At 50.8% G+C, this 115343-nt stretch carries 101 protein-coding genes and 4 pseudogenes (2 of these 105 cut by a window edge); 49 read left to right on the top strand and 56 right to left on the bottom strand.

What is annotated here, in order from left to right; all coding sequences use genetic code 11:
* Positions 1-945, bottom strand: the 5' portion of a protein-coding gene (locus EL645_RS29510; protein ID WP_126555396.1) for a Gfo/Idh/MocA family protein. It extends 219 nt beyond the left edge of the window; 945 of the gene's 1164 nt are visible here — the first part of the coding sequence; its start codon is at positions 943-945; its stop codon lies off the left edge, out of view.
* A 646-nt stretch (positions 946-1591) separates the two neighbouring features.
* On the opposite strand from EL645_RS29510, the gene EL645_RS29505 reads away from it, so the two are divergent.
* The 3 genes from EL645_RS29505 (at position 1592) to EL645_RS29495 (ending at position 4742) form a co-directional block, all read left to right on the top strand.
* Positions 1592-2596, top strand: coding sequence for a COX15/CtaA family protein (locus EL645_RS29505; RefSeq protein ID WP_126555394.1), 1005 nt, complete (start codon positions 1592-1594; stop codon positions 2594-2596).
* A gap of 404 nt (positions 2597-3000) precedes the next feature.
* Complete coding sequence (locus EL645_RS29500; RefSeq protein ID WP_126555392.1) at positions 3001-3840, top strand: phytanoyl-CoA dioxygenase family protein; 840 nt, start codon at positions 3001-3003, stop codon at positions 3838-3840.
* An 86-nt stretch (positions 3841-3926) separates the two neighbouring features.
* Entirely contained in the window at positions 3927-4742 is an 816-nt protein-coding gene (locus EL645_RS29495; RefSeq protein WP_126555389.1) for a sugar phosphate isomerase/epimerase family protein, read from the top strand.
* Positions 4743-4791: 49 nt separating this feature from the next.
* Here the strand turns inward: EL645_RS29495 and EL645_RS29490 are convergent, their stop codons facing one another.
* The gene (locus tag EL645_RS29490) at positions 4792-5319 is read right to left on the bottom strand and encodes a MarR family winged helix-turn-helix transcriptional regulator (RefSeq protein WP_126555386.1); all 528 of its coding nucleotides are present in this window, start codon (positions 5317-5319) and stop codon (positions 4792-4794) included.
* 195 nt (positions 5320-5514) lie between these two features.
* The gene (locus EL645_RS29485; protein WP_161977795.1) at positions 5515-6216 is read right to left on the bottom strand and encodes a Nif3-like dinuclear metal center hexameric protein; all 702 of its coding nucleotides are present in this window, start codon (positions 6214-6216) and stop codon (positions 5515-5517) included.
* Positions 6217-6501: 285 nt separating this feature from the next.
* Between EL645_RS29485 and rbp the strand changes: the two genes are divergently transcribed.
* A complete protein-coding gene (gene rbp / locus EL645_RS29480) occupies positions 6502-6825 on the top strand; it encodes an RNA-binding regulator (RefSeq protein WP_126555380.1) in 324 nt (107 codons plus the stop codon).
* Positions 6826-6905: 80 nt separating this feature from the next.
* Here the strand turns inward: rbp and EL645_RS29475 are convergent, their stop codons facing one another.
* Complete coding sequence (locus tag EL645_RS29475; protein WP_126555377.1) at positions 6906-7952, bottom strand: Stp1/IreP family PP2C-type Ser/Thr phosphatase; 1047 nt, start codon at positions 7950-7952, stop codon at positions 6906-6908.
* A 4-nt stretch (positions 7953-7956) separates the two neighbouring features.
* Positions 7957-8334: a PadR family transcriptional regulator gene (locus EL645_RS29470; protein WP_126555374.1), complete on the bottom strand. Its 378-nt coding sequence runs from the start codon at positions 8332-8334 to the stop codon at positions 7957-7959.
* 222 nt (positions 8335-8556) lie between these two features.
* On the opposite strand from EL645_RS29470, the gene EL645_RS29465 reads away from it, so the two are divergent.
* A complete protein-coding gene (locus EL645_RS29465) occupies positions 8557-11010 on the top strand; it encodes an amylo-alpha-1,6-glucosidase (RefSeq protein WP_126555371.1) in 2454 nt (817 codons plus the stop codon).
* A gap of 61 nt (positions 11011-11071) precedes the next feature.
* On the opposite strand, the gene EL645_RS29460 is transcribed toward EL645_RS29465, so the two are convergent.
* Positions 11072-11836 carry an SDR family NAD(P)-dependent oxidoreductase gene (locus EL645_RS29460; protein ID WP_126555368.1) on the bottom strand — a complete coding sequence of 255 codons (765 nt, stop codon included), beginning with the start codon at positions 11834-11836 and terminating at the stop codon, positions 11072-11074.
* 195 nt (positions 11837-12031) lie between these two features.
* Positions 12032-14086: a GMC family oxidoreductase N-terminal domain-containing protein gene (locus EL645_RS29455; protein ID WP_126555364.1), complete on the bottom strand. Its 2055-nt coding sequence runs from the start codon at positions 14084-14086 to the stop codon at positions 12032-12034.
* Between the two features lie 443 nt (positions 14087-14529).
* On the opposite strand from EL645_RS29455, the gene EL645_RS29450 reads away from it, so the two are divergent.
* The gene (locus EL645_RS29450) at positions 14530-14889 is read left to right on the top strand and encodes a cupin domain-containing protein (RefSeq protein WP_126555361.1); all 360 of its coding nucleotides are present in this window, start codon (positions 14530-14532) and stop codon (positions 14887-14889) included.
* 249 nt (positions 14890-15138) lie between these two features.
* Positions 15139-16899, top strand: coding sequence for a hypothetical protein (locus EL645_RS29445; protein ID WP_126555358.1), 1761 nt, complete (start codon positions 15139-15141; stop codon positions 16897-16899).
* 10 nt (positions 16900-16909) lie between these two features.
* On the opposite strand, the gene EL645_RS29440 is transcribed toward EL645_RS29445, so the two are convergent.
* Both EL645_RS29440 and EL645_RS29435 read right to left on the bottom strand, forming a co-directional pair.
* Positions 16910-17794, bottom strand: coding sequence for an NmrA family NAD(P)-binding protein (locus EL645_RS29440; protein WP_126555355.1), 885 nt, complete (start codon positions 17792-17794; stop codon positions 16910-16912).
* Between the two features lie 59 nt (positions 17795-17853).
* Complete coding sequence (locus EL645_RS29435) at positions 17854-18321, bottom strand: nitroreductase/quinone reductase family protein (protein WP_136625314.1); 468 nt, start codon at positions 18319-18321, stop codon at positions 17854-17856.
* Between the two features lie 277 nt (positions 18322-18598).
* Here EL645_RS29435 and EL645_RS29430 point away from each other — a divergent pair, with 277 nt between their 5' ends.
* Positions 18599-19201 carry a TetR/AcrR family transcriptional regulator gene (locus EL645_RS29430; RefSeq protein ID WP_161977794.1) on the top strand — a complete coding sequence of 201 codons (603 nt, stop codon included), beginning with the start codon at positions 18599-18601 and terminating at the stop codon, positions 19199-19201.
* 68 nt (positions 19202-19269) lie between these two features.
* Here the strand turns inward: EL645_RS29430 and EL645_RS29425 are convergent, their stop codons facing one another.
* The 4 genes and pseudogenes from EL645_RS29425 to EL645_RS29410 form a co-directional block, all read right to left on the bottom strand.
* Entirely contained in the window at positions 19270-20406 is a 1137-nt protein-coding gene (locus tag EL645_RS29425; protein WP_161977793.1) for a HEAT repeat domain-containing protein, read from the bottom strand.
* A 115-nt stretch (positions 20407-20521) separates the two neighbouring features.
* Positions 20522-21760 (bottom strand): HEAT repeat domain-containing protein, encoded by a 1239-nt coding sequence (locus EL645_RS29420; RefSeq protein WP_371865835.1) that lies wholly within the window; start codon positions 21758-21760, stop codon positions 20522-20524.
* A 106-nt stretch (positions 21761-21866) separates the two neighbouring features.
* On the bottom strand, positions 21867-24182 hold the full coding sequence (locus EL645_RS29415; RefSeq protein ID WP_126555340.1) for a HEAT repeat domain-containing protein: 2316 nt from the start codon (positions 24180-24182) through the stop codon (positions 21867-21869).
* Between the two features lie 430 nt (positions 24183-24612).
* Positions 24613-25976, bottom strand: a pseudogene (locus EL645_RS29410) (phenylacetate--CoA ligase family protein).
* Between the two features lie 250 nt (positions 25977-26226).
* Between EL645_RS29410 and EL645_RS29405 the strand changes: the two are divergent.
* From EL645_RS29405 to EL645_RS29385, 5 genes are all read left to right on the top strand, one after another.
* Positions 26227-27195 carry an aldo/keto reductase gene (locus EL645_RS29405; protein WP_126555337.1) on the top strand — a complete coding sequence of 323 codons (969 nt, stop codon included), beginning with the start codon at positions 26227-26229 and terminating at the stop codon, positions 27193-27195.
* A gap of 350 nt (positions 27196-27545) precedes the next feature.
* Positions 27546-28673, top strand: a complete 1128-nt coding sequence (locus tag EL645_RS29400; protein WP_126555334.1) for a ParM/StbA family protein — start codon at positions 27546-27548, stop codon at positions 28671-28673.
* A gap of 20 nt (positions 28674-28693) precedes the next feature.
* Complete coding sequence (locus EL645_RS29395; RefSeq protein WP_126555331.1) at positions 28694-29188, top strand: hypothetical protein; 495 nt, start codon at positions 28694-28696, stop codon at positions 29186-29188.
* Positions 29189-30134: 946 nt separating this feature from the next.
* Entirely contained in the window at positions 30135-31949 is a 1815-nt protein-coding gene (locus tag EL645_RS29390; RefSeq protein WP_126555328.1) for an ABC transporter permease, read from the top strand.
* 16 nt (positions 31950-31965) lie between these two features.
* Positions 31966-33342 (top strand): nitrate/sulfonate/bicarbonate ABC transporter ATP-binding protein, encoded by a 1377-nt coding sequence (locus EL645_RS29385; RefSeq protein ID WP_126555325.1) that lies wholly within the window; start codon positions 31966-31968, stop codon positions 33340-33342.
* Positions 33343-33491: 149 nt separating this feature from the next.
* On the opposite strand, the gene EL645_RS29380 is transcribed toward EL645_RS29385, so the two are convergent.
* Entirely contained in the window at positions 33492-34493 is a 1002-nt protein-coding gene (locus EL645_RS29380) for an aminotransferase-like domain-containing protein (protein ID WP_281276483.1), read from the bottom strand.
* A gap of 44 nt (positions 34494-34537) precedes the next feature.
* Here EL645_RS29380 and EL645_RS29375 point away from each other — a divergent pair, with 44 nt between their 5' ends.
* From EL645_RS29375 to EL645_RS29365, 3 genes are read left to right on the top strand one after another with little or no spacing between them, the layout of a single operon-like run.
* A complete protein-coding gene (locus EL645_RS29375) occupies positions 34538-34996 on the top strand; it encodes a GntR family transcriptional regulator (protein ID WP_161977791.1) in 459 nt (152 codons plus the stop codon).
* Between the two features lie 12 nt (positions 34997-35008).
* Positions 35009-35653, top strand: a complete 645-nt coding sequence (locus EL645_RS29370; RefSeq protein ID WP_161977790.1) for an aminotransferase-like domain-containing protein — start codon at positions 35009-35011, stop codon at positions 35651-35653.
* Positions 35654-35668: 15 nt separating this feature from the next.
* A complete protein-coding gene (locus EL645_RS29365; protein WP_126555315.1) occupies positions 35669-35974 on the top strand; it encodes a hypothetical protein in 306 nt (101 codons plus the stop codon).
* A 32-nt stretch (positions 35975-36006) separates the two neighbouring features.
* On the opposite strand, the gene EL645_RS29360 is transcribed toward EL645_RS29365, so the two are convergent.
* The 8 genes from EL645_RS29360 to EL645_RS29325 all read right to left on the bottom strand — a co-directional run bounded on the left by EL645_RS29360 (position 36007) and on the right by EL645_RS29325 (position 41997).
* Entirely contained in the window at positions 36007-36633 is a 627-nt protein-coding gene (locus tag EL645_RS29360; protein ID WP_126555312.1) for a GNAT family N-acetyltransferase, read from the bottom strand.
* 138 nt (positions 36634-36771) lie between these two features.
* Positions 36772-37620, bottom strand: coding sequence for a class I SAM-dependent methyltransferase (locus tag EL645_RS29355; RefSeq protein ID WP_126555309.1), 849 nt, complete (start codon positions 37618-37620; stop codon positions 36772-36774).
* Positions 37621-37760: 140 nt separating this feature from the next.
* Complete coding sequence (locus EL645_RS29350; RefSeq protein ID WP_246035620.1) at positions 37761-39083, bottom strand: RNA polymerase sigma factor; 1323 nt, start codon at positions 39081-39083, stop codon at positions 37761-37763.
* A 95-nt stretch (positions 39084-39178) separates the two neighbouring features.
* The gene (locus EL645_RS29345; RefSeq protein WP_126555306.1) at positions 39179-39529 is read right to left on the bottom strand and encodes a YciI family protein; all 351 of its coding nucleotides are present in this window, start codon (positions 39527-39529) and stop codon (positions 39179-39181) included.
* A gap of 169 nt (positions 39530-39698) precedes the next feature.
* Positions 39699-40364, bottom strand: a complete 666-nt coding sequence (locus tag EL645_RS29340) for a tetratricopeptide repeat protein (RefSeq protein WP_126555303.1) — start codon at positions 40362-40364, stop codon at positions 39699-39701.
* Positions 40365-40372: 8 nt separating this feature from the next.
* A complete protein-coding gene (locus EL645_RS29335) occupies positions 40373-40693 on the bottom strand; it encodes a hypothetical protein (RefSeq protein WP_126555300.1) in 321 nt (106 codons plus the stop codon).
* 95 nt (positions 40694-40788) lie between these two features.
* The gene (locus EL645_RS29330) at positions 40789-41313 is read right to left on the bottom strand and encodes a tetratricopeptide repeat protein (protein WP_126555297.1); all 525 of its coding nucleotides are present in this window, start codon (positions 41311-41313) and stop codon (positions 40789-40791) included.
* 87 nt (positions 41314-41400) lie between these two features.
* Positions 41401-41997, bottom strand: coding sequence for a hypothetical protein (locus EL645_RS29325; RefSeq protein ID WP_126555294.1), 597 nt, complete (start codon positions 41995-41997; stop codon positions 41401-41403).
* A 307-nt stretch (positions 41998-42304) separates the two neighbouring features.
* On the opposite strand from EL645_RS29325, the gene EL645_RS29320 reads away from it, so the two are divergent.
* The gene (locus EL645_RS29320) at positions 42305-43324 is read left to right on the top strand and encodes a threonine aldolase family protein (protein ID WP_126555291.1); all 1020 of its coding nucleotides are present in this window, start codon (positions 42305-42307) and stop codon (positions 43322-43324) included.
* A 172-nt stretch (positions 43325-43496) separates the two neighbouring features.
* Positions 43497-43724: a hypothetical protein gene (locus tag EL645_RS29315; RefSeq protein ID WP_126555288.1), complete on the top strand. Its 228-nt coding sequence runs from the start codon at positions 43497-43499 to the stop codon at positions 43722-43724.
* A 146-nt stretch (positions 43725-43870) separates the two neighbouring features.
* Here EL645_RS29315 and EL645_RS45920 read toward each other — a convergent pair whose 3' ends face one another.
* Positions 43871-44371 carry an IS66 family transposase gene (locus EL645_RS45920; protein WP_371865782.1) on the bottom strand — a complete coding sequence of 167 codons (501 nt, stop codon included), beginning with the start codon at positions 44369-44371 and terminating at the stop codon, positions 43871-43873.
* A complete protein-coding gene (gene tnpC, locus EL645_RS29310; protein WP_371865780.1) occupies positions 44335-45357 on the bottom strand; it encodes an IS66 family transposase in 1023 nt (340 codons plus the stop codon). Before tnpC ends, EL645_RS45920 begins: the two co-directional genes overlap by 37 nt.
* Positions 45358-45528: 171 nt before the next feature.
* Here tnpC and EL645_RS29305 point away from each other — a divergent pair, with 171 nt between their 5' ends.
* Complete coding sequence (locus EL645_RS29305; RefSeq protein WP_126555284.1) at positions 45529-48261, top strand: ATP-binding protein; 2733 nt, start codon at positions 45529-45531, stop codon at positions 48259-48261.
* Positions 48258-48989: a response regulator transcription factor gene (locus EL645_RS29300; RefSeq protein ID WP_246035619.1), complete on the top strand. Its 732-nt coding sequence runs from the start codon at positions 48258-48260 to the stop codon at positions 48987-48989. Before EL645_RS29305 ends, EL645_RS29300 begins: the two co-directional genes overlap by 4 nt.
* 197 nt (positions 48990-49186) lie before the next feature.
* Here EL645_RS29300 and EL645_RS29295 read toward each other — a convergent pair whose 3' ends face one another.
* From EL645_RS29295 to EL645_RS29285, 3 genes and pseudogenes are all read right to left on the bottom strand, one after another.
* Positions 49187-50248: an ABC transporter substrate-binding protein gene (locus EL645_RS29295; RefSeq protein WP_126555281.1), complete on the bottom strand. Its 1062-nt coding sequence runs from the start codon at positions 50246-50248 to the stop codon at positions 49187-49189.
* A 152-nt stretch (positions 50249-50400) separates the two neighbouring features.
* Positions 50401-51219: an ABC transporter permease gene (locus EL645_RS29290; protein WP_371865834.1), complete on the bottom strand. Its 819-nt coding sequence runs from the start codon at positions 51217-51219 to the stop codon at positions 50401-50403.
* Between the two features lie 19 nt (positions 51220-51238).
* A pseudogene (locus tag EL645_RS29285) lies at positions 51239-52082 on the bottom strand (ABC transporter ATP-binding protein).
* Positions 52083-52567: 485 nt separating this feature from the next.
* On the opposite strand from EL645_RS29285, the gene EL645_RS29280 reads away from it, so the two are divergent.
* The 3 genes from EL645_RS29280 to EL645_RS29270 all read left to right on the top strand — a co-directional run bounded on the left by EL645_RS29280 (position 52568) and on the right by EL645_RS29270 (position 56459).
* Positions 52568-53851 carry a GNAT family N-acetyltransferase gene (locus tag EL645_RS29280; protein ID WP_161977789.1) on the top strand — a complete coding sequence of 428 codons (1284 nt, stop codon included), beginning with the start codon at positions 52568-52570 and terminating at the stop codon, positions 53849-53851.
* A gap of 125 nt (positions 53852-53976) precedes the next feature.
* A complete protein-coding gene (locus EL645_RS29275; RefSeq protein WP_246035618.1) occupies positions 53977-54885 on the top strand; it encodes a GNAT family N-acetyltransferase in 909 nt (302 codons plus the stop codon).
* Between the two features lie 293 nt (positions 54886-55178).
* Positions 55179-56459, top strand: a complete 1281-nt coding sequence (locus EL645_RS29270; protein WP_126555273.1) for an ArnT family glycosyltransferase — start codon at positions 55179-55181, stop codon at positions 56457-56459.
* A gap of 107 nt (positions 56460-56566) precedes the next feature.
* Here EL645_RS29270 and EL645_RS29265 read toward each other — a convergent pair whose 3' ends face one another.
* Positions 56567-57193: a TetR/AcrR family transcriptional regulator gene (locus EL645_RS29265; RefSeq protein WP_126555270.1), complete on the bottom strand. Its 627-nt coding sequence runs from the start codon at positions 57191-57193 to the stop codon at positions 56567-56569.
* Positions 57194-57352: 159 nt separating this feature from the next.
* On the opposite strand from EL645_RS29265, the gene EL645_RS29260 reads away from it, so the two are divergent.
* The 3 genes from EL645_RS29260 (at position 57353) to EL645_RS29250 (ending at position 60407) form a co-directional block, all read left to right on the top strand.
* The gene (locus EL645_RS29260; protein WP_246035617.1) at positions 57353-58240 is read left to right on the top strand and encodes a TIGR03621 family F420-dependent LLM class oxidoreductase; all 888 of its coding nucleotides are present in this window, start codon (positions 57353-57355) and stop codon (positions 58238-58240) included.
* 273 nt (positions 58241-58513) lie between these two features.
* Positions 58514-59377, top strand: a complete 864-nt coding sequence (locus EL645_RS29255) for an SPFH domain-containing protein (RefSeq protein ID WP_126555268.1) — start codon at positions 58514-58516, stop codon at positions 59375-59377.
* 85 nt (positions 59378-59462) lie between these two features.
* Positions 59463-60407 carry a diacylglycerol kinase catalytic domain-containing protein gene (locus EL645_RS29250; protein ID WP_126555265.1) on the top strand — a complete coding sequence of 315 codons (945 nt, stop codon included), beginning with the start codon at positions 59463-59465 and terminating at the stop codon, positions 60405-60407.
* Positions 60408-60430: 23 nt separating this feature from the next.
* On the opposite strand, the gene EL645_RS29245 is transcribed toward EL645_RS29250, so the two are convergent.
* The 3 genes from EL645_RS29245 to EL645_RS44645 all read right to left on the bottom strand — a co-directional run bounded on the left by EL645_RS29245 (position 60431) and on the right by EL645_RS44645 (position 63205).
* Positions 60431-61261, bottom strand: coding sequence for a class I SAM-dependent methyltransferase (locus tag EL645_RS29245; RefSeq protein WP_126555262.1), 831 nt, complete (start codon positions 61259-61261; stop codon positions 60431-60433).
* Between the two features lie 132 nt (positions 61262-61393).
* Positions 61394-62107, bottom strand: coding sequence for a bacteriorhodopsin (locus EL645_RS29240; protein WP_126555259.1), 714 nt, complete (start codon positions 62105-62107; stop codon positions 61394-61396).
* 969 nt (positions 62108-63076) lie between these two features.
* Positions 63077-63205: a hypothetical protein gene (locus tag EL645_RS44645; RefSeq protein ID WP_281276430.1), complete on the bottom strand. Its 129-nt coding sequence runs from the start codon at positions 63203-63205 to the stop codon at positions 63077-63079.
* Positions 63206-65303: 2098 nt separating this feature from the next.
* Here EL645_RS44645 and EL645_RS45915 point away from each other — a divergent pair.
* The 3 genes and pseudogenes from EL645_RS45915 to EL645_RS29230 form a co-directional block, all read left to right on the top strand.
* A pseudogene (locus tag EL645_RS45915) lies at positions 65304-65642 on the top strand (WD40 repeat domain-containing protein); the annotation flags it as partial.
* Positions 65643-65663: 21 nt separating this feature from the next.
* On the top strand, positions 65664-65825 hold the full coding sequence (locus EL645_RS43280) for a hypothetical protein (protein WP_246035616.1): 162 nt from the start codon (positions 65664-65666) through the stop codon (positions 65823-65825).
* Between the two features lie 2 nt (positions 65826-65827).
* Positions 65828-66946, top strand: a complete 1119-nt coding sequence (locus tag EL645_RS29230; RefSeq protein WP_126555256.1) for a lipid II:glycine glycyltransferase FemX — start codon at positions 65828-65830, stop codon at positions 66944-66946.
* 103 nt (positions 66947-67049) lie between these two features.
* On the opposite strand, the gene EL645_RS29225 is transcribed toward EL645_RS29230, so the two are convergent.
* The 4 genes from EL645_RS29225 to EL645_RS29210 form a co-directional block, all read right to left on the bottom strand.
* Complete coding sequence (locus EL645_RS29225; protein ID WP_126555253.1) at positions 67050-68459, bottom strand: APC family permease; 1410 nt, start codon at positions 68457-68459, stop codon at positions 67050-67052.
* Between the two features lie 54 nt (positions 68460-68513).
* A complete protein-coding gene (locus tag EL645_RS29220) occupies positions 68514-69881 on the bottom strand; it encodes a D-arabinono-1,4-lactone oxidase (RefSeq protein WP_126555250.1) in 1368 nt (455 codons plus the stop codon).
* 161 nt (positions 69882-70042) lie between these two features.
* Positions 70043-71260, bottom strand: a complete 1218-nt coding sequence (locus EL645_RS29215; protein ID WP_126555247.1) for an alanine racemase — start codon at positions 71258-71260, stop codon at positions 70043-70045.
* Positions 71261-71299: 39 nt separating this feature from the next.
* Positions 71300-71896, bottom strand: coding sequence for a TetR/AcrR family transcriptional regulator (locus EL645_RS29210; protein WP_161977788.1), 597 nt, complete (start codon positions 71894-71896; stop codon positions 71300-71302).
* 83 nt (positions 71897-71979) lie between these two features.
* Between EL645_RS29210 and EL645_RS29205 the strand changes: the two genes are divergently transcribed.
* Positions 71980-72729, top strand: coding sequence for a winged helix DNA-binding domain-containing protein (locus tag EL645_RS29205; RefSeq protein ID WP_126555241.1), 750 nt, complete (start codon positions 71980-71982; stop codon positions 72727-72729).
* Positions 72729-73463, top strand: coding sequence for a DNA glycosylase AlkZ-like family protein (locus tag EL645_RS29200; RefSeq protein WP_246035615.1), 735 nt, complete (start codon positions 72729-72731; stop codon positions 73461-73463). Before EL645_RS29205 ends, EL645_RS29200 begins: the two co-directional genes overlap by 1 nt.
* A 618-nt stretch (positions 73464-74081) precedes the next feature.
* On the opposite strand, the gene EL645_RS29190 is transcribed toward EL645_RS29200, so the two are convergent.
* Positions 74082-74960 carry a DUF6398 domain-containing protein gene (locus tag EL645_RS29190; protein WP_126555234.1) on the bottom strand — a complete coding sequence of 293 codons (879 nt, stop codon included), beginning with the start codon at positions 74958-74960 and terminating at the stop codon, positions 74082-74084.
* A gap of 323 nt (positions 74961-75283) precedes the next feature.
* Between EL645_RS29190 and EL645_RS29185 the strand changes: the two genes are divergently transcribed.
* A complete protein-coding gene (locus tag EL645_RS29185; RefSeq protein WP_126555232.1) occupies positions 75284-76165 on the top strand; it encodes a hypothetical protein in 882 nt (293 codons plus the stop codon).
* Positions 76166-76272: 107 nt separating this feature from the next.
* Here EL645_RS29185 and EL645_RS29180 read toward each other — a convergent pair whose 3' ends face one another.
* Both EL645_RS29180 and EL645_RS29175 read right to left on the bottom strand, forming a co-directional pair.
* On the bottom strand, positions 76273-77730 hold the full coding sequence (locus EL645_RS29180; RefSeq protein ID WP_126555230.1) for an APC family permease: 1458 nt from the start codon (positions 77728-77730) through the stop codon (positions 76273-76275).
* Positions 77731-77838: 108 nt separating this feature from the next.
* Complete coding sequence (locus tag EL645_RS29175) at positions 77839-78744, bottom strand: carbon-nitrogen hydrolase family protein (RefSeq protein ID WP_126555228.1); 906 nt, start codon at positions 78742-78744, stop codon at positions 77839-77841.
* A gap of 194 nt (positions 78745-78938) precedes the next feature.
* On the opposite strand from EL645_RS29175, the gene speB reads away from it, so the two are divergent.
* Positions 78939-79883 (top strand): agmatinase, encoded by a 945-nt coding sequence (gene speB, locus EL645_RS29170; RefSeq protein ID WP_126555225.1) that lies wholly within the window; start codon positions 78939-78941, stop codon positions 79881-79883.
* 300 nt (positions 79884-80183) lie between these two features.
* A complete protein-coding gene (locus EL645_RS29165; RefSeq protein WP_126555222.1) occupies positions 80184-80804 on the top strand; it encodes a LysE family translocator in 621 nt (206 codons plus the stop codon).
* Positions 80805-80856: 52 nt separating this feature from the next.
* Here the strand turns inward: EL645_RS29165 and EL645_RS29160 are convergent, their stop codons facing one another.
* Positions 80857-81153, bottom strand: a complete 297-nt coding sequence (locus EL645_RS29160; protein WP_126555217.1) for a hypothetical protein — start codon at positions 81151-81153, stop codon at positions 80857-80859.
* A gap of 264 nt (positions 81154-81417) precedes the next feature.
* On the opposite strand from EL645_RS29160, the gene EL645_RS29155 reads away from it, so the two are divergent.
* Positions 81418-82431, top strand: coding sequence for a tetratricopeptide repeat protein (locus tag EL645_RS29155; RefSeq protein WP_126555214.1), 1014 nt, complete (start codon positions 81418-81420; stop codon positions 82429-82431).
* Entirely contained in the window at positions 82432-82740 is a 309-nt protein-coding gene (locus EL645_RS29150) for a nucleoside triphosphate pyrophosphohydrolase family protein (protein WP_126555212.1), read from the top strand.
* 123 nt (positions 82741-82863) lie between these two features.
* Here EL645_RS29150 and EL645_RS29145 read toward each other — a convergent pair whose 3' ends face one another.
* The 6 genes from EL645_RS29145 to EL645_RS44640 form a co-directional block, all read right to left on the bottom strand.
* Positions 82864-84318 (bottom strand): APC family permease, encoded by a 1455-nt coding sequence (locus tag EL645_RS29145; RefSeq protein ID WP_126555209.1) that lies wholly within the window; start codon positions 84316-84318, stop codon positions 82864-82866.
* A 227-nt stretch (positions 84319-84545) separates the two neighbouring features.
* On the bottom strand, positions 84546-85385 hold the full coding sequence (locus tag EL645_RS29140; protein WP_126555207.1) for a carbohydrate ABC transporter permease: 840 nt from the start codon (positions 85383-85385) through the stop codon (positions 84546-84548).
* Positions 85382-85942: a carbohydrate ABC transporter permease gene (locus EL645_RS41565; RefSeq protein WP_218032117.1), complete on the bottom strand. Its 561-nt coding sequence runs from the start codon at positions 85940-85942 to the stop codon at positions 85382-85384. Before EL645_RS41565 ends, EL645_RS29140 begins: the two co-directional genes overlap by 4 nt.
* Complete coding sequence (locus tag EL645_RS41560; protein ID WP_218032116.1) at positions 85896-86333, bottom strand: ABC transporter permease family protein; 438 nt, start codon at positions 86331-86333, stop codon at positions 85896-85898. Before EL645_RS41560 ends, EL645_RS41565 begins: the two co-directional genes overlap by 47 nt.
* 101 nt (positions 86334-86434) lie before the next feature.
* Positions 86435-87208, bottom strand: coding sequence for an ABC transporter substrate-binding protein (locus EL645_RS29130; RefSeq protein WP_281276482.1), 774 nt, complete (start codon positions 87206-87208; stop codon positions 86435-86437).
* Positions 87169-87732: an extracellular solute-binding protein gene (locus EL645_RS44640; RefSeq protein WP_126555200.1), complete on the bottom strand. Its 564-nt coding sequence runs from the start codon at positions 87730-87732 to the stop codon at positions 87169-87171. Before EL645_RS44640 ends, EL645_RS29130 begins: the two co-directional genes overlap by 40 nt.
* A 334-nt stretch (positions 87733-88066) precedes the next feature.
* Between EL645_RS44640 and EL645_RS29120 the strand changes: the two genes are divergently transcribed.
* Positions 88067-89074, top strand: a complete 1008-nt coding sequence (locus EL645_RS29120) for a LacI family DNA-binding transcriptional regulator (RefSeq protein ID WP_126555197.1) — start codon at positions 88067-88069, stop codon at positions 89072-89074.
* A gap of 169 nt (positions 89075-89243) precedes the next feature.
* On the opposite strand, the gene EL645_RS29115 is transcribed toward EL645_RS29120, so the two are convergent.
* On the bottom strand, positions 89244-90407 hold the full coding sequence (locus EL645_RS29115; protein ID WP_126555194.1) for a sensor histidine kinase: 1164 nt from the start codon (positions 90405-90407) through the stop codon (positions 89244-89246).
* A complete protein-coding gene (locus EL645_RS29110) occupies positions 90383-91099 on the bottom strand; it encodes a response regulator transcription factor (protein WP_126555191.1) in 717 nt (238 codons plus the stop codon). Before EL645_RS29110 ends, EL645_RS29115 begins: the two co-directional genes overlap by 25 nt.
* Positions 91100-91329: 230 nt before the next feature.
* Here EL645_RS29110 and EL645_RS29105 point away from each other — a divergent pair, with 230 nt between their 5' ends.
* The 5 genes from EL645_RS29105 (at position 91330) to mdlC (ending at position 96037) form a co-directional block, all read left to right on the top strand.
* A complete protein-coding gene (locus EL645_RS29105; RefSeq protein ID WP_126555188.1) occupies positions 91330-91749 on the top strand; it encodes a hypothetical protein in 420 nt (139 codons plus the stop codon).
* The gene (locus EL645_RS29100) at positions 91713-92075 is read left to right on the top strand and encodes a hypothetical protein (RefSeq protein ID WP_126555185.1); all 363 of its coding nucleotides are present in this window, start codon (positions 91713-91715) and stop codon (positions 92073-92075) included. The genes EL645_RS29105 and EL645_RS29100 overlap by 37 nt, the downstream gene beginning before the upstream one ends.
* On the top strand, positions 92072-92860 hold the full coding sequence (locus tag EL645_RS29095) for a hypothetical protein (protein WP_126555182.1): 789 nt from the start codon (positions 92072-92074) through the stop codon (positions 92858-92860). Before EL645_RS29100 ends, EL645_RS29095 begins: the two co-directional genes overlap by 4 nt.
* A 39-nt stretch (positions 92861-92899) precedes the next feature.
* Positions 92900-93808, top strand: coding sequence for an ABC transporter ATP-binding protein (locus tag EL645_RS29090; protein WP_126555179.1), 909 nt, complete (start codon positions 92900-92902; stop codon positions 93806-93808).
* Positions 93809-94453: 645 nt separating this feature from the next.
* The gene (gene mdlC / locus EL645_RS29085; protein WP_126555176.1) at positions 94454-96037 is read left to right on the top strand and encodes a benzoylformate decarboxylase; all 1584 of its coding nucleotides are present in this window, start codon (positions 94454-94456) and stop codon (positions 96035-96037) included.
* 155 nt (positions 96038-96192) lie between these two features.
* Here the strand turns inward: mdlC and EL645_RS43275 are convergent.
* A pseudogene (locus EL645_RS43275) lies at positions 96193-97316 on the bottom strand (S9 family peptidase).
* Between the two features lie 1098 nt (positions 97317-98414).
* Between EL645_RS43275 and EL645_RS29070 the strand changes: the two are divergent.
* The 6 genes from EL645_RS29070 to EL645_RS29045 all read left to right on the top strand — a co-directional run bounded on the left by EL645_RS29070 (position 98415) and on the right by EL645_RS29045 (position 107281).
* Entirely contained in the window at positions 98415-99065 is a 651-nt protein-coding gene (locus EL645_RS29070) for an ArsR/SmtB family transcription factor (protein ID WP_161977787.1), read from the top strand.
* A 55-nt stretch (positions 99066-99120) separates the two neighbouring features.
* Positions 99121-100380, top strand: coding sequence for an MFS transporter (locus EL645_RS29065; protein WP_126555165.1), 1260 nt, complete (start codon positions 99121-99123; stop codon positions 100378-100380).
* A 442-nt stretch (positions 100381-100822) separates the two neighbouring features.
* On the top strand, positions 100823-101761 hold the full coding sequence (locus EL645_RS29060; protein WP_170207752.1) for an LLM class F420-dependent oxidoreductase: 939 nt from the start codon (positions 100823-100825) through the stop codon (positions 101759-101761).
* Positions 101762-101950: 189 nt separating this feature from the next.
* The gene (locus EL645_RS29055) at positions 101951-103243 is read left to right on the top strand and encodes an ROK family protein (protein WP_126555159.1); all 1293 of its coding nucleotides are present in this window, start codon (positions 101951-101953) and stop codon (positions 103241-103243) included.
* Between the two features lie 159 nt (positions 103244-103402).
* Complete coding sequence (locus tag EL645_RS29050; protein WP_126555156.1) at positions 103403-105583, top strand: alpha-galactosidase D; 2181 nt, start codon at positions 103403-103405, stop codon at positions 105581-105583.
* A 252-nt stretch (positions 105584-105835) separates the two neighbouring features.
* Positions 105836-107281 (top strand): SagB family peptide dehydrogenase, encoded by a 1446-nt coding sequence (locus tag EL645_RS29045; protein WP_126555153.1) that lies wholly within the window; start codon positions 105836-105838, stop codon positions 107279-107281.
* A gap of 52 nt (positions 107282-107333) precedes the next feature.
* On the opposite strand, the gene EL645_RS29040 is transcribed toward EL645_RS29045, so the two are convergent.
* From EL645_RS29040 to EL645_RS29005, 8 genes are all read right to left on the bottom strand, one after another.
* Positions 107334-109373 carry a TOMM precursor leader peptide-binding protein gene (locus EL645_RS29040; protein ID WP_126555150.1) on the bottom strand — a complete coding sequence of 680 codons (2040 nt, stop codon included), beginning with the start codon at positions 109371-109373 and terminating at the stop codon, positions 107334-107336.
* 1 nt (position 109374) lies between these two features.
* Positions 109375-111501 carry a TOMM precursor leader peptide-binding protein gene (locus tag EL645_RS29035; protein ID WP_126555147.1) on the bottom strand — a complete coding sequence of 709 codons (2127 nt, stop codon included), beginning with the start codon at positions 111499-111501 and terminating at the stop codon, positions 109375-109377.
* Positions 111502-111549: 48 nt separating this feature from the next.
* Entirely contained in the window at positions 111550-111696 is a 147-nt protein-coding gene (locus tag EL645_RS39665; RefSeq protein ID WP_161977786.1) for a hypothetical protein, read from the bottom strand.
* A 30-nt stretch (positions 111697-111726) separates the two neighbouring features.
* Complete coding sequence (locus EL645_RS38935) at positions 111727-112041, bottom strand: hypothetical protein (protein ID WP_136625313.1); 315 nt, start codon at positions 112039-112041, stop codon at positions 111727-111729.
* A gap of 121 nt (positions 112042-112162) precedes the next feature.
* Positions 112163-112426 (bottom strand): hypothetical protein, encoded by a 264-nt coding sequence (locus tag EL645_RS29020; protein WP_126555140.1) that lies wholly within the window; start codon positions 112424-112426, stop codon positions 112163-112165.
* 406 nt (positions 112427-112832) lie between these two features.
* The gene (locus EL645_RS29015; protein WP_126555137.1) at positions 112833-113042 is read right to left on the bottom strand and encodes a hypothetical protein; all 210 of its coding nucleotides are present in this window, start codon (positions 113040-113042) and stop codon (positions 112833-112835) included.
* 346 nt (positions 113043-113388) lie between these two features.
* Entirely contained in the window at positions 113389-113649 is a 261-nt protein-coding gene (locus EL645_RS29010; RefSeq protein WP_126555134.1) for a hypothetical protein, read from the bottom strand.
* Between the two features lie 128 nt (positions 113650-113777).
* Positions 113778-114281, bottom strand: coding sequence for a class I SAM-dependent methyltransferase (locus EL645_RS29005; protein WP_161977785.1), 504 nt, complete (start codon positions 114279-114281; stop codon positions 113778-113780).
* Positions 114282-114663: 382 nt separating this feature from the next.
* On the opposite strand from EL645_RS29005, the gene EL645_RS29000 reads away from it, so the two are divergent.
* Positions 114664-115343: the start of a PAS domain-containing sensor histidine kinase gene (locus tag EL645_RS29000; protein WP_161977784.1), read on the top strand. Its footprint extends 1180 nt past the window's final position; 680 of the gene's 1860 nt are visible here — the first part of the coding sequence; it begins with the start codon at positions 114664-114666; the stop codon falls past the right edge of the window.

Genomic DNA, 115343 nt, shown 5'->3' with positions numbered 1-115343 from the left:
AAAACGAATTGGATTAGGCACATCAGGATTCCAGACGGCGCGCGGCGTGTTGACCCTGCTCTGCACTTTGCACTCACGCAGTCCCGCACTGGCACTGCCATGGGTGCCATCTACCTGTAGTGTTAGCAGCTCATCGCGATAGACACGTACCGCCCACGAGGAATTGAAGTGGGCAATGATGCCATTTTCCAGCTGGAAAGTAGCGTAGGCCGCATCATCGGCGGTACACGTATATTTCTGGCCCTGCTCATCTACGCGCTCAGGAATGTGTATAGCGCCCAGACACGAAACGGAGGTGACGCGACCAAATAAATTGTCCAGCACGTATTGCCAGTGGCAGAGCATATCCACGATGATGCCGCCACCATCTTCTTTTTTATAGTTCCAGGATGGTCTCTGGGCCGTCTGCCAATCGCCCTCGAAGACCCAGTAACCGAACTCACCACGCACCGAGAGAATACGGCCAAAGAAGCCGCTATCGATGACGCGCTTGAGCTTCAGTAAGCCGGGTAGAAAGAGCTTATCCTGTACCACGCCATGTTTGACACCCGCGTGATCGGCCAGCTCGGCCAGTTCCAGGGCCGTCGAGACATCTGTCGCGATGGGTTTCTCGCAATAAATATGCTTACCGGCGCGAATAGCTGCCCGGAGCGCATCGGCGCGACGTGTCGTGGTCTGGGCATCAAAATAGATCTCATCCTCAGGATTGGCCAGGCACTCAGCCAGATTGGTGCTCCAGCGCTCGATGTCATGGGTTTCAGCCAGGGCACGGAGCTTATGCTCATCGCGTCCCACCAGGATCGGATCTGGCAGCAGTGTATCGCCTCCTGGAAGTGGGATTCCTCCCTGTGAGCGTATGGCTACAATCGAACGCATCAGATGTTGATTGGTTCCCATGCGCCCGGTCACACCATTCATAATGATGCCAATTTTTCTGATCGCCATATCTTACGGTCCTTTCTATCTATATATAGTTCTAAGTTTCTCCATCCTGAAAAGAAAACGTTTACTATCAAGTGTAAAAGGTGTAGCCAGGTTTGTCAACCGGGAAGTAGAGGAAATTTTGTGACAGCCAGGAAGGCAGGTTTTCGGGTATACTATACAGTGGGTTCCATGCGGATAGCGTCAAATTGTGACATCCCGCGGCCATTTTATACGCAGACATGGCACGGATGCTAAATATTCCCTATAATATAAAAAAGCTACGATTAAGAAAGAGCATGACAGCAACGTTTTTGTAGGACGTAGATAATTGGTGTCTGGTGTGGCAGCGTGGCCTTTGATCCTCGAGAGGCATAGCCTCGTGATTGGGCTTTTCACTTCTCAGGCAGGAGGAGTAGGAGGACGGCCAGTCCTCCTGCCCATCGCCGCCGTATGATGCTTTACAAATAAAGTTGGTATCAAGCGGGGAGGTGCAGGCGCCCCGCGATCAAGCGGGTGGGACGGCGAGCCCCTCCTGCCGGGGTGTGGGGTGACCCCACTCAAAATTCCTTCCTACCCATCGCCGCCGTAGGCGGCAAAGAGAAGAACAGACAATTAAAGAGGAGTATGATATGCTGTTTCTTAATTTATCTCATGGAGGATCATACAATTGTTGAATCGTCGTTTGATGAGCATCTTTGCTATTATAACCTCGTTTGGGGCTTACATAATGTTGCTCTTAGGTGCGGCAGTCACAAGAACCGACTCGGGTCAGGGTTGTGGTAATTCATGGCCATTCTGTCATGGACAACTGATTCCTGAGTCATTGCCGATTGCCACCGTTTATGAATATAGCCATCGTATCATGTCGGGTGCGGATAGCTTCTTAATTTTTGCCCTGGCTCTCTGGGCCTGGCTGGCCTATCGTCGCGACTTTCGGATCAAATTATTTGGCGTGATGAGCCTCTTCTTTGTGGTCTTGCAGGCGATCCTGGGCGCGCTCACTGTGGTCTATGAAGGTACCTACGCCAAAGAGGGCCTGCTCTCCCTGCATTTTGGCTTCTCATTGATCTCTTTCGCCAGCGTTATTTTGTTGACTATGCGCATCATGCAATTGCAGAGGTTAGATCCAACGCAGCCTGAGCGTACCGCGCAGCAGGTTGCCCCGGTCTCTAAATGGATACAGATTGTGGTCTGGTGCCTGGCCGCTTATACGTATGTAGTTGTTTACACGGGAGCACTGGTGGGGCACGCATCGGCCACCCTGGCCTGTGGACAACAGTTTCCAACCTGCGGGTCGACTTATGTGCCCAGTTTTATGACCTCGCCTGGCATCCAGGTCCTGCACCGTTATTCCGCCGCCAGCATCTGGTTCTTATTGCTAGCCCTGATGGTAGTCATGATTCGCCTTGCACGTGATCGCCGCGACCTGATCTGGGGAAGCCTGTGGGCCTTTGTGCTGGTCTCATTGCAGGCTTTAAGTGGTATGGCCACCGTTTTAAGTGGCGCGCAACTGCTAGTCGCCTTGCTGCATACCACCATCATTTCCGTCCTCTTCTCCGTTATCTGCTATCTCTGTGTGCAGGTCGAATGGCCCTGGCGCAGGCAGCCAGTGGAGCGGAGCAGCGTTGTTAGTCTGAACAACGCCGAAAAATATCAGCACGAAACCGTCTAGGTTTTTCCTATAGCTCTCAAAAGAAATTTAAGAAGAGTGTGCCCACTGATCATTGTGGGCACACTCTTCTTGCTATAACTGCTCTACGCAGGCAAATGGGAGAATCTGAGACACATTCAAGCAATTCTAGCTATCCCTTTTTATCACATTTCACGCTATCCTATACCTATCGCCATGAAAATCAGGATTTAAAAATATAATATGCCTTGAGCCTGTTGTGGATCTTGACGGTTCGCACCTGCGGTGCTCAAAAAAAATTTTTGTTGTTGTAAGAATTGCGCATATGCGCAATTCTTACAACAACCCATAAAAAGGTTGGGGATTTCAGCGCTCAAGGCTGGCCAGTGATGGCCATGGTGATAAAAGCAGGTTTATTGCATACATAGCATGAAAGGAACACAGAGATGATCGCCAAAGAAGTCAAACAGTTCTTTGATGAAAATGGATATGTGGTAGTAAAGCAGTTGTTTAGCCCTGAAGAGGTCGCGGCCTATCGGGATCACTTTATGGATTTGCGCCTGCGTGGCAGTTATCCCGGCGACCTGGTCGGGAGCGATCCAACTACCAATGATCCTCTGAAACGCTATCCCCGCATGATACAGATGCATCATTGGGATGCGACCAGCTTGCAATACCTGATTGATCAGCGCCTCAACAACGTCCTCACTGGATTGCTTGGTCAGGAGCCATATGCGGTGCAGACCATGCTCTACTTCAAGCCTCCTATGGCGCGTGGCCAGGCATTGCACCAGGACAATTTTTTCCTGCGTGCCCGCCCTGGAACCTGTATGGCGGCCTGGATGGCGCTCGATCCCTGTGATGAAGAGAATGGCTGCATGCAAGTTGTCCCGGGTAGCCAGAAGTGGCCGATCCTCTGTACCACCAAAGCCGATACTAAAGAGAGCTTTTCCGATATCCAGGTTCCTATTCCTGAGCAGCAAGCTGTGCGCTCCGTGATTATGGAGCCGGGTGATGTCTTATTCTTCGGTGGCTCGCTGGTCCATGGTAGTTATCCCAATACCTCTCATGACCGTTTCCGCCGTGCTTTGATCGGACACTATATCTCCGGTGAAGCTGATACGGTGACGCAATATATGAAGCCAATCTATCGCATGGATGGTAGCACGCTCGACCTCAACTATAGCATCGAGGGTGGACCCTGTGGCGTCTGGGTAGATTCAGAGAACGGTACACCTGAGATCGCCATGACCGGTGTTCTCTCATCCTTTGGCGGCACCGAGTAATTGTATAATTAACTTCGATTTTATAATCGAATGCAAGCGTTTATCGTACATGTATGGTTGTTTGTTTTTTGAAGGAGTGATTGTAGATGCAGTTGCAGCTTGTTCGCCACTTATGGGGCATGGTTGGCACCCATGAAGAGCTTTTTCCACGTATTAAAGAGCAGGGCTATGCCGCTATAGAAACGGCGTTGCCCGCCCCTGAGGAGGCTTCGCGTTTTCAGGATCTTTTGCAGGAGCATGGACTGGGCTATATCCCGGCGATTTTTACCAATGGCAATAGTGTGGAAGAGCACCTGGCTACATTCCGCCAGCAGGTAGAGCAGGCAGCCCGGCTGCGGCCTGGTAAGGTCAATTGCCATAGTGGCAGGGATCTCTGGAGTATCGAGCAGAGCACGCATTTTTATCGCGAGGCTTTAAAGATCGAGGCGGATGCCGGGATCGCGGTGGCCCACGAGACCCATCGTGGACGCGTCTTTTTCTATCCCGGCATCACTGCCCAGTTGTTGGAGCGCTTTGAAGACTTGAAGCTCTGTTGTGATCTGAGCCACTGGGTCTGTGTTGGCGAGCGTCTAATCGATGATCAATTGGATGTTGTGCGCCTCTGTGCCACGCGCTGCATTCACCTGCATGCGCGCGTTGGTTATGAAGAAGGACCACAGGTACCAGATCCACGCGCGCCTGAATATCTGCCGTACGTCGAAGCCCACGAGCGCTGGTGGAGTATCATCTGGGATGAGCAGGAGCGGCGAGGGATGCAGATATCGACGCTGACACCAGAATTTGGCCCTCCGGGCTATCTGCATGCATTACCATATACACAGATGCCGGTGGCTGATCTAGAGGCCATCTGCAACTGGCAGGCCCAGCGCGAGGCAGAGCTCTTTGCGCGCCGGAAGCGCTAAGCGGCACTGGTTTTGCTGCTGTTAAGTTAATACAAAGCGAGGACAATAACTAAGTGGTCATGTTTGAAGGCACTGGTTGTTGCTCCTCGTTTTGTTCATCGAGGTGATGGCGCATCTTCCAGGTCTCAGCCTGCATTACGCGTGTACTGCGTTCCACAAAATCAAGGATAAGGGCCATATCTTGATCGCTGTAGGTCGCGTTGAACTCCGCCGCCATAGCCTGTTGGAATGATGTAAAGATCGGGGTCAGCTTAGAAAAAATTTGCTCTGGATGGGCGCGGAGACTGATTTTGCGCCGATCAGCGCCATCGCGTTCTCGTTGAGCGTAGCCAGCCTTTTCGAGTCGATCAATGATGCCCGTTACAGCCCCGGTAGTCAGTCCGGTCAATTTAGCCAGCTTACCAGGCGTCATATCATGTGATTCTCGGATTAGATCCAGGCATTTTAGATCGGTAATATTGAGGCCCAGTGTATCCGCGATAGCCTGGTGTAAAAGGACCGAGCTCTCGCTATACTTGCGCCCGGCACGCTCCAGCGCTACCAGCAATTCATCATGACCTGACCGATCTCTTGACATTCATTTTACTCTTTCACTTAATGTGTAAGTATATTGGCCGCTGAGATATTTACCCGTGTAGATACAAAGCGCCTGAGTCTTTCTTTTATAGAGAATATAGATAAATTATAGCATGTATTTTCTCTCTTTTGTTGTATTTAATTAAATCATGGTTGGTCTTGAGCAAGCTTACAACCGGATGTGGGTTTGTTGGAGTTACGGATAATAGACCTCCAACTGTGGCCAGTGTGCGGTGAGGAGATTGCCGAGGGCATGCAGACCCCATTGCTCGCCGGTGGAATGGCCGATGATTGCCACAGTCATTTTTGTCTCCTCAATTGCTAGTCGGGCGGGCTGGCGTAGTTGTCCGGTGATATATAATTGAACCCCCTCGGCGGCTGCGGCCCGGATAGAGGTATCGTTCATGGCACCCACCACCGCGATGCGCTGAATAATATCTGTATATTTTTTTGTGATAGGGGCTGGATGCCCAAAGATTGTTGCCAGCTCGGCAAGCAGAGTTTTAAGTGGCGTAGGCGTGATATCTCCCAGCATGCCATAAGCAATTCCCTCGCGAAATGTGCACGGAAGCAGATTGTGCATGTGGAGCGCGGCTGCCAGGGGTGGATTAAAGCCAAAGGTCAGACTAAGATCAAAGGCCAGGTGATAGGCGAGCACGCCCACGTCTGGTGGGAGCGTATGTAGATTGATATGCCAGGGACGATGGAGAAAAAGGGCATCCAACTCTTGCTCTCCCACCCACTGTCCAATGGCTGGCCATGGTTCAATGGCCAATCCGATGCGGCCCACTGTGCGTTTGCCTGCATGATAGATACCATGTTCATCATCAGGAAAACGTGCTGTATCCAGGTAGCTATCCAGGTAGAGAGCCATTGCCTCAAGTGATGGATCGCGCATCGCCATTTCATCCTTTGTGTTCATCGTAACTTTTTCTGTTTCTCTATCATAAAACTACTCTATGGAAGCTAGCAAGTGCCGTTTAAATACACGAGTTAACGTATCTCAGCAGTAGTTATCAGAATTTTGAATTGAATGAAAAATCAACGAAAATCTGGGAATAGATGGAATCTGGTACGTGTTATATGTAGTGTATGACATCAAAAAGAATTGTAGCGCTTCTGTGAGAAATGGTTTCTTCGAGCGTCAATCTATGAAGGGATGTCAGCACAGGAGCATACAAACATGAGACTTTACGTTGGTGGACTTCCATATCAGACCGATGAGCAAGAGCTGCGCGAAGTATTTGGACAGATTGGTGCTGTTACCTTCGCAACTGTGATCACAGATCGTGAGACCGGACGTAGCAAAGGTTTTGGCTTTGTCGAATTCGAAGATGACGAGCAGGCTCGTGCTGCTATCGATCAGCTGAATGGTTCTACATTGGGCAACCGCACCATTACCGTCAATGAGGCACGTGAGCGTCCTGCTGGTGGTGGTGGTAGCCGTGGTGGTTACCAGGACCGTGGTTCAAACCAGGGCGGATATCGTGGTGGTCGCCGTTACTAATCGCGACATATCACAAACAAAAAAAAGAGGGAGTCAGTCAAACGACTGGCCTCCCTTTTTTTGTCTGCTACTGGCAGTTATTACGAAATTTTGACGACGATGGCTGTGATGTTATCCGGGCCGCCGTTTTCATTAGCATGCTCAATCAGGCGTTTAGCGCTCTCTTCAGGAGGATAGCTGGTGACTATCTCTCGCATCTCTGCTTCCGAGATCTGACCATGCAGGCCATCGGTGCATAGCACCAGTGTATCGCCTGCTTGAGCATCGGTCGCGGTCATCAGGTAGACTTCAACTTCCGCATCTGTACCCAGGCTGCGTGTAATGATGTTGCGGTTATCGCTTGTGCGGGCCTCTTCTTCACTCATCAGCCCTTTGCGCACCTGTCCGGCTACCCACGAATGATCTTCTGCCAGTTGCTTAACTTCCTGGTCGTTGATGAGATAGGCCAGGCTATCCCCTACATTAGCAATATATAAGGTACGATCTTTGACCACCATCACAACACAGGTAGTGCCCATGCCGACTTTTAACGGATCTTCCTTGTCATCTGAGGAGATTTTGGCCTGGCTCTCTTGATAAATGGTGGCGTTGGCATGTTTGATCGCGTTGATAAGGGAGGTAGGAATGTCATTGGCGGTATCCTGATAATAGGCTTCGCGGATCAATGTGACCGCCATCTGGCTGGCGATTTCTCCATGGGCGTGTCCACCCATACCATCGGCGACTACAAAGAGCGCCCCCTTCTGATCTAGAATAGAACGATCTTCCGGTAATACTGAAATCAGATTATCTTCATTTAAGGCACGTTTACGACCAATATCGGTAAGTTGTGCGACCTGTAATTGTAAGGGGGCGTTTAGCATGCTATACTCCTTATCATGCAAGAATATATGTTTTAAAGTAAGAAAATGTTCAATTGATACACTTTTCATAAAATCATAAAAGACGGTACCCCATAACGGAAAAAGTCGAGCCGTGCCACCTGTGCGTACCTCCTCGCGGCAGCAGTCACGGAATGCTTGCGCCATCTCCTGACCAAATTCGCGCCTGAACTCAGATGGATAGGCCAGGAGAAGCCATTGGTAGAGCCGTTCGGAACAGGATTGCATCCAGTGGAATGACGCCATACTTTTAAGCCTCTCCTTGTATCAAGTGCTTCATCTGAGCGATCTGGACCAGTTTGGCCAGGCGTTTAGCCTCAGCCCTTACCACGCGTTGTCCCAGGTCGGTCAGGCGATAATAGCGACGGCGCTCATCATCAAGATCGGGATCTGGCCGTGAGCCGGATTCCTCTAATAACCCATCATTCATCATACGTTTGATCGAGCCATAAAGCGTACCTGGACCCATATGAACCTGGTTATTGGTACGCCAGGCTACCTCTTGCATAATACCGTAGCCGTGGCGCTCCCCATCGCTCAAGGCGAGCAGGATGTGGAAGACCGCAGGTGTCAATGGAAGCAGTGACTCTGGTTCCTGCTGATTCTTTTTGATGATTTCCTCCTCCATTAACCTGTATATCCGCTGTAGATATATCCGCTGTAGATATATTAACCTGGAAAAAGGCAATTGTCAAGAGGATTTCTCATTGTATTGTTCAGACCCATTGCCAATGTTACTTCTGTATGTGCTACGCAGTGCAATATTAAAACGTTTTGTTGGCCTCAGCCGTGCAACTTAAAAGCAATAAAATCTGCTTGCTTGAAAGCCAGCAATAAGGAGAAGTTAGAGATGGTTCAGACTATCCCGAAAGATACTGCAACCTTTTTTCAGGAGCTTGCGGCCGTTAGCTATAATCAATGGACCCATGGCATTAAAGGGACATGTTGCTTCGATATCGCTGGATTTGGTCGTCGCTACCTTACGATAGATGATGGTAAACTTGCACTCACCGAGCAGATGGATGACTCAGACACTATCATTAGCGGTGATCAAGCTGTTTTTGATCCTATTGTTCGTGGTGAGCGAAATTTATTAACCGCCTATCTGCGGGGAGAAATCAATTGCTCAGGAAGCCTGGCTTTGTTATATGTGGTGCAGCGTCTCTTTCCACCCCCTCCTCGGTTAAAGCAGGAGCTTCAGGCAGTGGAAGAAACCGCGCCGCGCTCAAAATCGATATTAGAGGTTAAAGAGGAAGAGAGCGAAGAATTACCTCCAACGCCCACGCGAACTGTCAGTATGATTAGTGGTTTTACTTTTGTGGTCAGCGATGAGCGTGGAGATATCGATGCTTCTCCTATCGATACCCAGGGCTTGTTTAGTGCTGACATGCGTTTCCTCTCACGCTGGAAACTTACAATCAATGGCTTTTATCCCCGGCGGCTGGCCACCGATGAGCAACACTATCACTCGGTACAATTTTTTCTAGCCCCGACGACAGGTACTATCTATGTCGATGCCTCGCTCTCGGTTATTCGCACCCGCACAATCGGCAAGGGCTTTCATGAGCAATTACGCATCCTCAACCATTCCAACGAGCCGGTTGATCTGAATGTGCGTATTGAGGTGGGTGCTGATTTTGCGGATATCTTTGAGATTAAGGATGCTTTACAGAAAAAGGGTCGTTACTCGCACCAGATTGAGGATCAGCGGCTGGTGCTCAAGTATCAGCGTGAGAGCTTTGTGCGTGAAACATGGATTGAATGTATAACCCCTGTAACCATTAAACCCGATAGCTTTAATTTCATCGCCCATATCGAACCACATGGGAGCTGGACGGCCGATCTGGATGTTATTGTCGCCAATACTGGTATTACAAGGAACACGGTCTCTATGGAGGGGGATGTCAGAACCGAGATGCGCAATAACGTCCACGAGTGGGTTGCGGCCACCCCCGATCTTCGTTGTTCATGGGATGAATTAGAGCATATCTATCAGCAGACCTTGATTGACCTGGCTGCGTTGCGCCTGTACCTCAAGTCATTGCCGGGCGAGTCTCTACCAGCGGCGGGTTTACCCTGGTTCATGGCGGTCTTTGGGCGCGATAGCCTGATCGCCAGCTATCAGGCGCTACCCTTTGTGCCCGAACTGGCTATGTCGACACTACGCAATCTGGCGTTTCGCCAGGGCTGCTATATTGATGATTTCCGCGATGAAGAGCCAGGGAAAATTATTCACGAGTCGCGTTTTGGTGAATCGACAGCTTTTGAGGAGCGTCCTCATTCTCCCTATTATGGGGCCGCTGATTCTACTCCTCTGTTCCTGATTGTGCTGGATGAGATGGAGCGCTGGACCGGCAATAAAGAATTAGTAAAACAGCTGGAATGGAATGCCCGCGCGGCCCTGGAATGGATTGATCACTATGGGGATCAAGATGGCGACGGCTATATAGAATATAATAGCCGCAACAAAGTATCGGGTCTGGTGAATCAATGCTGGAAAGATTCCTGGAACTCTATCCTGTTCGCAGATGGTTCAAACTCGCGCTTGCCACGCCGGTTGTGTGAAATTCAAGGGTATGTCTACGATGCCAAGAAACGTTGCGCGCGCCTTGCGCGCGAGATCTGGGATGATCCAGCCCTGGCCGAGCGGCTGGAGCGAGAAGCGGCCGAGCTGAAGCAGCGCTTTAATCGCGATTTCTGGCTTGAGGATCGCGGCTACTTTGCGCTGGCCATCGATGGCGATGGCCGCAAAGTTGATTCCCTGACCTCAAATATCGGGCACTTGCTCTGGAGCGGGATTGTAGATAAGGATAAGATCGAATTCTGTGTCCGTCATTTGATGGGCGCGCGCCTCTTCTCAGGCTGGGGCATCCGTACCATGGCCGAAGGAGATGGGGGCTATAATCCCATTGGCTATCACAATGGAACCGTGTGGCCGCATGATAACTCGATTATTGCCCACGGGTTAGCGCGCAACGGCTACTGGCGCGAGGCGGGTCAGATTACGACCGGCATCTTACAGGCGGCCAACTACTTCCATTATCGCCTGCCAGAAGCCTTTGCCGGTTATGAGCGTGAGTTGACCGAGTATCCAGTTGAATATCCAACGGCATGCAGCCCGCAAGCCTGGGCCACCGGTACGCCACTATTGCTCCTGCGCACAATACTCGGCCTCGAACCAATCTCTGATTACCTTATTGTCAATCCACATTTGCCCGAACAGATCGAGGAACTGACATTACTCAACATTCCTGGTCGCTGGGGCACCATCGATGCCTTTGGGCGCAGCAAAGGCAATGGCTGATACTTCGAACGTTACAGCAGCCAGCACTCGGTCTGGCTGGCCGAGTGCTGGCTGCTGTACTTTAAGCCATGCCGCCGGTTGCATGGATTACCTGTCCGGTAATCCAGCCACCTTCATCAGAGGCCAGAAAGGCAACCACATTAGCGATATCCTCAGGAGTGCCAACCCTGCCCAGTGGAGAAAACTTCTTCATCTGCTCATCCATTGATAATTTTGAGTCGGGATCTGCATAGAGGTCTGCATATTTTTCATACATATCGGTGCGGGTGGCACCAGGCGCGATAGCATTGACCGTAATACCGCGTGGGCCCAGGTCTACCGCCAGATTGCGCGCAAAGGATTCATTGGCCCCTTTGCTACCCCCATAGACGGCGTGGTTAGCAAAACCTTTGCTGGCGCTAATCGAAGATGTACAGATCATGCGGCCACCATTATTCATATGTTGGGCTGCCTTCTGCATGGCAAAAAATTGTCCACGGGTATTGACCGCAAATGTACGATCAAAGTCCTCCACTGTAACCTCTTCCAGGGTGCCGAAATGTTCAATACCAGCATTACAGACCAGAATATCTAATTTTCCTAGTTTCTGTACGACTTCTGCCATCAATTGTTCAATCTGCTCCACCTGGCTCATATCAGCTTGCACCGCGATAGCGGTCCCACCCTGTCGTTTTATCTCATCCACTACTTTCAGCGCATCATCTGGCTTACTACTATAGTTGATTGCCACCCGGGCGCCTTCTTGTGCCAACTTGAATGCGATGCCGCGACCAATACCACGGCTCGATCCGGTCACCACGGCAACTTTGCCTGCTAATCTATTCATGTTCAACCTTTCTTGCTATAGCAATTAAATGCAACCACAATCATTCTTCCAGCCACGTTTTTCCGTGGTTTTTTGTAACACCGCTATGTGATGTACTGGGAGATGCTTTGGTTGCAAGGAAAAAGATGACATGTTGAGGAGGAAACACAGAGAGAGATCAATGACGAGCAGCCCATCGTTGATCTCTCTCTGTGTTTAGAGGGTGGTTTTGATGTATTGGGCGGCCTGGTGGGCGAGCCCCATGATGCTGAGCATGGGATTGACCCCGCTGGCGGCTGGAAAAACGCTTCCGTCACAGACGAAGAGTCCCTGGACGCCATGCACCTGGCTATGGGCATCGGTGACCGATTGGGCTGGATCTTTACCCATGCGGCAGGTGCCCATCTGGTGCGCGCTATACATGATCAGGCGATTGACGCCCAGTCCATTGCGTTCCAACTGGCGATCGAAATGTTGCCAGGCTCGCTCGCCCTGATTGTCCACTTGCTGGCGCGTGAGCTGTGAACGCTTGCTCTGTAGTGAAACCACCTCGTTAGCTCCGGCGGCGAAATGGACGCGGGCCGCCTGGCGCAGACCATGTAATAGATGCTGGCGATCAAAGACAGATGTGACATAATTGATCACTGGCTCCCCATGGCGATCCAGGGTGACTGTCCCTTCGCCTTTGTCGCGCGTCAGGATAATAATAGTGGCCAGGTAGGCCGAATAGGACATACTCTCGCGATACTCGCGGGCCGAATGCCAGGGTGTGCCCATGCCCAGCAGGCCCGGGTGGGTTGGTGCTACCTCTAATTTATACCCATAGTTATCATGCAGGTGCCCGAATTGATTGCTATAGGCTGACTGCATCACCCCTTGCCATGGATAGACCTGCTCGGGATAGCGTCCACCGATAGTGCTGGTAGGATGCAGGTGCAGGTGGCGTCCAATATGCTGGTTGGTCAGACCTGAACGTAGCAGGATAGCTGGTGAATGGATGGTGCCGGCCGCCACGACGACGGTGCGGGCGCGTATCGTCAGCCGCCGGCTGGTATTCGACTCTGGATTATATACCGTAGCCTCGACGCCTGTGGCCCGCCCCTGTTCGATCAATACACGCTCGGCACTGCAATGCACGATGATGCGTGCGCCGTGCTCGTAGGCATCCTGTAAATATGTTTTCAGCGTGGATTGTTTGCAGCCAAAGCGACAACCAAAGCCACAGGTGCCACAGCGCTGCTCGCAGTCGACCGCGTTGCGGCGCAGGCTTTCCGCATGATAGCCAAGGGCCTGCGCGCCATCAAAGAGCAGTTGATTCTGGCGATTATGGGCGCTATTAGCCGTGTTGATCTGGATACGCTGCTCGACGGCGGCAAAGCTCTCCTGCAGCGCGGTGCCAGTGAACACATCGGGGAGGCCCGATAGCTGTTCCCATTCAGCCAGAATGTCTGGTGGCGTGCGGAACGAGGTATCCCAGTTCACAATCGTGCCGCCTCCCAGTGTGCTGCCGGCCAGGATGGCGATGCCCATATCTTTTGAGCTCAGCAAGCCACGTTTGAGGTAGAGATCAGCCATCGCCTGGGCCTCTTGCAAGGTAAAGTCGGCCTCACTCTGATAGCCACCTTTTTCCAGTACAATGACATTTTTGCCTGCCAGGGCGAGCTCTCCCGCGACCACACCACCACCCGCGCCAGAGCCAATCACTACCGCATCGCACTCCAGGATACTATCCTGTTCAATCGTTAGCGGCTTCAGGGGTCGTGGCGCTGCTGGAGGCGGGCCAGCCGGTTGATAATCGAGTGCCTCCCAGCTTGGATTATGTCCATGGGGATCAGGGGTCGCATAGAAAAGGAAACCGGTGAGCCGTTTAAAGACCTGGTAGCCCTGGCGCAGTTGTGCCAGGGGACTATGTGCCATGGCCAGCAAATACTTTTCACGTTGCTTAAAAGATAGCGCAGCAAATGGGCGTGGGGCCCCTGCGAGTAGCAGGCCAGTGGCGGGACTGCGCAATAAAGCCAGCAGGCGCCGGACATCTGCGCGGGCCTCTTCATCTTCCTGACCCAGCGTCTCTGCGATCAAGAGCGCCAGGTGGAGATCGCTGGCGCTGGCGCGATAGTAGGTTGCCTGGGCCTTATCACTGTTGGCTGGTGGGTCCAGCGTTGGGAAGAACGTCTCACAAATAGCTTCTAAAACACGAAACTCATCATCCGCGAGCCAGCTGGCTGCTGGTGATTGTGTATTGGTCTGCGGCGAAGACGAGGTGACATCCATGGCGCCTCCTTTTTGGTGATCCTATCCCGAAAATATTACCTTGTCCAGTTGAGCACTAACGTCAAGTATAGCATATGAAAGGTTGTCTATAGACGCGCCTTTTTTAAGGATAGTGTAGGCGAAATTGATCCATATCAATTATACTGTTAGAGAAGCTATCAATGTTATCTACTGGTCGCAGACCAATGAGTTTTGCGGGGCTTTTTCATGTTTGTTCAGAGCTCGCAGGAAGATCACGAGCAAGCGATACGAGGTCCATTCTTGGTGTGGAGTGTTTGGTGGGCGGCCGCGGCCGCCCACCAAACACTCCACACCCGGCGCCGCAGGCGCCAAAGGAAAATTAAAAGCTCTGTGAGTTTTGCGCCAGACATTGTGAAGCTGGTGTGCCAGTGATAGTATAGATGACCTCTAATCGTAGCAAAAAATGAAAAGGTAATGTAGATATGTTGCAAAAAGTAGAGCACGGCAGTATCTTCCCACGCGAAGATGGAAAAATCATTGATGAACACTTTGGGGTTTTGAATACAAAACAGGATGGCTTTAGCCTGGCACATATGCTTGCGCCGGCCGCCTGGCGCGAGCCCGCCCAGATCGCGGAATTCGATGAAGTGGTGATCGGTGTCCAGGGCGTCCTGGCCGTCGAGGCCGATGGTCAGCGGGTCGAAGTTGGCGCCGGAGAAAGCTGTCTGGTTGGCCGTGGCACGCGCGTCATTTATAGCAATGCCAGTGAAGTTGCCCAGTGCGAATACTGGTCCCTCTGTATGCCCGCCTTTCGTCCCGAGCGCACCAAAATGGAAGCTTAATAAAAACAAAGGCAGCAGAAAAGAGAATCGTACAGGTTCGGGAACAAGCCCTCGAACCTGTACGATTCTCTTTTCTTGTTATCTAGTTCTTATTTTTGATTAACCTTTTAATCTTATGTAGAATCGATTTGAGCTTATCATGCGTACATTATATGAAGCTTATATTAATGCACTTCAATTTAATCATTTTATCACCATGAATCTATGATTATGTTCTTTTCTATCTTTGCAGGCAGGGAGCGCAAAATTATGCAGGATACTATAGGCACGAAAGAAATGAAGCGCCTGGACCCGATCTGGCGTCAGGTCTGGGTGGGGCGTATCTGGAAATTTTTATGGTTGGCCTATACAGTTGGTTACTTGATCTTTTATATCGCTATGCGTAGCTGGCAGCAACAGGGATTCTATTTCTTATTGCTGGCCTTTTTTAATATGTTGGTCTCGTTGATCATTGTCGCGAATGAGTTCAGACAGGAGCACTATTGGCGCCGTATTGGCGAACGACGGCAGGCCGCCTTGCAAGATCCGACGGCTTTGCGGGCCCGCAGCCAACCGGTTGAGACCGAGCTGGCGCTGCAGCTTCCGGTCACGATTCGCCTGCGCTGGAAGCGGGCCTTCTGGATTGGTGGGCTCGTCATTCTTCTCATTATGGTTGGTGCACCATTGATTTTAGGTGTCTATCTGGGTGGCGGACAGCGGATTAATTTTATGGCACTGGCAATCGTTTTTGGCGTGATGGCTGGCATACTCTTAATAGCTTTTTTGCTGGCCTACTTCTTTTTCTTTCGCTACCAGCCGCAAAGCATAGAATTGACTGATGAAGGGATCACCACGCGTTACTTGCGTCACCAGAGGAGCTTACGCTGGGAAGAGGCTCGTGTCTTCGCACAATACCAGCGCGGCGTGTTTAATCGCAATATCAGTGGCATTACCTATGAACTCTCGAATGCGCAGACCGTAGTGCGCTGGTCGCAACAAGCAATGACGGCTACTTATCTCAGGGTTGAGAGCAACCAGACCAGTAAAGATGATTTTAACTGGTTGTTGAACCAGGTAGCGGCCTATGTCGCGCAGCGTACCGGTCTCCCACTACTCGATTTTAATGATCAGCAGCCAGCCGGAAAAGGCGCTGCGCAGGCAAATATGCAGGTTGATCCCTTGACCCCTCATCTCACCTTGCGTAAAGAACAATTGCTTGCCTTTGGACTGCTGGGAGCTTTCGCCATCATTCTGATTATCCTGGCTATCTCCGGCAACCTTTTCCCAAACTTGCAGCATATGTCGTCTGGAACATCCAATGTATTCACAGGTATGATGCTTATCGGGGGTATCCTGATATTGTTGAGCGTTGGATTTTCGCTCTGGATTTTCCTGATGGCACGCCGTTACTGGATGCGTATAAATCAGCGACGCACGCTTAGCGCTCAGGAGCCCGCCCGCTATCAGGTGCAGCCGCAGCTACTGGCTGTCAATACGCCTCCACAGCCAGGCAAATTGAAACTTCAGATGAGTCGCGGTTTTCTCTTTGGCCTGACTTTTGGCATATCGTTTATCATAATCTTTGCTTTAATGGAAGCCTTGCTCAGGCAAACTGGACTTTACCTGTTGATCATTTTACTGGTAGCTGTATTCATCTCCTTGTTCTCTTCTATTGTCACGATGGCGCTTACTGGCAAGCGCTATCAACGCAGAATCGAAGTATGGTCTAATGGCATAACCTCAAGTATCAGTGTCCTGGAAAGCCAGATGGGCTGGCAGGAGGCACGCCGCTTTCAGCGTTACCGTGGCCTGCGCCTCTTACCCGGACGTGCGAAGCTGGAGATCTACGAACTGGTTGGCGATAATACAGTGGTACGCTGGCACTGGATGCATAATCGTCTGCGCTTTGTAAACAGTGAGCCGAAGATGAGTCCAGAAGAGTATGATCAGTGGATGGAGCAGATGACCGGTTATATCATTGAACGTACCGGCCTGCCCCTGCTGGATCTGGATACCTCGGACCAGCCATAGCATCAGCAGGCTATACCCACGATTGTGTTTGCCAGCGCTGGCGATTATTCTGGATGAATTGTGCCAGCGAGGTTCCTGGATGCCCGAGGATCTGTTGGAGTTTCTCTGTTTGTTCTTCGCCCTGGTGTAGCCGCGTCGCGGTATACTCGATGGACATGAAGATGATCAGGAACAGAGAAACTCTGCGCTGGCGCATACGCCACCAGAAGCGGGGTAGCGAAGGGTGTGAATAGCGTATGGGTGTTTGCAAAACCTCGGTGAAGATTTCGGCGACCTCAAAGAAGTTCAGCGCCTGCGGTCCGGTGAGGTCGTAGGCCTGATTTTTGTGGGCTGCTGGCTGCGCGAGAATCTTGATTACAACCCCGGCAATGTCACAAGTGTCAATCAAGGGCATTCTCCCTTTGCCCGCCGGAATAAAGATCTCCCCGCGCGTCGCGATGTCTACCCCATGCGTTGGATCTTTGCGGATAAAGTTTTGCATAAAGTAACTGGGACGCAGAATGGTATAGGTGATCCCGCACGTCTCCAGGTAGCGCTCAATAGTATAGTGAGGCACCAGCTTCAGGGTTCCCCCGACAGGCACAGAAAGGAAGATAATATGCTGGCAGCCAGCCTTGATCGCGGCATCAATGAACGGTATGGTCTGTGTCCGCGCCGCATTTGAAGAGCCCTGAGCGCTGACCAGAAAAAGTATCTGTATATCCTTGAGGGTAGCCGACCAGCTTGAGGGATCGGCGAAGTCGAAGCGGACGCTCTCTATTGCCGATCCAAACTTTGCTTGAATGGCCGCTGGATTGCGCGATGCCGTGCGAAAGGGCGGGATTGGATCATGCTGTAGCAGCTGGCTCACAACTTCAGAGCCCACATTTCCTGTTGGTCCCGTTATGACAAACATAATATGTTCCTTTTAGCCAACCTATGGCCCATGCGCTGCGTTTTGACGCCTGATTGAGATTAATGGAGATCGATGCGCATCATCGTAAAGCGTTGCGCGGCTTCATGAATTGCTATTGGATCAAGCTCACCCGCCGCGTTCTTCTGGACCTGGAAGGCGCGGGCAGCATTCGGCAGACGCCCAAGATACCGTTGCAGCTCCTGTTCAGTGATGGTTTTGTCCAGAATAACATTTGAGCTGCCCTGATATGTTTTCCCTTTGACCACCACTGAGACCTGAGCATTGTCGCGCAGGTTCCTCCACCACTGGTGGTCTGTGAACAGGGTGATCTGCTGGCCGTCTTGCATATAGCCTACAGGCGTCGTAAACTGTTTGCCACTCTTGCGACCTCGAAAGGTAATGAGCATGAGCTGTGAGCTTATCATGCGATGAAGCGGTGAACGCAGTACGACCTTCAGTAGTTTATTAGCAATGCCAGGAACTCTTCCGGGTGGAATACCTGGATTATTGGTGGCTTCGACCGTCATGGTAATCGTCTCCTTCTCACCTCTAGCGGCTATGTTGGCCTGCTCACCCTTAATACCAGGGATCAAATGGCCATCTTGCTCATAGCTAAATATTGTCTTCCCATTTGTGTTCAGTTATACTTATGCGGACACATATCCACTTATTCGCTGCTTCTAGCATAGTGGACAACTGTCCACTTGTCAAGATAGAGATTAGTAAAAATTGGAGGAAGAAAGCTATGAGCGAGCCAAAAGATAGCCACTTGCCCCCTATCCTCCTGTATTGTCGTTTGGATCGGTGGAGGAGAGGCGCGACGCGGCTGAACATCGACAGCGCATCCTGCAAACTGCGCGTCGTTTATTTGCCGAGCAGGGGGTTGACCAGGTGGGCATGTACCAGATTGCTCGTGCCGCGCAGGTGGGCCAGGGGACCCTCTATCGGCGTTTTGCCCATAAAGGCATACTGTGTCAGGCTTTGTTAGAAGAGAGCTGCGTAAACTTGCAGACAACGATTTTAAGCTACCTGGAACAGACGGACAGTGAAGGGGTGCCGGTATTTGAGCAGATCAACTATCTTCTGCTTCAGCTCATCACCTATACCGAGGAGAACGCACCCCTGCTGGGAGCGATGCTGGATGCCTCCAGCGGCGACCGCCGTACACAATCCTATCACAGTCCTTTCTATCTCTGGATGCGTGAGCTTTTCCTGGTTCTACTCACTCGTGGCGTCATGCGGCATGAACTGCCCGAACAGGATCTAGACTATGTCGTCGATGTTATGCTTGCTCCCCTTGATATTGATTTCTACCACTATCAGCGCCATGAGCGCGGTTTCAGCCAGCAGCGCATCGCCGCCAACCTGCGCCAGTTCCTCGCCCATGGCCTTAACCCAAATCCTTGAAGAAAGGTGAAAACCGTCCGTGCTCTCTTGTGGTCGTATGCTTGCTGCTCGTTCGAAGATGTATCAACTTATTCATCTTCCATGCCGTTTTCGTAGGATAGAATTTGGGCCAGCGCGGCATCGGCGGCCTGGCTGACCTGGTTAGATTGGGGATCGTGACGTAGTTCCAGCAGCCGGCGGATGGCGCGGTCGGGAATATTGCGATGGATCGCGCCCAGCGAGCGAGCGGCTTCCATACGTGTTTCCCAGTATGGATCATCCAGGAGATCGATCAGTAGATTGAGCACCTCGGGCGTGGCCCGGCCGATCTGACCGATGGTGGCGGCGACTCTTTGCCGCATGAACATAGTAAAGATACCACTGACCGGAGCACCACGTAGAATGGCCTCAGCGTGTGGCGCGATCCTATCACGGAACACCTCTGGATATGTTTGATAGAGTATCTTTGCGGCTGTAGTATTGCCAATATTCTTAAGCAGGAGATCCAGCGATATCTGAGAACCGTATTGAGCCAGTAGTGTTAGCTCTACGTCATTAAAAATTCGATCTTCACTGGTGTAGTGTAAGAACGTTTCCAACGGTATCAATGTAGAGATATCTACTTTCAGCTCACTCAATGTGTGCATGGCTTCAAAGCGGGTTGCTGGATCTTCAAGGGAGGCCAGCGCGATGTCAAGCGAGGCATTTTCTCCTAATTTTTCTAATGCTTCCAGCACCTGATTGCGCACGATGGGACGTGTATCGTCTCGGGCGAACTCAATCAGCCTTGCAGGAGCCTTGCGTACAAGTTCGGAAAGAGCATCATCCGCTATACTTTTGATTTCACTGTCATCATCTTCTAGTGCCTGTACAAAGATATTGACTGGCGCATAGAGTGGCATGTTACTGAGAGCATGAAACATTGCCGGACAGATATCGCCATCAGCATTGTGCAAGCGTGCCAGCATCTCATCGAGAGGAGCGTATGCCCCTAATTTTGCGAGTGCCTGTGCTGCTTCACGACGATCTCTTTTGAGATCTACTGGATGATCAAAGAGCGTTAGCAGTAACTTTACAGGTGCATTTTCACCCATATAACCTGCCAACGTGATCGCATAATACCTTAGAACTGAACCGTTAAGTGGGTTAGCATCCTCAAGCCAGGACAGAATGTAGGTTAATGGTATATTTTCTCCTTGAGCTGCTAATGCATTTTCAGTAATCATGTATAGTTCTGTGTCCCCTTGCTGTAGAAGATCGAACAAAAAATCAACAGGCATTTTGACGCCTAGACGAGTGAGTGCCCTGAGCGCGTTGTTGCGGACACTTAATGTCTCCTGTTCATTTGCTGCCAGGGAATATAATTGTTCTGTTGGGAGCGCGTTCGCTGAAGGCTCCCATTGTAAAAGCGGCTGATGCACGCATCTTTGCGTTGGAGCTGTGTAATGCTGGTAGCAGAAGGTCAACCGGCATATAGCTAGCCAGGTTTTGTAGCGATGAGCTTGCGCTGCTCCTTACCCAGTTGTTGGGATGCCCAAGTAGAGCGATCAATTCAGCGATCGGGGCTTGTGCGCCCAGGCGCGTCATTGTTTCCACCATCGCGTCATCAACTCCATAGAAACACCAAACCTGACCCAGTACAAAGTATTCTAGTGGGACGTTTATTCCCAGATGCGTGAGTGAGAAGAGTGCTTCAATGCGCACCTGTCTATCTCTGATGGGGTCTTGTAAAATATGCATAAATAGATTGATCGGGGCATCCTTTTGCATCATCTCTAGCATCTGGATGGCTCTCACCTCATCAGCAGAACGGTGCCGGGCCTCGTTCAACAGCAGGTCTGGTGTGATCTGTTCGTAAGAGTAGCGTAACATCTGGCTTCTCTGTTCGGCTTGTTCTTCATCGTCATATAGAATCCCGAGTAGCTGTGCCAGTGGAGCTTGCTTCCCCAACAAATGAAAGCAACGCATCAGACTTTTGAATGCTATGGTGTTGCTGCGGTACAGTCCTATGTTCGTGATTGTGAGAACGAGTTGTGAATCTACAGGGTGGCCCTGCCGAAGTAGTAGTTCTACCAGTGGAATAAAGTGCTCTGCTGCGTCCTTATGCAATTGCAGGACATCAATTATAGCCTGGTGCGGCACATATTTATGTAGTTGCAGTAGCACTATGGCAGCATTTTTGCTCACAAACGATATGGGAGAGTTGAGCAGTTGAAGCAACTCAGTAATTGGGGCGTCTGGCCCTAGCATAGTAAACAACTGTAGTATATCTTCTAATCTAATATAGAGGTGTTTTGTTAATGTATCTAACAGGATTTTCGGTGGAAGACATAAATGCAATATACAGGCCAGTTTTAGAATTTCCTGCCAATTGCTAATGTCGCCCTTTAGCAGTTGCTCCAACTGTTCAACTGTTATCCAGGTTGCCAGCATTGGTAATTTTTTACATAACTTGATCAAGGATCGAAGTGCTGCCTGGGTGACGTTTTCTTGATAGTCAGGATGGTTCTTGTTCAATGCCGTCAAAAGTGGTGGTACCGCAGCAACGTCTACAAAGTTGCCCAGGGCATCCATAGCCATCAGGCGCACGTGTACATCCTGATCCTGTGCAAGGGGATAATAGCCTCAAGTGGAACGCTCGTAATGTTTGCCTGGATAGTGCCTAATGCCTCCAGGCTTCCTGTTCTTATAGTTGGATTATTGTCATGTAATGCCCTAGCAATGGCGTTAGATCGGCCTGGACATCTAGTTGCTTCAGAGCTGTAATAGCGGCCTTCCTAATGTCACAGGAGTCACATAGCGCCTCCAGTAGTGGTTGGATCGGCATGGCCTTGCCGGTATGTCCAAGCGCGATAACTGCTGCCTGGCGTATGCGCTCATCTGTGTCCCGGGTCGCCTGCACGAGTGCCTGAATGGCTTCTGGTCCAGCCTGCCATCCAAGCACCTCGGCGGTTGCCATGCGCAAACGATAATAGACAGCAGAATCAAGCAGTGTGTCTATTAAGACCGCTGTGATTGATGGCTCCTTAGTCTTGGCTAGCAGGGTAGCTGCTCCTGCACGTAGTTGCCAGCGTTCTTGTGGATTCTGGAACAAGGATAGTAGTTCATGAACAGCCAGGGGTACTGTAAGTCTTTTGCTCTGCTTGATGGTGTATAGATTGATGGGGGCTTGTTCTGGAAACGCTAGCGCTAACACGCGGGCAGGAATCGTTATCACCCCTGAATTTTGCCAAAATAGTAGCGGATTATGCGGGCTGGCATTCTTGAAAATGTCTATTGCTTCTTGTTGCCAGGTCTGACTGAATGCCTGTTCTAAGCTCAAAAGTGCTGGCAAGATCAGGGAGATATCGATGGCCAGAATGGTGTCGAGGCATTGTTCTAGGCGCAATGTAGCTTGTCTGGTGTCTGTGAAAGCTGATGGCTTCCAGTCATCACTGGTCGAATTTAGTTGGTCTGCATCGATATGAGCTTGAAACAGAGTTGTGGCCCAGGTTGTGATAAGTTGTTGGATGGTCTGGCGCAGCTGTGGATATTGTTTGAGGGTCTGGAATTCCGCCAGGGAGTTGATGGCGAGCAGCAGGCAGAGATGGCCGGGGTCGCCATCTGGCGAGATATGCGCATTGGCCAGTTTCTCCAGCCAGAGCGCGGCTTTTTGGGAGCCAGCCTCTCCATGATCCTGTACCAGTATGCCGACCAGCAGGCGTAGGATCTCACGCCAGCGACTATATGTTCGCTTGCGCCAGGCGAAATCCCAGCCTTTCTGCGCGACCTGAGGATTATTATCCATCATCTGTTGGGCCAGTGCCACCGCTGCCAGGTATTCCTGGAACATCTGATGTTTGAAGCCGTAGGTTTGATCTCCCATCGCGTCCAACACGCCCGAGTTCAAAACAGCAGCTAGCCGCTCATACTGTGACGTTGCCCGCTCCTCGTGGGCGCTTACTTGCTGGAGGAGATCTTGAACAGTAAAGGTGCGGCCACGGGTTTGATAGAGTGCCAGCGCGATGTGAGCAAGCTGCAGGAGTAGCTGTTGGCGTTGGGACGTATCTGTGATGCGTAGATGCAGTATGACGTTGATGATGCTGGCATAGAGGGTGGCGCGTTGCGCAGGCAACATGCCCTGCCGCACATAGGCAATGGCGGCCAGGCTGAAGAGGAGCGGATTGTTGCCCCATTCGGCGATGCGCCGGTCGTGGTTGAGTGCGTGGATGAATGTCTCGACAGATGGTTGCGGAGTTTGCAGGAGCTGGCTTAACAGTGGCAGCAGGCGTTCGGCCAACTGGAGACGCAAGGTGTAATTCAGCGGTAGCAGGGTCCATTCGCTGAAGCGGCCCGAGGTGAACTGGCCGCCCTGATATTCGGTGAAGCGCGAGCCGATAATCCAGGTGCCACTGTAGAGGGTAGCGCTACGATTGATGATCGCGATTATCTCGGGTCGCTGTGCTGGCAATACCTCGTCCAGACTGTCCAGGCAGAGCACCGCCTGTCCATTAATGACGGCCTCAACTAGCACGGGAATGAAATCGCGCTCGATCTGCAATGTAGATAGCAGGCGTGGTAGATATTCGATTAATCCTGATCCATTACGAGCCAGATCTGGCAGTGAGATGAAAAGCGGCAAGGGGGCCTGCGGATCATGCAATGCATGCTGAATTGCCCGCTGGAGCATATCTTTTAGTAGCGTGGTCTTGCCCATACCAGGAGCGCCCAGGATGATCAAGCGGCGCTCCGGGCTGTTCTGCAGTGCTTCCGTGCCGTTCTGAGCCACAATAGTGCGTGCCTGGGATCGCCCCTGTCGTTTTTCTGCTTCTTCATCATCTGATTGTGTGGCATCCTTATCAAGATCGGTCTGAGAGTGTGAGCGCAGCTCCAGAGGTTGGAAGATGGCCTCTAAAGAGATGTCGTGATCGCCGGAGCTAATGGGAAGGGTAAGTGTCCCGTAGCGGGAGAGGAGCGCCCGTAAGTAGCGCTCGCGAGCCGTTTCATAGCTGGATAGAACCATATGAAAGGAGCTTCTCTTTTCTTTGCAGCGTTGTGCTACTTTTATTGGAGAGTATCATACGTGTATATCGCACACGCTTTTTCTATGATTATAACAGAAATATTCCTAAATATATAGCTCTTTTGTTTGGCCGTTCCAGCACGTAAAAGAGACAAGAACAGCGAAAACCCGTAGGTGCGGCCCTCAGCGGCCGCTTCGCCCCACCGTTTGTGGGGCCCTGTATCCCAGAGATAAAGCATGGCATGTCACCATCATCTCGGCCCACGCGGTGCCCAAAAGGGATTTCCGCTTTTGGGCACCGCGTGGGCCGAGATGATGGTGTATAAAGGAGCCGAGCGGCGAGGATACAGGGCCCCACAAACGGTGGGGCAAGCCGGGGCTGAGCCCGGCACCTACGGACGAAACGGATCGCGTGGGGAGGTGGATGGGTTCATGTTGGGCGTCGGTCGATGACGCGGATGGCTTTGCCTTCGCTACGGGGTAAGGTGCCGGCGGGTTGGAGCTGGACATTGATATGCAGGTGGAGCTCGGCATAGAGCGCCTGGGCGATACGTTTTTGCAGGTGTTGGACCTGCTCATCATGCGGCCAGCTGGCACTGTCAGATCCCTGGGTAGCGATGGTGGCCTGCACCGCTGGCGTCACCTCGGTCTGCACAACGGCTGTGTCCAGGGTATGTTCACGTTCTAACAGGATTTGATAGTACGGAGCCAGCTCCGCGAAACCAAGCAGGATGCGTTCAATCTCACCTGGAAAGACATTGATGCCACGAATGATTAGCATATCGTCCACGCGACCCTTGATCTGGCTCATGCGTATCAGGGTGCGCCCACAGGCGCATGGTTCGGGATGAGCGTACAGAGGTCGCCGGTGCGGTAGCGCAGCAGTGGCATACCTTCTTTGGTGATCGTGGTAAAGACGAGCTCACCTTCTGTACCATGCGGTAATGGTTCATCGGTAGCGGGATCAACGATTTCAGGCAGAAAATGGTCTTCGAAGATGTGCAGGCCACGATTGGCCTGATCGCTCTGATGACCCTGGGCACATTCCATGGCCACGCCAGGACCAATGATTTCACTCAGACCATAGATATCCAGGGCGCGCAGCCCTAATTTATCCTCAACCTGGCGGCGCATCTCGTTGGTCCAGGGTTCGGCACCAAAAATACCACATTTTAGATGCAGGTCTTGCGCCGTCATTCCCAGCGCAACCAGTGTCTCAGCGATCGTAAGGGCATACGATGGAGTACAACATAGCGCGGTCGCCTGCATATCGTGCAGGAAGGTCACCTGGCGCTGGGTGCTGCCACTGGACATAGGAACCACCGTTGCGCCTAAATATTCGCCTCCATAGTGGAGTCCCAGGCCGCCAGTGAAGAGTCCATAGCCATAGGCATTATGCAGTATATCGCCGGGCTGCAGGCCAGCGCAGACCAGGGAGCGCGCGCAGACCTCGCCCCAGATATCGATATCATGACGCGTATAGCCAACGATCTTGGCTTTGCCGCGTGTACCTGACGAAGCATGAATGCGGATCAATTGTTCGCGCGGCACCGAGAGCAATCCCAGGGGATAATGTTCGATGAGATCGTAGCGGGTAGTAAATGGTAGCTTATGCAGGTCAGCCAGATTTTGAATCTGTGAGGGTTGAATTTGCCCGGCGTCCATAGCCTGGCGATAAAAAGGGACGGCATTATAAACACGTTGGACGGTATGCTGAAGTCGCTTGAGCTGTAGCTGTTGGCGTTCTTCAATTGGAAGGTAATCGCGCGCGGCTACTTCTTTGTTCCATGCCATGAGAATTCTCCATTCCCTGTTGCAGCAGTGCAACATAACGGCGCTACTTTTAGCAGACGCTACCACTATAAACAACGTGCGCCTGAAAGTCAAGCTTGCATAACGTGTTTAAAAAGCTGCTACCCTCAGCCTCCAGGCCTGTTCAACAGCTTTACCAGGATAGTCGCCTGCCTGTCATTGTTAATCGGTGGAGGAACGTGTAACGAAAAAAGCTGATAAAAGCGAAGATACAGAAAGTTGAGGTTTGAAGATGGAGAAACGAAAGCTAGGCCGTTCGGGTCTGGATGTTTCTAACCTATGTTTTGGAGGGAATGTGCTGGGCTGGACCGCCGACGAACCGACATCCTTTAAGCTTCTGGATGCTTTTGTGGCGGCGGGCGGCAACTTTATTGATACCGCGGATGTCTATTCTCGCTTTGCTCCCGGTTTGCAGGGTGGGGAATCCGAAACTGTGCTAGGCAAATGGTTTAAGCAGCGCGGTAATCGCCGGCAGATCGTCCTGGCCACCAAAGTAGGCATGGATATGGGCCCGAGCGGCAAAGGCCTGTCGCGCAAACATATCCATGAATCGGTTGAGAACTCACTGCGCCGCTTACAGACCGATTACATCGATCTCTATCAGTCCCATACCGATGACCAGACCGTTCCGCTGGAAGAGACGTTGGGAACCTATGCCGAGCTGATACACCAAGGGAAGGTGCGCGCTATTGGTGCCTCGAACTATCAGGCCGATCGCTTATTGCAGGCGTTACAGGTCAGCGAGCAGCATGGCTATCCACGCTATGAAAGCTTGCAGCCTCTCTATAATCTCTATGATCGCGAGGACTATGAAAAGGAACTGGAGCCCCTGTGCGTAAAATATGGCCTGGGTGTGATCACCTATTTCTCGTTGGCCAGCGGCTTCCTCTCGGGTAAGTATCGTTCAGAGAAAGACCTGGAGAATAAGGCACGAGGCAATTTTGTGCAGAAATATCTCAATCCGCGCGGCTATCGAATATTAGCGGCGCTTGATGAGGTTGCTAAAGAGTATCACGCCAGTCCCACCCAGATCTCACTGGCCTGGCTACTGGCGCGTCCGAGTGTCACGGCACCTATTGTCAGCGCAACCTCGTTAAACCAGTTAGATGAGATTATCAAAGCCGCTGATATCAAGCTCGATCCAGCAGCTATTGAGCGCCTCAATCAGGCCAGTGCTGTAGGCGAGAAGTCACCCTACTAGCTTGCTGACGGTCTCTCTCCTGTGGAGTAGCTGAATTTTATATCCGATCCAGAATGGAGATCGTATGTCTACCTCACCTGGGATAGACATATGATCTCCATTTGTGTAAGAGGATGTTTTTAAGAATGGGAAGAGCATAGTGTTTTATGACGTATTAAGCTGTTTCATTTGTACTTGTGCCTTTCGCGCTTAATGCTGACATTAGTACCACCAGGGGGGTGAATGTTATTTAGATAGATAGATATCGTTGCACAATGAAAATGTATTATTTTTTACTAGTGGATTTGTATCACTATTCTTAATTTCTGATATCCAGGTATGACAAGACAAAAAGAAGAGAGTTCGAGTCGATGAAATGGTACCCTTATGGGCATGATTTTGGTAATGCCGAGATAGGTGGCGTGACTGTCATCAATGGGAAAACAGTCTCACTGAGTATTCCGACAGCTTTCGCCAAAGTTGATACGACCGCCCTGCGTAATCTGGGTGTGAATGTCGATCAATCAAACGTCCATGTTATGCAGTTAGAGGATGAAGAGGCGGCCTACGCGATTGGCGACCTGGCATTACAGCAGGCGATCGACGTCTATCATGGACGTGGTGACATTCAGCGTTATGCCAGCCGTTTTAGTTTGCGTAGCCTGCTTACAATTGCCGCAACCTTAATTCCTGATGCCGAATTTGGTATTTATGTCGTCACTGGCCTGCCAGCTGAGACCTATATCAAAAATGCCGCCTTACGTTCAGCGATCAAAGAGTCTCTGGATGGCACCTATACATTTACTCTGAACGACGAGAAGGCCCCACGCCGCGTGGTCGTCGAGGTCGCCACGGTCGTGATGGAGGGTGCTGGTGCCTTGATCGCCTATAACGATCGCTCTGGCAACAAAATGACCGAGAGCGCGGTCATTGACATTGGTGGTCGTACAACTGACCTGTATGTGGCGCGTGGACAGGTGCCTGTCGTTGAATACTGTAAGGGTAAGCCGGTGGGTGTTGAGATGGCCACTCAGATGATGATGGACTCATTTGAGAACAAGTATGATCGTCCCCTTTCATTGCTTGAAGCTCGCGAGATCATGCACGCCTACGCCGCCCAGTCTCAGGGAGAGATTGCCCGCTATCCAGAAGTCTCTTCATACGGGCAAACTATCGGTCACTATGATCTGGAGCGCCTCGTCAAAGAGGCCGTCACCCAGGTTGGTAGCGAGATCGTCTCCTTTGTCGCCTCCGCCTGGAGACAAAGCGACCGTGATGCAGTAGCGGCCAGTTTCAAACCGGTCTTAAATATTGGTGGTGGTGTCTTCTACTTCTATAACTTCCTCAAGAAACGTATACCCCATCTTTCCAGGCCGGATGATCCGGTTCACGCTAACTGTATCGGTTACTGCACACTGGCTGGTCGACTTTTGATTCGTAAGGTCCAGACCGGAAGCAGCAGTAGTAACGGGAGCTCAACCAGCATTCGTATATTCTAAATAGTAGGAAGAGAAATCATATGTCACAATCTTCATCAGAGAAATTTCTGTATTTCACAGTTGGTCTGTTGAAGGACTCTGAAGCGCTAGAGGCATTACGGCAGGATGCCGTTAAACACCATATGATTGATAACCCTGGACAATTGATCGCCTTACGTCTGACTGAATATTATGAAATGATGAGTAAGGGGATTGTCCAGCCGGTCGTCCGTGTACCAGCGGTCGTTGCGCCAGCCGGACCAGAGGTAAAATCAAAGCCAGAAGGTGAGGTAGCGGCACAGGTTCAGAAACCTGTGTCCGCTCCTGCTCCTGTACAATCGCCTCAACCAGTGCAGCCTGCGCAGCCGCAGCAGCCAGCCAGGTTTAACCCTCTTACTGCATATGAGAATGCGCCTGTGCGCCAGCCCACTGGTCGCATGCGTGCCATTATGCAAGAAGGTGATAATATTGTTTCTACCTCTTCAACTGCTGATCAAAATGCTGATGATGCGGCTGACTATTGGTCACTTCTCTAATCGCAGATTGTTTACGTGCGCATGCGCGCCCGAACAGTTTTTATAGTAAATCGCGGTAGGTGTGCTTTGCACACCTACCGCGATTTACTATAAAAACTGTTTTTTGAGCATCCAGGATGCTCAAATTTTTATTCACGTAATAGGAGTGGCAGGGAGGCGGCCTTGTGTCCTCCCTATCTATACCATTAAAGAGGAGTGGCAGGGAAGCGGCCTTGTGTCCTCCCTATCTATACCATTAAAGAGGAGTGGCAGGGAAGCGGCCGCGGCCGCCTCCCTGCCACTCCTCTTTAATTAAAAGCGAGCGCCGCAGGCGCGAAGCTTCACTTAAAAAATATATCCCATAAATAAGCTTGACAAGAGCAAGCAGAGAGGGGTATATTGACACAGGAAAAAGAATGTTTGTTTCACGTAATTCTAAAGGAAGGTAAGTTCGCTATGGACGAGGGCCCTGGTAGTCCTTTCCAGATTTGTTCAAAAATGTGTGTCCTTTCGGACACCAATAAGAGTGATATGTATAGGAGAGCGCTTAGCGTTTCTCTCTGCGCTGTGGCTGACTTGCTACGGAAGGAATATGCAATGCGCATATGATGTTTTTGCATGTTTTCCGTGAATTATGAGTTGCGCCACCATTTACGGTGGTTTTTTTGTGCCTTCTTTCATGAAGAGAAGTAAGCATGTAGGTCGCAGGGCATCTCTGTACATCACAAAGTTTCATCTGCCAATGACGGAAAGAGAAGGTTTTCTGGCATGAATGCCGATCCTGAACAACGATGCATAGTTGTTTATCTTTCAATAGCGTTACAGCGGGCAGCGCGAGTGATGATCCTGCAGGACCCTGGTTGGGCATGCCACGTAGATGTGTGCCAGCTTCTTTGATCCAGGTGCTTGAAGTATGCTCCTCTGTGCTGTCTAATTAAAACAAGGACGTATAGATGGAGGTACTGAGATGGCTCAGGTTTATATCCCCGAGAACGTACAGGAGCGTGAGCAGCTCCAGGGTGGTTCGAGCTCACCCAGGCAGAACCGTCCACCACGCGAGGAGCCTCGCAAACATCTGGGCTTTATCGATCTTGGCATTGCGCTGGCCCTGATCGCGGCTATTTCTCTTATTATCGTTGCCGCGTCGCGCTGGGCAGCCCCTCTAACTCCAACCCTGAAGATCGATTTATCGCCGACCGCTTTACCAATCTATGCCGGATATTCATTTCTACGTATGTTCCTGGCATATATATTATCAATCATTTTTACTCTCATTTATGGTCATATCGCAGCCACTAATAAGCGGGCCAATGGTGTGATGGTCCCGTTACTGGATATATTACAAAGTATTCCAATTTTGTCATTTTTGCCTGGCGTCGTACTGGCGTTAGTTGGACTTTTTCCACATTCAAATATTGGTCTGGAACTGGCAAGTGTTATCCTGATTTTCACCAGCCAGGCCTGGAATATGACCTTTAGTTATTATCATTCTGCTCGTACTTTGCCTAAGGACCTCAAAGAATTTTCGGCGGTCGCACGTTTGCGTCCCTGGCAGCGTTTCCTTAAATTGGAAGTGCCGGCCTCGATGATTGGTTTAATCTGGAACAGCATGATGAGCTGGGCCGGTGGCTGGTTCTTCTTAATGGCTTCTGAACAGCTGGTGCTGGGCTCGCGTTCATTTCAATTGCCTGGTCTGGGTTCTTACTTACAGACGGCCGCCAATAAAGGGGATGTAGTTGCTTTAATCCTGGGTCTGCTAACGCTGATCGCTTTAATTGTTCTGCTGGACTTCTTCTTCTGGCGTCCGTTGGTAGCCTGGGCGGACCGTTTTAAGCTTGAGATGAATAGCGAAGGTGATGCTCCCACCTCTCCTGTGCTCAATGTCTTGCGGCGCTCGGCCCTGGTAGGTGCGCTCAATCAGCGTATCTTTCAGCCCATTGGAACGCTGATGGCTGGTATCCTAAATCGTTTGCAGCCACTGCCCGGTGAGAGCAGTTTGGTCTCAGCCGATAAAGGCGAGCAGCGGCGTTTTACTTTGAGCAACCTGCTCAAGATCGTGTTTGGTGTGGTGCTGGTGATTGGTGTGCTGATCGGCCTGTGGAATATGTTCCTGTTATTGCGCACCGTCACCCTTGATACCTGGGGCCAGATCGTACTGGCGGCGGGTGCCACCTTTTTGCGCACCATGGTTGCGCTCTTGATTGGCCTGGCCTGGACGATTCCGGTTGGGGTCGCCATCGGGCTCTCGCCCAAATGGTCCAAGCGTTTGCAGCCAGTTGTACAGGTTGTCGCCTCGATCCCGGCGACCGCCCTGTTCCCGATTTTGCTGGTCGCCCTGGTGGGACTACCCGGTGGGCTCTCCCTGGCCGCTATCTTGCTGATGTTATTGGGTACGCAGTGGTATATGCTCTTTAATATTATCGCTGGCGCTATGTCTATCCCTGGCGACCTCAAAGAGGCGACCACCATTTATCATGTCACGCGCTGGCGCCGCTGGCGTACCTTGATCCTGCCAGCGATCTTCCCTTACCTGGTGACAGGCATGTTAACGGCCAGTGGGGGAGCCTGGAACGCGAGTGTGGTCTCGGAATATGTAACCTTTAATGGAAAGACTGTCAGCACATTTGGTCTGGGCGCTGTCATCGCCGCATCGGGTGCCGATGGGAAATTCGCGATACTCTTAGCGGCTACCCTCATGATGGCCGCCGTTGTTATATTGATTAATCGCTTGCTCTGGAAGCGCCTCTATGGTCTGGCCGAGCGTCGCTATACATTGGGTTAAAGAGGAGGATAGAACCATGGCCAATTTCAACATTCATCCCGGCGAGACATTGCTGGAGGCACGCAACATTAAAAAGATCTACGACATGGATGGTAAACGTCCACGTGGCGTCAATCCTCCTGTGGTGCTGGACGATATCAATTTAAAGATCAATGCAGGCGAGTTTGTGGCTTTGCTGGGTCCCTCGGGCTCCGGTAAATCTACCCTTTTGCGCATCCTGGCCGGCCTGTTGCGGCCCACTGAAGGACAGGTATTATTCAAAGGGGTGCCCCAGTATGGGACTAACCCACATCTGTCTATCGTCTTCCAGACCTTTGCTCTCTTTCCCTGGCTGACCGTGCTACAAAACGTAGAACTGGGTCTGGAAGCGCAGGAAGTGCCTCCCACCCAGCGCATGCGCCGCTCACTGGCCGCGATTGACACTATCGGTCTGGATGGGTTTGAAGATGCTTATCCTAAGGAGCTTTCAGGCGGTATGCGCCAGCGTGTCGGTTTCGCCCGCGCCCTGGTGGTAGAGCCGGAGCTACTCTTCATGGACGAGCCATTCAGCGCCCTGGATGTGTTGACCGCCGCTAATCTGCGCAAAGAGTTATTGAGCCTCTGGCGCGAACATAAAATCCCGACGCGCACCATTTTAATGGTGACGCACAATATCGATGATGCTGTGTTGATGGCCGACCGCATCGTTGTGTTGGGTGCCAATCCGGGTATCATCAGGGTGGAGTTGCCTGGCCTGCCTATGGAACAGAGGGATGCCAACAACGATAATTATACGAAGATGGTGGACCTGATCTATCGCATTATGACCAGTCCGCGCGCCGATATCGCGAGTTTGATGCCGCAAGAGAAGAAGGGGACGAGCAGCAAGCTGGCACCTGTGAAACAACAGCCATATCAGGTATTGCCGCATGTAGCTATCAGTGATGTGACCGGTTTATTGGAACTGGTGCACTCTAAAGGTGATCGGGAAGATCTCTATCAGCTGGGCCGTGACCTGCAACTGGAAGTAGACGATCTGCTGCCAATGATCGATGCCGCCCATATCCTTGGTTTCGCTGAAGCCCAGGAAGGCGATCTTATCCTGACCGAGACCGGCAAGCGCTTCGCTGAGGCAGGCGTACTGGAAGAGAAGGATCTTTTCCGCCAGCAAGCGATCAAGAACGTGACCATGCTCAGGCATATCGTGCGTGACCTTGCGCGCGAACCAAGCCATACCCTGCCTGAAGAGCGTTTCCTTAACGAGCTCCAGCAACACTTTAGCGAAGATGAATCCTGGTCGCAGTTGGAGACCGCCATTAATTGGGGACGTTATGCCGAGCTTTTCTCTTATCAAGAGGAGCGTGGCGTCTTCCGACTGGAAGAGCCAGAAGTCGTGGCCGCCCTTGTCTCCTAGAGCGTGCTTGATACTCATGACCTACGTAATCTCTGTCCATGCAGTTTCGTACCTCAGGCGTTTAAAAATTTTGCTTATGTATAGCGGACAATGTGCTGGGCACATTGTCCGCTATACATAAGCAAAACAGCTCGGGCGCGTCAGTGCACCTATGCAAGGGAGTGACCCGATGCCGTTGTTAGCCCGGCTTCTGAAGGCAAGAGGGTACCGAGACGGGCGATCCCTTCTTGAATGCGAGCTGGGGATGCATTAGAGAAGTTTAAGCGCAGCGTGTTTTCGCCACCACCATTGGCGTGGAAAGCTGTTCCTGGTACGAAGGCTACCTTTTCAGCGATGGCCCGTTGCAGGAGTTCGCGCGCATCTATTCCTTCAGGCAAGGTAACCCAGAGGAAAAGGCCACCATCTGGCTGCGTCCAGTGTGTTGAGGCCGGGAAAAAACGTGTCAGGGCTGCCAGCATGGCATCGAGCCGTGTGCGATATTGCTCACAGATGTATCGGGTGTGTTGCTGTAAAAAGCCACTGCGCAGGGTTTCATAAGCGATCATCTGATTTAAGGTGGCCGTATTTAAGTCCACACCCTGCTTGGCCTGAGCCAGTTTATTGATGACCTGCTGTGGACCGATCATCCAGCCAACGCGTAGCCCGGGAGCCAATACTTTTGAAAATGTTCCCAGATAAATGACCGGTAATTCCTGGGATGTAGCGGCCTCAGAACTTGCTAGATGCAATAGAGAGGGCACTGCTTCTCCACTGAAGCGCAATTGTCCATAAGGATCATCTTCGATTATTGGTACCTGATATTGCCGCGCCAGTTCAAGCAGGCGCTGGCGCCGGCTCAATGGTAATGTTGTGCCAGATGGATTTTGGAAATTGGGGAGCGCATAGATCCAGCGGGGATGTGTGGACAGCAGTGGCTCCAGCTCTTCAACCTTCATACCCTGCTCATCGGTTGAAACCGTCTGGTATTGTACGCCGTAGGCATTCCAGGCCTGCAGCGCTCCCAGATAGGTAGGATTCTCAACCAGCACATGCTCACCTGGATCAATAAAAAGTTTCCCAGCAGATCCAGAGCTTGCTGGGAGCCCGTCGTAATTAACACATTGTCGGCTGTTAAGGGGAAATTTGAGCTTGAATAGTGTTGCGCAAGCAATGCCCGCAAAGGGAAATAACCTTACAACGGGCGGACACCCTTCCTTTGTATCAGCAACTTGTTGAGCAGATTCGCGAATATATTCGTAGCGGTGCTCTGCTGGCCGGGGCGCGGCTTCCGACTGTGCGACAACTGGCCAGCGAGCATGGCCTGACCAGGCTGACCGTGCATACGGCCTATGCTGAATTGCAGGCGGAAGGTCTGATTGAGTCTGTGGTAGGACGAGGAACCTTTGTGTGCGAGGCCCTACCCATTCCGACTGGGCTACATAGTGGTGTGCGCCTGGCCCGTGCCCAGCCTCCACCCGAATGGTTGAGTCAAGGTGTGCTGGCTGACATGATGCGCTTGAGTGAGCAGAGTGAGATAATCTCCTTTGCTCAGGTAACGCCTGCTTTTGAAACCTATCCAACTGTAGAGTTCCAACGCGCCATGCGGGCTGTGCTTGAGATGCCCTGTGCCCTCGGTTATGGACCTACCCAGGGAGAGTTAGTATTGCGCGAGTAGGTGGCTCGCCTGTTGCTGGATCGCGGTGTTGTGACGGCGCCCGATAATGTGCTTATCACTGCGGGCGCACAGCAAGGCATCGATCTTGTGCTGCGTTCCTGTGTGACCCCTGAAGATGTTATCCTGGTTGAAGAGCCTACTTATGTCGGTCTGTTGGAGTTGGCCGCTTTGCGTCGGCAACGCATTGTCAGCATTCCAACAGACCATGATGGCATCCAGTTAGAAGCCTTAGAAGAGGCCTGCCAGCACTATCGGCCACGCATGCTGTATTTGATTCCTACCTTCAATAATCCAACTGGCAGCTCGCTGGCTGCGGAACGCAGGGAGGCGCTGCTCCAACTAGCCAGGCGCTATAATCTGCTGATTGTGGAAGATGATATTTATGGCCTGCTCTACTATGACCAGCAGGCACCATTGCCGCTGAAGACCAGCGATAGCAGTGGGCAAATTATCTATCTATTCAGCTTCTCAAAAGTGTTGCTGCCAGCCTTGCGCTTGTGCGCGGTTGTGGCTGCGCCTGAGCAGATGCAGGCGTTGGCCAGCGCCAAACGCAGCAGTGACCTGCTCTGCTCCCCGATCTTGCAGCATGCTCTGGCCCACTACCTCAAGCGGCACCTGCTCCAGGCACATATTCAACAACTTCGTCCTCTCTATTGAGAGAGGCGAGATGCGATGCTCGCGGCTTTGGAGCGATACCTGCCCGAATGTAGCTGGTTAGCGCCAGCAGGGGGCCTTTGTATCTGGGTCAAATTACCGACCCACATCGATGAGCGCCAGCTCTACCTGACTGGTATCCAGCGCGGGATTGGTATGGCTCCTGGCAGCGCCTTCTATGTCTTGCCCGATATGCCCCCGGCCATGCGCCTGAGCTTTAGCTCTAATTCACCAGCACGTATACGCAAAGGTATCGCCATCTTAAGCCAGGTCATACACGAGCAGCCAGATACAAGCATGCTACGCCGCAGATCGATTGGCTAATAATCACTGTACTTGACCAGTGATTATATTGCTTATGAGCGTATCTCATCGGGCACCATGATTTTGCTCAAAACAGGACTGACAAATTCGGTTGAGAGGCAATCCATGTAAACGATATCCCAGAGTTGGCCGCCCATGAACTTGCACTGACGACGGCGCCCTACTTCACGGAAGCCAGCCTTTTTATAAGCGGCCTGGGCCGCCAGATTATACTCCCAGGTTTGCAGGCCGATATTATGTAGACCCAGGCCAGTAAAGGCATAATCCAGCATAAGGCGTGTCGCCTCGGTCCCATAGCCGCGCCCACGATAGTCGGCCTCTCCAATCTCAATTCCAAATTCGGCCCGGCGATCCCGATAGCTGATCTCCTCCAGATCGACCCGCCCAATTGGTGTCAGAGTCGTCCGCTCATAGACAGTGAAGTGGATGACGCGGCGTTGTCTCTCTTCCTCCACATCCTTGTCAAAATAGGCTTGAATTTCTTCCAGCGTACTGGGTCGGGGAATATGCAGTGTACGCAGAACTGCGAAATCATTGATCCAGCGATGATAGATTGGTATCTGATCGCGCCGGATTGGACCCAGCGCTACTTTCTCGCCTGTTATATTAATAATCGGCTTTTCTAATATCTTCTGCTGCTGTTCCTGCTGAGTATCCATGTCTTTTTATCTCCTTAGCATTTCTTATAAGCTTTAAAATATTGTCTAATACATGTCAAGTATATTGGTAATTTGTGCATCTGTAGAAGTAATAATATGTGCTTATTTATTTTGTTAATGTTGAATACACTGTTGTTTCTAATGCTGGTGGCGATATTGTTTCTCTCCCTCCATATACAGCATGGGCACCGTCAAACGGAGTTCTCCAGCAGCATGTGCTATCAGGTTAAGCTTGTTTTCGAGGAGTGCGAAGACGCGCTCCTCGTCTTCTTGATCGACCACTCGCCTCCAACCCTCCAAGAAGCCAATCTGCGTTAAAAAATGAGTGAAAAAGGCGCTGCCATCCAGGTAGCGTAAGTGAAACTGACTTTCTCTGATCTTGCCTACGCGAAACCCGGCTGCTCGAAGCTGGTCGCTGAGGGACTCTTTTGATCCTCGATGCGCTTCATGGGCCTGTAAACGTTCCAGGTAGACCGGCTTCTGGAGTTCCAACAGCGTCTGACGGAAGAGCGCATAAAACTCGGTCATATGTCCGCTCGGATTGGTTGTAAGGACGAGGCGCGCCCCGGGTTTAGAAACACGGAAACATTCTGCCAGGACCGCATCGGGAGCCGGAAAATTGTTGATGCCCAGATTAGAAATAATCAGATCAAAGCTTCCATCCTCAAAAGGAAGCCGGGTGGCATCCGCCTCCACAAGTTGCACATTGGAGCACTGAGCAGCCTTTGCCTTCAATCTGGCACGCTCGATCGCTGACTTCCAGATATCGACTCCCGTTACCTGGCAGGAGGCGCCATGCATCTGGGCCAACTCAAATAACGGAAAACCCGTTCCACAGGCCAGATCCAGGATGTTCAGGTTGGGGCGTAATTCCAGGTGGTCGAAAAGGAAGAAACCGAAGCGAGCAGACCAGAGCGAGACCTGGTCAATCACCGAGATAACTGCTGGATCGTCCAGGTCATAGGTCATGTGCAGAAACCGGGGCATGAGCAAATCCTTTCTCCATGCAAGAGTTTCTCAACCGCCAGTTCACGCAGAGGTAGTGTTTTCCGATTGGGGACTACGTATACTGGGGTTCTCTTTCATCAATTTTGAGAGCCCCAGTATAACATAGGTTTTTCGGGGTCTCAATGTACTAGCTGGCTATGAGCTGTTTTGGGCACTAGCTCGGCCAGGCGACGTTTGAGGAAGGTCTGTTCGACAGTATTCTGGGTCAGGGCTAAGGCTCGCTGATAGGCTATCTGAGCTGCCTGCGATTGCTGGTTGCGGCGCAGTAGATCGGCGCGGGCGGCGTGGAAGAGATAGTAGTTCTGCATATTGGCTGATTCCAGGTCGGCGAGTAACTCAAGACCGCGCGCAGGAGTGCTGGCCATGGCCACCGCTACCACCCAGTTGAGCCAGATCACCGGTGAATTTTGATGTTTGGTTAAGGCGCCATAGAGCAACGAGATCTGTAGCCAATCGGTCTCTTCCGGACTGGCGGCCTGCGAATGCAGGATACTGATGGCGGCTTGAATTTGATAGGGTCCAGGTTTGCGTGCCAGCATCGCCTGATCTAAGATCGCGATCCCTTCGCACGTCTGTTTGTGATCCCATAAGCTGCGATCCTGTTCCTCAAGGATGATCAGCTCCCCTTTAGGTCCAATGCGCGCCTCTTTACGAGCGTCATGTACCAGCATCAAAGCCAGCAGCCCCAGAGCCTCAGCTTGCTCGGCAGGTGGAGCGACCTGTTGCAGCAGGAGTACAAGCGCCCGGCAGAGCCGAATGGCCTCGGCACATAGCTCATTACGCAGTAAGCTCTCGCCCTGGCTTGAGATATAGCCGGCATTAAAAATGAGGTAGAGCACCAGCAGTACGCCCGTCAGGCGCTCTGAAAGTTGATGCGCCGCGGGAACAGAATATGGGATGCCAGCGTCGCGAATCTTGCGTTTGGCTCGCACCAGGCGTTGAGCCATCGTGGTCTCAGCAACCAGGAAGGCATGGGCTATTTCGGCGGTTGAAAGGCCACCCAGCGTCTGCAGGGTCAGGGCCACCTGCGCATCCTGGTTCAAGGCGGGATGGCAGCAGGTAAAGATCAGCTTCAGGCGCTCATCTGGGAATACCTCGTCAGCTAAGTGTTCCTCAGTGTGCTCACTGAGCGTGCCCAATAATTGTATCTCGGCCTGTTTTTGCAGCAAGACCTGGGCACGGCGCAGGCGATCGATGGCTTTGCGTTGGGCCGTCACCAGCAACCAGCCAGCGGGATTGGTCGGTGTACCTTCTTGAGACCAATGCTCAATCGCGCTCAGAAAAGCTTCCTGTAAAACATCCTCGGCCAGCTCAAAATCTCGTAACCGACTGATCAAGGCCGCCCGTACGCGGCCACCCTCTTCGCGGAAGAGCTGATCTAGCCGCCGGTGAATATCAACCCTGGTTGTTGTATTATCCATTAGCAAGCTGTTCCCAATCAAAACGCTTTCTCCTCTTCCGTGATAGTGTACCTGAAAATGGAACACCGCGCCAGAAGTCCAGCGCAGCGTTCCATGTTAGTATTGCCTGATTAGGATTAGTCCCATTCCACAATTGGACGAATCTCAATTGAACCATTAGCAGCGCCGGGAATGCGGGCGGCGATAGCGATAGCCTCATCCAGGTTTTCGCTCTTAATCAGATAGAAGCCCCCTAGCTGCTCCTTGGTCTCGGCGAAAGGGCCGTCGGTGGTCAAAACCTTCCCATCGCGCACGCGTACCGTGGTGGCGGAGTTTACTGGATGGAGTGCCTCGCCAGAAAGGTGCGCGCCGCTCTTCTGGATCATCTCCGTAAAATCGTTGTAAGCCGTCATCTCAGCCTGCTGCTCTGCCGGACTCATGTTTGCTGCCTCTGCCTCATTGCCATAGATCAATAATAAGTAACGCATGCCAAGCTCCTTTTCATATGCATGAATCAAATGCTTCTGCCAATAAGCCAACGCAATTCGTTGGTTTCATGAGGATGACGAATGGCCTGTGCCAAAATCGACAGTCTGGCTAACGAATTTCTTGCAACTGAAAAAATTCCCTGTAATTTGTTTCTCGAACGGAGAGATCTTAGTTATGTTTATCCAACTCCAGCTTGCGCTGTGCTTTTTGTCGGGCGAGTTGTTCAAGGCTATTCTGGGCTGCTGAGATGGCGTAAGCGATTTTTAATTCTTGTGCCATCTGGGCTGCGGCTTCAAAGCTGGCTTGCGCTTCCTCAAAGGCAGCCTGTTGCTGTTGAATTTCTCCCAGGGTAAGCAAACTATTCATAATGGCGCTGCGCAGACCCATTTCCTCGGCTAAATGTCGCCCTTGCTGACAATGTTCAAGGGCCGCGTCCAGCTCTTTACGTTGTGTATAGACAGCGCTGACCAGTAGATGGGCCGCAGGGAGCGTACGCTTGAAACCTATTTCTGAGCGTAGGCGCAGCGATTCTAACGCATAGCGCAAGGCTAAATCAGCATCTTTCTGCATTGCCAGGCCAGAGAGGTGGCGGGTCGCCTCAGAGATAATCCATTTATAATCATAGCTGCGCGCAATCTCTAATGCCTGTTGGTAATAGGCCCTTGCTTTTTCTTCATCATCCTCACGCTCATAGGTGAGACCAATGTAAAAAAGAGTTTGTGCGGCACCTTCTGTTGTTCCTAATCCTGCGTAGAGCTCGTGTGCCTGCTGGAGCGTAGTTCTGGCCTCTGCGTAGCCCTGAATCCCTTTCTGTATATTTTGATAATAGTGCATTTGACCAATCAGATAGAGTGCTGTGGCCTGCCCTGTTGATCCTGGCTACTGAGGGCCATGGCTTGCGCCTGGAGCGTGGTAGCGCGTGTTAGTTCTTCATCTTGATTGGTGAGGAAGTAGTTAGCGATCAAGAACTCGGCATATTTGAGCAGAAAGGCTGTTTGATCACTAACGGCTATTTCTGGAAACCCTAGCAATTGTGAGCCCTGCTTGAATAAGTTCATGGCGTTATTAAGCTGGCCCTGGTAATAGTAGCTCCAGGCAATCTCACGAAGCGCTTGTAGTGAACTGCTATAGTGTGCCGTAATTTCTTTTGCTGATAGGGTCATCTTTTTTCTCTTCTCTTATTACCTGTTTGCCAGGATTGTTTTTGATCAATAAAGCATCTTTAGAAGATCTTCTACTCACCATAAAGCCGACAAGGTTATACAAAGTTAATCTCAACCCTGTGGTTGTTCTGGATCATCCGTCCAGATCTTATCCAGTTGGGGGCGTAGAAGAGCATAGCTTTTTTATAGCGTAGCAGCGAGGGATCGGTGCTGGTCTCGGCCAGATTGGTTAAGAGGAGCTGCATCGCTTCCGCATGTCGTTGCAGATTATGCAGGGTCATAGACAGAAAGACCTGGAAGGCGCGATCCTGTGGAAAATCTTGCATACCGCGCCGCAAGGTCTGTTCAGCTTTAGTGTATTGGCCCAGTGTACGGTAGGTGCTGCCCAGGCCAAGTAATGCTCCCTGCAGGCTTTCCCTGGATAACCCTTGTTCAATAGCGTGTAGATAGAAGGGAACCGCTTCACTTTCGCGACCCAGGTTATCATGGACCCAGGCTGTCTGATAATTGAGCTCGGCATGATCGGGATAGGTAGCTACCAGCTCTAGCAGTAGAGCACGAGCCTCTTTGGCGTGTCCAGTTTCACGTAATTGGATGGCGTTTTGTAAACGATCTTGCATTATGTTTGCACAACGTCCTTGTCTATATATTGATGAATTCGAGTGTAACAGATCAGCTAAACGGTGTCGAGAGCATCAGCGCAGCGATCATGGCTGTAGCTGGAATGTAGTATGGGTGTTGTGGAAACGAAGCGTTGTTTGTGGTAGTTGAACGAGCATATCTGGATAGCGGGTATGCTGTGGATCGCTGAATGAGAGCGTTACCGGTACCAGGTTGGCGTTTGCCCCTGTGAGTTGTGGGCCTAGAAAGATGCGGGAGCGGGTTGGATCATTACCCGGCAGCTCGATAATTTCTATCCGACCTTTATTGTTGAAGGCCACAAAGTGACTGGGCTGACCAGTCTGCTCATGCCCTACGTAGGCATCCGTTTGGAAGGTACGTGGTCGTCCATAGTGTATATCGTCCAGTGTAACGCCTATCCACCCCACGGTCGCCTGTCCCAGTAAGATCAGCACAAACATCAGGCACATCCCAGCGCCGACAAAGGTTGCCAGCGGAGTTGGTGAGTGCAGCGGAATCCCTTCAGGGGCAATCATATGCAGCAACGTCGATAAAGCAGGTTTTTTGCGCTGCAAATGCTGTGAGATGCGCACCCAGGCTGGAATATCAGAAGAAACCGCATAAGAATTAATCGGGCGATGACGCAGAATACTGCGTGGCGTAATCCCAGTGCTTGAAGACATAGTAAAGCTCCCTCTTCTGTCTTACTGTTTGTTCTGATATTAAAAATGTTTATCGCGTGTTGCCTATGAAAAGTATATGTCGAGTGAGGGGAGCTTGCCTATTGACTTATCCACCAATAGCATGCTAAATATGTGGATGATTTGTGCAGAACTCCTGAGGGACTGTGGATACATGTGGATAACTCGAATATGCTTTTGAATCTGTGCATGCTTATGTTACAATGCGATAATATGATGAGATAGCGCTTTGGGAGGGCTGATAGGTTTTCCACAGTGCCAGAAAAAATAGTTAGAAGGATCCCCCGGTATGACTAACGCACGTGATCCCCGCGAAATTCGTAGAAAATGTAGCCGCTCTATTGCGGGTCATCATACTCAAACATTACCACAAATCCTGCATGCATTGGCTGACTCGGTGCAGCCTGAAGAGACGCCCGATATTTATGGGCAGGGTAAGCTCATCAATGATTTTGAAGCCGAGGTTGCTCAACTGCTGGGTAAGGAAGCCGCCGTTTTTATGCCCAGCGGGACCATGTGCCAGCAGATCGCCCTGCGCATCTGGACCGATCGCCGACATCTGCCACGCGTTGGCTTTCATCCCACTGCTCACCTGGAACTGCATGAATTTCAGGCCCCGCAGCGCCTGCACGGCTTGCAGACAGTTTTGATTGGTTCACCATACCAGTTGATGACACTAAAAGACTTGCAGGCGGTCAAAGAGCCATTGGGGGCTCTATTATTAGAACTGCCGCAGCGCGAGATTGGTGGTCAACTGCCGACCTGGGAAGAACTGATAGAGATTATTAGTTGGGCTCGTGAGCGTAACATCGCCACTCATCTTGACGGTGCCCGCCTCTGGGAGTGCAAGCCCTATTACCAGCGTGACTATGCAGAGATTGCTGGCCTCTTTGATACTGTCTATGTCTCTTTCTATAAGAGTCTGGGTGGCATCTCTGGCGCTATCCTGGCTGGTCCGGCCGATGTCATCGAAGAGGCGCGTATCTGGCAGCGCCGGCAGGGTGGCAACCTCTACCAACTCTATCCCTATGTGCTGGCGGCCCGCAAAGGCCTGGCTGAGCGCCTGGGACACATGGAAGCCTATCATGAGAAAGCCAAAGCGATCGCGGCCGCCTTAGCAACCTTTCCTCAGATCGAGATCACGCCAGCAGTGCCACAGACACATATGATGCATGTCTTTATCCGTGGTGAGCGCGGACAATTGACTGAGGCTGCATTGGAGGTTGCCGAAGAGAGTGGTACCTGGCTCTTTGGGGCCTGGCCCTACGCAGATCCCCGCCTATCAAAAGTTCGAGCTCTCGGTTGGTGAAGCCTCGCTGGACGTAAGTATTGAAGAGATTGTCGAACTATTTCAGCAATTATTCAAAAAAGTAGAGCAAGTGCAAGCGCAATAACGTTGAACTCGCCTTCTTTTTCATGTATTCTTTCAAAAAGATCATTCGGGTGGATGGTTGTTTCAAGGCTAGTGAAAGCGAACAATTATGACAGACGAACCAGAGATGGAGGAGCAATTTTTTTCTCCTTTGCAGCGTGAGGGCGAGGATAATGAGGAGCGCATTGCGCGCTTGCTTCGCAGTGGTAGTGTCCATGAATTGATACTGGAGGCCCACTATTGGCTTGGGTACTATCAGTGGCATGAAGATGCTGATGAGGCTCTTCCAACAGCCATGCTCCTATTGGAATGCGCCTCTGAAAAAACTGTTGTATAGATGTTTTTATGTTGTGCCACAACATAAAAACATCTATATGTGTATGCGTGCGCTAAAGCGCCCGATCCCTTTTTTACTATGATTTGCAGAAAATGTGCTGTGCACATTTTCTGCAAATCATAGTAAATCGCAATCATCAATCGTAACTACTCAGTAGCCCATGCAATGGGGAAAGGAGAACCAGCAAAAACCGCAGCAATGGCAGCAAGCATTGAGCGCCCCTGCTTGCGCATGGTTGAAAGATAGCTGCGAATGATGCAAAAAGCCGTAGCTCCATCGTCACTGCGGAAGGTTCCGGAAATCTTTTGCTGCACTTTCACCATGCGTAAATCTCGTTCGGCGAGATTGTTGGTAAAAGGCACAGACAGGTCCTCCAGAAAACCCAACACTTGATCAGCTCGCTTTAAGAGCGCATCGAGCAGATTCTTGGAGGCTTCCTGTTTTTTGCGTCCTTGTCGTTTGGGCTGCAGACTTCCTGGGGGAGGGGCTTGAGCGGCATGCGTGGCAAAGCCAGCGGCCAGAATGGCAAAATACTGGGCAAGCCACTGCTCCCGTTCGGGGGTGGGGACGGCGCTCGCTCCTTGGAGGCGCCAGCGATCAGCGGCTTGCTTCATCGCCAGCAACAGATCGAACATGGCTTGTCCCAAGGCTGCTTCTCCTGTTCGGCGACATACAGGCAGTCGCGTAGCAGGTGGGCTCCGCAGAGGCTATGGGTACAGAGGTAGCGATCATAGCTGGACCAGCGATCATGCATGGAGCGGCCCTGATAGTGTGGCCAGATCCCAATCTGCTCCAGAGCCTGATGCCCTCGTTTGCGATGCCAGGAGTACAGGGTGAGCCAGGGAGTCGCATTGAGATGCATCCAATGCAAGATGCCTTTGACACGCATCCCCGTTTCGTCAGCATGTTGCAAGGGGCTGGCCAGCAGTAAGGTTTTGATCCGCTCGATGCTCGACTCAAGGGTCTTGGCTGCCTGAGCAATCCAACGGACCAGCGTGCCTTCGGACAACTGACACCCGCACAGATCAGCAAGAGCTTCACAGGTGCGTTGCAGTGGCACCAGTTGAAAGTGGGAAAGATAGACCGCCAAGGCTTGGACCTGCGGGCCATACTGGACAGCAGCATCGACGCCTGCCGGAAAAGACGCCTGCGTCACATGCTGGCAATAGGGGCAGCAGATTGCTTGTCGGCAATGCTCCTCGACCAGCAAACGCCACGTGGGCAGATCGTGGACTTGACGGCGTTCGTTGGTGATAGCTGCCTCCTGCTCAAGAGGGTACTGACATGCTTCACAGTGCGTTGGACGATGAAGCACGACGCTATCAGGAGTCAATGCTTGCATCAGGGTATGACCGTGGTGACCGGCTTGTCCACCGGAAGTCTTGCCGCTTTTGCGCCGCTGTTTGCCAGGTTTGCGACCCAATCCATCACTGGAAGGAGGTTTACTACTATTATGACTATCTTTTCCCAATCGCCGTTCAAGCTCTTCAATGCGCAACAAGGCACCTATGAGCAATCCTTCGAGCTCTTCGATCCTGCGATCTTTCTGCTCTGCTTGCTCTTTGAATGCCTCTGCTTGCTCTTTGAGCTCTCGGTAGGCTTTCTGAAGATTTCTCACTTCTTCTTCTGTCATGCTCTTAGTTTATCAGCTTTGTCCAGCTTTTCTCAAGGTACTGAGTAGTTACCATCAATAAATCGTAATCATCAATCATCAATAAATCGCAATCATAAGGAAGCATTTTAGAGGGTCGAAGGCGACCCTATTTTAGAGTGATGGGAGTAGAGCTCAAGGAGGAGTTTCTGTATGTTGCATTTGGTGCGCCGGTCTCTGTTGATGCAATTATTGAGCGTTTATCTCCTTTTTGTATGTGTGGTGCTGGTTGGGGGTGTGGCGGTCAATAATGTGGTTGAGCAGCAGTTGCGCAATGATGTTCAGGCATCAGATCAAGCGTTGGCACAAGAGATCGCTTTAGAGACTAATTTGCAGATTCGCGATGCCGAGAGCTCGTTAGTTGCGCTTGGTAAACAGGTAGCTCAGGTTCAAAGTGAGCAGCAGATTGCGGATACGTTTCAGACGTATAAGCTTTCACGCCCGGATGTAGATCATGTTTATTGGCTAGATCCGGTTGGCGTTCTTCGTGTTACGTGGCCGTTGAACAGTGCCGCCCTTGATACTGAATTTTCACCTCCTGATGTTGTGCAGCGGGCCCGTATGTCTACCAGTCCGGTTTTTGAGGTGGGAATCGCGGTTGAAACGACCTTTAATGCCGGGGTGATTATTGCCCAACCGATGCGTACCTCGGATGGTCGTTTGCTAGGCATTGTGGCGGCCAGCATCTCGCTGGTCGAGTTGAGTGAACCTCTGGTCTCGGTGGTGAATGCCCAGCAGCAGCAGGGGCGGCACTTGATGATCAGTGTCATTGATGGACATGGTGTGCTAGTGGCAACGCCGCAGCGCGCGCGTATCCTGCAGACTGTGCTGGATGAACTACCTGGTGCCAATCAAGCTTTGCATAATCAGGTGGCCTCACGACTTGGGCGGGGTCAGGATGGGCAGGATTGGCTGTTTAGCGCGGTACCTATTTCTGATGCTGGCTGGGCAGTGGTCGTGCAAAGACCCTCTCAGGAGGCATTAGCCGTTGTGGCCCAATTTCATCTCTGGTTGCTGGCTGTTATTTTGCTCTTTGCCATGGGTGGTTTGCTCTTCTGGCTTATCTTGCTTGGCCGCGTGATCCGGCCGCTACATATGCTGGCCCATCAACATCAGGCCTTACCGTCTTCCAAGCTCACTATTCCTGTCGATACAACTATTCTGGCTACCCGTGGTGACGAAGTGGGAGCCCTGGCCCGTTCACTTATACGTTTAGAGCTTGATGGTCTGGATAAATTAGGTGAATTGCGCACGCTACTTGAAACCTCAAATGCTGTGGTGGGCTCATTGGAGCCGCATGCTGTGGTTAGAAAAATCATTCGTGAGGCACGCCGGCTGGTGGATGTGCAGGCTGCGGCGGTATTGTTGCCCGATGAGGCCGGGGTATTGCGTGTGCTGGTCAGTGATGGGCATAGCGAGCATTACGATCAAGAGCTGGCGCTAACCCCTGAGCATAGCGGCTCTGCCCCTGTCATTGCGTTACGTGATGGCGCGCCAGTGCAGAAATTATTAAGCTCCGGGACCGCTTCGTTTTCTTATGAAGACGGCTTCAGGTCGGTGCTGGCCATCCCCATTATTAGTCGTCACGCGGGAGGAGTTGTTCTACTGGTCCATCGTACCGAACCTCATCTTTTCAATCAAAATGAGATTGATTTGCTGTTAACCTTTGCCAATTATGCGACCCTGGCCTGGGAACACGCCGTGCTCTATGAGCGTAGTGATGAACGATTGCATGAAGTTGCACGCGAGAATGAGCGCCTCTATCAGCACGCAGCTGAAGAGAAACACAAACTGGCGGCCATCATGGAGAGTATGCACGATGGATTGGTGTTAACGGGTGTTGATGGTGTGATCCTTTATGCCAATCAAAGCGCCAGTACTCTGGTTGGGCTTTCCAGCGCAGCGCTAGAGCATCGTCCAATCAGTACTCTCTATGCTGCCATGGGCAATATAGCGGTTGATTTTCAACAAACAACAGCTGTGCTGGCCCAGATCGAGATTGCCGCCATCCATGAAGCGATCGTGACAATTCTATCCTATGATCAGCACTCTGCTATCCACCTGCGCTTATTTGATGTCAATGATGAGCTCGGAGAGTCACTTGGACGTGGTTTATTGCTGCGCGATGTAACACGGGAGCATGAAATGAATGAGTTTAAAACGACTTTGTTGGCCGCGGTAGGCCACGAAGTACGTACGCCATTGGCCGCGATTAAGGGCTATGCCTCAACCCTGTTACAAGAAGATGTCAGCTGGTCAATGCTTGATCAGCGCCATTTCCTGCAGATGATCAGTAGCGAGGCAGACCGTCTGACGCAACTGGTAAAGAACCTGTTGGACTTATCACGCCAGGAAGCTGGTTTGTTGCAGTTGAGCCAGGCACCTACCAGGATACAGGAACTGATTGTGACGGTGTTAGAGCAGCAGCGCATCCAGCATCCAACCGTTTCCATGCAGATGCAGTTCTCCTCCTCATTGCCTGCCGTTAATATCGACAGCTCGCGTATTGAGGTTGTCTTGCATAATCTGGTTGCCAATGCAGCGGTCTATGGAGAAGGGACCATGACTATTCAGGCCGAGTGCCAGGGGGATTATGTAGTGGTCTCTGTCTCCAATAGTGGTCAGGGTATCGCACCCGATGAGTTGCCCCATGTATTTGAACGTTTTTATCGTGCCCGTTATGGGCGGCAACAACGCCTGGGTGGTACTGGCCTCGGCCTGGCTATCTGTAAGGCCTTTGTGGAGGCCCATGGTTGTAAGATCTGGGCCGAAAGTAGCGAGCGGATTACCACGATCGCATTTTCGTTGCCCATTGCTGTCACTGTTAACCCAACGGCTGAGACACTGGTTGTCGATATCTCACCAGAAGAATGGAGGCGTGTATGATGTTGAAAGCAAAACGCATCTTGCTTGCTGAGGACGAAGGAGCATTGCGAGATTTTGTAAGTCGCAACCTGCGTGCTCGTGGTTTCGAAGTGCTAGAAGCTAGCAATGGCCTGGAAGCGCTGGCCATCTGGGAGCGCGAGGAGCCACATCTGTTGATCCTGGATATTATGATGCCGCGCATGGATGGCCTGGCTGTCTGCCAACGTGTACGCGAACATTCTGCCGTCCCCATTATTGTCTTAACCGCGTTAGATGCCGAATACGACAAAGTTACCGCCCTGGATCTGGGTGCGGACGATTACCTGACCAAGCCATTTGGGGTTGAAGAATTGCTGGCCAGGGTACGTGCCGTACTGCGGCGTACTCAGGGGGATGCACAAACCAATAAAGACGTGAAAAAATTTGGTGAACTGGAAGTGGATTTAAGTGGACATAGTGTCTGGTTACGTGGTGAGGTTGTGCGCTTATCACCAACCGAATTCGATTTGTTGGGACAATTAATAAGTAATGTGGGCAAAGTGCTGACACATCGTACACTGCTGCAGCGTGTCTGGGGGCCTGAATATGGAGGAGAAGCCGAGTATTTACGGGTCTATATCAACCGCCTGCGCCATAAATTAGAAACGGACCCGGCGAAGCCGCGCTACCTGATTACAGAACCCGGGGTTGGTTATCGCTTTGTGGCTCCAGAAATTGAGCGACCACGCTGGCGTTCCGGCACCGATTAATCTGACTCAGGCCCGAAATCCAATCCGAGCGCGAGGTCGGTTTTTGTTTTATTTTTTCGAGCGAGGAGCTACATCTGGCTCCTCGCTTGTTTGTGAATGCATTATTGATGGAGCTGCAAGCATTGTTCGAAAAGCAAAAGTAATGGCAAATAGGGATACAGACAGATATCTGCATCCCCGGGCATGTGCAATTGTAATTAATTGGCTTTGCTGGTGAACTCATTGGTAAATGTAGTGCTGAGGTCGATTTGTTTGCCCTGTACCGCTTGATTGGTCTCTTTCTCGATGTTGTACACCGACTGTGGGCCATCGGATGGCATATTACCATCAGGGCTGAAGATGGGTAACTGGCTTTTTAATGCTGTGACGTACAGGGCCTTATTTCCAGCATAGTAGTCGGCTGGCATCTTAGCGGCAATCTCATCGGCAGTGTGGGTGTGCATCCACTTCAGAGTTTTGACGTAGGCATTTACCAGCTTTTGTGTTATATCTTTGTGGCTATTGACATAGTCGTTCTTCATGAAGACACAGATAAAAGGATAAGAGCCGTTCAGAGCTGCCTGGGTAGTCTGTGGTGTGCGCAGATCTGCCAGCACTTTACCAACTCCACTGGACAACAGGCGGGAGATGGTGGGCTCTGTGGTCATACCGGCATCGATACGGCCCTGTTGCATCGCAGCGATGAAGGTATCACCCGCGCCGACTGGCAAGAAATGTGCCTGATCCTGAGAAATACCAGCATTGTGCAATAACGCAATGGTCAGGGTCTGGGTACCAGAACCAAGCTCCGTCACGCCCAGATTTTTGCCTTTGAGATCCTTAATAGAGGTAATACTGCCAGCCTCTTTAGCCGACACCATCTCAGCTTCACCCGGCGCAATGTCTAATTGCACCACACACTGCATCTGTTTTCCAGCAGCCTGCAGCTCGATGGTATGATTATAAGAGCCAGAGCCAGCATCTACCTGACCAGCCAATACCGAGTTCTCCGAAGACTGGCCAGAGGCCTCATCGATCAAGGTAACATCCAGCCCCTCCTGGTCAAAGAATCCCAGCTGTTTCGTGAGCATATTGGGCAAATAGATCTGTTTGCTGAGTCCGCCAACCATGATCGAGAGATGGGTTTTAGCACCAGTTGTGCCGCCGCCACCTGTGCTGCTCTTGCTGCCAGTGGTAGTAGTATCACTGCCACAAGAACTGAGGATAAGGATAAAAATAATACCAACTAGCAGGCAAAGTCGTTGATTTCGTGCGTTCATATGCCTTGTTATCTCCTATCTGCGACGATATGTGTCTTCAGCGATCACATACATATAGTGTCTACCGCCTCAAACGAGGCCTGGTGTGGGCATTTTTTTGATAGAAATAGCAACTGTCGTTCCATTTATTTGTGTAACGATAAACTCCTTTCTCAGATCGATATATCGTTGATGGTGGAGGTTGGACGCCAGGTGATCAAGCGGTTTTCGAGCGCGGTGACCAGGCCTTCTGAAATCAAGGCCAGGGCGGCCAGAATAACCATAGCCGCGAAAACACCATTGGCATTGAAGGTACCTTGCGCGGTCTGGATCATTAGTCCGATGCCCTGGGTGGCACCTAGAAATTCGCCGACGACGGCACCTACCAGTGCGAAACTGAAGCTGGTATGCAGGCTGGCAATAATCCATGTTAGCGCGGATGGAATAATGACATCGGTTGAGAGCCGACGTGAATTAGCTCCCAGGATACGTGCATTGGCCAGCAGGTTGCGATCGACTTCGCGTACACCCTGGAAAGCATTGAAGAAGACGATAAAGAAGACCAGTACGACGGCCAGCGCAACCTTGGATTGTATGCCCAGTCCCAATCCGATGACAAAGATCGAGCCAAGTACCACGCGCGGCATCGCATTGGCTGCTTTAATGTAGGGTCCGAGAACATCTGCCAGAAATCTATTACGGCCCAGCAGGATACCAAAGACGACCCCTAGAATTACACCGATCAAAAAGCCCAGCACAGTTTCTTCCAGGGTAACCGCGATCTGCTCCCAGAGTGGACCCTGGGCTGTGCCATTAACCGCCCAGGTCACGATCTGGGCCCAGATACCAGAAGGTTGGCCCCAGAAGAAGGGATCGATAATTTTAGTGCGTGCACCGAGCTCCCAGCCACCAATGATTATTACGAGCACCAGTACGCGTAATACATTGATGATTAAGCGCCTGCGGCGCACCCTTGCCATGTTTGCCTGCATATTCTCATCTATGGACGTCTCATTGACCGCGCTGTTTTGTTCGTTCATAGCTAATCAATACCTCATTGCGAAGGTCTTCCCAGATCTCCTGATACAGATTGACAAATCTTGGCTAAGCGGATCTCCGCCACATTGCGTGGACGTGGCAGATCGATGGTGTAAATGCCTTTGACCGTGGCCGGACCAGCGGTCAGCACACAGACCCGATCCGCCAGTGAGATGGCCTCTTCCAGGTCATGGGTAACAAAGACGACAGAGGCGGAGCTTGCTGACCACAACTGGAGAAGTTCATCTTCCATCAGTGTGCGGGTCTGTACATCCAGGGCGCTGAAAGGCTCATCCATCAGGAGGATCTGCGGTTCGTTGATAAAGGTCTGGGCCAGCGCCACACGTTTACGCATGCCGCCAGAAAGCTGATGTGGATAACGATCCTCAAAGCCAGCTAATCCGACGCGGGCGATCCAATCTCGTGCCTGCGCGAAGGCCTCGGCCTTAGGTTTGCCGCGAAAGAGCGGACCCGTAGCCACATTGCGCAAGACATTTTTCCAGGGAAAGACGGCATCAGATTGAAACACATAGCCAATACGTGGATCAATATCCTGAACCTGTTTTCCCATCACCTGAACCTCACCAGCGCTGGGGCGCTCAAGGCCAGAGATCAGGCCGAGGGTAGTCGATTTGCCGCAACCAGTTGGTCCGACGATCGCACAGAACTCGCCAGGTGCAATGCTCAGGTTGAGATCGCGCAGCGCTGTATATGTTTGGCCATTGGGGGTCAAAAAGCGCTTGGTCACATTGCGTAACTCAATGGCGGATTTCAGTGTATTAAAGGTATGTTGTGGCGAAATTGATGAATTTGTCATAGATAAAGCGGTGATCACCGAACCCCTTTCTCGGCTAGTCTGCTGGCACCACTTTGTGCGTACCAGTTCGATTATTCACACGCAGGCAGTTTGTATCTGCAAATAAAGATTTATGGTTACACATTATATGTAAACCTGTAGAGGAAGTATAGTCTCCAAACCATAAACGAAACATAAACGTGCCACGGGTGAATGTAAACAGAGTATAAACATTCCATTTTGGCGCCTGCGGCGCCGGGTTGGGCGTGTGGAGTGTGTGGTGAGCGGCTGCGGCCGCTCACCACACACTCCACACCTGAAAGAATGGACATCTTATTGCTTGCTGGTGATCTCCTTGCGATCTCTGGACGAACATGAAAAAGCCCTGCTGGGTTTGAGCTACAATTGACGTTGTTAGCCTCTCGATGTTACGCTTGACAATGATCGCGCCAGAAAGGATATCTGGCCATATTAACAGCAAGCGGAAGGTTGGAGGATTTGTATCTATGGCCTCGTCATCTATTATTGTTCGCCCATTAGCGACCCAGGAGGAGATAGAGAAGCAGTTTATCTGGGCCGACCAGGCTTTTTCCCAAAATCCTGATCCCGACAAGGCGCGGGATTGGAGCCGGGTCTTCCTTACACAGCCGGACTTTCAGGCCAGGCAATTGCGGGGGGCATTTCGTGATGGTAAACAGCTTGGTGGCTATGCGCTCTTTGAATGGATATTGCGTATGGGCGTGGCGCGCATCTCCGTCGGCTGTATCGGCATGGTCGTAGTCGATCCGGATACACGTAAGCAGGGGGTTGCCAGCGCGCTGATGCATGATGCTATTCAGTTCGCGCGTGAGCAGGGACATAGCCTGCTCCTGCTGGATGGTATCCCCAAGTTTTATCATCGCTACGGCTACACCGATATCTTTGATGTCACCACGTATGATGTCAACCGCGCGGCGATCCTGGCTCATCCTGCCAGCCCTTATACGGTGCGTCGCGCCACCCCCGAGGACGCCCAGGCCATCCTTGATCTGTACGAGCGGCGCCTTGGTGGCTACACTGGCAGCTTTGAACGCTCTCTTGAGAAGCAGGAGCACCTGCTGCGCAATCGTCTCAGCAGGAATGTGGTCTTGCTGGCGTTCTCGCCCGCTGGGACCAGCGAAGGCTATCTGGTTGCTTCTCGTGAGCCGAAGGCGGTGCATGCCATAGAACTTGCAGCCGATAACTGGTTGGCCCAGAGCGCGCTCATGCAGGCCCATGTTCATCTCTCCGATGGACCAGAGGCACCCGAAGCACATACCTATTATCTGCCGCCGAATTCAGCCGAACTATATAATGTTGTTGATCGGTTTGAAGTGCCTGATACCTCGGAGTGGAAAGATCCCGCCCAGGAATGGGGCATTCGCACCTTCCAGTTTCATCATCGCAATACTGGCTGGATGGGACGTTTTGTCCATTTGCCTGCACTCTTCAATGCTATGCTGCCCGAGCTTGAGGCGCGCTGGCAACGTTCCCTGGCCCAGTGGACAGGCGAGCTCCATTTTGTCGTTGGCGACGAAAGCGTTACCCTGAGCATTAATAGCAAAGCAATGCATAGCGTTGCCGCACCAGCGCCGGCTGCTATCACCTTCCAGTGCTCGCCGCAGAGCTTTGCCCAACTGGTCTTTGGGTACCGTCCTGTCTCGTGGGTGCTCTCACAACATCCCCAGCAGCTACCCGATACGGCCTTATCCGTGCTTGAGCTGCTTTTTCCTACCGGACATACCTGCATCAGCTTCACTGACTGGTTTTAACTGCCCGTTACCCCTTATCCTTTCACTCTTCAGGTAAAGGATAAGGGCTTTTGTTGTGCGTGCCCATGGTTTCGGGTTATGTTTGGTCAGGTAGCTGGTAGTGTTTATAGTGGAAGGATTCTAGCATGGCTATTACACGACATTTATTTCTCGGTGTGAATGATCTGCCGCGCTTGCTCGACCTTGTGCGCAAGATGCCCTCTTCCTGTCGCCATATCGTTGACTGGCCCTGGCGCTTGAGCACACCGGCCATCCAGGCCGGTGGCGATGCTGTTTTCTGGGAGGATGAAGCAGGGTTGATGGTTGGTTTTGCCGCCTGGCAATATTATTGGGCGGCGCTTGATTTTTTCATCCTGCCTGGCCCACTGCAGGATGAAGTTGAGGCCGACCTCTTTTCCTGGGCGGATCAGCGCTTTCGTGAGCGGGACGCTGCGCGTGGCAAGCCGCTACCTTACTGGGGAGAGTTCTGGCAGGAAGACCATGATCGACAACAGCTATTGCAGGCCCATGGTTTTGTTGTTGATGAGTATGAGCGCTACGTCTATCTGGAGCATCCACTTGAAAATCTCCCCACTGTTCCAGCATTGCCTGTGGGTTTTACGCTGCGCAGCCTGCGTGGAGTCGAAGAGGTAGCAGCCTACGCGGAACTCCATCGTGCCGCATTTCAAACCCCCTCAATGACCCCTGAGTGGAGGGCCAGAACACTGCAGATGCCCTCATATCGTCCAGAACTGGACCTGGTGATAGTGGCACCCGATGGTTCTCTGGCTGGTTTCTGTGTTGGCTGGCTGGAACCCGCGCGCCAGCTAGCCCAGATTGAGCCGATTGGCGTGCATCCACGTTTCCAACACCATGGCCTTGGTCAGATATTGTTGTTAGAGATACTCCAGCGCTTCAAACAACATGGAGCCTTAAAAGCAATCGTGGAGACGGATTTGGATCGCTCACCCGCCCGGCATGCTTATGCGTCAGCAGGCTTTCAGCAGGCCCATATCGTCCGTGCCATTGGCAAATGGGTGAATCCCGCTGATTGATCAAGTTGATCATGCTTGAGCTCACCGTGATGTGGGATGGAGAGCCTCTCCATCCCACATCACGGTGAGCTCACTTTTAGCGAACTATCAAAATAGTAAATTAAGCAGAGAGAAATAGGTAATTGAGATGTGTCAATAAGCTGAATTAATGATATTATACTAGCACAAAAGAGGAGCTATACAGCTTGCCGCGCCTCTATGATTGTTTCGAGACACAACAAAATCTTAATAGACTAAATAGAAGAAAGCCTATCGTAAAGTTCTATTTTCATAGAAAGATGTAAAAAGTCACGATGTCTATTAACAAGTTTTTTAGATCATACTTTGCAGGCATCATCGTATTTTTCGTAGCTTTGATTGTCCGCGTTGGTTATAACTTAACAGTCGGACGAGGCTATCAACCCTTATTTGATGCCCATTTTTTTCGAGATACAGGCTTAAATATCGTTAACGAACATTGTTTCTGTTTGCCTGCCCATGTCCAATCAGTTGGACGTGCGCCTGCGTGGCCGACAATTATTGCGCTTATTTCTATACCATTTGGGCCGGCAACTATTTATCCACGCCTGTTTCTGTGTTGTACCGGGGCGGCTACATGCTTTGTCGTCTATCTATTTGCCAGGAATCTATTTGGGCAACGTATAGCTATAATTACAGGCTTACTGGCAGCAATTTATCCCGGACTATTCATTTATGATGGTTGGTTATATGCAGAGGGTTTCTATACTTTTACCCTGACCTGTTTTTGTTTTGCTCAATTTAAAGTGCTACAGACGAAAAAAATCTCCTGGATTATTGCAAGTGGATTTTTTATTGCCTTGTCGGCTTTAACACGACCGAATGGCTTAATGCTCATTGGCCTCATTGGGATCTGGGCGATAATCTTATGTGTAAGCAGGCAGCTTTCCTGGAAAGTTGGCATACAAGCTGTGGTGATCTCAGCTTTTGTGGCCTCGCTCTTGATCATTCCCTGGACTATTCGTAATTATGCGGTGACAGGTAAGATCATACCAATAGAAATTAGCGAAGGCGCAACGATTGCCGGATCATACAATGATACCGTGCTGAAAGCTAATCCTTATGGTTATGGAATGTGGATGCCGAACAGCCATATTTCTCCACCCTTAAAGGACTATTCAGATGCTGGCGAGACTGCAGCAGGACTGCATTGGATACGTACACATCTTAGTTCGATGCCATATTTGCTGACGCTGCACTTTCGTAACATGTGGATTCCCTATACTTCCGATGAAGGGCTGCCAATGATACAGTTTCCCACGCGCCTCTCATCACATATCGTCTCGGATATGATCTGGATCATGACGCCGATCATTATCCTACTGGCTTTCCTGGGATTGCTCATGACCTGGCGGCGTTGGAAAGATTTGTTAGGTGTTTACCTCACGATTTTATTGACCTGTGCTGTCTGTATTGTATTCTACGGCAGTTCCAGATTTCGCGCGCCCATCGAGCCATTGCTTGTACTACTAACCGGAGCTTGTATCTGGTGGCTCAGCAGTGATGCACCTGGCACGCTTCGCTACTATCGGCACTACAAAAAATGGCGTGTGTAGCTAGTCGCCAGCGATAAATATAGCTTACTTGCAAGTGCTTCTCATAATCAACTTATGAAGAAGCACTCTTTTTTATGGTAAAAGCATTGCCTGCAATAGTGTATTTATCAATGAGGCGGTAAGAGACGATCGATGGCCCCCAGAGCGATCTGGTATACCAGGGGTGCCACATCTTCCAGGGAACGGTCTGGTCCGGCGAGGCTATCAAAGCTCTCAAAGCTGAGCAGGGCGAAAAGTGCATTGCTTGCTTTCGTAAGTGTTTCAGCACTGGAAGATCCACGCTGCTCTGCTATGCGATTAATAAGTACACTTGTCCCTTTAGTGCGCCGCTCATCGCGCTTGCGGATGACTTGCTCGAATTCTGGATCAAGGGCGGCCAGCGCGCGCAATCTTCTGGTGACGAGCCGATCCGTATTCCAAAAATGACTGAAAATTGTAATGTACTGCTCAAGCGCAGCATACGGATCTGGCTGGCGAAAAGCACTTGCTAATTGTTCCATACCTCCACTGGCCGCCAATGAGTCGCATAGCGCTTCCAGCAGCCCTGTTTTAGAGCCAAACTGATGATAGACCGTCATACGAGCCACATCGGCTTGTTTGGCTACCAGCTCCATCGAGAATTGTGAGAAACCATTTTCTGCCATCAATAGCTCACGGGTCGCATTGATGATACGCATTCGGGTTTGTTCGGTTGTCGCCTGACGCTGACCGAGTCGATAAGCACGGGGACTCATATAGGCCTTGCCACCTTGCTAAATTTAATTGTATAATCTGTATATCCAAATTATAATCATTTAGACAGATCATCTGCTTAATAATAGGGCCGATCAAGAGTTTATGCAAAGATATAAAGTTTTGGCCTGAGGATGGTCACCTGTACTGTAGGAGGATGCATGATGCTAAAACCATTTCGCTTTAGCGTGGTAGGGGGCAACTCCCAATCACGTATGGCCTGGATCAATTTCGCTCGTAGGGCTGAAGAGCTTGGTTATGATAGCCTGTTATTGCCAGATCGTACACAAATGAAGCTGGCCCCGTTTGCAGCACTGGCCGTGGCGGCCGCAGCAACTACCACATTACGGGTTGGCAGTTATGTTTTTTGTAATGATTATCGCCATCCCGCTCTCCTGGCAAAAGAGGTAGCTACCCTGGACCTGCTTTCAGAAGGGCGTTTTGAATTAGGGATTGGCGCCGGGGCTGGGGCAAATGATTATCGGCAACTCGGGCTACCATTTGAAGCTGCTGGCACGCGAGTGGGGCGTGTGGAGGAGGCCATTACGATTATTAAACAGTTCTTTACGGAAGAGCGTGTAAATTTCAGTGGTAAATACTACACTGTTGTTGATCTGCCAGGTCTGCCCAGGCCAGTGCAGCGACCACATCCACCTATCTTTATTGGCAGTGCCAGCCAACGCATGCTCTCAATTGCGGCTCGCCAGGCCAATATTGTTTCACCCACCGCCAGGTTTGCCAGACCGGGAGAAGCTATCAATGACGTGCCTCTGGAGCAAAAGATTGCCTGGGTGAGAGAGGCGGCTGGTGAGCGTTTTGCGCAGCTAGAATTGAGCCAGGCAGCTTACCAGCTCTCTATCAGCGACAATCCCGCTGAGGTTGTGCCTCCTGATGGGGCCCCTCCCATTCCCAGAAAAGCCATGAGCACCGAGCAAGCTGTAGAATACCTGCTGGCACAACGAGAACAGCTTGGCTTCTCCTATATTCAAGTCTATGATGGACAAATGGAGAACTTTGCTCCTGTCGTAGCACGTTTAAGGGGTAAATAAGCTGTTGTAGCAACATAGTTCTGCCAGGTTGTGTGGATATCCGTCCTATGATGGCAGATGCAGGTAACACGGTGACCCGGTAACACAGACGAGCCAGCCAGCCAGAGTTCAGGTTGCTCTGGCTGGCTGGCTCGTCTGTGTTTTATATGCATGAAATTCTATAGATACCCATAAAAAGGTTGACATTCCGTGCACGATCAGGTACATTGGTTAGTGTGATATATACACTAAGTCGAGCAAGCCTTATTGGATACCGATGAAAAGAGGAATATCATGGCTCTGTTTTCATACTTTAAAGCTGAACCAACCGAATACATTTTTGCTTATTCCAATGGCCGCGTTCTACGTCAGGGGGCAGGTCGCTCTTTCTGGTACTGGGGACCCAGCACAACCATTGCGCGAGTGCCACTATCAACCGTGGATACCCCTTTCATTTTTAATGAGACGACCAGCAATTTTCAAGCCGTCACCGTACAGGGACAAATTACGTATCGGGTGATTGAGCCCCAGACGATCTCTCAATTATTGAACTTTACCATTGATCCACGCACCCATACCTATCGTAGTGAAGATCCGGCCAGGCTCAATCAACGCATCGTTAATATTGTCCAGATGCATACCCGTAATCTGTTGCAGCAGCTTTCGCTGGAGGATGCCCTGCGTAGCTCGGAGTTGCTGGCGCGCAACGTTTTTGAGCGTTTAAGTGCTGAGCAGGCCTTGACCCAGATGGGGATTGCCTGTGTAAGTCTGTTTTATACCACCCTTAAGGCGTCACCTGAGATGACCAAGGCTTTGGAGGCGGAACATCGCGAGGCATTGCAGCAGCGAGCTGACCAGGCTATCTATTCACGCCGGGCTGAAGCAGTCGAGCAGGAGCGCAAGATCAAACAGAACGAGCTGGCGACCTCGGTGGCACTGGAGCAGAGTCGGAAAGAGCTGGTCAATTTGAAAGGTGAGAATGCTCGCCAGGAAGCTGAATTTGAGGCAGAAGCCACACGTGTACGCTTGAATCCTTATCGTGAGCTGCAACCACAGCAGTTGCTGGCCCTGGCCTTCCGTCAGTTTGCCGACAACTCGCATAAGATTGGTAATCTGACCATCACCTCCGAAATCCTTGAACAATTGTTGAAGGGCTAAATGGTATGCCTGCTTGTAAACGGACGACGCGATGTCTATATGTCTACTCGTCCGTTTCTGGCTACAAAAGAAAGAGAGGTTCGCTATGGCTGGGATTGAGCGCATTGTGGTGGTCACCAAAAAGACCGCATTGGAGGAACTGGTCTATCGCCTGAATTCGCGCGAGCAGGCCCGTTTTTATCTTGAGCAGAATCAGATCCCATTTCGTGATTATGAATTAGAGGATCAGCAGTATCAGCTGGCCGTTGCCAGTGTGAAGAGACAACTGCCAGCCAGTATCAAGCAGCAGTTTATTGAGCGCGACTTCTTAGCTACCTATCAGTTTGATGAGCACGACCTGATCATCACACTGGGTCCTGATGGGCTGGTCATCAATACCGCCAAATACCTGACTGATCAGCCCATTCTTGCCCTCAATCCCGATCCGCAGCGTGTCGATGGGGTTTTGATTCCTTTTCATTATGAACAGACACGCTCATGCGTTGACCGTGTCCTGCAAGGGCGAGGCAAGATTACCCATGTCTCGATGGTCAAAGCAGCCCTCAACGATGGACAGGTTCTGTATGCTATCAATGACCTCTTTATTGGTCCACGCAGCCATACCTCGGCCCGCTACCGGCTGCAACTGGGACGCCAGAGCGAGGCCCAGATCTCAAGCGGCATTATTGTTTCTACGGGAGCTGGCTGTACCGGCTGGCTACGCTCAATTACCCAGGGAGCCTGGTCGGTTGCCTCATATTTTGGGGAAGGCAGCGAGCAACCGCCACAGATCGAACAACTGGCCCTGGGCTGGGAGTCCGAGAAGGTCTGGTTTACCGTGCGCGAACCTTTCGTCTCCAAAATCTCGCAGGCCAACCTTGTCTTCGGCCAGCTGCAGCGCGGCCAGGAACTGATCATCACCTCGCAGATGCCAGAAAATGGGATCATCTTTAGTGATGGTATCGAAAGCGACTATCTCGCCTTTCCATCTGGCTTTATCGCCCGCATCGGTCTGGCCGAACGTAAAGCCCACTTGATCGCTCGGGGGTAAAAAACAAGTTTGTACCGTTGTACCTAGTCCTTAGCGGCGAGCACGACCTGATAAATCCAGGGTGGGGCAAACAAGATTTTTCGTTTTATATGTATGAATCCTTGCCGCGCGCATGAAATCCAGATCGGTTCAGACATATACTCATTCCAATATATCTCGTGCATAAAGAATGCCAGTAGCTTGTTGATCATTTGATCAACGGAAGGCCAGGGCACAACCTGTTGAATGGCATCAAAGATCAGGAAGTGGCCGCCCGGGGTAAGGATACGCTGCGCCTCCTGGATTACAGCTCTGGCTGTCGAGCGGGGGAGCTCATGAAAAAGAAGGGAGGCCATAACGAGATCCGCATAGCCATCCACAAAGCCGGTCTCCTCGGCACAGGCATGGCGTAATTGCGTGCGCTGCTGCAGGCCAAAGCATTGCACCTGTCGCTGGGCCGCTACCAGCTGATAAGGCGATAGATCTAGCAGAATGAGTTCGGTATCGGGCATGCGTTGAGCCAGTCTGATACTTGTCAAGGCCGTACCGCAACCGAGATCCACAATGCGTTGAGGATGGGTGGCCTGTGCTATAGAGATCAGGGCCGGACGAACACGCTGAATTCCAAAAATGTGTTCGATAAGTTCCCAGCCAAATGCCTGCCAGTTAGATAAATAGCCTGTTGCTACGCCGTGATGGGGGACCAGATAATATGGTGGATATACCAGCTCAACATTACAGAGCGTCCTTGCTTCCCTTTCCCAATCGAGATTATCATAGAGCTCTTGAGCTGAAGGAACCAGGATATGACCCACATAGCGATTCAGGCTTTCTTTCCACGCTGCTGGTTGTGTAGAAAACTGCTCAAGTAGCATCAGGACCTCCCTATGAACAAGTACGTATCACTGCGAGAGAAGATATATCCTCCCCCACAGTGAATAAGCGTGAAACTTAACCAGTCGCAGGATCAGCTCTTTCTGTCCAGGAAGAAGTTGCTCTTCAGGCATTTACATGGAAGAGGTAGCTGGCCTAACGGTCATGGCTTCTCTACCTGATATCACACTGCTGGTGAGCAGTATAAAGCCGAAGCCAATTTTTGCTACTACATCCAATAAGGCGAATATGACGACTTCGGCTGTCAAAGGCAGGACGCGGAAACCCTCAACTCCGAGCAACCACACAATCGGGTAACAGACCCATAGGATAAGCGTAAGCAAGGATAGATTCCCGAACAACCTGCCAACGCTCCCACCACGATTCCTGGCATCTCCAAAGAGTTGTACTAGCAGGATATAAAGTACAACCACGAAGGCGATGGTGCTTGAGGCAAACCAGATGTATTTAGTTGGATCATTTATCGATCCAGCAATCAATCCTGTTATAATCATATACACATCAGCTCCGATTAGGGTCGCGACTGTCCCGGCACGTGCGGTGATGGAAGGAACAGCCAGCAGAGCCAGATCCAGGAGCAAGAGCGGTGTCGTAAACACCCAGTCAATATAGCGCGCAAAGAAGAAAACACGGCCGCCGATAAGGACGCTACCATGTCCCGTTGCCATCGCAAAGTAAGATGTGGCAGCGATCAAGGCAACCAGCGAGGTAGCAGAGAAAAAAGATCTGTTTGCCGCAGGAGCTTTGACCATGAGGGCGAGAAAAGCGAGCAGCCCTAGAACCATGATCGCAGTTCCAATCCAGAGGGTAGTAGTTATTGGACCCATGTGTGTAAACTCCTCCAGGTTATGTCTATACAGAATGCGCTTGCCGCGTTCTACAATAACTTCCTAAAGACACGTCTGCCACTGCAGAGAAACATTCACATTACCCCACCTTTCAGCTCTATTTTTGTAATTAGCCCCTGAAACGTATCATTCTGGAACTATCATAGAGACGTCGTCTGTATGATTTTTGATACAAATCATGTCATACACAGTTAAAATACACCGATTGCAAGCATCTATGAGTACCGCAGCCCGAGTAATTACCCTGCAAAACCCTGCGTGCGTAGAGCATAACTTTTATCAACATTGTTATGCATGTGTTTATAATTTTGTATTCTAATTCCCTATGAGTAACGTAATAAAAACAGTTGATTGTTTTATGATTCAGTTGTTCAAAATCAACTTTCATATTATTGTGCTTGGTTTTGGCGCAATAGCTTGTTCGAGCTCATATATGTAATGGATAGCATTGAAAGGAAAGGAATTCGGCCTCACGATTGTATTCTATTGTGAACAGTGTGGTGCGAGCAGCCAGTGAACTTTCTCGCGTGCCTGTCTCCGCTCCAATGGGTATCTCCATCTGGGTAATTTAGTTGTCCAGTGGAGCGTGCTCTCGGATTTATTTCTAATTTTGTCTTACGACTATCTCTGTTTGTATAACAATCATATGCATCTCTTCCAGTTTAGCTACAACGGGATGCAGACAACATGTAAGCTGGCGCAGAACACATGGACATTTCATCAGCACGCCTGCGAGGACGCACCCTTGTTTCGCTCCATAGCAAACAAACCCGCCAGAGTCCAGCGAAGTATTGTGACAACGAGCGATGCGACGGCGTGAGGTAAAGAGCGGGCAGCGGTAAGTAGTTAACGTCAACCCTTGGCTGCATCTGCGGTTCCGGCCCCGCCAGGGGTATCACCGTGAGAGCTATGGGTGTTGAACTATGATAGTGGTGCATCTTACAGATCTTATCTGTGGCTATAGCCTTGTTCATCGCGGGCATGAGCGCAGACAATCTGTCTGTCGATAGCTACGAGGTCGGGCCGTTGACCGTAGCTATGTACGGTCAGTCGAGACATAGCCTCTCGAAGTTCCATCCAGGCTGCCTCGCATTTTGGGCCAAGGCACCTTATCAGATTCCAACGCCAAGGGAAGTCGCGCGGACAGCGCAAAGATTTAGACTCGGTCCGCAAAACGAAAGGTTTTCGTCAACGAGGCTTCTTGAGTTACCTCTGATGAGTGTTGAGACGCCCGGGCTGGCAGCTAGAGGCGCCTCCAGAGTATAAATATCGCGGCCGCCGCTTGTCTTGTCTGCTAGTTCACCAGTATGCGGCGAAGGTTGCACAGCTAGACCGGGACTGTCGCCCATTTGAGACACGCGAACCAAGTCATGGTCAATCTCATTGGGACCTTTAGCAGTTTAAATCGCCCGCCGGGCTAATTACGCCGGGGACAAACGAACCGAGCACACAGGGAGAATACCGAGGTTCATATGACACATAACTTTACTGTCGTTCAGGCACGTACGCCCTATTTACCAGGTTGAATAAACCAACCAGGATCGAAAAATAAACTAACATGGCACCATGGCCTCGGGATAGCTAGAGTCACCAGATGGACAGGCGATAATCATAACTATCGAGCGCCACAGAACCATGAGCATCAGCATATTCAAGTTACCTGCACTACGCCGGAACCCCCTATAGACAATCGCCAGCAGGCTGAAGCAACAGCCATCGCACCATGCTCCAGTATGTACCCACAACTCAGCAGTTCACCCAAATAATCCTCGCAGCAGCGCTAAAAAGCGTTGTAGCTGTTTTTTTACCATCAGAGCGCCTCTGATGTTTCATAACATAGGGGCGCCCTTATTGTTTGATTCCTCCACTTTTGGGAAAATCCTGGTTAACTACATGTGGGATTTTTTTCGCTAAAAACGGTAATTGCATCTCACCTGGAACAGTTGAATGAGTATAATTGGATTAATGAGGCCTCCGACGGATTATCTAGTCCGCATTGCGATAAAAGACTCTACAATTACCATATTGCTCACAGAGCTTTTCCGCGCTGTTGAAAGTGGCCTTCCATGGAATATGTCTCGGGCTAGCTGATGGGATGAATATAGATGCTCGTTCGATACAGGATTTCACCTCGCGACAATTGAAGAGACACAGACTTCATGTGTTGTCTCACAATATGTTACTTTCTATACTATATTTGACTTGTCTCAAATGTCAACGCACTATCTGAGAGAACCGATACTTGTCTGCTATTTATGTCGAGCGCAGTATTAACAGGTATGAATCTTATCTATGAGCTACTGTCTTCGAGCCGATATCCAATATGCATGCCTTTTATTGCTTTCGACCTAGCTCCTATTCTAAACCACCACAAAATAATGTCCTGCTCAATACAGGCAAGGACTCTATTACGGTAGACTATGATGTGTTGTTGGTACAACCAGATCTTGAAGTATGTTTACTTAAGGCACATTCCATTTGGATGGCCAGTAAGCCGTCACTGGGAACTCAGACATCAATCTCCTCGTCGCTGTATCCTATTGATCATCGCTACAGCTAATTCGCTAGTGACAATGGCCGCGACATCAGTGTTGCGGTATAGACCGCAGTCCACAGGCCCTCCTCTTACCGCTTTTTTATATCGCTTTAGCAGGCGACATGATGAAGGAATCCATACCAGCGAGCAATCTTGGAGCTCAAACGGTCGCTTCTGCTTAAATGACTTATACTACAGCTGCAGACAGTCCATTATTCATTGAGGTAATCATGAAGAATTATGCACTCCAGCCGCTGATGTATTTAGACCGGTGCCATAGTAGCACTCAGGATCGTTGCACCCGCCAGAGATTCAAGAGATGAGTTTATTCGAAGTTTGTAGCTAGCCCCAAGTAGAAGTAGCGAATTCGACTAACTCATCCTAGAGAAGTATCGGATTACTTTAAACCCTTGGAGTCTGTACTGATACGTAGCTAGCGGTAACTCAATATCCAGTTGATCGCGCGTCGCTCTATGGATGCTGAGCAGTATCATAGAGTAGCAGTACTGTATATAACGATGTAGTTAGCCACAGAGGGATGTGATTCCGAGAATAACGATACAAACCGTGTCTCTCTCCTGTGATCATGAAGCAGCGCGTATTTGCCACTAACCTGGGGCATAGCGCGGGTGTCTACGGATTGATAGTGTCAACTGGTCACCGGATGGGCATAAAATTGCCTCGGCTGGTGATGATGGCAACATACAGATTTGTGATGCCCTGACTGGCGCAACGATCCTACGTTACAAAGGCCACGCTGGACAGTGGACACTGAATGCAGCCTGGTCCTCGGATGGAGAATGGATCGCATCTGGCGGGGACAATATTCATATCTGGCACACCAGGACAGGTACATGTAGATATATATATTCTGGGCATAATACCGCTGAGCATTGGATTGATGCTATTGCCTGGTCACCTGATGACTCCTTGATTGCATCTTGTTGTACTGAAAATAGCTTACACATCTGGGACGCACAGACCGGTGCCAATCAGTGTGTGTGCCAGCATCCATATACCGGTGGGCAATTGCAAGGACTTGTTTCAAACGCGCTGGCCTGGGATACGGCGGCGTACGCAGAAAATGCCAATCCAAGCCTGACTTTTGCCAGTGGTAACAGGGTTGTTAGCCGCATAGAGATCGTCGTTGGAGGAAATTAAAAATGAATGCTTGCTTGATTGCAGATAGACAACAATGGAACGAATTTATTGGTAAAGCTCAATTTGGAGCCATTACGCAGACATATGAGTGGGGAGAATTGGCCGGACATGCCGCTTCAAAACCTTTATATTGTGGTGTAGTGGATGAGCAGGAGCAACTCTGTGCGGCCATGCTGGTCCTGATAATGTATGTCCCAACGCTCAAGAGCACTTATTTTTATGCTCCACGTGGTCCAATTGTAGCCGACTTCGATGGAGCAGCGTTGGCGCTCCTCTTTAATTTCGTTAATAGCCTGGCCCGACGTCACAAAGCTTTTATGCTGAAGATCGATCCGGTGGCGGAAGAACATGATGTCACCTGGTCACAGTTCTTCAGGCAACACGGCTTTCGACCCAATGAGAGCGTTTTACATGGGCGCAATGAATGGGTGCTGGATATTTATCCAGACGAGAAAGAGCAGCTTTCCAGGATGAAAGAGAAATGGCGTTATAATGTTCGCCTTTCTCAGCGTAAAGGGGTTATTATTCGCCAGGGACATGAACCAGAGGACCTGCAGACCTTTCATCGCATTTACCAGGAAACGGGTGAGCGCGATCAATTCTATGTACACTCGCTTGAGCATTTTCAATATATGCTGCGTCTATTTGAGCCAGGCGAGAAGGCGGCGCTCTTTCTAGCGGAATACGAAGGAAAGGCGATTGCGGGCATTATCCTTATGCGTTGTGGCAAATGGTGCTGGTATCGTTATGGGGCCTCCTCGGCCCAATGTCGCAACGTCATGCCCAACCACCTGTTGCAGTGGCAAGGACTGCAATGGGGACGCGCGCATGGCTGTACCCACTATAACTTTATGGGCATCCCGGCCATCCTTACCGAGCCCGAAGGTCCTAAAGATCCCAACTGGGGTGTCTATACTTTTAAACGTGGTTTTGGTGGCTATGCCCGCTGTTCCATGACCAGCCAGGAGAAGGCTTACAATGCGGCCGTCTATGGCCTCTACAACCTGATTCGTAGTCTTAAACATGCTTATGACAATGCTATCTATGCCCGTTCAGCGCTGGCCCAAAAGCGTTTAACATATGCTGCCAGGAAACAGGAAAGCCCCGTTCCTGTTAAATAGGGATATTCGCACATTGGTAGTTTGAGATTGATGGTTTCGTGCCCCATCGATTTCATTGTGGAATGAAATCGATGGGGCACGAAACGGCTTAAACCTGCTGGCTTTAGCTGTCAGCAATTTTTGCGCGCAGCGGCCAGAGTAGAACAAGGCCAGCGATAATCCAGAGTCCGACGACCACTGGCACAAAGCTAAGGGGGGCTGGTCCTGGAGAGGCGAAGGCGGCCACAAAGATAGCTCCCATCAGCAGCGTGCTCAGGATCGGGATGAGCAGATGGCGGATGGGTTTGAACTGTCTGCGGCGCTGGCGCCAGAAGAAGCGGATGCAGGCCACGTTGACCAGGATATAAATAGGTAGGATGAAGAGGGCGTCCAGCGTGCCCAAGAAAGAAAAGGCGGTGATCGGCGTCATAAATATACCCATAGGAATACCACAGGCCAGGGCGAAGAGGCACAGGAAGGTAACGGCCCCGATCGGCGTCTGATGGGTGGCATGCGTCAACGCGGTCCAGCGTGGCAGCAGCCCATCTCGCCCGACGGTGTAAATGATGCGCGCACCACCATTGATGATGGCCAGGGCCGCGCTGAAAAACGAGAGCGTTCCGGCCAGATCGATGATGCTGGCAAAGAGACCGCCGCTAAAGTGGCGACCGATCGTATCAAATGGTGCTGGATCGTTTGCATAATCGGTTGCCATGTTGTTGATCCCATAGCCGATCGTAGCCACATAGGCCATCAAGACATAGAAGACACCCACCACCAGCATCGAGCCGAAGACCGCGCGCGGGATATTGCGATGGGGATTGCTGGTCTCCTCTCCCAACGTGGCAGCGGTTTCAAAACCAATAAAGCTCAACACCGCCAGGATAATCCCTACTGTCAGGTCTCCACCTTTGGGCACCTGCCCGATATTGAACGGGGCCGTGCTCAAACCGCCCTGGCTGCCCACGTGGAAGAAAACCAGTAACGCCAGAATCAGACAGATACCCATCTCAAATGCCAGCAGGGTCATATCCACGCTGAGGGATTGCCGAATACCTGTGTAGCAGAGCGCGAAAACGATGCCAACCGCCAGTACAAACCAGAAGATCCAGCTGACATTGAGGCCAAACCAGCGCTGCACCAGGGCCTGGATATTCGCGCTCATCAAGACAAAAGAATAGGGGGCACCGGTCGCGACGGCGATCAGGCCTAGCCAGCCAGTCAAAAAGCCCCAATGGGGACTGAGCCCTTCTCGTACATAGGTATAGGCCGAACCGCTGGAGGGCAACTCGCGCGATAGCTCACTGTATTGATTGGCGACCAGCAGGGCCACGATAAAGCCGATCACATAGCAGAGCGGGATGGCCGCACCCACCACACCGGCCTGAGGAATGGTATTAAAGAAGATCGAGGCAGCCGGGGACATCACGGCCACCGAAATCACCACAGCATGGCGCAGACCAAGTATCCCTTTTCCCAGTGCAGGAGCCGCTGTGCTCGTGGTCGCTGGCACCGGGGATGACGCATCACTCATGGGGGCTCTCCTTGCAGACAAATATGGATAATCAGTGTCGAACCTGCGTCCTGTTCAGTCTGCAGGCTGCCCGACTGTTGATGAACTAGCGCTTGTCGTCGAGGCGATAGGCATAGGGATGGCAAACAGGTTGCGTAAATAAGCATTGAGGAAAAGACCCTGTGGATCAAGCGTGGCCCGCACGCGCCGGAAATCATCCCAGTGTGGATATAGCTGTGCCAGGCTGGCCGCATCCTGCGTATGGAGCTTGCCCCAATGTGGTCGTCCCTGATAGCGCTTAAAAATCGCTTCGATCTGCTGGAAATACTCGCGATAGGGCATGCCCTTATACATATGCACAGCCACATATGCTGATGGGCGCTGGTAAGCTGGACTCAACCAGATATCATCAGCCTGGACAAAGCGGCACTCCACCGGAAAATGCACCCGGGTATGGTGGGTCGCAATACTGGCTTTGATCTCTTGCAGCACCGTCGTAAAATGCTCAACCGGAATGTTATACTCCATCTCCTGGAAGCGCACCGCACGCGGCGTCGCATAGAGCCGATGGCTAAAATCGACCTCATCCACGGCCGCGATACCCTGGGCCGAGACTTTACTGATAGTGGGAGTCAGGGAAGGCACCAGGCGGCAACATTCCGAGAGCAACCAGTAGAGACCATTCTCCAGCACCACCTTATTGAAGCGACCCCACAGATTGCTGCCGGTGGCCGCCGCCTGCGTCTCATTCAAAAACTTGGCCTGTACCCACTCCGTATGCGGCATCCAGAAGAACTCAAAATGACTATTGTTATTCTTATAGTCTTCAAGGTTTTCCAGGCAAGTACTGAGGCGTTCGCGGTGGCTCTTGAACTGGAGACGTTTGGCGGGCACGACGCGCAGCTTAACCCTGGCGATCACGCCCAGCAGTCCCAGGGAGACCTGGGCAGCCTTAAAGATCTCAGAATTTTGTTGCGCTGAGCACTCCAGGATCTCGCCACTGGCGGTTACCAGCGTCAAGGCCTCAACCTGGGTGGCCAGATTGCCAAAGTGGATACCGGTGCCGTGTGTGCCAGTGCTGATCGCGCCCGCGATACTCTGCACATCGATATCCCCCAGGTTCTCCTGGGCCACACCGCGAGCCAGCAAGGTCTCCCCCAGCAATTTCAGGCGCGTACCACCCAGTACAGTGGCCGTCCCATGCTCGGTATCGATCTCCTCGACACCCTGCAGATTGTCGAGCGAGAGCAGAATATCGTCGGTTTCGACCAGGGGCGTAAACGAATGGCCTGCACCCACGACGCGCACATGGCGCCCGGTGCGGCTATAGTGGCTGAGTAAGCGAGCCAGTTCAGCGATATTGGATGGCTTCACCAGCTGTTGGAGGCTGGAACGGACAGAGCCGGACCAGTTTTGCCAGTGTTGTGTCTGTTCTGTCACCATTGAGATCTCCTGCAATAAGATAGAAAGCATGAGCACAGAATTATAAATAGGGATGGCCTATGTTACAGGAAGCATTGTCCATCGCCCGGTAGGTCGAGATTGTGTCAACAATCGCGCCATTAGAGACGAGTAAGGATGTAGCGTTCACAGAGCTCGCCAGCTTACTGTGGCGTAGCAGATGGGTCGCCGTGTTCGGAGTGCCTTATCGAGGTGTCAACATCGCGCCTTAGAGCGGTAAGAGCGATGTAGCGCACAGAGCTCCCAGCTCTGTGGCGTACGGTATCGCCGAGCGAGGGCCGGTCCGCAAGGTGGGGTCTGGACCTCGCCGGCACCTTCCAGCGGCTCCAGCGGGCACTAGGCAAATAAGGTTTGGGTAGTTTATCGCCGCCCACCGCGCCCGAAGCGATATAACCACCGCCAAGGCAGGTATAGATAGTTGGCGTCGCCCGACGTACGATCTCAATGGCAAAGCCGGCCGCTGGCTGATAGCGGAAGTCGCGATAATTATCAAACAGGGCGGGTGCATAGAAGCCGGAGCCGACCGTGATCTCGGTCACGCCAGCCTCGGTGCGCGTGGTATGGAGACTGCCGGTACCTCCACCATTCACAAAGCGCAAGGGAGGAAGCTGATAGCTCTGGATCAACTCAATGGCCAGCGCGCGGCGCGCGGCCGCCTCGCGGATCGAACGCTGCTTCAGGTAGCGCACCACTGTATTCTTGGGCGCGCTTTTGGGATAATTATCGCCCAGACCAGCCACCTGAGCCTCATAGCCCATAATCCCATCCAACGACACATGAGGTGCCGCTACAATACTATCCAGCACAGGACGAATCTGGGCAGCTGTTCGCAAGGGGCTGCGCCAGACCCCAACGTGGAGTTTGGGCAGATGCAAGGCCATATCCAGGTCCAGGCAGACCGGGATCGTGACCTCATGGCGACAGGCCACGGCCTCGATCTGGGTGATATGCTCCACGCTATCAATCATCAGCGTAATCTGCGTACCGGCCTTGATCGTCTCCGCTACCGCCGCGATATCCTGCTCATTCCAGATAGGATAACCTAACAGCAGGTCAACAAATCCTTGCGAGGCCAGGTAGACCGCTTCGCGCGCCGTAAAGCACATGATGCCCTGGAAACAGGGGTCGGCCGCCAGGATACGTTTGAGCACCTCGACGCTGCGCAACGACTTCGAAGCCAGGCGGATACGCTTACCGCCGGTGCGGGCCGCAATGGCGCGTATATTTTGCTCTAGAAGATCCAGGTCCAGGTAGGCCAGGGGAAAGTTCTGGCCCGCAAAGACTTTCTTATAGTATTGGTAGTCGCGTGGCTCTTGTGCCTGAGAAGGCGCGAGGGCAGGGGGATCGGTGGATATGCTCATAGCCTGGCTCCTTTTATCTACTGTGATGAATTGCCTGGTTTAGTGTGACGCTAATAGGGTAACCGAAGTAATCAGATGCGCCAGGTCGCGTCGAGCCCTGGTTGTATCGCGATCGCTGATATATTGCAGGATCAAGCCATCGATGCCGGCCACCACGAAGCGCGCTAACTCGGCCGGTGGAATAGCATATGTTTGACCGCTGGCCTGCGCAGCCGTCTCAAATAGCGTCTCGACCACTGCGCAATAGCCATCGTACTGTTGTCTGGCCAGCCAGGCCGACTCGGGATGGCGCAACGCATAGAGTGTCAATTCATACTGAATGATCTGTAGCTCTGGTTCGGCTTCAACGTGCGACCAGAAGGCCTGCAAGCTATGCTCAATTGTTTCTGGAAGCGTGCGACCTTCCAGCCCGACCGAGCTAACGATTTCACCGGTCTGCTGCATCAGTGTCTGTAGCACCGCAAACAACAGGTCATCCTTACTGCCGAAATAGTAGCGCAGCATAGCCTGATTGACATTGGCCTCGGCAGCTATTTTGCGCGTCGTCGTCTCAGCTATGCCATCGCGTGCCAGCACGCGCAGAGCGGCCTCGATAATACCTGCCCGCCGCGCACTGACCGACTCTAATTTGACCAACACCTATCCCTTTCTACATGCAAAAATTATTCAACCGATTGAATAAATAGTAACCAGTAAAAAAGGATAAGTCAAGAGAAAATATGGGCTTAAAAAAATTTCACAACCGGTTTTGCCTGGCTGAAAAAGAATCTCTTCACATACCGCAGGGCTTGCGGGATTTTAAGCCTGTAGAGCGCGGGTCGAGACCAAACCTGAATGAAACAGGAAAGGTACAACTCAGCGAAACAGGAAACCCGACGTGCGAACGTTGGAATCCCATCACGCTTCCGGTGATTGGGAGGAGGTCAATATTTACGGTTGAGAAGCAGAGAGAGGTCATTATGCTAACCATCGACATCGATACCGCCCGCCGCTTCATCCTTGGCAAGCAGGGTTTGTGGCCCGGACGGCGCTGGCGAGGCATCGAGGGAACCGAGCAGGCCATGCGCGCGATGGAGTACTTGCAACTCGATCCCCTGCAAATCATCGCTCGCAGCCAGGATATCAAGCTGCACAGCCGCGTGCTCGATTACACACCTGGCATGTGGGAGGACGTGACGTATCAGCAGCGCAAGTTCTTCGATTGGGGTGGCTGGCTGGCCGTCCGGGCGATGGACGAACTGCCGTATTGGCGCGTGGTCATGCGCCGCGAGCGCGATAGCGGCGCGCGGCTCCTCGACATAGCCCGCAACCACGCTGATGCCATCGCCGAAATGCGAGCTGTCTTGCACGAACGTGGCATCGTGGGTAACCGCGACTTTGCCATGGCGACGCGTACACGAACGCAAAGCTATCGGGCCGCAAGGACAGCGCGCTCGCCTTGTATTATCTGTGGCGCACTGGTGAAGTAATGACCCACCATCGCGACCGTTTTGAGCGCGCATATGCACTTACCGAAATGGTCGCACCCGCGCATCTTATTCGTGAGAGCGACGAAGCCGAGACTGATCGCTTCTTACTTAAGAAGGACATCAGCTTTAGTGGCCTGTCACGGCTCGACCGTACGAGTGATTCATTTCAGCGCGGCGATCCGGCTCGCGCAGCGAAGAAGCTTCTTGGAGAGATGTTGGCCGACGGCGACATCATCGAGGTGCAAGTTGAAGGCTGGAAAAGGGTGCACTACGCGCTTGGGAGCGACGCTGACGTGTTAAGCGAGTTAGGTGCTGGGCGCGTGCCGAAGGCCTGGACGCCGTTGGAGACAACCACCACCGAAGAGGTCGTCTTCCTCTCACCGCTCGATCACGTCAGCGCACGCGGGCGAGCCAAAGTCGTATTCGGCTTCGACTACGTGTGGGAGGTATATAAGCCTGAGCACCAGCGCAAGTTCGGCTACTACACGTTGCCGATTTTGTGGGGCGACCGACTCGTCGCGCGCTTCGATAGCAAATTCGACCGCACAACCAACACATTCGTCATCCTGGGCTTGTGGCTGGAGGATGAGGCTCTGGGCAACAATGAAGCATTTGCGGAGGCATTGGCTTGTGGGTTTGCGCGCTTCGTCAGGTTTCTCGGCGCGAGCAAGCTGGATGCAACGGTGATACGTGAGCCGCTGCTGCGCCGCCGCGTATGCTCTTCACCTGGATGATCGCCTCCTGGAGCGCCGCGCGCAATACACCTCACTTAGCAACCAGACAAGCAAATGAGCGCAACAAGAAACATGAATTGTACGTGCGGGGCTTGCCCCCCACTTATTTTGTTCCCGCACGAAAAACAATAATAAGCACGAATTGTATAGGTTCGGCCCTCAGCGGCCGATTGCCGCCCCGGTAGGGCGGCCCGGTATCCTCACCACGCGGCTGCTTGTTTCTGATACCTCGGCCCACGCGGTGCCCAAATACGGACGATGCTTTTGGGCACTGCATGAAGGAAAGGGTCATGCCACGAGGCACTCCATCGCTGGGATACTGGGCCGCCGGCTCTGCTGAGGGCGGCAATCGGGCGCTGAGGCCCGAACCTATGACATCGCTTTTCTTGTTGCCTGGTTGCTCAAATGAAGGGAGGGGCTTGTCGTCCGATTGCAATCATCATGTTTGAGCTTTTCTTCTCTCAACGGTATTGGTCGCGCGCGTGCCAACCCGCCGCAAGAAAGCGTGGCTGGATCGTTTATGCATAGGCTGCTAAGGATCGCTCGGTTGAGAACCTCTGTTTGAACCTTCGGTCTTTTGCTATCTCGCTTCTCGTATGATATCATCGTTCGTCCACGTCACAATATAGAATTATCTGTAGCAACGCATTTCCACTTTGGATCTAGTGGTGACATCTGCAAGCAATCACGTATCTGTTTGGATTTCTTCAGTATTGCCCTGGAATTGATACCAAAGTAGCCTTCTATCTGATTTTCTGAGATATGGGATGGGTGGGAAGCATCAAAGAGATTGTTTACCATGCACAGTGCGTGAATGATCGCGCACGCCCAGATGTCGTACTTTCGCCGAGAGAGCAGAGAAGGTTGTTGCCAGCAGAGCGTCATCGCCAACTGGCTGCAGAGATCCCCATACTCCTCGTTCAAGTAGTCCATACAGAAGTTATCAGTGCTTCTGGTAGTAGTGGTGAACCAGCTAACTAGTCCTTTGGGAACGCTCTGAGACTCTTGTTCTCTCTTGCGGTGATGTTGTCCCCTCCGCGCGATCCGTTCCTCCAGGGTCGCGAAGATGGAAAAGTCGCCCTGAAGAACATCGGTTGCATATTCATCCATGGCTCGTGCGAGAAGCTTGAGGCTCGCTTCGATCTGCTCATCCTCTAATCCAGCGGCAGCTCGCTGCTCGGCATGCAGGTGAAGAGCGCGTACCGCCAGAAGTTCGTCCAGCAAAAATTGATGTGGTGGGGCGAGGCAAACCAGAAAGACCTCTGCCCGCCTGTATTCGAAATTACAATCAACGTAGATCGCTGTGTTTGCTGCCTGGTAGATCAGCCGTGTCACCCAGACATTGGACGCATCAACGTGAGTGATACTGAAGCCATACTTCGTTTGGAGATAACCAAACTGCGCATTTACCCTGCTTTGCCATGCATCCGCCTTTGCATGGATCGCCGCTGCTTTCTCGGCCGCACGAGCTAAATGTTTTTGCTCTTTTTCATTCATTATCCGTACCCTCGTAGTACTCAGATGTTGACTTGCCCATCCATACAGACGCAGAAAGTTTATAACGTCCAAATTGGCTATAAACCTTCAAAGCAGTAGGAAGCGTGGGTTGGATGCTGTGTTTGGCCAGCAGTCAGTAATATCCAGCATACATGTGACCTTTTTTCAATTGTTATGCCATGTAGTTGTGTGTGAAGATATGCAGCCACACGATAAGCTACTTTATTGAAACTGTAGAATTTGTTATACTATGCAAGAGCTTATTGAAGGTATAAAAGTGTCTCTTAATCAATGATATTATTTAATCTTGTAGGAGAGAGAAATTGAATAAACCCGATGAAAGAGGATATCTACGGTCATATGGTAGTGTAATTATCTTTTATGTATGCATGATAATTGTTCAGGCGCGCTACATTTTTGCTGATATCTTATCTGGTCATGTCCCGGTATTTCAATGGATTCTTAATGCATTGTGGGTTGGGGCCAGTATTTATTTGCTACTTATAGTTAAAAAAGAAGCAGCCAAAAGGCGTGCAGCCTGGCTTAACGTTGAGCAGGCCAGGATGAACGTGAGAAAAAGTGTACTATACTACCCGCAGCCGAGGCCAGTGTCATTGCCCCTGACGGCAGTAGCATTGAAAAAACGACCAAAGTTGGCTGATGTCTTTCAGAAAGTAAGCATTATTTGCCTGGGCATATGTATATTGTCAACTATGGTTCTGGTCGCTAACAACTTCTATCTTCATCAACCATTGGACTTCACTACTTATAGCATCCTGATAGTTATTGTTGGCATGAGTGCATCCTTGCTGTTACTCGCGAGTATGATAGCGGGTATGACAATGTTGACCGGCACCATCAAGATAACTGCTACCGAGTATGATCTACAGATGCAGAAAGGTTTACTGACACAACATGTGGCCTGGCAGCAAGCCAGCTTGTTTGCGCTTGGAGTATATCCATACGGCACGTTACAAACATTGCAGTGGGTAGAGCTTTCGAGTGCGACGACCATCTTGCGTTGGCCGGATGAGGCTGGTCCAACGAAAGGTGACTATCTCTATTTTGTGCGTACCCTGTCAGGTGAAAAAAGTGCTTACCGGCGGGTGAGCCAGGAAGCATATTGTGCTGCCTCCGCCTACTTAAATAGCTATATCGCGCAAAAGACGGGCCTGGCGTTGCTTGATGTGCGCGCTCTTGTCTAGCTGTAAAAATATTGCAGGACCGAACAGATCTGTCTTAATTGCTACAGATCTGTTCGGTCCTCTCAGGGTTATATCAATGCTTCTGGTGCGTTGATATAAGCGATTTTTTATTCGTCGGCGACGATGCTGCCGATCTTGCTGGTGGCTTCGGGGCGCGCGACCAGGATGTAGGCGGCCCAGGCAATACTGATGATGATCAGTGCCAGGAAGATCCAGCCAAAGGAATTATAAGGTGCGGCCTGATTGGGGGCAAAGAAGCCATAGATGGGTAAGATCAAGGCTGCGATGCCGATCAAGGGTACCAGGGCGTGTTTAAACCAGTTGAATTGGTCGCGCTGCTCGCGCCAGAAATAGAGGGGCAGGGCGATATTGGCCAGCATATAGACCAGGACCACGGGCACCGTACCGATGGTGGCTTCATAGGAAAAGACATTCACGGGTGTGAGCCAGATGCCGGGCAGAATGATCAGGATCAAGGTCAATGTTGTGTAGAGAAGGATCGCGGCATAAGGAATGGGATGAGCCCCTTTGGTGACACGCGCGAACCAGGTCGGCAGCAATCCTTCACGGGCACTATTAAAGGTGATACGTGTCTGTGAATTGGCCGCCGCGATGTAGCAGCCAACCGAGCTCGTAATACCCACGATACCCACCACAACAGCAAACCAGGGAATATAATGCTGGGCCAGCGTCAGGTAAGGTGCGGGATCACTGGCGAGTTGTCCCATTGTATCTTTGACTGGGAGGCCGGCAAAGCCAACCACAGCGGCATAGGAGGAGAGCAGGTAGATACAGCCAACGATCAAGATCGAGGTAAAGACGGTGATCGCGATCTGGCGGCGCGGATTTTTGGTTTCCTCAGCCAGAGCCCCCGAATTTTCCCAGCCGACAAAGCCTGAGATAGCGATCGGAAAAGCCAGTGCCAGTCCGCCAAAGCCCGGTGTGCCTCCCAGATTGGTGAAGGGCGCGCTGATATGGTTACCAGCTATAAAGAGTATGACCAATGAGAGCAGGATAAGACCGATGGCTTCGATGATAAAGAGGATAAAGGCCCAGATGGTCGAGATGACCACACCCCGTAGTAGCAAGGGAGTTGAGATGGCCACAGCTATAATCGAGACCAACATCCAGTTCAGCGCGGGCCAAAGTGAATTGACCCAGGAGCCCAGGAAGACTACCACTGCCGCAATGGTGATCGGATAGCTGATCGTCAGCAGGACAAAGCAGGTAGTTGAGATAAATACCGCCAGCCGGGGCGAATATGGTCGCAGGCCATTGCCAATGTACGAAACAAATGAGCCTGCGCTGGGGTGGACGCGATTAAACTCACTCATCGTATTGGCCAGCGTAAAGACAGCGATCATAGCGATCAAAAAGACCCAGGGGGCGCGGGCACCCATGAACGATACTGCCAGGCCGATGCTCAAGAAGATACCCTCGGCCGGCGCCAGGTTTGCCAGGGTCGCCGAGATAGTCTCAAAGAGCGTCAGGGCATTGCGTTGGAGACGAGGTTGCTCTACAGGGACGAAGGTTGAAGAAGTCTGATTTTCAGCGCCTGCTTCCATAAATAGAAACTCCTTTCCTGCTGGAAAGAAAAATAAAGTTTCTGGCCATTGGCGGTAGATAGCCAATAGTGGTAAGTAGTAACAGGTAAGCGAACAAGTATTGCCTGCTTAACGCCTCACACGGGGAGCCCGGGGAGCCGTCAGCGCTGTATAGGTTTCTGGACGGCGATCTCGCAGCGCATTGTAGCCAAGGCTCTGCGTCGTGCGACCACGCACAATACCATCCAGAATATCGATTTGAGCAGACACCATGCCTTCTTCGTACAGGATCTCTGCCACGGGTCGACCAGTTGGCGCAATAATACGACTACGCCCTAAGTAGTCATGATCACCACAGCGTCCATATTGATTAGATGAGATAAACCAGAGTTGATTTTCAGCCGCCCGCGTCAACTCGAAAAGATCATAGATATAGGTTTGATAATCCTGTGCGGGATCAGGATCGCCCCCAACACACGTCAGGGCCCAGGCCGTAGGCATGACCAGTAGCTGTGCACCGCGCAATGTCAGCTCACGCGCAGCTTCTGGAAACTGCTTATCATAGCAGATCAGCAGACCCAGCCGGCCCAGCCGCGTCTCAAAAACCGGCCACTCATTACCCGGCCAATAGATGTGCAATTCATCCAGCGGCTGATGGACCTTGCGGTATTTTCCAATATAGCCTTCTGGACCCACCAGTACCGCAGTGTTATAGAGCACATCTGGACCATCCTCTAAATCAACCTCGGTCATCCCCCAGATGACATACAGATTGCGCTGCTGCGCTTCCTTGATCAAGCGTTGCGTAGAAGGACCTGCAGGCACAGGTTCCGCATGTGCATACTGATACTCCAGGCTGTCCATCCGTAATTCAGCGATGTTATGCAGGTAGCCCTGTAGCGATTGCTCTGGCAGCACCAGCAGATCAGCACCGATCTTAGCTGCTTGATCCATATACGAGAGATACTTCGCCAGATTTTGCTGCATATCAAAACTGACCTGCATACTTACCGTTGCCACTGTATGTACAACCATCGATAGAATATTCCTCTCCAGTTAAGGATATAAATAACGCCTGGCTGATTAGATGGAACAATAGTAACATTACAATGTGTTAAAGGTCAATGTATGGATATTTTGACCATAGCAGCTTAAGGGGACCCTTGCTTTATGATGGGATTTTTGCACATAATTAGGAGCAGATAACTAAGAAAGAAAGAGGAGCAGCCATGCCGCACTATCAACCAACTGACGCCCTGCAATCGCCACGTTTCTGTGGGATACGCACCTTTGCGCGCCTGCCATTTGTCACGACGACTGAGGATGTCGATGCCACCATTATTGGAATTCCTTTTGATACCGGTGTCAGCTATCGAGCGGGAGCAAGATTTGGCCCGGCTGCCATCCGAGATGCCTCTGCCCTGTTGCGACCCTACAATCCAGGCCAGAGTATTGATGTTTTCGGGACCCTCTCAGTGACCGATAGCGGGGACATTTCTGTGGTCCCGGGCTATATTGAAGATAGCTACGCGCATATCGAGGCGGGTTTACAGCCAATTTTGGACGCTGGCATTGTACCGATCAGCCTGGGTGGCGACCACTCGATCACATTAGCCGAGTTGCGGGCGGTAGCTAAAAAATATGGACCCCTGGGCCTGGCCCATTTTGATGCGCACAGCGATACCTGGGATGAATATTTTGGGCATAAATATAATCACGGCACCACCTTTAGGCGCGCGCTCGAAGAAGGCTTGCTGGAGCCACAGCGCTGTATCCAGGTTGGTATGCGCGGCCCGCTCTATGATGCCGGAGATTATGATGTAGCCCGGCAACTGGGCCTGGCGATCTTACCCAATGATGAGATGCGTCAGCATAGTATGGCGGAGGTCTCCCGGATGGTAAGGGAGCGCGTCGGCAGTGGCCCGACTTTTCTTACCTTCGACGTCGATTTCGTTGATCCAGCCTACACGCCTGGCACAGGCACACCAGAAGTTGGCGGCGTCACCAGCTGGGAAGCCTTACAACTATTGCGTGGACTGCGCGGCATCAACTTCGTCGCCTGCGACATCGTAGAGGTCCTACCCTCCTATGATCCAACGCAGATCACCGCCCTGCTGGCCGCCAATGTCGCCTATGAGATGCTCTCCTTGATCGCGGTCCAGAAGAAACGTTAAGCTACTGCTTGCATTGAATGGATCAGCTATGTTACACTCATGGTAGCTCATTTAGCACATATTGTTAAATGTAGCCGAGGGAAGAAAACGCATGCATAGATCTGAAAACTACCGCTACGACATGCGCCTGACAGCGCAACAGCAGCAAGAAAACCAACTCCATTGGAGGTATGGTTCGCTGCGCATGCTCTGCACTTCCTGATCAAAAACAAGAAGTAAACGCTCAAAGCCGCCAGACCTCCCACGCAGGTCCGGCGGCTTTTTTGTGTGTAAGCACGCCTGGTTTATGAGGAGAGAAAGATGGAGACCAGTTTTCTGTTACGTGGCTTGCTGATTGGCCTATCCGTGGCCGCCGTGGTTGGACCGATGAGTGTATTGTGTATTCAGCGCACCCTGCACAAAGGCTTTCGCTACGGGTTTGTGTCTGGCCTGGGCGTAGCCACCGCCGATGGCTTGTATGGCTGCATCGCTGGCTTCGGCTTGACCGTGATCGCCAGTTTCCTGGTGCACCAGCAGGGCTGGATTCGCATCATCGGTGGCCTGTTCTTGATCTATTTAGGCATCAAGACCCTGCTCACCAGGCCAGCGGAACACGCCGCAGCGGCAGCCAGGGCCAGTGGCTGGTTGAGTGCCTATCTCTCCACCTTGCTGCTGACCCTGACCAATCCCCTGACGATCCTATCCTTTGCAGCCATTTTTGCAGGTTTAGGGATAGGAAGTGGGAATAGCAATTTTGTGACCGCCCTGCTGGTCGTTGGCGGCGTCTTTCTCGGCTCGGCCCTCTGGTGGTTGCTATTAACCGGCGGCGTCAGCCTGGTGCGCGGGCGCTTCACACCGCGATGGTTGCTCTGGATCAACCGCATCTCAGGTCTGGTCATCACCATATTTGGTGTGGTCGCCCTGATCGGGCTCAACCGATAAAAAGATTATATTTTTGTATAAAATAGAGAAATAAACTTTTCGCCGGGATGAATTATAACTTGAAGAAGAAAACAGGCGCACAAGCCATAAGCGCAGCAACAACCTGGAGTGCGAGGATCAGCAGCGCTTGCTTTGGCTTTTGCCGTAAATACTTGATGACAAAGAACGCCGTGATTGGTATCTGCGCGGCCATGAGTAGCTGCCAGATATGGGCGGCAGCGCCCTCATCGACCTCATGGGTAACGCCTAATAGAGCAACGTGAATGAGTACAACTGTTAGCGCAACCAGCGACATTGTGACTGGCAAAAAAGCGCTGGGCCGCCTTAGGGTTAAATTCATATCGGCCATAATGTCTGCCTCACTTTGTATAATGATGTCTGCGTTGGAAGAACTGTCAGCTTCCAACCGCTAAAAGCATACCATAAGCACAGCATGGAGGCGAACCCTCGTGTGTGTTTTGAGGAGCACTCAAGTGCTGTCTATGCAGGTTCCGTTCATCGTCGCCGGGGGGATAAGAGAAGCGGAAAGTTGAAGGTGGGAGCGTGGATAATCTGCTATACTCTTTTCAGAGAATTTCGAAGTTTTGGAACGCCGAAAAGGAAGGAAGGGCGCATGACGCAAGAGAATCAGTGGCAAGAAGCTTTGCCGGCGCAATTTGGCAAGGTATTGGAGGCGTTAGAGGGCATCGCCAGTACTTACTATATGACCGGTCGTCTGGAGCAGGCGTTACACATATTTCAGGCTGGCAGGCCGCTCCTCGCTATGCCGGAGGTGACCTTACACGATCAGGCGCAGTTCCTACTGCATTATGGCCAGATGTTGACTCGTAAGACGCAGTATGAAAATGCTCCCGAAGACGAAGCGGTGGAGCTACTCCAGCAAGCCAGGCGACTGGCCGTGCAGTTAGATGATAAGCCATTGATCGCCGATGCGGTGGATAGCATTGGTTTTGCTGGCTACGTAGCAGCCTCTAACCGGCGTGAGGGCGATCCATCATTATTGCAAGTATATTTTCAAGAGGCATTGGAGCGACGGCAGGCATTGCAAGATCAGCGTGGCATTAGCGAAAGCCTTTTCCACCTGGGCCTGATTGAAGATATCATTGATCAGCCAGAGCAGGCCCATGTCTACTATACACAGGCCCTCCAGCTAGCCCGGCAGCACAACCATCCAGGCGAAGCCTCCGAGGCTCTGCGCCACCTGGGATTTCATGCCTTAAGGGATGGCCAGCTAGCCGAGGCCCAGCAATATTTAAGTGAGGCCTTGCACACAGCCGAGCAGTCAGGGAGGCAGCTATCCATTCCCTTTGCCCATGTGGCACTGTCGGATGTATATCTTGAACAGCACAAGTTGGATCTGGCCAGCGAGCATGCGCGGAAAGCACTTGAGTTGGCGCAAAGCATGCATGTCACACGAGCACATATCTTTGCTTTATCTAATCTTGGCAGCATTTGCCAGGCGCGTGGCGATAAAATGCAGGCCCGAGCTTATTATGAGCAGGCCCATCAGCTAGCGCAGGAGATTGGGCTTGGTTATGCTATCCAGCAAGCCAATGCTGCCCTGCAACAGCTCACGGAGCGCGCTGATAACCAGGCAAGCACAAAAAAACAGGAGCAGCAGAAATAGATGGATGTAAATGAGATAGCAGAAAGCGTAGAGCAGGTCTCAAAAATCTATGCTGAGGCATTTAATATTGAGCGTGATGCAAGCTGGTTTGTGCTCAAACTACAGGAAGAAGTGGGCGAACTAATTCAATCCTACCTGATGCTCACAGGGAAGGCGCGCACAAAAGGCAAAACAACAGAAGAAATTCAAGCTGAGTTCAACGCCGAGGTCGCCGACGTTTTCTGCCAGCTACTGCTATTAGCCAGGTATAATGGCGTTGACCTGGAAAAAGAGGTCGCCAACAAATGGCTGAGCAGGCTCAAAAAGTAAGGGTCGCGCACAAGTTTGTGCAAAAAGGCTGCAAATAAGCTGAATAATAAGTTCTTATTGGGATGGGATAGCAACCGAGAAAGCTGCCATCCCATTTGGCTATCAAGTATGGACTGAGCCTCGTTATTCGCGATCCGCCACGATTGAGCCGACGCGCTCTCCCAGGTTGGGATCACGGCGCGTCAAGATCAACGCATAGATAAGGCCAGCTACAATGATACCCAGACTGATCCAGGGAAAGATATTAAACGGTGCCTCCTGTCCTGGTGCTATCAGTCCCCAGAGCGGGAAACCGATGGCGAAAACACCAAGGATCGGCAGTATGAGATGCTTCAATATTGAGAACTGTTCTGGATGATAGCGCCTGTAGTAGACGGGGAGCGCGATATTCGATACCAGATAGGTGAGGGCGATCAGAATGGTGCCGAGCGTACTGATCTCGCCAAAGAAGGTAACCGGATCAATACTCCAGCCGAAGATATAGACGATTGCCAGGCCAATCACAAAGAAGAGCAAGAAGCTCACCCAGGGCGTACGCCTGGTACGATGTACCGTGGCCAGCACCGATGGCAGCAGACCTTCGCGGGCCGCATTAAAGATCAGGCGCGACTGCGAATTCGAGCCCGCGATCATTGCGCTCATGGTTGAGGTAAAACCAGCGATATAGGCCAGTAGCGCCAGGATACCTGAGATCTTCTCTGCCGCCGTCACAAAGGGCACCTGCGCCGCAGATAAGTCTTTGACATTGTAATTAAAGGCCACCACCATAGCATAGGAAAATAGCAGATAGCTTAAACTCATCAACAGTACGCTGGAAAAGATGGCCCGTGGCACATTCCGGCGCGGATCGTCGGTCTCCTCCGCCAGCGCAGCAGAGTTCTCCCAACCCACAAACAAATAGACCGCGATCGGAAAGCCCAGGCCGAGTCCCTGCAAGCCATTGCTCATATTAGCGGGATTGAAGGGGGCCAGCGACAGGTGAGAGGCATTGGTGATCAGCGCGATGACCGAGACCAGTATCAATACAGCCATCTCTAGCAGGAAAAAGTAGCCAGCCCAGCGCGTCGAGAGATGAATGCCCCGAACCATCAAGAAGAAGACAATGGCCACAAATATCAATGTTAAGAGTTGCCAGGGAATATTGATGCCGATATATTTTTGCAGCATCATCTGGGTCCAGCCGCCTGAGATGGCGATCACTGAGGCCATCGCGATAATATAACCCACGGCAATCACAATTGTCGTGGTAACCGCCATCACCGGCCCAAAGGTCTTGCCAATAAAAGTAATAAAGGAACCGGTGGAGGGAATCGCGCGCGAAAACTCAGCCAGCGTATTTCCCAGGAGCGCAATAGCTACCGCCGCTAGCACAATCGTCAGGGGAGAAGCGATGCCCGCAGCCTGGACAATCAAAGCAGAGCTAAAGAAGAAACTCATGGCGGGAGCGATATTGGCCATCGTAGAGGTGGCGATATCGACCAGTTTCAAGGCTCCACGCTCAAGGCGAGGAGTAGTAACCTGAGCCAAAGATTTGTCCTCAACCGGAGGGATAGATGGGGATTCATCATGTGTGCTCATGGAACTGCCTCTTTCATCTGTATGCGGACGCTGACGCGCCCGAGACCTTTTTTCTTATGTTGTTGTCAGCAATGTGCTCGGCACATTGCTGACAACAACATAATTCAAGCGCCGAAGGTGCGAAAAGTCATGCCTGGAGATCCTGGGTATGTAGGGAAATCAGACGTGCTCTAAAAATAATAACATATGTTTGTGCCAAAGAAAGTTTTTGAAATGAATCGTGTATTTTATTCTCTGACGGCGCCGACGATCAGGCCGGAGGTAATATAGCGTTGCGCAAAGAGGAAAACAATCAGGATCGGAATGGCTGCCACCACCGAAACGGCCATCAGGTCATTCCAACGCACACCATACTCGCTGATAAATTTATAGATACCGAGGGTAAGTGGCCGCTTGGTATCATCTGTAATCAACGAAAGTGGGAAGAGGAAATCGCTCCAGCCCATCAAGAAGGTCAGGGCCGCCACCGTTAGCAGTCCGGGGCGTGAAAGCGGCAGGATGATGCGCGCAAAGGCTCCCCAGTGACTACAGCCATCGATAAAGGCGGCGTCCTCCAGGTCGCGCGGCAGGCTCAAGAAGTAAGGGCGGAGCACCAGGGCAGCAAAGGGCAAGGTACGTGTAGTGATGGCCAGGATCACGCCAATAATAGAATTAACCAGGCCAATGCGCGAAAACATTACAAACAGTGGAACCGCTAACATGATACTGGGAAACATCTGCAAGACCAGCAGCGTAAACAGAATAATATTGCGCCCCTTAATGGGCAGACGCGCCAGGCCATAGGCGATTGGCGCGGCCAGCAATAGACTGAGCAACATCGTGCCCAGCGCGATTTGCAGGCTATTGCCCATATAGCGCCAGACATCCCCATTGCGCACAAAATTGTCCAGATACGATGTCCAATCGATATGTACCGGCACAAAGGTCGGGGGCGTATGGAATATCTCTGTGGTATTTTTCAACGAGGTTACTACTACCCAGTACAAGGGAAAGACCATCAGAGCTGTTGCGAGAAGGCCCACTCCCGTAAGGAGTGTTGTGCGTACAGGTCGCTGGAAAGTATTCATGCATAAGACTCCTCTCGTTGAGTAAAGAAGAGATAGATAGCGCTGACAACTAGCAGCAAGAGCAGCATCAGCGTAGCCACGGCCGCGCCTGTACCCAGATCAAATTGGCCAAAGGCGATCCGGTACGCATAAAGAGGTAAGACTTCAGTTGAATTGACGGGACCTCCACCAGTCAGAACATAGACCAGGTCAAAGACATTGAGGGTATAGATAAAGCCGAGCATCAGCACAATCAGACTGGTTGCACGTATTAGAGGCAAGGTAATATGCCAGAAGCGGCGCAGACTATTGGCTCCATCCACCAGGGCTGCCTCATATAAGGATGGCGAGATACCCTGAAGGCCGGCCAGCAATAGTGACATATTGAACGGAATACCAATCCAGACATTGGCAATGATTATGCCCCAGAGCGCCAGGTGAGGATCGGTCAACCACTGAATTGGTTGATGGATCAGGCCAATGCTCTCAAGTCCATAGTTGATGATGCCCGAATCACTTTGCAGCATCCACTTAAAGATGGTGCCACTGACCACGATAGGCAACATCCAGGCAATCATGACCAGGGCACGCATCACCAACCAGTGGCAGGCGCTGTTGAAAGAGCAATGCCAGCAAAAAGCCAATGGTAAATTGAAAGACCAGGCAAGCAACTGTAAAAGTGAGCGAGGTACTGACTGACTGGATAAAAGTAGGGTCTGCCAGGGCTGTATGATAATTATCCAATCCCACAAAAGGCATGATTCCGGTTAACAAACTGCCAACATTGACCTGCTCAAAACTAAATAGCAACATGGTGATGATTGGATAGAGTAAAAAGATAGCCAGGAAGAGCAGGGCAGGGAGCAGGAAAAGATAGGGACCGAGGGCGCGGCGACGTACATGCCATCTGGATGGCTTGACCGCAGGTGTTCTAGAAGTTTGGGGCGAAACTTTTACTGTCGTAGACATAGCAGGAAGACTCCGTTAAAGACTGGATGAGAGGAATAGACATACTGGTCAACCAATCAATGATTTGCACCGACCAGTAACGTCTATTCCTCGATCAAAAGCTACGAGAGTAACGGCTTAATAATACCTGACGCCTGTTTGAGCGCCACATCAGCTGTAAGCTGACCGCTGAGCGCCGACTGGAAGGCTTGTTGAATAGCATTTGAAATTTTAGGATAATTGGGACCGTAGGCACGTGGTTTGGCTGAAGCTAATCCTGTGACGAATACCGCCAGATTGGGATCTTGCTGGAAGACCGGGTCTGCTCCCAGGTCCTTGCGGCTAGGCAGGCGTACATCGGTCACAATATAATTCTTCAGTGGTTGAGGTGTCTGGGTCCACTTCAAGAAATCGAAGGCCTCCTGCACATGTGAGCTAGTGGCCGCGATGGCCCAGTTTTCGCCGCCCAGGATAGAGGCTGCCTGAGTCCCTTTCGGTAATGGCACCACGCCCCACTGGAACTTTGCCCCTTGTTTGGTTGGTGGCAGATTCCAGGGACCATTAATACACATTGCGGCCTTCTGGCTAATAAACTGTGTAATCGCATCTTGTTGTGTCCAGTTCAAACTTTCGCGCGAAAGCTGGCCCTGTTTCATCAGGTCTACGAGCAGTTGCAGAGCGCTGACAGCCGGAGGGCTATCGATACTATCTAGATCCGCCCCCGCTTCCCAGACGAACGGTAAAAACTGGAACGTACCCTCCTCACTCTTCACCAGCGACATCGAAAGGCCATAAACATTATTCCTGGTCAGTTTAGCCGCAGCACTACGCAGTTCATCCCAGTTAGTAGGAGGAGTTACTCCGGCCTGTTTAAACATGTCTTTGTTGTAATACAGGGCCAGGCAATTACTATTGTTCGGGATGCCATAGTTCTTACCCTTCCAGACTGTGGATTTCCAGGGTCCTGAAAATACTCATTGGTCTGACCCCAGCTTGTCACCTGGCTGATAATATCGGCCAGAATGCCCATTGAGGCAAAGGCGGAATGATCAGGATTATCAATCACAATAATATCAGGCAACTGCCGTGCGGCAGCTCCCTGGATAATCTTCTGTTTCAGGTCGGCGAAAGGAATCGTCGTACGCTGAATTTTAATGGCAGGATTGGCTTTCATGTAGTCTTTTATCAAGGCCAGATAGCCAGTGCCAGCAGGGTTAAAATAGTCCCATAATGTCAGGGTAACAGGATTGTTGCTGCTGGGTGTAGAAGAAGTTTCGCCGCAGGCAGCGAGGAGAGAAGCGGCTGCGCTACCGCTAAGCCCAAGGGCGAGAGCACGTTCTAGAAATGAGCGACGCTTCATGCGTCCTGTTTGGAGTGCATTGACCAGGGTATCCAGATTGCCTTGCTGCTCAGAAACCATGGAAATCCTCCTTTGGATTAACCGCGATGGTTGTACTGTTGGGAAGCAGTAAAGAACGATATAGAGATATATATCTCTATTCTTCAGTTGAAAAAGGATATCCTTTCTGGAAAGGTAGTCTGATCAGAATGAGATTGAAGTAAAAAAATGATAGTCAAAGCGCTTTGATAGTATTGTAGGGTATGATTTGCGCGCTTGTCAATAGGAAAAGTTAACGTTTTATGTAATGATTTGAAGAGGATTGACAGCTGTCAAATTAGCTGGATACAATACTATCAAAGCGCTTTGATAAAGTACAATTCGAGAAAAGAATAAAAACAAGAAGGTGTATATTATGCCAACGATGGCAGATATAGCGAAGCGGGCCGGTGTAGCATTGAGCACCGTTTCGCATACACTCAGTGGCAAGCGTCCGGTTTCCGCGGAAGTACGTCAGCGAGTTCTGGATGCGATAGCCGAGTTAGAATACCAGCCACATGCGCTGGCACGGGCGCTAGCTACCAAGCGCACCAGAACTATTGCCCTGCTCTATCCAAAAGTCTCTACTTCCTTACCAGAACCACATTTTGAATTTATTTCCAGCATCGTAGAAGTTGCCAGTAGCAAAAACTATGGCCTGCTGCTCTGGACCCCATCGGATGATGACGGAGCGGTTCTGCGCATGATACAGCAAGGTTTTATCGCTGGCCTGGTTTTAATGGAGGTGCGTTTAGATGATCCCCGTGTCGAAATGCTGAAAAAGCAAAATTATCCTTTTACGCTAATTGGCCACTGCCGCGACAATACTGGTATCAACTTTGTCGATATGGATTTTGATTACGCCTTGCATATGTGTGTTGATTATTTAGCAGGTCTTGGACATAAACATGTCGCTTTTATTAATCATTCCTCTAAGCTTTATGAAATGGGCGCTGGCTATGTTATACGCTCACATGAAGCTTTTATGCATGCGGCCGAGCAGCATAATTTGTGCGGTATCGTCTATCCTTGCGAGTCCAACGCCCAGGCTGGATATGAAGTTGTACTGGCTGCACTGACAGAAAATCCTGCCACTACGGCCATTATCACTTCGAACGCCTGGATCAACGGAGGTATTACGCGGGCCATTTATGATCGCGGACTGAAGATTCCCGAGGACATCTCATTAATGGGTATTCTCTCTCCCAGTGTGGCCGAGATGACCACACCGGCTTTAACCACCATCGATTTCCCCTATAAGGAAATGGGGCGTATCGGTGCGGATATGCTGATCAGGCAGCTAGAAGGCGAACAGATAGCGACCCAGTTACTCCTCAAACCCTCCCTGATCATCAGGCAAAGCTCAGGTCCCAGTAAGCGTTGATGCATCCTGATCCAATATTTGCAAATCGTTATTCTTGTTAATTTTTCGTGTGGAAAAAGTGGGGGCAAGCCCCACACGTACAGGTCGTGTTTTGGGTTGCTTTCATTCTCATGAAGCGTTAAGTGAAACGTATTGACCCAAGGGGATATATATGGAATCTTATATTGCTTTAGATGGGTGTTTGCGTCCATGTCGGGAGCACAACGGTGACTTCGCAGCCGCCGGCAGGATGGTTCTGGATGGAGATGGTGCCCCCCATTTTCTCAATAAGTTGCTTGCAGGTATAGAGACCAAGCCCGGCGCCTTTGTGTCCTTTTTGAAGCGGACTCTGATAGAATTTCTCGAATACATGGGGAAGATCCTCCGGCGCGATACCTGCGCCACTATCGTGCAGGGCGAGCGAGAGCGTGTCCTGTAAGTGTGTGCAGGTCAGGTGAATGGTTCCGTGGGCGGGTGTATAGCGTAGCGCGTTTTCAACCAGGTTGTCCAGTATCTGTTCAAGCCGATGGAGATCAAGGGTAACCTGCTGGGGAAGATCTATGGCGCGCTGATATGCATATGCGAACGTGATTTCATGCGTAGAGGCCTGTAGCGCATACACCTGCGCTTTACAGGCCAGCGCATCTTCCAGCTTTACCTGTTCTGGCTGGATGGTAAAGTTAGCATCTTCCAGCGCGGAGACAAGCAATATATCATTGAGCAGCAGGGACATACGCTGGCTGCTGGCTTCCAGCACGGGGAGATAGCGTTCCAGGCGTTGGTTGCGCTTCTCACCTGCACCGGCACGCGCCAGTCCCTCGATGTGCCCCTGGATAATTGTCACGGGTGTACGCAGATCGTGCGAGAGGGTGGCGATCATTGTGCGTATCTCCTCCTGCTTACGCCACTCACGCTCCAGGGACGCCTGTAAGGCGTTACGCAATTCATTAAAGGCGTAACAGAGATCACCAAGCTGGTTAGGGGCCTGATACTGGATCGAAAAATTCAGATCCTGCTGGCAAATCTTCTCCACTGCCGCCATCAATTCACCGACGGGTTGGCTAATCTTGCGCTCCAGCCGCCAGGCGAAAAATAAACAGGCCCCAAGCAATGCGCTAAAAGGCAAGGCAATGAGTACAAGTACAGCCAGATATTGCAGGAAGCGATTATGACTAAAGATCGAGGTATATTGAACGCTCAGGGCGATCAGGAGGATGCCTAGCAATTCAAGGCCAGCGGTAATGATAAAAGCGAGCGCTAAAATACCCAGGAAATACCAGATAAACAGGCGCCTGAAGCCAGAGTGGCGAGGACGCGCCGCAAATCCTTTTATACTGATGTGTTGAGATCCCATTTATATCCTACTCCCCAGACCGTACCGATATACTCGGTGTGCGGGTCAAGTTGTGCCAGCTTCCTGCGCAGGCGTTTGATATGTTCTGTGACGGTATCCGTATTGCCCAATGCATCCATGCCCCAGATACGCTCGTAGAGGAGGTCGCGCGAGAAAACCTGGTGAGGATGCAAGACCAGCAACTGAATAAGCTCGAACTCCTTGCGGGTCAACGCCAGTGGCTCGCCAGCATAGTGTACCTCGTAGGCACTCAGATCAATCACCAGCTGTCCATAGCGTAGCGATCTACTTTGGGATGCTTTTTGTTGCTCGCGACGTTGGCGGCGTAAGTGGGCCTCAACGCGCGCAACCAGTTCTCTAATGCTGAATGGCTTCATCACATAGTCATCCGCGCCAGCACTAAAGCCCTGAATCTTATCGACATCGCTTTGTCTGGCACTGAGAAAGAGAATGGGAATATCCCGCTCTGCGCGCAACTGCCGGCAGACCGCGAAGCCATCACAACCGGGCAACATAATATCAAGGATGATCAGGTCCGGAGCATATTTGTGTGCCAACTGTAGCGCCTGCTCACCATCAAAGGCAGTATAAACGACATAGCCCTCATCCTCCAGGGCATCGCTTACAAATTGAATGATTTGATCTTCATCATCTACAACAAGAATCGTGTTGCCTGTTTCATTCTTTGCCACCGACACTGGCTAAACCTTTCTAATCTGCTACTGCTTTGCCTTTACCATAAACCACGGCACAGCATATCTACATTACCAGCAAGCATAGCGACAAAAAATAAACAATTTCAAAACTTTCCTTAAACCATCCCAAAGACTTTTTTAGTTTAGCTTCTGTTGATAAATGCAGTTTAGGATAAGGATGGTTGTAGCAATACTTTGCTTCAGAAAAAATGATCATGGAGAAATACATGTTTATTGATCGATTATATTATGAATGGAAACTGCATTGGAAGCCCCTGCTGCTTGCTCCGGTAGTATTGATGCTGGCCTGCATGCTTTTTGCACTGCTGCAGTCAAGCTGGAAAGAAAATATCGGTCGTACCTATCTGGGTTTTGCAGAAGTCTTTTTACCGCTGGCCGCCGGGGTTATCGCGGGCTCCATCGTTGTGCGTGAACCAGCGCTCGAATTGCACCTCACGGTCGCGCAAGCCTATCGAAAAACAGTGCTGCAACGCATGTTATTACTCATACTGGCTTACGCATGTGTCTGCTGCTTATTGATCAGCAGCATGTCGCTCCAGCACTTCTGGTTTTTGCCCAGGTACCTGCTGGCCTGGCCCCTGGTCGCGCAATGGTTTATCTCCCAACTGATCTGGCTGGCCCTTTGACCTGGTTTGTGGGTGCAGGCATGTGCATCGCCATTATCACCATCAACAGCGTCGTTAATGGAGCGATCCTGGCCGCTCTCTGGCTAATTGAGCTCCTCTACTGGGGACCTTTTCATGACAATGGTTGGCTCAGAGCGTTCTATATGTTTCCGACCGTCATGTGGATTTATCAAGGCGATACTGTTTCCCTGCCAGCCTGGTATTTTCAGCTCGTCTGGCTCATACCACATCTTGAACAACTCGCTATGGCCTTCCTCCTATTGCTGGCTGGCTGGTTTTTACTGCAGCATACAGAACATCTTTTGAAAGGAACAACGACCGAATGAGTTCAGCACAGGCTCAATTTTTCGGCATTTGCCGCTATGAATTTTCGATGCAGCTACGTCGTCCTTCGCTCTGGATCTTTTTCGGGTTGCTGGCGACCTATGGCTACTTTGTCATGGGAGGAGGACCGAGTCTCTTTGCGACCACACAGCAGGAACTGGCCACGCATTCATTGATCTACACTGTTGTAGACTCGGTGGCCAGTGGAGAATTACTGTTGCCCCTCTGTGTAGGATGTTTGCTGGCAGATCGGCTGGTGCGGGATCGACGCGTTAAAGTGGATGAGCTCTTCAATACCATGCGGGCTCCCGTGCAGCGTCGTTTATGGGGAAAATATGTCGGCTCGCTGGCGGCTACCCTGGTGCCGCTACTGATAGTCTTTAGCTTTTTTCAGGGTCATATCCTGGTCGCATCCCATAATGTGCTGGTCATACCATTGTTCATAGGTGCTTTTCTGCTGGTGGCCCTGCCAGGCATCTTATTTGTCACTGCCTTCTCCCTGGCCTGCCCGATGGTCATGCCGCTGCCACTCTATCAATTTCTCTTCGCCGGCTACTGGCTGTGGGGCAATCTGTTTCTCAAGCAGCAGGTACTACCAACCCTGAGTCGTACTATCCTCACACCCTCAGGCGCACTGATTGCCAACGGCTTCTTTGGTGTCAACACCGACCTGCTCGGGATCACCCCTCCTTTAGCAGCGGTCGCCAGCATGATTGTGTTGGTAAGTATTGCCGCGCTGGTGATGTTGCTACTGGGACGCTGGCTGAAATGGCAACAATGGCATTAAAACGATGGCCGCAAATCTATTGAAAAGGACATTAAAGGCATGAATATCATCATTGAGAATATGACCAAAACCTATCGTGGTAAGGTCCAGGCTTTGCAAGGCGTGAATCTGGAGATCCCGCATGGAATGTATGGACTACTAGGGCCAAATGGGGCAGGAAAGACAACCTTTATGCGCATCCTGGCTGGCATTCTGCGTCCATCCAGCGGCAGCATGCGTATCGGTGAGATTGATGTGACCACAGAAGAAGGTCGCACACAGGTAAAGCAGATATTGGGATATCTGCCGCAGGATCTAGGCATGTATCCCGATTTATCCGCACGTGAATTCCTGGACTACATCGGCATCCTCAAAGGGTTACAAGACCGCAAGGCGCGCAAACAGCGCGTTGAGGAGTTGCTGGAGATGGTAGCACTGACCTCGGTCGCGCAGCGCAAACTAAAAACCTTCTCCGGCGGCATGAAACGCCGGGTCGGAATCGCCCAGGCCCTCCTCAACGATCCCCAACTCCTGATTGTCGACGAGCCTACGGCTGGCCTGGACCCGGAAGAGCGTATCCGTTTCCGCAACCTGCTCTCCAATCTGGGTGATAGGCGTACCGTCTTGCTCTCCACCCATATCGTGGAAGATATCGCCCAGACCTGCCAGCACCTGGCGATTTTACGCCAGGGTCAGGTCACCTTTCAAGGGACAATTGCCCAGATGTTGCAGCAGGCGCGTGGCTCGGTCTGGTTGGTCACGACCCCGCCAGGCTTCAGATTTCAAGGCGCGGCTGAGGTTGTTTCCACCATCAACATGGGTAGCGCGATGCAATATCGCATAGTGGGTGACCGTCCGCCACAAACAAGGGACGTATCTGTGGTTGCCGTAGAGCCTGGCCTCGAAGACAGCTATCTCTGGTTAATGCGCGGGCAGCAAGAAACAGGATTAAAAACATTGCCGCATTAGTGACTGACTCAATTCATATGGGACCCAGGCTAAAAGCTACACCATTCCTTACATGCGTGCGCCCAATACCGTTGAGATAAGAAAAGCTCAAACATGGTGATTGCTATCGGACGACAAGCCCTCTCCCTTTCCTTGAGCATCCAGGCAACAAGAAAAGAGATGTCATAGGTTCGGGCCTCAGCGCCCGATTGCCCACCGGTAGTGGGGCCCGGTCTCCTCGCCGCTCGGTCTCTCGTCACCGCTACCTCGACCCACGCGGTGCCCAAACGCATGGTCCGTGTTTGGGCACCGCGTGAAGGAAGGGCAAATACCACGGGGTGCTTGAGTGCTGGGATACCGGGCCGCCCTACCGGGGCGGCAATCGGGCGCTGAGGCCCGAACCTATGAGCATCGTCTTTCTTGTCGCTTTTTCGTACAGGAAGGGAAAAGGGGGAGCAAGCTCCAATCCCATGTTCGAGCTCAAATTCTTCGTATCTAAACGGTATTGTGCGTGCGCATACGTGCCCGACCTGTTTTTATGGTATGGGAAAAAAGTGCGCACGACGCACTTTTTTCCCATACCATAAAAACAAGAATAAGTAGTTCTAATACATGGGGTAGAATAAGAAAGGAAGAGAAAGATATTTATCAGGAAGGGAAAAAACCATGGCGACAGTGCGTGAAGAGACCTTTCGTTTGTTACGTCAGCTTGGGCTTACAACTATTTTTGGCAATCCAGGTTCAACTGAATTGCCATTTCTGCGCGATTATCCAGAGGATTTTCAATATGTGCTGGGGTTACAGGAGGCGGCGGTGGTAGGGATGGCCGATGGGTATGCACAGGCCAGCGGCCACGCGGCACTGGTCAATCTACATACCGCGCCCGGTGTAGGTAATGCTATGGGCAATATCGTGACCGCATTTCATAATCGTAGCCCTTTGATTATCACGGCAGGTCAGCAGACGCGTGAGATGATGGCTCTGGAGCCGCTGCTCTTTGCTCGTGATGCTATCGAGCTACCCAAACCATATGTTAAATGGAGCCATGAGCCTGCGCGGGCGCAAGATGTGCCAGCTGCCATTGTTCGTGCCTATCATATGGCCACCCAGCAGCCGCGAGGCCCGGTCTTTCTTTCCATTCCGATGGATGACTGGGATGCGGAGGTGGAACCGCTGGACCTTCATGAGGTCGCGCAGCGCATCGCACCCGATCCTATTGCCCTGCAGGAGATTGCAAAGCAGTTGCAAGCCAGCCAGAAACTGGCGCTGGTCGTTGGGGCCGAGGCCGATCGAGATGGAGCCTGGGAGCAGATGATCGCGCTGGCCGAACGCACCAACGCCGCAGTCTGGCGCGCACCGTTATCAGGCCGCGTGGGTTTTCCGGATAAGCATCCTTTCTTCCAAGGTGATCTGCCACCAGCGGCTAAACTGGCATCTGAAAAACTGGCTGGCTATGATACCGTACTGGTCGTAGGGGCACCAGTCTTCCACTATTATCCCTATGTGCCAGGTCCCATCGTGAAAGAAGGCACCACCGTCATTCATATCACCAACGATCCAGAAGAGGCCGCCCGCACCCGGGTGGGTCGTAGCCTGGTGGGACACATCGCCTTAACGGTCGAGCAGTTATTGCCACTACTGACGCGTTCCGAGAGGGCAAAGCCCGAGCCACTGCGCGCGCCCGAAGTACCGGCGGCCCAGACACCGATCCTACCAGCTTTTCTTATGCACACTCTGAGTCAGATCTTGCCCGAGGATGCCGTTGTCCTCGACGAATCCCCATCCACCAGCGGCATCCTGCGCAGGTATATCAAGGCCAGCAGTCCCGGAAGCTTCTATCTGACCGGGAGTGGTGGACTGGGCTATGCTATGCCGGCAGCCATTGGCGTCAAGATGGCCCTGCCCGAGCGCACAGTGGCTTGCGTAATTGGCGATGGCTCCAGCATGTACTCGATCCAGGCACTGTGGACCGCTGCGCAACTGCGGCTCCCTGTTCTCTTTGTCGTATTACGTAACGAAACTTATGCCATCCTCAAAGCCTTTGCGCGTTTTGAGCAGGTCGGTGAAAAGGTTCCAGGGCTGGACCTGCCTGGCATCGATATCTTGCAGATTGCCCGGGGGTTTGGCTGTGAAACTCAACGTGTCGAGCATCCCCAGGATCTGGCACCTGCGATCCAGAAACACTTGCAGGCAGGACGACCCACCGTGCTCGAAGTGCTCGTAGATAAAAAAGGCTCCTCGCTCATTTAAAAACCATCCCTGAGCGAAAAGCAATAATAATAATAATGCTATGCAGGATCGATCAGGTGCATAGCATTATTATTATTGATTTTTCTGGCTGGTAGGAATTAAACTGGAGGAAAGCCTCGCACGTACAATTCGTGTTTATTGTTGCTGTTTTTGATTTAGGAAGGTAAAAAACCTAATGCTCGATATGCAAAGCGCAACATTCGTTCCTGAGACATGATTCTATCATCCGCTGAACGGAAGCCGTGACCCGCGTCAAACCAGAGAATCTCGATATATTTGCCTTGTGCGCGCATCAGTTCTTCATAGACCTCAATCTGGCGAGCGGGACAGCGAGTATCGTTGCGACCCTGGATAAGTAGAACCGGAGCGGTCACGTGTTCAACGTAGGTGATTGGAGAGCTTTTCTTGTACTGGTCTGGCTTTTCGTCGGGGGTACCGCGGAAGAGGCCTGCAAGATAGCCCTTGTGTTTATCCGACGAGTACTTATATTGCACCAGGCGATCGGCAACGGCGATGCCACCCATACCACCTGCCCAGAGATTCGGGTACTTTCCCAGCGCCTGCAGTGTCAGATACCCCCATAGGACCGGCCAGTAAGGAAAACCTGGTCTGGCCGAGCAATGCCCTGCTCAATCAGCCACGTACGTGCGCCAACCATGTCTTCAACCTCTAGATCGCCTGGATTGCCCCAGATCTGCTCTAAAAACTGCTTGCCAAAGGTTGTCGAACCTCGATAATTAATCGAGGCAAACGCAAAGCCATGGTCCACCCACGATTGACACACTGCATCAAATCGCTCAACTGTGACGGCATTCGGTCCACCATGCGTTTCCAGGATAGTTGGAAATGGACCCTCGCCTTCCGGCACACAGAGCCATCCCTGAATCGTCTCGCCATCCGTGGATGGGAACGTAAACGATTTCCATGGCTGCCCCTCCGGAACAGTATCAGCCGCGATCAATATATGTTTCTGCTGCCCTGTCCTTTCATCCAGTTCAATGATGCAGGCGGCATGATTAGCATTCTGCCAGGTTGTCAGGATGGTGTCATCAGGTCCAAAATGGGTCTGTGTATAAGTACCGCTCGGATGCTGAAGTGCATGCAAAGCGCCGCTTTCCAGATTATAGATATAGAGGCGCTGCACCGCTTGTCGAAACTGGCAGAGCAGGAGTCGCTTGCCATCACTGGACCAGTCCAACGGCTTGATCTCACCCTCCAGTTCATCCAGGGGCAGATTATAACGTTCACCTGTACAAGGATTCCAGAGCAGGGGGCGCATATTACCACTGCGATTGCTGGTCGCCAGCACACGCAGATCGCCAGCCACAGGAGAAAAAGTGAATAGATCCAGGCTAGCCCCAGGACCATCTTCCAACTCGCCGATGCGTTCGCCGCTTCTGACATCGAATGCTATCAGGGTATATTGAAGTGTTCCCGTGCTCTCTGTCGAAGCAATGACTGCCACTTCTCCATCATATGAAAGTACCGGGCTCATCGCCAACTTCGGGTTACTATACAGTAGGTGTGGTTCTCCGATAGGGTCTTTCTCTCCCACCTCAATGCAATAAAGATGATAGGCATTCGAGTGGGCCACAACCCCACCAAGTACACGACTTGACCCACTGATCGTCAATCCATAGAGCGTAGACTCCTGCGATACAACATATGGCGGAAGATTTGGCGTAAGATCTACGGGATTACCACCTTCGTAGGGGATGCGTAAAAAATGTCCCGTTTCGTTTCCTCCCTGGTCTTCTAGATAATATAGATACTGTCCATCAGGAGAAAGAACGACTTCAAACAGTCCATCGGGTTTGTGGGTTAACTGTGTCATCGTATTTGTAGAGACATCCCAACTGTATATCTGAAAAACATGATTAGCCTGATTGCTGATCACAATACCCCGTCCGGGATTCTCCCTTGCTATACGGGCGCTAAATATTATAGACGCGTTAAACCGCTGTTTCCAGGGAGCTGTTTCGTCAAGGAGAGGTTCTTTGAGCATAACATCCTCTAATATCTATCATGAATTAAACAAAAGAAGCTACATAATTTTACAACTGGCGCAACATATACGCCAGTCCGGAGATTTTTTAAGGGCTTTTTCATGTTCCTCTTTGGCGCCTGCGGCGCCGGGTTGGGAGGGTGGAGTGTGGTGTGGTAAGTGGCCGCGGCCACTCACCACACCACACTCCACACCTGAAATAATGCCCATCGTATCGCTGGCTCGCGACCTCCCTGCGATCTCTAGACGAATAGTAAAAAGCCCTGGAATACATGTTGTATCCTTGACATGGAGATAGCTGTTAATGTATTGTATATTTGGGACGTACGATTATTGCCGTACGTTGGGGAATGCCAGTACGATAGGTGTAGGATGAGCTCAGAACAAGATAAGTATGCTGACACCACTCTGGTGGATGGTGAGGCAATCGTGATGCCTGAACTGCCCGCTACGCTTACGGTTAATAGCGCGCAACAATTTAAAGCCTTCGGGGATACGACCCGTATGAGTATTTTAGATCTCATCAAATATGAGCCGTTGACGGCCAAGCAGATTGGTGCGCGCCTGAAGATTCCAGCCGGGACCATCGGGCACCATCTACAGGTATTGGAGGCCGCCGGGCTGGCCCAGGTTGTCGCGCGCCGGTTAGTGCATGGGATCACGGCCAAGTATTATACGCGCACCGCTCGCCTGTTTATCTTTGATTTCCCGCCAGAAGTCGCTTCAGGTATGGAGCGGACGCTGAATTTCCTGACCCAGGCGCGTGCACAGCTAGTAGATACGCTGGCTGCAGATGCCCAGGATGTATTTTGCCATACAGGATTTCCGCATGCACGTTTGTCGCGTGAGCGAGTAGAAGAGTTTAATCGGCGTTTGTTTGAGCTAGCGTATGATTTTGCTACCGCTGAGCCCGATCCAGATGGGCAGGTCTATGGATTATCGATCGCGCTCTTTCAGTCACCCCCTTACTTGCAAAATCTAAAGCCGGGTGAGGAGCAGCAGGACATAGACATACCAGACTAGATTTGTTGAATTGAATTGGTAGACAGATAACTTGAAGAAGGCATAGGAGGCCTGCATGACCGTTCAACAGGATGAGAAACTTGTATCTGTAAAAAAGCCAAATTGGGACTTCTGGAAATATTGGACCGGACAGACCATCTCAAATCTAGGTAGTTCGGTAACAATGTTTGCATTACCCCTGCTAGTCTATACTATTTCAGGCTCTGCGCTCAGCCTGGGCATCTCTTCTGCGGCCAATATGCTGCCATATCTGCTGTTTGGTCTGCTTCTGGGAGCCTGGGCAGATCGCGTAGACCGTAAGCGATTGATGATCTTTGTTGATATAGCGCGTGCCGTCGTGATCTCGACTATTCCGCTCGCGGCAGCATTTGGCCTGCTCTCGGTATGGTGGATATACGCGGTAGGATTTGTGAGCTCGACCTTGAGCATCTGTTTTGATGCCGGTGAGTTCGCAGCCATTCCCAGCCTGGTAGATCAGAGTGATCTGGTAACAGCCAATGGGCGCATACAGGCAAGCTATTCAGCGGCCAGTATCCTGGGTCCAGTCCTGGCAGGTATCCTGGTTGCTTTTGTGCCGCTGGTCGGGCTCATATTCCTCGATGCCTTCTCCTTTTTATTGTCGGCTCTTTCAATTGCACTGGTTGCCATCAGTTTCAACAGTCAGCGCGAAGAAGCATCGGAGCGCAAACACATCGCACGCGATGTCATCGAAGGCTTACGCTATGTCTGGGGGCATCCAGTCTTGCGAAACATTTCCCTGATGATGGCGCTGGTGAACTTTGTGTCAGCCACCCAGGGAGCACAGCTAGTCCTGTTTGCCAAAGAACGTCTGCACGCTAGCGATACCCAGGTCGGCTTCCTCTATACCGCGGGCAGTGTTGGTGTGGTTGTGCTGGCCTTGCTAGCTGGCAGATTACGGAAACGCTGGCCCTTCAGCAAGGTCGCGCTGATCGCCTTGATGTGCGATGGTCTATTTATCTTTGCCCTATCCTTCACACGCTGGTTCTGGCTGGCGCTGATATTTGTCGGCTTGTTACAGGGATGCGGTATACTCTTCAACATCAACACCGGAAGTTTACGCCAGGCCATTGTCCCTAACCACATGCTAGGACGAGTAATGAGCATTGCAAGCGTACTGGCATGGTCTGCCATTCCGCTTGGGGCCCTGTTAGGTGGAGTGATTATCAACCAGACCCACAACGTGATGCTCGTGTATAGTGTTGCCGGCCTGCTGGTAATGTTAATTCCCCTCTGCTTCTTCTTCACCCCCCTCGGACACGCAGAGCGCTACCTCCCTCAGCATATAAGCGAATGAGCGGGCCTCCTCTGAGGCGTCCGAGCTCTTTTTGTACTTAAGGCATGGTCCAAAATAAGCCTGAACCATGCCTTAAGTAATTATGTTTAATAAACATCGGAGGTACAAAATATGGGCCGCCGCCCATATTTTGTACCTCCGATAAACAAGTCCGAGCGCATCCGCGCTCGTACGCAAGAGAGCAATATGAAATATATCTCATTGCAAAAGTAATTTCAGATTGTTTCAAATAAGTATATTTTATGTGGGTTTGATTCGTATAAAGAAGAGAATAGTAAACCTTTACCCTTGAGGATCTGAGCGAGTATGGGCTATAATCAAGCGGGGCAGTCAAAAGGATGTGAGATTGTGAGAACGTGTGGGGATGGATCTGATGGGGGTCACAAGGACGTATTGTTGTATGTAAGTATTTGGATAAAAGCATGATCTTTTATGAAAGAGGATGTGTATGAAGTATGGTATTTCTCTTCCCAATGGCTGGAAGATGAGTTTGGTGGATGTCAAAGATCCCGTCGATGCTTATGAGACGATGACCAATGTAGCGAAAGCTGCCGATGAGACAGGCTTTGAATCGGTCTGGTTAGTTGATCACTTTCATACCGTTCCAAAACCCACCCAGGAAGTGACCTTTGAATGCATGATGTCCCTGGCCGCTCTGGCTCGCGATACAAAGCGTGTGCGCATTGGTCAGATCGTTGCCTGTAACAGTTATCGCAATCCTGCCCTGCTGGCAAAGATGGCCAGTACCCTGGATGTCTTGAGCCATGGTCGTCTGAACTTTGGCATCGGAGCAGGCTGGTATGAGCATGAGTATCGCGCCTACGGCTATCCTTTCCCGGATGCACCAGAGCGCCTGAAAATGTTGCGCGAAGCATTGCAGGTTATTCATGCCATGTGGGAGCAAGAAGAGGCGACCTTTGAAGGTAAATATTACCAGATCAGGGGCGCTATCAACCAACCAAAGGGCGTGCAGAAACCTCACATTCCGATTCTGATCGGTGGTGGTGGTGAGAAGGTAACGCTAAAACTGGTCGCCCAGTATGGTGATGCCTGTAACGTAGGTGGAGATCGCCAGACGCTGCAGCATAAACTGGACGTGTTGAAGCAACATTGTGAGACCGTTGGCCGTGATTTCAGCAGCATCCACTGCACGACTGGCGCCTATTGCTCGATTGCTGATACCGACGCAGAGGCCCTGGCCCTGGTTCCAGAAGGTGCTCGCAACGGACTCCACGAACTTTCACTGGTGGGTAGTCCAGAAACGATTCGCCAGCGCATCGCCATTCTCGAAGAAATGGGCATCCATGAAATCATCATTGATTTCCCCAGCTCAACCGATCTGACTCCCCTCTATCGCTTTGCCAAAGAATTTATTGCCTAGCAACATAGGCATATCTGTATGTATTATGCTGCTAGTAAAATCATAAGATAGAGCCAAGCAAATGGAACGCTTGAACATCGTAAACAACGATGTTCAAGCGTTCCTCTTTGTTTTGATGAAAGCATAGAATATTCATCTGGATGAGGTTAACACTCAGCTTTTGTATATGGGTATTAAGAGCATGAATGGATGATAGACATTGACAAAGGTGCATATTATCCCTTACAATTAATTCAATCACTGATTGAATTAATTGTAAGGGATAATATGGTCAGAGCCGTCAAACCTGTTGATCGTAAGGTTATGCGTGAAGCCAATCAGAGCACATTGCTGAACCTGATTCGTCTGCACGCGCCTGTTTCTCGTAGCCAGCTGGTAACCCTATCGGGTCTGAGTACTGGAACTGTTGTAGGTATTACCGCGGATTTGCTCAAGGAGCAGTTTGTAATTGAACAGGGGACTGCCGCTTCAAGCGTGGGACGCAAAGCTGGACTTCTGGACTTGCATCCCGAAGGCGCGTATGTCATTGGATTGAGCCTGGTCGAGGCGGATATCATTGCACTTGCGCTCCTCAATCTGAGCGGTGAAGTCGTTTACAGCGCGAACTGGCATGCTGACCTGCGTGATCAGAACCAGGTGGTTACCAGGATCTCGCAAGGCGTGACTGACTTTCTTCTTACATGTAATGTTTCTCGCAGCAGAATACTAGGTCTAGGTTGTGGTTTGCCTGGATATGTCAATGCAGATACGGGGAGCAGTATCGACAACTGGATTCACGATTGGCACCAACTGGATGTGGCACAACCCTTGTCGCAACAATTACAGATGCCTGTATATACCGATAACATCATGAACTGCCTGGGATGCTATGAGAAGTTATTTGGACGCGGCAAACAGTATCAGCATTTTCTAGTAGTCACGCTAGGTCGTGGAGTTGGGATGGCGATGGTGATGAATGGGGAAGTGTATCGTGGGGCACACGGAGGTGGGGGAGAGCTAGGGCATGTGCCATGTATTCCTGGAGGTCGTCAATGTACCTGCGGTAATCGTGGCTGCCTGGAGGCCTACATCTCTGACAATGGCTTGCTGATGTCGTATCGCGAACTATTCCAGACAGAATCGATAGATACTGATGAATTAACGCTTGCGCAGATCCATGATCGTGCCCAACCAGATGATGATGGCAGGTTAGCTGGGATCTTTATGCAGGCTGGTAAGTTGTTAGGCATCAGCCTGGCAACCATGGTGAATGTTTTCAATCCCGAATGTATTATTCTTACCGGTGTAAATATGGATAGTTACCCGCTCATGTTCGAGGTCATGCATAGCGCATTGCGCGCACATATATTTTCAAGTCTGGGGGAGAAACTATCAATCGTGATCGAAGCAGTAGCAGAAACCCGCTGGGCACAAGGCGCTGGTTGTCTGGTCTTACGCCAGGTCTTTGGCTCACCTTTTCTATTAGCTGATAATACCCATTAATTCTATTTTTGTACGTATTAAAAACTGAGAGAAAGGAAGAAATTAATCATCTAACGTAAAACGCAAATGGTCATAGTAAGCAAGTTGTTTAACAAGGAAGGCAGCCATGTAATGAAACATAGCTGTACCTTGCAATCTTTTCCAGGGAAGGACAAGATCATGTATCTACATCAGAACCTTTTGCGCCTCATCGCCGTCGTTTTGTGTGCATTTTTCATAACTGGCATCTTGTTTATTGCTCCAGATCATGCCACTGCTGCTCATGCCAGCAGCCAGATCATACACAGGCCATCCACAATCAGCAATGGTGTGGGTCAGAAACCGTATATGGGTTGGAGTAGTTGGAGTCTGGAATCTACTAATTATAGTGGCTATAACACCATCTGGCTCAACGCCGCTCATGTCAAGGCTCAATCGGATGTTATGCATCAGAAACTGCAATCCCATGGCTACCAGGATATCAATATTGATGCAGGCTGGTGGATGGATAGCAATTGGAAGACTGAATTTGATAGTTATGGGCGACCCAGTCCAGATGCCAGTCGTTTTCCCGCAGGCATTTCGGATATCGCTACCTATGTGCATAACAATGGTCAAAAGCTTGGTATCTATTATAATCCCGGCATGGATGTCCAGGTTTACAATCAAAATTATCCTATTTATGGCACAAGCTGCCACGCGCAAGATATTGTGGTGAAGCCGCTCACCAAAACTGATGGCTGGCTAGGGAACTACGCGATTGATTATACAAATCCCTGTGCTCAGGCCTACATCAACTCGATTGCCAACCAGTTTGCCTCCTGGGGCGTTGATTTTCTAAAACTGGACGGCGTCACACCCGGTTCCGATCAGAGCGTTAACTCATCTGATAATCGCCCCGACGTCCAGGCATGGTCTCTGGCACTTCAACAGAGTGGGCGTGCAATCTGGTTAGAGCTTTCCTGGTCTTTAGATCATAATTATCTCAGTACCTGGCAACAATATGCCAATGGTTGGCGTATCGATACTGATGTTGAGTGCTATTGTAGCTCGTTGGTGACCTGGAATAAATCAATCAAAGCACGCTTCAATGATGTTGTCCCCTGGATCAATAGTGCCGGCCCTGGAAGCTGGAATGACCTGGACTCACTGGACATTGGCAGTGGAACGATGGATGGCATCTCGCAGGATGAGCGTCAGACATATATGACCTTATGGGCGATTGAGTCTGCGCCACTCTATACAGGAGATGATCTCACCCAAGTGGATAGTTATGGCACCTCATTACTGACCAATGACGAAGTGATCGCGGTCGACCAGTCTGGTCATGCAGCGCATCCGGTTTCGCAAGCCTCCAACCAGCAGGTCTGGTTCGCTAATAATACTGATGGCAGTTACACCGTTGCTCTCTTCAATCTTGACAGCTCCAGCGCGACCGTTACTGCTAACTGGAGCGAGCTGGGTTTTAGTGGTAGTGCCACAGTACGTGATCTGTGGAGCCATAGCGAACTGGGTAGCTTCAATAATAATTTTAGCGCTACGCTTGGCGCGCATGCCTCCCGTCTGTTAAGGATCATCCCTGGTAATACCAGCACACTGTCCTATGAAGCTGAGTCCGCCGATAATTCAATTGGCGGAGGAGCCAGTGTTGTTAGTTGTAGCGCCTGTTCTGGTGGCCAGAAAGTCGGCAATATTGGGAGCGGTGCATATGTGCAGTTGAACAACATCTACGCAAACAGTGCTGGCACTGCAACCATCAGTGTATATTACATCGATGGAGATACAGGCAGGTCCGCGCAACTGAGCGTGAATGGGGGCTCGGCAACAACCTTGAATTTCCATGGCACTAACAATAACAATTGGGACACTGTTCAGAGTATGAATATAGCGGTCAGCTTGCATGTAGGAAGCAATAGCATTAAAATCTTCAGCTCATCTGGCTGGGCGCCTGACATTGATCGGATTGTAGTGAGTACGGGCGCTGTCTCTTATGAGGCCGAAGCGTCCGGCAATACTCTTGGTGGTAGCGCCAGTGTAGTTAATTGTAGTGCCTGCTCAGGTGGACATAAAATAGGAAACATTGGCAATGGTGCATATGTGCAGGTGAATAACGTCCATGCGAACAGTGCCGGCGACTATACCCTGACTCTGTATTATATAGATGGAGATACAGGTAGATCTGGCCAGCTTAGCGTGAACGGCACCGTTGCATCGACTATCAACTTCCATGGTACTAATGATAACAACTGGAATTATGTCCAGGCCATAACTACTACCGTTACCTTGAACGCTGGTACTAACACCATCAGTTTAGCCAGTCCCTCCGGCTGGACCGTAGATCTCGACCGCATCGTTGTCTAGATGCGCTGGTTTAATCCTGAAAGAAATGGGGATGTCGCTGTACAAGTAATCACAGCGGCATCCCCGTTTCTTGTGATCATGTGCTGTCAAGCACAAAATATCCGCAGCGACTTATTGCTGCATTGTGCATTATGCCTCCATGGCTATTAATCCAACGTTCTTTAAATGGATTAGACATGTTGTTGCTAGGATCTGCTCTGAGGATATAGGGAAAAGCTGAGGGGCTGTTGTGTTTGCTGAGAGGAGTAGGTTATGGGCCTTATCACGACATCTACACATATATTTTATTGTTTAACCGAGGGCACAGAGATGCGCGAGGAGGGCGACAACCTGGTTGTCCACTCGCCTTTCTTCCAGATTACTATTTCTCGCCTCAGTCCTGGACTTCATGACGTACTGAGGAGGCTTGAACATACACCATGTTCCATGCAATGGATCAATGAAGCTATTTATGCTGCCCATGAGGAGAGCCAGCTGACTACTTTTTATCGTTATATCTCCAGTCTGCTGCGCCATCAGATGGTCCATATATGTGTGGGAAGAACGGCTGATACCATGCCACTGGCGAGCCTATATCCCATGTCAATCTCCTTCCAGCATCAGTGGATAAACATTAAGGTTGAGCAAGTATATCGGATGTCGCGTTTTGCTTATCTGCACCGGGGTGAGGATGGATTGCAGTATCTGGAATCGCCACTCGCGCATGCCTGTATCCAATTGCATGCTCCACTTGTTGCTACCCTGGTTTATCAGCTTGGTACAGCCATGACTCCACCCGAACTGGCTCGGGCCCTGGGAGAAGAGGAGCTCGACCTTGTGGCAAGTATAGTCGCACTGCTGCTGATGGGCAACTTCGCGGCCGCCACCAGGGATGATGGTCGACTCGGGGAAGATAGTAACGAAGCTTTACGGCAATGGGAATTTCACGATCTGTTATTTCACAGCCGCAGCCGGGTAGGTAGACATAATAATATGGTGGGTGGAACCTATCGTTTTCTACATCAGATTCAACCCCAACCAGTCGTGAAGCAGTCCCAATGGCCAGTCACGCTACAATTGCCACAACCAGATATGGCGCGTATCTGTAGTGTAGATCCCCCTTTTGCGACCGTGATGGAGGAGCGCTGCTCTATACGCACATATGATAAGCAGCCGATTACGCTTGACCAACTCAGCGAGTTCCTCTATCGTGTTGCGCGCGTCAAAGCAACCTATATATATGGAGAGGGTAGTGAACTGTCAAAAAGACCTTACCCCGGTGGGGGCGCCAGTTATGAAATCGAATTTTACCTGACAATTGATCATTGCGCAGGCCTTCCTCCAGGACTCTACTGGTATGATCCATTAAAGCATGCCCTGGCCTTGATCCGAGAGACAGATCAGGATACCGAAAGGTTGTTGATCGATGCCTGCCAATCGATGGGGGACTGTGATCAGCTGCAAGTATTAATTACGCTGGCCGCCCGTTTTCAAAGGGTTTCATGGAAATATCAAAGTATAGCCTATGCCTTGATACTGAAAGATGTTGGAGTGCTTTATGACACCATGTACCTGGTGGCCACCGCTATGCAACTGGCTCCTTGCGCACTGGGCGCCGGTGACGCGGATCTATTCTCAAAATTAATCGGATCTGATTATTTCCAGGAAACTTCCGTGGGAGAGTTTACGCTGGGTAGCAAAGCGACCCTGGAATCATAGATGATAGGGTTTATGGGATGTCCCTGTATTTCAGCGCACAGGCACCAGCGCATTAAAAAAATGGATGGGGATGTGGATTGATCTCGGCCTCGGTGAGAGGGTGATCCTGGTATCCCAGTGTATAGGGTAGCTGATGCAGGCGGCTAAAGCCTGTCACACGACGATTGTGCTGTCCAAATGTCATCGGTAACATGCCGGGCATGAGTATTTTTACACAGCGCAAACCACAGGGAATATGCTCTGGCGCTGTCTGGTCGACTACGATAGTATCGATGCCTCGCTTGAGATAATACTGAATAAGTTGTGCAAGGTCATCTTTCAAATCCAACTGCTCTGGCGGCTGACGATAGAAAGTGTCAAAAGCTTCCTGAAAGGTTTGTTTGCGTTGTGTATGGCATAAGAAGTCAAGCCGATCAAAAGCTTCGGGCAAATAATAGACTAATGGATGATCATGCATTGCTTTGACCAGGCTAGAATTCTCCAGCATTTCAAGTGCTTGTGCTCTTTCGTGTTGATATGTTGCAGCAGAGAATGGCATAGAAGCTATGAGTTCCCGCAGGCCCCTGAATAAGGCTTGCTCTGGATGTGGATGTGAGCCAGCCATGGCATGGACTTTAGGCATCCCTTCACGATTCTGTTCATCTATACCCAGCAAGCAGAGGCATGGAACGGCATGATCCAGTGTCGCATTCCACACATATACTGTATAGCCAGATTGGTACTCCAGGCGTTCAACAAGTAAACGAACGGTGGGATCTGTCACTGTATGAATATCCAGGCGCGGCAGACCCGCTTGCGCATACCAGGTAAGCAGAAAGGCATCGCGCTCTACCACCTCAAGGCAGCCATGGAAGATAGCCTCTTCCAGATTATTCCCTAGAGCGCAGCCATTGGATATCTCATACACAAAGGCAGGGTTCTCTTTGGTCGGCGTAATTCCATAATAGACGCAGTGTTCCGGAACAAGGATGGGAGATTGATGTTGAAAGGAATAGCCCCAGACCCAATTAAACTCCAGGTCATGATGATAGGGTACATGTTGATTGCAATGATGGTGATTGTGTTGTTCATTGATGTCTGGACCAGGGAGCCCCAGTGTTGTTGGATCAAGTACAGGTTGAGCTTGCTGGATCAGTTGATGGTAACTCGCTTGCACCATTGAGCGCTTGCTTCTAGGATACAAGCCCGCATAACGTTCGATGCTTTCTAAAACAGAAATAACCTTACTCTGTTGAGCGCATAACGTACAGCCAGTGCCCTGGTTTGTGTCTGTTCCATCTTGCACTTCATAAAGCACCTGAGACGAAGCAATCGGAAGCTCATTATTATGCTCGACGATGAGTGAATGGACCAATCCAACCCGTTCATCAACATAGGCTGAGAAAATTTGTTCAGCGCTGGCTGATGGTGATTGTGTACGATACGTAAAAGCATCTGGCTTCAGGCATGACTGCGGCGTAATGACAGCCTGCTTCGCTGTATCGTTGGATCGTTCACCACAATCTGGGCAGGACGACAAAGGTAGAAAAGCATGTCTTTGACAATCCAGAGTTTCCAATGAGATTGTCAATAGCGCCCCGTGGGTCTGTAGTTGGTCTGGCCGCTGGAAATAGGCGCTAATTTCTTCAACTACCAGTATGGCCAGCATTTCCAGGCTGAATGATGAGAGCCAGGGTTGCGCGGTGAGCGCCATATTTTCATGGTAGAGATACTGATACACCAGTTCACGTTCCGCTTCAGCATAAGTGGCTCCGAATTTGTGTAACTCAGCGCAACTCGAACAGCCTTTTTCGTCTGGAACGACGCAGGGTCCAATAATAGCCTCGCCAAATTGGGTATACACAGGCAGCAGTGGTGTATGTGCTAGCAGGCAGCGACGATTTATCTGTTGAAGTATTTGAGGAGCCCAGGTATCGCTGCAATAGACAATCAGGCCGCAGGTTGTGAGTTGTGGGGTGCTATCCTCTGGCGTTAACGAGATAATTCGATACAGGCTCTCTTCTAGATGTTGTTGTATGCTCCTGGTGATATTTCCCTGTCCAACCAGGCCAATGGTGTGTTTTGTTTGGATGCCCAGCGAATCATTATTCATGCTACACCTCTGCTCGGCTCAAGAGAGCACGCATGATATAGGGAAAGGCTTGTGTCAGGGCCGGATCATGGTCCAGCGGCACCACAAAGGCGCGTAAATTATGGGCTTGCAAGGTGCGTATCAACCATCCCAGGCGAGCCGACCATGCTTCGGGCAATGTGTATTCTGGTATATATACCTGTTTACCACGTAAGGCCCCAGGTAAATCTGGTACGGGAACAATTGCATACTCGGGTTGCTGGAACTGTACTGATTGATACTGCTGTAAGGCTTGCTCCAGCCCATGGCTCAAAGCCAGCGCCACATCGCAATGTGTACTGTAAGCAATGACTTTTCCTTCCACACAGATAGCAAAAGTTGGAACTTGTAATGTGCCCGTTACATCGTAGACCGTAAACTGCTCTACTGCAATCTGCAAGAGCCGATAGAGATGCCTACCTTCTGCTGTCATAAGAGTGCTGGCGAGATCAACCTGTGGATATGGATGGGGTGACGCTGACAATCGTTCAATGGTGAGGTAGCGGCACCAATCTAATAATGTCAGGCAGACTGCTTCATCCCAGTTCATTCCTGATGCAATGCCACGTTGATGTACTGTTGCTCGCTTGTTATGGTGTAGCGAGTAGAAGACCTGCTCGGCAGGCACAACACATGCCTGGTTGGTATGTAGATTCAGCGCCCAGGTCCACAGTTTATTTGTTGTCTGTGCAGGTGATGGATCAACCAATTGAGCAGTTGTTATGGTGGATAATGCTTGCTGTTGTACTTGCTCAAGGGTCAGCAAGCGTCTCTGATCCACCACCTCTGCCATGTAATATTCACAGGCTTCCTGGCAAGCACGCAGCCTGGCAGATGTCGTGTTTATAGAGGCTGCTACGACAGCTAGCGGCTCTTGTGGACCAGCTATAAGCATCGGATTGGTGATCTGCACTCTATAAACCCCCAGGGGGACCTGGACAAAATCTTCTGCATCCGGTGAAGTAAAAAGTCCGAGCTTCTCGTCTGTATAACGAGCGATTGCATCAAGAAAAGCCTCAGTGTTGATTGGGGACCTGTGCTGTAAGTGCTCAACCTGCTCAAGAAATTGTTGTGCCGTTGGTAGGATTGGATGTTGGTCGGTCAGGCAATGATGATGAGAAAGAAATGAATGGCTCTTACTCTGGAACGTTGCGAGATCAATATCAATTAACTGTCCGGAAGTTTGGGGATAGCCAATGTGCGTGAAGTATTTAAAAACCTCAAAAACGAGTCTATTGGCAATTATGCTAGCCGCTGATCTGGTCAGAGAAAGGTTGGGATCAGTCAGCGTTTGCTCAGAAAATTCATAATGTGGTAGCTCTCCTGAGCGTGAGGCCAGATTGGATTGCAGGCGTCGCCAGGCGCACTCCCAGCAGGCTTCTATTTTTGGATGTACCAATGGACCAACCCAGGCATGATTATTAATCATGATAGCTGGAATAAATATTTTCTTTTGTCTGACGCATAACCTATTTAATAGCCGGGCCAGTAGTGGTCGGTCAGAAATAAGAAGAATGGTGTCATAGGTCTGCATGATATCTCGCAACTCGATCTCATCATCCCAGGACCGTACAGTTAGCAATTGCACCGTTTGTTCGGGATCGTTAGTGTAAAATAGAGCTTGTTGTCCTGCTTCGGCGTTGTTTGCCTGAGCCATAATAGCGCCAATAACCTTTATACCCCGTTGCAGGCTTGCATGTATAAGCGAAGAGAAACAGAGGCCAGAGCCAATAATAAGTAGACGCTGGTTGCGAAAATGCTCAAATCTATGGGCCGCAGAGTTTTGAAAAGATTCGATAAAAGCAAGATCTGAGGAATACGTTTCCAATTCTAATGGAGATAAGTCTCGCGTTTGATCCTGGCTTACATCTTGAAGAAAACGATGGGCACTTAATTTCTCAATGAGATTTGTAATCATTTTTTTTCTGCTGATATCTAATCCATCCGTTATCTCTTCAAGAGTGGCATGCCCATCAAGGGTAGGGACAAGATGCTCCAATAAGCGATGTAAACTTTCGCCTTTAAGCCAGAGCCCACCATGATTATTACGAAGATAGATCCCACTGCGTATCGGGATGTAGCAGGTCTCGGACTTAAATTTTGGTTGCATATTCTATACCAACCTATCTACGACTTTTCGTAAGATGCAAAATTTTCTCTACAGCGAAGGAATAAAGGGGGTTGTAACCAGGAGGATAAAGATATCTCTATCAAGTTGTATCTTATGCAGGGTATTGATAGTGATCTCTTCTCCTCCGTTTGAGTCCAACATTACAATTGAGTCACTGACTACATATGTTGCCAATTACAATGCCGATCCACCATTAACTTGAGATTAGCCACCACAACCACAGCCACCACGACAGCCACGATGACCACATTCACCACGATGACCACAGTCGCGATGACCACAGTCGCGATGACCACAGTCGCGATGACCACAGTCACGATGACCACAGTCGCGATGACCACAGTCGCGATGACCACAGTCACGATGACCACAGTCACGATGACCACACTCACCGCCCTGGATGCCAAATTCAAGGATCTCAACCTCTGCCAGGTTCTCGTCGGTCAGATCAATGAAATCGATAAATTGTTCGGAAAGCTTAATAGCTTTTTCCTGCTTGTCATGATCGTCACGATTCATGAGTGGTGCTCCTTTACGTATTGCCTGTGGTGCCGGGTATTATCTGGCCTGCCATTCATTTGGATGAGCGAAACTAGCCGCGTCCAAGCGGCGTTTCCAAATGCTTTTTACAGCCTGCCATTCATTTAGATGAGTGCCGCCGTCTGGGAGACGAAGACCGTTCATCAATAGCATGGGAACAACCACAGGCACAGCCACAGTTGCAACTGCAGCCACAACCACAGCCACAACCACAGCCACACTGCTGATTGCCCTGACCACCTTGAATGCAAAAATCAAGGATATCAATTTCTTCCAGGTTCTCGTCGGTCAGATCAATGAAATCGACAAATTCTTTAGAAAGCCTGGCAGCTTTTTCTTGTTCGTCATGAGCATCATAATTCATGGCAGATGCTCCTTTCTGTGCTGTGTTGCTTATCGGTCAGGTTGTTCCCGGCTTGTAGCAATCTCGGCAAATTTTAAGCGTCTGCTGTTGCAGATCTGATCCCTACAAAACAAACTACGCGGTTAAATGAAATGGGGGGCGTATACACAGGAGATTGAAACAGGATTGATATGTGATAAATCAAGGATGACTTATTTATAAAAATATAGTAGTAATAATGCAGATATCTGTATACACAATGACATATAAATAGGGGCAAGTCAATAGAACTGCGAATTACTCTGTATACAGGGGATGGAGAATATATACGCGATAACTGTGGGGATGGTCACATATAGATAGCGCTAATATTTCAGGCTGGGTTTGCAGCTGATAGGGCTATAGATAGTGTCTAGACTGAAAGATATTAGTAGTGACGCATATGGTTGGTGATTAAATTCTGCAAATAGTCTGCGGCCTCTTGTGCCGTCATTTCAGGATGAAGTTTGCGGATATCGAGATTGCCTTCGCTGCGACGAATCTCCCTGATATCGGCTTCGAGGTTAAGGTGGTGTTGTTCTGTTTTATGTTCTTTAGCTGGTTGTTTGTCATTATGAAATAGGTGAAAGATGCTCATTTTGTTTGTCCTTTTCTGAAATTTTTGGGGAATCTCTATTCAGTGATTAAATGTAGATCATTGCCCTCCATCTTGATATACCATCTGTGAGAATAGGCTTATCGCTATGTTTCTCTGTATGCATGCGCTGACGCGCCCGAACCTTTTATTTATTAATACGGAACAGGTGCTTTGCACCTGTTCCGTATTAATAAATAATTATATAAGTATTTTAATATAAAAGACGCGTAATTTGATTTTTTATTGAATCTGTGTCCTTTGGAGGGAAAGCGGGGTACAGGGGCGGCCGCCCCTGTACCCCGCTTTCCCTCTCTCCGTCCTTCCCTCGGAAGGACGGAGAGCTTTTTTATTTTTGTCCGTAGGTGACGTAGAATCTATATTGGGTATGGAACTGTTCCCATTCTTTGGCGAGACCTTGTAAGACGCGATCAAAGTCGCGTTCGGAGACGTTGAGCGCCTGACAGCAGGGGGCTTTTAAGCTGGGGAAGCCGGCAAGCATATCACGTGCTAGCAGATCTCCGATACGGCGCTGTTCGCCCTGTCCCCAGGCACCAACTGGGAGATCGAAGGTTTGGACTTTCACTTTGGTCAGGCCTGCGCGCTGCAACAGGGGTCCTAGCTGTTCAATAATTGTTGCATCAATGCCTCGTGACTGGCTTAGTGCTATCCACCATGACAGGAATTGTTGGGTTAGCGGGCCCGTCCGTAAGAAGGCATTGCCAGCCTCTACTAATTCTACCCAGCCCCAACACGTGTGACACGAGTAATCTCACTGATGACAAAAGGCCATTGTTTGGCTGGGATGCCTGCTACCAGTAAACGTTGATGGACAAAATCAAAGGATTGGTCGGGAAATGGGAGGCCGCTCAAAATATTGCTGGCAATAAAACGATAATTGGGGCCGATAGCTGGAAGTAGCTGTTGTAACGAATGATCCAGGTCCAGGCCGATCACCTGTGTCTTAGGATATAGCATTGCCATTTCTTGTGGCCAACGACCGGTTCCACAGCCTACATCCAGGATAGATGCAGGAGATTCACTCATCGGAGCCAGCGTATTGCCTTTAAGCACCTGACGCAATAAATAATGTTGGAAATCCAGCCTGTGTGTCTCCTGTAGATTGCGCGGAAGTAAATACATATCCCCTTCAAGTTGATTGATCGCAAATATGCCACTGGGTGACATTTGATCGTTTACAGAAGGGTCACCTGTTTGCTCACGCCGAAAAAATCTCATCATTATCGTATTCCTTCTGTTGAATGCCATTAAAAATAGCAGGTTGCTTGCGTTAATGTAAGCTGAATATTGTGTATATTCATGTAAGAATACGCGCGAATTCATCTATCAGATACAAGATGATTGTGGCTCTTCCTCTGATATTGCTGTATTTATGGTGTGTTATAGCACTAGCCTGCCTGGTTGATAAAATATCTGTTGGAGTAAAATATGGGGCTTGTAAATCCGTGTGGATGATGCGTATCTATTTATCTCTGATAGAAGATGTTGATTGCAAAGTGAGATGAGATTGTTATCTGCCCTGTCCAGGTAATACAATCGTCCTGTTTGATAGAGATCCATTTCTCTTATACAATGTGTAAGTATGCTTGAAAGGAGGGATGAGATGGGCAAACGTCAACAACGTTCGCGGCAGCAGCGGCAGAAGCTAACCTTTGCCAGCAAACACGTTTACAAATCTCACTCCGCCTGGTCAGTGCCGAATGAGAATGCATGGTGGGAGCAGTGCGAGGCGCTGATGGAGTATTTTCCCGAGGGCGTGATTGCATGTGATCGAGAAACCAGGATTATACATATTAATGCCGAGGCTCGCATGCTCTTTGAAATAACCTCGTCAGAGCATTGGATGCATGCTTATTGTGAGCAATTCTTTCAATTTTACACGATGTATGATGAGCGGCAGCAGCCTCTATTCGCACAGCCATGGTTGCGCTTGCTGATTGATAATCAGGTTTGTGTGGATGCACACGAACAACCTATCTTTTTTCGGGTCCCCTCTGGCAAGAAACGTGCAAGTATTCTCTATTGCTCGCCACTGCTCAATCACCAACAAGCGGTTATCGGCGTTATTTTTGTTTTTCACCGTATTCTGGATCGCTATCAAAAGGCCCTGCACCTACAATGTGTGTATGAAGCGATCATGAAGATCACCTCTTCCCTTGAGCACATGCCCGAGGCTATAGATCATGCATTTTCTGACGCATCTATTCTGTTATCGCCACCTGTACTATTTGTCGCGCAGCAGTTAGCTGTGGTGATTCATAATATTCTGGATTGTCAACGCGT

The sequence above is a fragment of the Dictyobacter kobayashii genome, from assembly GCF_003967555.1.
Classification (GTDB): Bacteria; Chloroflexota; Ktedonobacteria; order Ktedonobacterales; family Ktedonobacteraceae; genus Dictyobacter; species Dictyobacter kobayashii.
Note: the sequence above shows the minus strand (reverse complement) of the source record. Positions and strands in the feature narration are given on the sequence as shown.

Excerpts from the sequence above, each read along its gene's own strand:
- EL645_RS29500 (WP_126555392.1), top strand. The coding sequence starts at position 3,001 with ATGATCGCCAAAGAAGTCAAACAGTTCTTTGATGAAAATGGATATGTG.
- EL645_RS29495 (WP_126555389.1), top strand. The coding sequence starts at position 3,927 with ATGCAGTTGCAGCTTGTTCGCCACTTATGGGGCATGGTTGGCACCCAT.
- EL645_RS29490 (WP_126555386.1), bottom strand. The coding sequence starts at position 5,319 with ATGTCAAGAGATCGGTCAGGTCATGATGAATTGCTGGTAGCGCTGGAG.
- EL645_RS29485 (WP_161977795.1), bottom strand. The coding sequence starts at position 6,216 with ATGCGCGATCCATCACTTGAGGCAATGGCTCTCTACCTGGATAGCTAC.
- rbp (WP_126555380.1), top strand. The coding sequence starts at position 6,502 with ATGAGACTTTACGTTGGTGGACTTCCATATCAGACCGATGAGCAAGAG.
- EL645_RS29475 (WP_126555377.1), bottom strand. The coding sequence starts at position 7,952 with ATGGCGTCATTCCACTGGATGCAATCCTGTTCCGAACGGCTCTACCAA.
- EL645_RS29470 (WP_126555374.1), bottom strand. The coding sequence starts at position 8,334 with ATGGAGGAGGAAATCATCAAAAAGAATCAGCAGGAACCAGAGTCACTG.
- EL645_RS29465 (WP_126555371.1), top strand. The coding sequence starts at position 8,557 with ATGGTTCAGACTATCCCGAAAGATACTGCAACCTTTTTTCAGGAGCTT.
- EL645_RS29460 (WP_126555368.1), bottom strand. The coding sequence starts at position 11,836 with ATGAATAGATTAGCAGGCAAAGTTGCCGTGGTGACCGGATCGAGCCGT.
- EL645_RS29455 (WP_126555364.1), bottom strand. The coding sequence starts at position 14,086 with ATGGATGTCACCTCGTCTTCGCCGCAGACCAATACACAATCACCAGCA.
- EL645_RS29450 (WP_126555361.1), top strand. The coding sequence starts at position 14,530 with ATGTTGCAAAAAGTAGAGCACGGCAGTATCTTCCCACGCGAAGATGGA.
- EL645_RS29445 (WP_126555358.1), top strand. The coding sequence starts at position 15,139 with ATGCAGGATACTATAGGCACGAAAGAAATGAAGCGCCTGGACCCGATC.
- EL645_RS29440 (WP_126555355.1), bottom strand. The coding sequence starts at position 17,794 with ATGTTTGTCATAACGGGACCAACAGGAAATGTGGGCTCTGAAGTTGTG.
- EL645_RS29435 (WP_136625314.1), bottom strand. The coding sequence starts at position 18,321 with ATGACGGTCGAAGCCACCAATAATCCAGGTATTCCACCCGGAAGAGTT.
- EL645_RS29425 (WP_161977793.1), bottom strand. The coding sequence starts at position 20,406 with ATGATTACTGAAAATGCATTAGCAGCTCAAGGAGAAAATATACCATTA.
- EL645_RS29420 (WP_371865835.1), bottom strand. The coding sequence starts at position 21,760 with ATGGCTATGGATGCCCTGGGCAACTTTGTAGACGTTGCTGCGGTACCA.
- EL645_RS29415 (WP_126555340.1), bottom strand. The coding sequence starts at position 24,182 with ATGGTTCTATCCAGCTATGAAACGGCTCGCGAGCGCTACTTACGGGCG.
- EL645_RS29405 (WP_126555337.1), top strand. The coding sequence starts at position 26,227 with ATGGAGAAACGAAAGCTAGGCCGTTCGGGTCTGGATGTTTCTAACCTA.
- EL645_RS29400 (WP_126555334.1), top strand. The coding sequence starts at position 27,546 with ATGAAATGGTACCCTTATGGGCATGATTTTGGTAATGCCGAGATAGGT.
- EL645_RS29395 (WP_126555331.1), top strand. The coding sequence starts at position 28,694 with ATGTCACAATCTTCATCAGAGAAATTTCTGTATTTCACAGTTGGTCTG.
- EL645_RS29390 (WP_126555328.1), top strand. The coding sequence starts at position 30,135 with ATGGCTCAGGTTTATATCCCCGAGAACGTACAGGAGCGTGAGCAGCTC.
- EL645_RS29385 (WP_126555325.1), top strand. The coding sequence starts at position 31,966 with ATGGCCAATTTCAACATTCATCCCGGCGAGACATTGCTGGAGGCACGC.
- EL645_RS29365 (WP_126555315.1), top strand. The coding sequence starts at position 35,669 with ATGCTCGCGGCTTTGGAGCGATACCTGCCCGAATGTAGCTGGTTAGCG.
- EL645_RS29360 (WP_126555312.1), bottom strand. The coding sequence starts at position 36,633 with ATGGATACTCAGCAGGAACAGCAGCAGAAGATATTAGAAAAGCCGATT.
- EL645_RS29355 (WP_126555309.1), bottom strand. The coding sequence starts at position 37,620 with ATGCCCCGGTTTCTGCACATGACCTATGACCTGGACGATCCAGCAGTT.
- EL645_RS29345 (WP_126555306.1), bottom strand. The coding sequence starts at position 39,529 with ATGCGTTACTTATTATTGATCTATGGCAATGAGGCAGAGGCAGCAAAC.
- EL645_RS29340 (WP_126555303.1), bottom strand. The coding sequence starts at position 40,364 with ATGCACTATTATCAAAATATACAGAAAGGGATTCAGGGCTACGCAGAG.
- EL645_RS29335 (WP_126555300.1), bottom strand. The coding sequence starts at position 40,693 with ATGACCCTATCAGCAAAAGAAATTACGGCACACTATAGCAGTTCACTA.
- EL645_RS29330 (WP_126555297.1), bottom strand. The coding sequence starts at position 41,313 with ATGCAAGATCGTTTACAAAACGCCATCCAATTACGTGAAACTGGACAC.
- EL645_RS29325 (WP_126555294.1), bottom strand. The coding sequence starts at position 41,997 with ATGTCTTCAAGCACTGGGATTACGCCACGCAGTATTCTGCGTCATCGC.
- EL645_RS29320 (WP_126555291.1), top strand. The coding sequence starts at position 42,305 with ATGACTAACGCACGTGATCCCCGCGAAATTCGTAGAAAATGTAGCCGC.
- EL645_RS29315 (WP_126555288.1), top strand. The coding sequence starts at position 43,497 with ATGACAGACGAACCAGAGATGGAGGAGCAATTTTTTTCTCCTTTGCAG.
- tnpC (WP_371865780.1), bottom strand. The coding sequence starts at position 45,357 with ATGACAGAAGAAGAAGTGAGAAATCTTCAGAAAGCCTACCGAGAGCTC.
- EL645_RS29305 (WP_126555284.1), top strand. The coding sequence starts at position 45,529 with ATGTTGCATTTGGTGCGCCGGTCTCTGTTGATGCAATTATTGAGCGTT.
- EL645_RS29300 (WP_246035619.1), top strand. The coding sequence starts at position 48,258 with ATGATGTTGAAAGCAAAACGCATCTTGCTTGCTGAGGACGAAGGAGCA.
- EL645_RS29295 (WP_126555281.1), bottom strand. The coding sequence starts at position 50,248 with ATGAACGCACGAAATCAACGACTTTGCCTGCTAGTTGGTATTATTTTT.
- EL645_RS29290 (WP_371865834.1), bottom strand. The coding sequence starts at position 51,219 with ATGCAGGCAAACATGGCAAGGGTGCGCCGCAGGCGCTTAATCATCAAT.
- EL645_RS29280 (WP_161977789.1), top strand. The coding sequence starts at position 52,568 with ATGGCCTCGTCATCTATTATTGTTCGCCCATTAGCGACCCAGGAGGAG.
- EL645_RS29275 (WP_246035618.1), top strand. The coding sequence starts at position 53,977 with ATGGCTATTACACGACATTTATTTCTCGGTGTGAATGATCTGCCGCGC.
- EL645_RS29270 (WP_126555273.1), top strand. The coding sequence starts at position 55,179 with ATGTCTATTAACAAGTTTTTTAGATCATACTTTGCAGGCATCATCGTA.
- EL645_RS29265 (WP_126555270.1), bottom strand. The coding sequence starts at position 57,193 with ATGAGTCCCCGTGCTTATCGACTCGGTCAGCGTCAGGCGACAACCGAA.
- EL645_RS29260 (WP_246035617.1), top strand. The coding sequence starts at position 57,353 with ATGATGCTAAAACCATTTCGCTTTAGCGTGGTAGGGGGCAACTCCCAA.
- EL645_RS29255 (WP_126555268.1), top strand. The coding sequence starts at position 58,514 with ATGGCTCTGTTTTCATACTTTAAAGCTGAACCAACCGAATACATTTTT.
- EL645_RS29250 (WP_126555265.1), top strand. The coding sequence starts at position 59,463 with ATGGCTGGGATTGAGCGCATTGTGGTGGTCACCAAAAAGACCGCATTG.
- EL645_RS29245 (WP_126555262.1), bottom strand. The coding sequence starts at position 61,261 with ATGCTACTTGAGCAGTTTTCTACACAACCAGCAGCGTGGAAAGAAAGC.
- EL645_RS29240 (WP_126555259.1), bottom strand. The coding sequence starts at position 62,107 with ATGGGTCCAATAACTACTACCCTCTGGATTGGAACTGCGATCATGGTT.
- EL645_RS44645 (WP_281276430.1), bottom strand. The coding sequence starts at position 63,205 with ATGGAACTTCGAGAGGCTATGTCTCGACTGACCGTACATAGCTACGGT.
- EL645_RS29230 (WP_126555256.1), top strand. The coding sequence starts at position 65,828 with ATGAATGCTTGCTTGATTGCAGATAGACAACAATGGAACGAATTTATT.
- EL645_RS29225 (WP_126555253.1), bottom strand. The coding sequence starts at position 68,459 with ATGAGTGATGCGTCATCCCCGGTGCCAGCGACCACGAGCACAGCGGCT.
- EL645_RS29220 (WP_126555250.1), bottom strand. The coding sequence starts at position 69,881 with ATGGTGACAGAACAGACACAACACTGGCAAAACTGGTCCGGCTCTGTC.
- EL645_RS29215 (WP_126555247.1), bottom strand. The coding sequence starts at position 71,260 with ATGAGCATATCCACCGATCCCCCTGCCCTCGCGCCTTCTCAGGCACAA.
- EL645_RS29205 (WP_126555241.1), top strand. The coding sequence starts at position 71,980 with ATGGGCTTAAAAAAATTTCACAACCGGTTTTGCCTGGCTGAAAAAGAA.
- EL645_RS29200 (WP_246035615.1), top strand. The coding sequence starts at position 72,729 with ATGACCCACCATCGCGACCGTTTTGAGCGCGCATATGCACTTACCGAA.
- EL645_RS29190 (WP_126555234.1), bottom strand. The coding sequence starts at position 74,960 with ATGAATGAAAAAGAGCAAAAACATTTAGCTCGTGCGGCCGAGAAAGCA.
- EL645_RS29180 (WP_126555230.1), bottom strand. The coding sequence starts at position 77,730 with ATGGAAGCAGGCGCTGAAAATCAGACTTCTTCAACCTTCGTCCCTGTA.
- EL645_RS29175 (WP_126555228.1), bottom strand. The coding sequence starts at position 78,744 with ATGGTTGTACATACAGTGGCAACGGTAAGTATGCAGGTCAGTTTTGAT.
- speB (WP_126555225.1), top strand. The coding sequence starts at position 78,939 with ATGCCGCACTATCAACCAACTGACGCCCTGCAATCGCCACGTTTCTGT.
- EL645_RS29165 (WP_126555222.1), top strand. The coding sequence starts at position 80,184 with ATGGAGACCAGTTTTCTGTTACGTGGCTTGCTGATTGGCCTATCCGTG.
- EL645_RS29160 (WP_126555217.1), bottom strand. The coding sequence starts at position 81,153 with ATGGCCGATATGAATTTAACCCTAAGGCGGCCCAGCGCTTTTTTGCCA.
- EL645_RS29155 (WP_126555214.1), top strand. The coding sequence starts at position 81,418 with ATGACGCAAGAGAATCAGTGGCAAGAAGCTTTGCCGGCGCAATTTGGC.
- EL645_RS29150 (WP_126555212.1), top strand. The coding sequence starts at position 82,432 with ATGGATGTAAATGAGATAGCAGAAAGCGTAGAGCAGGTCTCAAAAATC.
- EL645_RS29145 (WP_126555209.1), bottom strand. The coding sequence starts at position 84,318 with ATGAGCACACATGATGAATCCCCATCTATCCCTCCGGTTGAGGACAAA.
- EL645_RS29140 (WP_126555207.1), bottom strand. The coding sequence starts at position 85,385 with ATGAATACTTTCCAGCGACCTGTACGCACAACACTCCTTACGGGAGTG.
- EL645_RS41565 (WP_218032117.1), bottom strand. The coding sequence starts at position 85,942 with ATGATTGCCTGGATGTTGCCTATCGTGGTCAGTGGCACCATCTTTAAG.
- EL645_RS41560 (WP_218032116.1), bottom strand. The coding sequence starts at position 86,333 with ATGTCTACGACAGTAAAAGTTTCGCCCCAAACTTCTAGAACACCTGCG.
- EL645_RS44640 (WP_126555200.1), bottom strand. The coding sequence starts at position 87,732 with ATGGTTTCTGAGCAGCAAGGCAATCTGGATACCCTGGTCAATGCACTC.
- EL645_RS29120 (WP_126555197.1), top strand. The coding sequence starts at position 88,067 with ATGCCAACGATGGCAGATATAGCGAAGCGGGCCGGTGTAGCATTGAGC.
- EL645_RS29115 (WP_126555194.1), bottom strand. The coding sequence starts at position 90,407 with ATGGGATCTCAACACATCAGTATAAAAGGATTTGCGGCGCGTCCTCGC.
- EL645_RS29105 (WP_126555188.1), top strand. The coding sequence starts at position 91,330 with ATGTTTATTGATCGATTATATTATGAATGGAAACTGCATTGGAAGCCC.
- EL645_RS29100 (WP_126555185.1), top strand. The coding sequence starts at position 91,713 with ATGGTTTATCTCCCAACTGATCTGGCTGGCCCTTTGACCTGGTTTGTG.
- EL645_RS29095 (WP_126555182.1), top strand. The coding sequence starts at position 92,072 with ATGAGTTCAGCACAGGCTCAATTTTTCGGCATTTGCCGCTATGAATTT.
- EL645_RS29090 (WP_126555179.1), top strand. The coding sequence starts at position 92,900 with ATGAATATCATCATTGAGAATATGACCAAAACCTATCGTGGTAAGGTC.
- mdlC (WP_126555176.1), top strand. The coding sequence starts at position 94,454 with ATGGCGACAGTGCGTGAAGAGACCTTTCGTTTGTTACGTCAGCTTGGG.
- EL645_RS29070 (WP_161977787.1), top strand. The coding sequence starts at position 98,415 with ATGAGCTCAGAACAAGATAAGTATGCTGACACCACTCTGGTGGATGGT.
- EL645_RS29065 (WP_126555165.1), top strand. The coding sequence starts at position 99,121 with ATGACCGTTCAACAGGATGAGAAACTTGTATCTGTAAAAAAGCCAAAT.
- EL645_RS29060 (WP_170207752.1), top strand. The coding sequence starts at position 100,823 with ATGTGTATGAAGTATGGTATTTCTCTTCCCAATGGCTGGAAGATGAGT.
- EL645_RS29055 (WP_126555159.1), top strand. The coding sequence starts at position 101,951 with ATGATAGACATTGACAAAGGTGCATATTATCCCTTACAATTAATTCAA.
- EL645_RS29050 (WP_126555156.1), top strand. The coding sequence starts at position 103,403 with ATGTATCTACATCAGAACCTTTTGCGCCTCATCGCCGTCGTTTTGTGT.
- EL645_RS29045 (WP_126555153.1), top strand. The coding sequence starts at position 105,836 with ATGGGCCTTATCACGACATCTACACATATATTTTATTGTTTAACCGAG.
- EL645_RS29040 (WP_126555150.1), bottom strand. The coding sequence starts at position 109,373 with ATGAATAATGATTCGCTGGGCATCCAAACAAAACACACCATTGGCCTG.
- EL645_RS29035 (WP_126555147.1), bottom strand. The coding sequence starts at position 111,501 with ATGCAACCAAAATTTAAGTCCGAGACCTGCTACATCCCGATACGCAGT.
- EL645_RS38935 (WP_136625313.1), bottom strand. The coding sequence starts at position 112,041 with ATGAATCGTGACGATCATGACAAGCAGGAAAAAGCTATTAAGCTTTCC.
- EL645_RS29020 (WP_126555140.1), bottom strand. The coding sequence starts at position 112,426 with ATGAATTATGATGCTCATGACGAACAAGAAAAAGCTGCCAGGCTTTCT.
- EL645_RS29015 (WP_126555137.1), bottom strand. The coding sequence starts at position 113,042 with ATGAGCATCTTTCACCTATTTCATAATGACAAACAACCAGCTAAAGAA.
- EL645_RS29005 (WP_161977785.1), bottom strand. The coding sequence starts at position 114,281 with ATGATGAGATTTTTTCGGCGTGAGCAAACAGGTGACCCTTCTGTAAAC.